This is a genomic window from Hymenobacter glacieicola (assembly GCF_014640315.1).
Classification (GTDB): Bacteria; Bacteroidota; Bacteroidia; order Cytophagales; family Hymenobacteraceae; genus Hymenobacter; species Hymenobacter glacieicola.
In genome coordinates, this window is sequence record NZ_BMGS01000008.1 from 56,664 (window position 1) to 172,006 (window position 115,343).

General features: G+C 60.5%; 94 protein-coding genes and 1 pseudogene (1 of these 95 only partly in view). 50 read left to right on the forward strand and 45 right to left on the reverse strand.

Annotated elements, in window-relative coordinates; translation table 11 throughout:
* Nucleotides 1-61: 61 nt before the first annotated feature.
* From IEW18_RS15135 to IEW18_RS15145, 3 genes are all read right to left on the reverse strand, one after another.
* The gene (locus IEW18_RS15135) at nt 62-2,650 is read right to left on the reverse strand and encodes a PAS domain-containing protein (protein WP_188558713.1); all 2,589 of its coding nucleotides are present in this window, start codon (nt 2,648-2,650) and stop codon (nt 62-64) included.
* Between the two features lie 318 nt (nt 2,651-2,968).
* Entirely contained in the window at nt 2,969-3,994 is a 1,026-nt protein-coding gene (locus tag IEW18_RS15140) for a LacI family DNA-binding transcriptional regulator (protein ID WP_188558714.1), read from the reverse strand.
* 271 nt (nt 3,995-4,265) lie between these two features.
* Nucleotides 4,266-5,339: a glycoside hydrolase family 43 protein gene (locus IEW18_RS15145; protein WP_229728769.1), complete on the reverse strand. Its 1,074-nt coding sequence runs from the start codon at nt 5,337-5,339 to the stop codon at nt 4,266-4,268.
* Nucleotides 5,340-6,216: 877 nt separating this feature from the next.
* Between IEW18_RS15145 and IEW18_RS15150 the strand changes: the two genes are divergently transcribed.
* Together IEW18_RS15150 and IEW18_RS15155 are read left to right on the forward strand one after the other, a co-directional pair.
* The gene (locus tag IEW18_RS15150; RefSeq protein WP_188558715.1) at nt 6,217-7,314 is read left to right on the forward strand and encodes a glycoside hydrolase 5 family protein; all 1,098 of its coding nucleotides are present in this window, start codon (nt 6,217-6,219) and stop codon (nt 7,312-7,314) included.
* Between the two features lie 157 nt (nt 7,315-7,471).
* A complete protein-coding gene (locus tag IEW18_RS15155) occupies nt 7,472-8,539 on the forward strand; it encodes a glycoside hydrolase family 43 protein (protein ID WP_188558716.1) in 1,068 nt (355 codons plus the stop codon).
* Nucleotides 8,540-8,775: 236 nt separating this feature from the next.
* Here IEW18_RS15155 and IEW18_RS15160 read toward each other — a convergent pair whose 3' ends face one another.
* The gene (locus IEW18_RS15160; protein ID WP_188558717.1) at nt 8,776-9,840 is read right to left on the reverse strand and encodes a UDP-glucose--hexose-1-phosphate uridylyltransferase; all 1,065 of its coding nucleotides are present in this window, start codon (nt 9,838-9,840) and stop codon (nt 8,776-8,778) included.
* Between the two features lie 204 nt (nt 9,841-10,044).
* The gene (galK, locus tag IEW18_RS15165) at nt 10,045-11,211 is read right to left on the reverse strand and encodes a galactokinase (protein WP_188558718.1); all 1,167 of its coding nucleotides are present in this window, start codon (nt 11,209-11,211) and stop codon (nt 10,045-10,047) included.
* Nucleotides 11,212-11,681: 470 nt separating this feature from the next.
* On the opposite strand from galK, the gene IEW18_RS15170 reads away from it, so the two are divergent.
* The 6 genes from IEW18_RS15170 to IEW18_RS15195 all read left to right on the forward strand — a co-directional run bounded on the left by IEW18_RS15170 (nt 11,682) and on the right by IEW18_RS15195 (nt 21,249).
* Complete coding sequence (locus IEW18_RS15170; RefSeq protein WP_188558719.1) at nt 11,682-14,783, forward strand: SusC/RagA family TonB-linked outer membrane protein; 3,102 nt, start codon at nt 11,682-11,684, stop codon at nt 14,781-14,783.
* A 44-nt stretch (nt 14,784-14,827) separates the two neighbouring features.
* Complete coding sequence (locus IEW18_RS15175; protein ID WP_188558720.1) at nt 14,828-16,378, forward strand: RagB/SusD family nutrient uptake outer membrane protein; 1,551 nt, start codon at nt 14,828-14,830, stop codon at nt 16,376-16,378.
* A gap of 159 nt (nt 16,379-16,537) precedes the next feature.
* A complete protein-coding gene (locus IEW18_RS15180) occupies nt 16,538-17,605 on the forward strand; it encodes a glycoside hydrolase family 43 protein (protein ID WP_188558721.1) in 1,068 nt (355 codons plus the stop codon).
* A gap of 55 nt (nt 17,606-17,660) precedes the next feature.
* The gene (locus IEW18_RS15185; protein ID WP_229728770.1) at nt 17,661-19,316 is read left to right on the forward strand and encodes a family 43 glycosylhydrolase; all 1,656 of its coding nucleotides are present in this window, start codon (nt 17,661-17,663) and stop codon (nt 19,314-19,316) included.
* 75 nt (nt 19,317-19,391) lie between these two features.
* Entirely contained in the window at nt 19,392-20,606 is a 1,215-nt protein-coding gene (locus IEW18_RS15190; protein ID WP_308428060.1) for an aldose epimerase family protein, read from the forward strand.
* Nucleotides 20,607-20,871: 265 nt separating this feature from the next.
* Nucleotides 20,872-21,249, forward strand: a complete 378-nt coding sequence (locus IEW18_RS15195) for a hypothetical protein (protein ID WP_188558722.1) — start codon at nt 20,872-20,874, stop codon at nt 21,247-21,249.
* Nucleotides 21,250-21,318: 69 nt separating this feature from the next.
* Here the strand turns inward: IEW18_RS15195 and IEW18_RS15200 are convergent, their stop codons facing one another.
* The 5 genes from IEW18_RS15200 to IEW18_RS15220 all read right to left on the reverse strand — a co-directional run bounded on the left by IEW18_RS15200 (nt 21,319) and on the right by IEW18_RS15220 (nt 25,731).
* On the reverse strand, nt 21,319-21,669 hold the full coding sequence (locus IEW18_RS15200) for a hypothetical protein (protein ID WP_188558723.1): 351 nt from the start codon (nt 21,667-21,669) through the stop codon (nt 21,319-21,321).
* A 26-nt stretch (nt 21,670-21,695) separates the two neighbouring features.
* Entirely contained in the window at nt 21,696-22,604 is a 909-nt protein-coding gene (gene uvsE / locus IEW18_RS15205; protein WP_188558724.1) for a UV DNA damage repair endonuclease UvsE, read from the reverse strand.
* A gap of 225 nt (nt 22,605-22,829) precedes the next feature.
* A complete protein-coding gene (locus tag IEW18_RS15210; RefSeq protein WP_188558725.1) occupies nt 22,830-23,501 on the reverse strand; it encodes a carboxypeptidase-like regulatory domain-containing protein in 672 nt (223 codons plus the stop codon).
* 152 nt (nt 23,502-23,653) lie between these two features.
* Nucleotides 23,654-24,319 carry a hypothetical protein gene (locus IEW18_RS15215; RefSeq protein ID WP_188558726.1) on the reverse strand — a complete coding sequence of 222 codons (666 nt, stop codon included), beginning with the start codon at nt 24,317-24,319 and terminating at the stop codon, nt 23,654-23,656.
* Between the two features lie 164 nt (nt 24,320-24,483).
* Complete coding sequence (locus tag IEW18_RS15220; protein ID WP_188558727.1) at nt 24,484-25,731, reverse strand: metallophosphoesterase; 1,248 nt, start codon at nt 25,729-25,731, stop codon at nt 24,484-24,486.
* Nucleotides 25,732-25,844: 113 nt separating this feature from the next.
* Between IEW18_RS15220 and radC the strand changes: the two genes are divergently transcribed.
* The 7 genes from radC to IEW18_RS15255 all read left to right on the forward strand — a co-directional run bounded on the left by radC (nt 25,845) and on the right by IEW18_RS15255 (nt 33,756).
* Nucleotides 25,845-26,597, forward strand: coding sequence for a RadC family protein (gene radC / locus IEW18_RS15225; RefSeq protein ID WP_188558728.1), 753 nt, complete (start codon nt 25,845-25,847; stop codon nt 26,595-26,597).
* A 34-nt stretch (nt 26,598-26,631) separates the two neighbouring features.
* Nucleotides 26,632-27,273 (forward strand): DUF1684 domain-containing protein, encoded by a 642-nt coding sequence (locus IEW18_RS15230; RefSeq protein ID WP_188558729.1) that lies wholly within the window; start codon nt 26,632-26,634, stop codon nt 27,271-27,273.
* Between the two features lie 234 nt (nt 27,274-27,507).
* Complete coding sequence (pheT, locus tag IEW18_RS15235) at nt 27,508-29,940, forward strand: phenylalanine--tRNA ligase subunit beta (RefSeq protein WP_188558730.1); 2,433 nt, start codon at nt 27,508-27,510, stop codon at nt 29,938-29,940.
* A 466-nt stretch (nt 29,941-30,406) separates the two neighbouring features.
* Nucleotides 30,407-30,706 (forward strand): hypothetical protein, encoded by a 300-nt coding sequence (locus IEW18_RS15240; protein WP_139924494.1) that lies wholly within the window; start codon nt 30,407-30,409, stop codon nt 30,704-30,706.
* Between the two features lie 29 nt (nt 30,707-30,735).
* Complete coding sequence (locus tag IEW18_RS15245; RefSeq protein ID WP_188558731.1) at nt 30,736-31,026, forward strand: cell division protein ZapA; 291 nt, start codon at nt 30,736-30,738, stop codon at nt 31,024-31,026.
* A gap of 134 nt (nt 31,027-31,160) precedes the next feature.
* Nucleotides 31,161-32,858, forward strand: coding sequence for a ribonuclease Y (rny, locus tag IEW18_RS15250; protein ID WP_188558732.1), 1,698 nt, complete (start codon nt 31,161-31,163; stop codon nt 32,856-32,858).
* A 202-nt stretch (nt 32,859-33,060) separates the two neighbouring features.
* A complete protein-coding gene (locus IEW18_RS15255) occupies nt 33,061-33,756 on the forward strand; it encodes a hypothetical protein (RefSeq protein ID WP_188558733.1) in 696 nt (231 codons plus the stop codon).
* 9 nt (nt 33,757-33,765) lie between these two features.
* Here IEW18_RS15255 and IEW18_RS15260 read toward each other — a convergent pair whose 3' ends face one another.
* Entirely contained in the window at nt 33,766-35,166 is a 1,401-nt protein-coding gene (locus IEW18_RS15260) for a mercuric reductase (protein ID WP_188558734.1), read from the reverse strand.
* Nucleotides 35,167-35,301: 135 nt separating this feature from the next.
* On the opposite strand from IEW18_RS15260, the gene IEW18_RS15265 reads away from it, so the two are divergent.
* Nucleotides 35,302-36,036, forward strand: a complete 735-nt coding sequence (locus IEW18_RS15265) for an outer membrane beta-barrel protein (RefSeq protein ID WP_188558735.1) — start codon at nt 35,302-35,304, stop codon at nt 36,034-36,036.
* 383 nt (nt 36,037-36,419) lie between these two features.
* Here the strand turns inward: IEW18_RS15265 and sucD are convergent, their stop codons facing one another.
* Nucleotides 36,420-37,301 (reverse strand): succinate--CoA ligase subunit alpha, encoded by an 882-nt coding sequence (gene sucD / locus IEW18_RS15270; RefSeq protein WP_188558736.1) that lies wholly within the window; start codon nt 37,299-37,301, stop codon nt 36,420-36,422.
* A 311-nt stretch (nt 37,302-37,612) separates the two neighbouring features.
* On the opposite strand from sucD, the pseudogene IEW18_RS15275 reads away from it, so the two are divergent.
* Together IEW18_RS15275 and IEW18_RS15280 are read left to right on the forward strand one after the other, a co-directional pair.
* Nucleotides 37,613-38,587, forward strand: a pseudogene (locus tag IEW18_RS15275) (PLP-dependent cysteine synthase family protein); the annotation flags it as partial.
* A gap of 52 nt (nt 38,588-38,639) precedes the next feature.
* Complete coding sequence (locus tag IEW18_RS15280; protein ID WP_188558738.1) at nt 38,640-39,059, forward strand: response regulator; 420 nt, start codon at nt 38,640-38,642, stop codon at nt 39,057-39,059.
* 173 nt (nt 39,060-39,232) lie between these two features.
* Here IEW18_RS15280 and ade read toward each other — a convergent pair whose 3' ends face one another.
* On the reverse strand, nt 39,233-40,888 hold the full coding sequence (ade, locus tag IEW18_RS15285) for an adenine deaminase (RefSeq protein ID WP_188558739.1): 1,656 nt from the start codon (nt 40,886-40,888) through the stop codon (nt 39,233-39,235).
* A 300-nt stretch (nt 40,889-41,188) separates the two neighbouring features.
* Between ade and IEW18_RS15290 the strand changes: the two genes are divergently transcribed.
* The 6 genes from IEW18_RS15290 (at nt 41,189) to IEW18_RS15315 (ending at nt 45,702) form a co-directional block, all read left to right on the forward strand.
* On the forward strand, nt 41,189-41,839 hold the full coding sequence (locus IEW18_RS15290; RefSeq protein WP_188558740.1) for a hypothetical protein: 651 nt from the start codon (nt 41,189-41,191) through the stop codon (nt 41,837-41,839).
* A 10-nt stretch (nt 41,840-41,849) separates the two neighbouring features.
* The gene (locus tag IEW18_RS15295) at nt 41,850-42,242 is read left to right on the forward strand and encodes a hypothetical protein (protein ID WP_188558741.1); all 393 of its coding nucleotides are present in this window, start codon (nt 41,850-41,852) and stop codon (nt 42,240-42,242) included.
* A gap of 41 nt (nt 42,243-42,283) precedes the next feature.
* Nucleotides 42,284-43,000 (forward strand): (d)CMP kinase, encoded by a 717-nt coding sequence (cmk, locus tag IEW18_RS15300; protein WP_188558742.1) that lies wholly within the window; start codon nt 42,284-42,286, stop codon nt 42,998-43,000.
* A gap of 135 nt (nt 43,001-43,135) precedes the next feature.
* Nucleotides 43,136-44,020, forward strand: a complete 885-nt coding sequence (locus IEW18_RS15305; RefSeq protein WP_188558743.1) for a 4-hydroxy-3-methylbut-2-enyl diphosphate reductase — start codon at nt 43,136-43,138, stop codon at nt 44,018-44,020.
* Nucleotides 44,021-44,162: 142 nt separating this feature from the next.
* Nucleotides 44,163-44,717 carry a DUF502 domain-containing protein gene (locus IEW18_RS15310; RefSeq protein WP_188558744.1) on the forward strand — a complete coding sequence of 185 codons (555 nt, stop codon included), beginning with the start codon at nt 44,163-44,165 and terminating at the stop codon, nt 44,715-44,717.
* A 190-nt stretch (nt 44,718-44,907) separates the two neighbouring features.
* Nucleotides 44,908-45,702, forward strand: a complete 795-nt coding sequence (locus tag IEW18_RS15315) for an alpha/beta fold hydrolase (protein ID WP_188558745.1) — start codon at nt 44,908-44,910, stop codon at nt 45,700-45,702.
* Here IEW18_RS15315 and IEW18_RS15320 read toward each other — a convergent pair.
* Nucleotides 45,694-46,263, reverse strand: a complete 570-nt coding sequence (locus tag IEW18_RS15320) for an O-acetyl-ADP-ribose deacetylase (RefSeq protein ID WP_188558746.1) — start codon at nt 46,261-46,263, stop codon at nt 45,694-45,696. The genes IEW18_RS15315 and IEW18_RS15320 overlap by 9 nt on opposite strands.
* A 211-nt stretch (nt 46,264-46,474) precedes the next feature.
* Between IEW18_RS15320 and IEW18_RS15325 the strand changes: the two genes are divergently transcribed.
* The 7 genes from IEW18_RS15325 (at nt 46,475) to IEW18_RS15355 (ending at nt 52,351) form a co-directional block, all read left to right on the forward strand.
* The gene (locus IEW18_RS15325) at nt 46,475-46,759 is read left to right on the forward strand and encodes a 2TM domain-containing protein (protein WP_188558747.1); all 285 of its coding nucleotides are present in this window, start codon (nt 46,475-46,477) and stop codon (nt 46,757-46,759) included.
* 73 nt (nt 46,760-46,832) lie between these two features.
* Nucleotides 46,833-47,972, forward strand: a complete 1,140-nt coding sequence (locus IEW18_RS15330; RefSeq protein ID WP_229728771.1) for a PQQ-dependent sugar dehydrogenase — start codon at nt 46,833-46,835, stop codon at nt 47,970-47,972.
* 123 nt (nt 47,973-48,095) lie between these two features.
* A complete protein-coding gene (locus tag IEW18_RS15335) occupies nt 48,096-48,557 on the forward strand; it encodes an ATP-dependent zinc protease family protein (protein WP_188558749.1) in 462 nt (153 codons plus the stop codon).
* 80 nt (nt 48,558-48,637) lie between these two features.
* The gene (rimK, locus tag IEW18_RS15340; RefSeq protein ID WP_188558750.1) at nt 48,638-49,582 is read left to right on the forward strand and encodes a 30S ribosomal protein S6--L-glutamate ligase; all 945 of its coding nucleotides are present in this window, start codon (nt 48,638-48,640) and stop codon (nt 49,580-49,582) included.
* 179 nt (nt 49,583-49,761) lie between these two features.
* Entirely contained in the window at nt 49,762-50,844 is a 1,083-nt protein-coding gene (locus IEW18_RS15345; protein WP_229728772.1) for a succinylglutamate desuccinylase/aspartoacylase family protein, read from the forward strand.
* Between the two features lie 116 nt (nt 50,845-50,960).
* A complete protein-coding gene (locus IEW18_RS15350; protein WP_188558751.1) occupies nt 50,961-51,617 on the forward strand; it encodes an OmpH/Skp family outer membrane protein in 657 nt (218 codons plus the stop codon).
* Nucleotides 51,618-52,060: 443 nt separating this feature from the next.
* A complete protein-coding gene (locus tag IEW18_RS15355; RefSeq protein WP_188558752.1) occupies nt 52,061-52,351 on the forward strand; it encodes a hypothetical protein in 291 nt (96 codons plus the stop codon).
* Between the two features lie 173 nt (nt 52,352-52,524).
* Here the strand turns inward: IEW18_RS15355 and IEW18_RS15360 are convergent, their stop codons facing one another.
* From IEW18_RS15360 to IEW18_RS15375, 4 genes are all read right to left on the reverse strand, one after another.
* The gene (locus IEW18_RS15360) at nt 52,525-53,094 is read right to left on the reverse strand and encodes a hypothetical protein (RefSeq protein ID WP_188558753.1); all 570 of its coding nucleotides are present in this window, start codon (nt 53,092-53,094) and stop codon (nt 52,525-52,527) included.
* A gap of 60 nt (nt 53,095-53,154) precedes the next feature.
* On the reverse strand, nt 53,155-53,823 hold the full coding sequence (locus tag IEW18_RS15365; RefSeq protein ID WP_188558754.1) for an NAD-dependent epimerase/dehydratase family protein: 669 nt from the start codon (nt 53,821-53,823) through the stop codon (nt 53,155-53,157).
* Nucleotides 53,824-54,065: 242 nt separating this feature from the next.
* Nucleotides 54,066-54,899 (reverse strand): CvfB family protein, encoded by an 834-nt coding sequence (locus IEW18_RS15370; RefSeq protein ID WP_188558755.1) that lies wholly within the window; start codon nt 54,897-54,899, stop codon nt 54,066-54,068.
* A gap of 188 nt (nt 54,900-55,087) precedes the next feature.
* The gene (locus IEW18_RS15375; RefSeq protein WP_188558756.1) at nt 55,088-56,992 is read right to left on the reverse strand and encodes a BamA/TamA family outer membrane protein; all 1,905 of its coding nucleotides are present in this window, start codon (nt 56,990-56,992) and stop codon (nt 55,088-55,090) included.
* 212 nt (nt 56,993-57,204) lie between these two features.
* Between IEW18_RS15375 and IEW18_RS15380 the strand changes: the two genes are divergently transcribed.
* The 5 genes from IEW18_RS15380 to rfbD all read left to right on the forward strand — a co-directional run bounded on the left by IEW18_RS15380 (nt 57,205) and on the right by rfbD (nt 61,619).
* Nucleotides 57,205-58,473 carry a putative DNA modification/repair radical SAM protein gene (locus IEW18_RS15380; protein ID WP_188558757.1) on the forward strand — a complete coding sequence of 423 codons (1,269 nt, stop codon included), beginning with the start codon at nt 57,205-57,207 and terminating at the stop codon, nt 58,471-58,473.
* A 96-nt stretch (nt 58,474-58,569) separates the two neighbouring features.
* Nucleotides 58,570-58,755, forward strand: coding sequence for a hypothetical protein (locus IEW18_RS15385; RefSeq protein WP_188558758.1), 186 nt, complete (start codon nt 58,570-58,572; stop codon nt 58,753-58,755).
* Between the two features lie 56 nt (nt 58,756-58,811).
* Nucleotides 58,812-59,714: an alpha/beta fold hydrolase gene (locus tag IEW18_RS15390; RefSeq protein ID WP_188558759.1), complete on the forward strand. Its 903-nt coding sequence runs from the start codon at nt 58,812-58,814 to the stop codon at nt 59,712-59,714.
* Nucleotides 59,711-60,679 (forward strand): TIGR03915 family putative DNA repair protein, encoded by a 969-nt coding sequence (locus tag IEW18_RS15395; protein ID WP_188558760.1) that lies wholly within the window; start codon nt 59,711-59,713, stop codon nt 60,677-60,679. The genes IEW18_RS15390 and IEW18_RS15395 overlap by 4 nt, the downstream gene beginning before the upstream one ends.
* A 79-nt stretch (nt 60,680-60,758) precedes the next feature.
* Nucleotides 60,759-61,619, forward strand: coding sequence for a dTDP-4-dehydrorhamnose reductase (gene rfbD, locus IEW18_RS15400; protein WP_188558761.1), 861 nt, complete (start codon nt 60,759-60,761; stop codon nt 61,617-61,619).
* A 63-nt stretch (nt 61,620-61,682) separates the two neighbouring features.
* On the opposite strand, the gene IEW18_RS15405 is transcribed toward rfbD, so the two are convergent.
* Nucleotides 61,683-62,936 carry an MFS transporter gene (locus IEW18_RS15405; protein ID WP_229728773.1) on the reverse strand — a complete coding sequence of 418 codons (1,254 nt, stop codon included), beginning with the start codon at nt 62,934-62,936 and terminating at the stop codon, nt 61,683-61,685.
* Between the two features lie 125 nt (nt 62,937-63,061).
* Nucleotides 63,062-63,991, reverse strand: a complete 930-nt coding sequence (locus IEW18_RS15410; RefSeq protein ID WP_188558762.1) for an AraC family transcriptional regulator — start codon at nt 63,989-63,991, stop codon at nt 63,062-63,064.
* A gap of 219 nt (nt 63,992-64,210) precedes the next feature.
* Here IEW18_RS15410 and IEW18_RS15415 point away from each other — a divergent pair, with 219 nt between their 5' ends.
* From IEW18_RS15415 to IEW18_RS15430, 4 genes are all read left to right on the forward strand, one after another.
* Nucleotides 64,211-65,737, forward strand: coding sequence for an aldehyde dehydrogenase family protein (locus tag IEW18_RS15415; protein ID WP_188558763.1), 1,527 nt, complete (start codon nt 64,211-64,213; stop codon nt 65,735-65,737).
* Between the two features lie 270 nt (nt 65,738-66,007).
* The gene (locus IEW18_RS15420; RefSeq protein ID WP_188558764.1) at nt 66,008-66,358 is read left to right on the forward strand and encodes a hypothetical protein; all 351 of its coding nucleotides are present in this window, start codon (nt 66,008-66,010) and stop codon (nt 66,356-66,358) included.
* Nucleotides 66,359-66,386: 28 nt separating this feature from the next.
* Nucleotides 66,387-66,788 carry a DUF779 domain-containing protein gene (locus IEW18_RS15425; protein WP_188558765.1) on the forward strand — a complete coding sequence of 134 codons (402 nt, stop codon included), beginning with the start codon at nt 66,387-66,389 and terminating at the stop codon, nt 66,786-66,788.
* Between the two features lie 180 nt (nt 66,789-66,968).
* Entirely contained in the window at nt 66,969-67,877 is a 909-nt protein-coding gene (locus IEW18_RS15430; RefSeq protein ID WP_188558766.1) for a manganese catalase family protein, read from the forward strand.
* Between the two features lie 78 nt (nt 67,878-67,955).
* On the opposite strand, the gene IEW18_RS15435 is transcribed toward IEW18_RS15430, so the two are convergent.
* Together IEW18_RS15435 and IEW18_RS15440 are read right to left on the reverse strand one after the other, a co-directional pair.
* Entirely contained in the window at nt 67,956-68,432 is a 477-nt protein-coding gene (locus tag IEW18_RS15435) for a DUF4440 domain-containing protein (protein ID WP_188558767.1), read from the reverse strand.
* A gap of 99 nt (nt 68,433-68,531) precedes the next feature.
* A complete protein-coding gene (locus IEW18_RS15440) occupies nt 68,532-69,083 on the reverse strand; it encodes a YMGG-like glycine zipper-containing protein (protein WP_188558768.1) in 552 nt (183 codons plus the stop codon).
* A gap of 199 nt (nt 69,084-69,282) precedes the next feature.
* Here IEW18_RS15440 and IEW18_RS15445 point away from each other — a divergent pair, with 199 nt between their 5' ends.
* A complete protein-coding gene (locus IEW18_RS15445) occupies nt 69,283-69,588 on the forward strand; it encodes a hypothetical protein (protein ID WP_188558769.1) in 306 nt (101 codons plus the stop codon).
* On the opposite strand, the gene IEW18_RS15450 is transcribed toward IEW18_RS15445, so the two are convergent.
* The 5 genes from IEW18_RS15450 to pbpC all read right to left on the reverse strand — a co-directional run bounded on the left by IEW18_RS15450 (nt 69,585) and on the right by pbpC (nt 79,674).
* Nucleotides 69,585-70,499 carry an alpha/beta hydrolase gene (locus IEW18_RS15450; RefSeq protein WP_188558770.1) on the reverse strand — a complete coding sequence of 305 codons (915 nt, stop codon included), beginning with the start codon at nt 70,497-70,499 and terminating at the stop codon, nt 69,585-69,587. The genes IEW18_RS15445 and IEW18_RS15450 overlap by 4 nt on opposite strands.
* Nucleotides 70,500-70,676: 177 nt before the next feature.
* Entirely contained in the window at nt 70,677-73,901 is a 3,225-nt protein-coding gene (locus tag IEW18_RS15455; RefSeq protein ID WP_188558771.1) for an efflux RND transporter permease subunit, read from the reverse strand.
* Between the two features lie 194 nt (nt 73,902-74,095).
* Complete coding sequence (locus IEW18_RS15460; RefSeq protein ID WP_188558772.1) at nt 74,096-75,274, reverse strand: efflux RND transporter periplasmic adaptor subunit; 1,179 nt, start codon at nt 75,272-75,274, stop codon at nt 74,096-74,098.
* 234 nt (nt 75,275-75,508) lie between these two features.
* Complete coding sequence (locus IEW18_RS15465; RefSeq protein WP_188558773.1) at nt 75,509-76,861, reverse strand: TolC family protein; 1,353 nt, start codon at nt 76,859-76,861, stop codon at nt 75,509-75,511.
* Between the two features lie 365 nt (nt 76,862-77,226).
* Entirely contained in the window at nt 77,227-79,674 is a 2,448-nt protein-coding gene (gene pbpC, locus IEW18_RS15470; protein WP_188558774.1) for a penicillin-binding protein 1C, read from the reverse strand.
* A gap of 346 nt (nt 79,675-80,020) precedes the next feature.
* On the opposite strand from pbpC, the gene IEW18_RS15475 reads away from it, so the two are divergent.
* Nucleotides 80,021-82,768 carry a S8 family serine peptidase gene (locus tag IEW18_RS15475; RefSeq protein WP_188558775.1) on the forward strand — a complete coding sequence of 916 codons (2,748 nt, stop codon included), beginning with the start codon at nt 80,021-80,023 and terminating at the stop codon, nt 82,766-82,768.
* A 102-nt stretch (nt 82,769-82,870) separates the two neighbouring features.
* On the opposite strand, the gene IEW18_RS15480 is transcribed toward IEW18_RS15475, so the two are convergent.
* The 3 genes from IEW18_RS15480 to IEW18_RS15490 form a co-directional block, all read right to left on the reverse strand.
* Nucleotides 82,871-83,644, reverse strand: coding sequence for a protease inhibitor I42 family protein (locus tag IEW18_RS15480; protein WP_188558776.1), 774 nt, complete (start codon nt 83,642-83,644; stop codon nt 82,871-82,873).
* Nucleotides 83,645-83,943: 299 nt separating this feature from the next.
* Nucleotides 83,944-84,492, reverse strand: coding sequence for a transposase (locus IEW18_RS15485; protein ID WP_188558777.1), 549 nt, complete (start codon nt 84,490-84,492; stop codon nt 83,944-83,946).
* A gap of 117 nt (nt 84,493-84,609) precedes the next feature.
* Nucleotides 84,610-90,162, reverse strand: a complete 5,553-nt coding sequence (locus tag IEW18_RS15490; protein WP_188558778.1) for an alpha-2-macroglobulin — start codon at nt 90,160-90,162, stop codon at nt 84,610-84,612.
* On the opposite strand from IEW18_RS15490, the gene IEW18_RS15495 reads away from it, so the two are divergent.
* Entirely contained in the window at nt 90,161-90,607 is a 447-nt protein-coding gene (locus tag IEW18_RS15495; protein WP_188558779.1) for a DUF6678 family protein, read from the forward strand. The genes IEW18_RS15490 and IEW18_RS15495 overlap by 2 nt on opposite strands.
* A gap of 283 nt (nt 90,608-90,890) precedes the next feature.
* Here the strand turns inward: IEW18_RS15495 and IEW18_RS15500 are convergent, their stop codons facing one another.
* Nucleotides 90,891-91,478: a Uma2 family endonuclease gene (locus IEW18_RS15500; protein WP_188558901.1), complete on the reverse strand. Its 588-nt coding sequence runs from the start codon at nt 91,476-91,478 to the stop codon at nt 90,891-90,893.
* A gap of 186 nt (nt 91,479-91,664) precedes the next feature.
* Here IEW18_RS15500 and IEW18_RS15505 point away from each other — a divergent pair, with 186 nt between their 5' ends.
* The 3 genes from IEW18_RS15505 (at nt 91,665) to IEW18_RS15515 (ending at nt 93,938) form a co-directional block, all read left to right on the forward strand.
* Nucleotides 91,665-92,096, forward strand: coding sequence for a hypothetical protein (locus IEW18_RS15505; RefSeq protein ID WP_188558780.1), 432 nt, complete (start codon nt 91,665-91,667; stop codon nt 92,094-92,096).
* Between the two features lie 32 nt (nt 92,097-92,128).
* Nucleotides 92,129-92,746: an RBBP9/YdeN family alpha/beta hydrolase gene (locus IEW18_RS15510; RefSeq protein ID WP_262891897.1), complete on the forward strand. Its 618-nt coding sequence runs from the start codon at nt 92,129-92,131 to the stop codon at nt 92,744-92,746.
* A gap of 196 nt (nt 92,747-92,942) precedes the next feature.
* Nucleotides 92,943-93,938: a M28 family peptidase gene (locus IEW18_RS15515; protein ID WP_229728776.1), complete on the forward strand. Its 996-nt coding sequence runs from the start codon at nt 92,943-92,945 to the stop codon at nt 93,936-93,938.
* A gap of 313 nt (nt 93,939-94,251) precedes the next feature.
* On the opposite strand, the gene IEW18_RS15520 is transcribed toward IEW18_RS15515, so the two are convergent.
* Nucleotides 94,252-98,685, reverse strand: a complete 4,434-nt coding sequence (locus IEW18_RS15520; protein ID WP_188558783.1) for a DUF2339 domain-containing protein — start codon at nt 98,683-98,685, stop codon at nt 94,252-94,254.
* Nucleotides 98,686-98,945: 260 nt separating this feature from the next.
* Here IEW18_RS15520 and IEW18_RS15525 point away from each other — a divergent pair, with 260 nt between their 5' ends.
* The 3 genes from IEW18_RS15525 to IEW18_RS15535 all read left to right on the forward strand — a co-directional run bounded on the left by IEW18_RS15525 (nt 98,946) and on the right by IEW18_RS15535 (nt 103,135).
* Nucleotides 98,946-99,851 carry a LysR substrate-binding domain-containing protein gene (locus IEW18_RS15525; protein WP_188558784.1) on the forward strand — a complete coding sequence of 302 codons (906 nt, stop codon included), beginning with the start codon at nt 98,946-98,948 and terminating at the stop codon, nt 99,849-99,851.
* Between the two features lie 65 nt (nt 99,852-99,916).
* Nucleotides 99,917-101,113, forward strand: a complete 1,197-nt coding sequence (locus IEW18_RS15530; RefSeq protein WP_188558785.1) for a threonine synthase — start codon at nt 99,917-99,919, stop codon at nt 101,111-101,113.
* A gap of 639 nt (nt 101,114-101,752) precedes the next feature.
* Nucleotides 101,753-103,135 (forward strand): ammonium transporter, encoded by a 1,383-nt coding sequence (locus IEW18_RS15535; protein WP_188558786.1) that lies wholly within the window; start codon nt 101,753-101,755, stop codon nt 103,133-103,135.
* 155 nt (nt 103,136-103,290) lie between these two features.
* Here the strand turns inward: IEW18_RS15535 and IEW18_RS15540 are convergent, their stop codons facing one another.
* The 11 genes from IEW18_RS15540 to IEW18_RS15590 form a co-directional block, all read right to left on the reverse strand.
* The gene (locus IEW18_RS15540) at nt 103,291-104,499 is read right to left on the reverse strand and encodes a tetratricopeptide repeat protein (protein ID WP_188558787.1); all 1,209 of its coding nucleotides are present in this window, start codon (nt 104,497-104,499) and stop codon (nt 103,291-103,293) included.
* Between the two features lie 14 nt (nt 104,500-104,513).
* Nucleotides 104,514-105,842: a tetratricopeptide repeat protein gene (locus IEW18_RS15545; RefSeq protein WP_188558788.1), complete on the reverse strand. Its 1,329-nt coding sequence runs from the start codon at nt 105,840-105,842 to the stop codon at nt 104,514-104,516.
* A 17-nt stretch (nt 105,843-105,859) separates the two neighbouring features.
* Complete coding sequence (locus tag IEW18_RS15550; protein ID WP_188558789.1) at nt 105,860-107,263, reverse strand: ATP-binding protein; 1,404 nt, start codon at nt 107,261-107,263, stop codon at nt 105,860-105,862.
* A 92-nt stretch (nt 107,264-107,355) separates the two neighbouring features.
* Nucleotides 107,356-108,156: a ZIP family metal transporter gene (locus IEW18_RS15555; protein WP_188558790.1), complete on the reverse strand. Its 801-nt coding sequence runs from the start codon at nt 108,154-108,156 to the stop codon at nt 107,356-107,358.
* Nucleotides 108,157-108,258: 102 nt separating this feature from the next.
* Nucleotides 108,259-108,537 (reverse strand): DUF167 domain-containing protein, encoded by a 279-nt coding sequence (locus tag IEW18_RS15560; protein WP_188558791.1) that lies wholly within the window; start codon nt 108,535-108,537, stop codon nt 108,259-108,261.
* A gap of 3 nt (nt 108,538-108,540) precedes the next feature.
* The gene (locus tag IEW18_RS15565) at nt 108,541-108,741 is read right to left on the reverse strand and encodes a hypothetical protein (protein ID WP_188558792.1); all 201 of its coding nucleotides are present in this window, start codon (nt 108,739-108,741) and stop codon (nt 108,541-108,543) included.
* A gap of 82 nt (nt 108,742-108,823) precedes the next feature.
* Nucleotides 108,824-109,564: an endonuclease III domain-containing protein gene (locus IEW18_RS15570; RefSeq protein WP_188558793.1), complete on the reverse strand. Its 741-nt coding sequence runs from the start codon at nt 109,562-109,564 to the stop codon at nt 108,824-108,826.
* A gap of 102 nt (nt 109,565-109,666) precedes the next feature.
* Nucleotides 109,667-110,620, reverse strand: a complete 954-nt coding sequence (locus IEW18_RS15575; RefSeq protein WP_188558907.1) for a hypothetical protein — start codon at nt 110,618-110,620, stop codon at nt 109,667-109,669.
* Nucleotides 110,621-110,882: 262 nt separating this feature from the next.
* On the reverse strand, nt 110,883-111,284 hold the full coding sequence (locus IEW18_RS15580; RefSeq protein ID WP_188558794.1) for a hypothetical protein: 402 nt from the start codon (nt 111,282-111,284) through the stop codon (nt 110,883-110,885).
* 28 nt (nt 111,285-111,312) lie between these two features.
* Nucleotides 111,313-111,723, reverse strand: coding sequence for a response regulator (locus IEW18_RS15585; protein ID WP_188558795.1), 411 nt, complete (start codon nt 111,721-111,723; stop codon nt 111,313-111,315).
* Nucleotides 111,724-111,976: 253 nt separating this feature from the next.
* Entirely contained in the window at nt 111,977-113,470 is a 1,494-nt protein-coding gene (locus IEW18_RS15590; protein ID WP_188558796.1) for a sensor histidine kinase, read from the reverse strand.
* A gap of 161 nt (nt 113,471-113,631) precedes the next feature.
* Here IEW18_RS15590 and IEW18_RS15595 point away from each other — a divergent pair, with 161 nt between their 5' ends.
* Complete coding sequence (locus IEW18_RS15595; protein WP_188558797.1) at nt 113,632-114,438, forward strand: TrmH family RNA methyltransferase; 807 nt, start codon at nt 113,632-113,634, stop codon at nt 114,436-114,438.
* On the opposite strand, the gene IEW18_RS15600 is transcribed toward IEW18_RS15595, so the two are convergent.
* Nucleotides 114,404-114,970, reverse strand: a complete 567-nt coding sequence (locus IEW18_RS15600; protein WP_188558798.1) for a hypothetical protein — start codon at nt 114,968-114,970, stop codon at nt 114,404-114,406. The two genes, IEW18_RS15595 and IEW18_RS15600, sit on opposite strands and share 35 nt — an antisense overlap.
* A 254-nt stretch (nt 114,971-115,224) precedes the next feature.
* Nucleotides 115,225-115,343, reverse strand: partial view of an N-acetylglucosamine-6-phosphate deacetylase gene (nagA, locus tag IEW18_RS15605; protein ID WP_188558799.1) — the 3' portion only. It continues 1,012 nt past the right edge of the window; the window shows 119 of its 1,131 coding nt (coding positions 1,013-1,131); its start codon lies beyond the right edge, outside the window — the gene reads right to left on this strand; the stop codon is at nt 115,225-115,227.

Here is a 115,343-nt window from a genome sequence, read left to right on the forward strand (position 1 = left end):
GGCCGGAAGAGGAAGGTCGGAAAGCACTGGAAATGCAGAGCGGGGTTTAGCTGTAACAAGCCTACGCTGGGCCTAAACCAACGCGGAAAGTTGCGCCTTGTCCCACCTGACTTTCTACCTCCACGTGGCCACCCTGAGCCTGCACAATGCGGTGCACCAAGTACAGGCCCACGCCGGTACCGGGGGTGTGGGTATGGAAGCGGCGGAAAAGCTGAAACAACTCCGGGCCGTGTTTGTCCGCGTCGAAGCCCAGCCCGTTGTCCTGAACCATTACTATGGGTTGGTGGGCCTCAAGCCAGCTCGAAACGTGAATCTGAACTGGCCGGGTAGGATCCGCATATTTAAGCGAGTTGCCCAGCAGGTTAAGCAAAATGGTGCGCAGATTCGTTCGGCTGTACCTGAGGCTGGGCAGGCCTTCAAAATCGGTGGTAATGCGGGCTTGGCTGGCTTTAATCTGCGGTTTCAGGGTTTGCAGCACATCCTCCACTACGCGGGCCAGCGCTACCGTTTCGGCGGGGGAAGAAACTTGTTGGGTTTGGCCCAGGGCGGCCAGATCGTCGATGGTGGCGCTGAGCTGATGAAGGGCATCATCGATAAGCGGAACCAGGATCTGCTCCTCGACCGGGTCGTGGAACGCTACCCCCCGGCGCACCTCAGCAAACAGTCCGGCCAAGTTGTTGACGGGCTGCTTGAGGTCGTGGGAGGCGGCGTACACGAAGTTATCCAGGTCTTGGTTGGTGCGGGTGAGCTGCTGGTTGGCCTCGCTTAAGTCCTCGTTAGAGGCCGTCAGCTCCTCGTTGATGGCAGCCAGCTCCTCATTCAGCGCTTGCACTTGCTCGCGGGCAATTACCTGCTCCGTGACATCGGTTACCAAGCTGTAGAAACCCACTACCTGGCCCTCGCGCACATCAGGCACGTAGCTGGTGTGGATGTGCTTGGTAAAATCCTGACGGTAGGGCATTTGGGCCTCGAAGCTCACTTGCTCGCCGGCCAGCGCCCGATCCATATAACTCTGCGTTACGGCGTAGGCTTGCTCCCCAACTATTGCGCGTACGGGCTGCCCCAGCAACTTGGCGGGGTCTTGCTGAAACCACGCGCGGTACGCTTCGTTGGCGAACTGGTAGCGGCGCTCCTGGTCGAGGTAACCGATAAGCACGGGCAGGGAATCAGTAAGTACCTGCAGGCGCCGGGCTATGGCGGCGCTGGCGTGCTGGGCCTGCACCTGCGCCGTAACGTCAAAGGCGAAAACCACTACCCCATCAATAGCACCGTGTTCATCAAAGCGGGCCTGCTGAATGTAGTTGAAGTAGAAATCCTCCAGAGGGGCGCCTTCGTGCCTGGCTACCGGAATCCGGATGGCCATTTCCTCGTGCGATACGCCCGTGCGGTACACCGTGCGCAGGGTTTGCCATACCCGCTGGCCCGCAAGTTCGGGCAAGGCCTCCAGCAGGGGTCTGCCCAGCAGGCTGCGGCCAGGAAACAGCTGCTGATACGCCGGATTCACTAGCTCATACACTAGATCGGGGCCGTTGAGCATGCAAATGGCCGCCGGGGCTTGCTGAAAAAGCCGTTCCAAGCGCTGCCGCTGGTGCTCAGCTTTCTGCTGGGCCCGCTGCAAGGCGGCGGTGCGCTCGGCCACGCGGGCCTCCAGCACTTGGTTGAGATGCTGGAGTTCAAGCTGGGCGCGGAATAGCTCGTTGTTATTGGCCAGAACTTCCTCATTGGCGGCCGTCAGTTCTTCATTAATGGAGGCCAGCTCCTCGTTGAGGTGGGCAGTTTGGCGCTCCTGCTGCTCTACCTGCTGGCGGGCCCTGACTTGCGCCGTTACGTCGGTGGCTACCACCAGCACGCCCGTTATTTCGTTCTGCTCAGAGCGTTGGGGCTGGTAAACAAAGTTGAAGTAAATGGTTTCAATGCGGCCGTGGCGCAGCAGCTGGGCCGGAATTTCGGTGCCCACGTAGGGCGTGCCCGTGCGCCGCACCCCGTCCAGTAATTCTTCAAACCCCTGGCCCTGCAACTCAGGTAAGGCCTGCAGCAGGGGCAGGCCCAGCACTTGCTGCTGGGTGCGGGTCCAAATCTCGCATATTGTAGCGTTAGCCAAGGTTACCAGGTAGTCGGGGCCTTCTAGGTGGGCAATGGCTACGGGGGCCTGGTGCAGCACATCGTGCAGGCGCTGCCGCTGAATTTCGGCCGTATCCCGGGCGGTTTGCTCCCGGACCTGGCTGATGCGTAGCTGCTCCTCGTGGTGTGCCTGCTCTGTTACGTCTTGCGCTACGTGCAGCAGGTACAGCAACTGGCCTTCCGCGTCAAGAATGGGAATGTTACGGGGCAGCCAATAACGCTCTATAAAGTGCCCCGGACGGTCCGGATCGGGTACATCGTAGCGCTGCCGCTCCATTTGATGGGGCTGACCCGTTGCGGCCACCAGGTCCAGGGAAGCCCGCAGGTTGCGCATGGAGTCAGCCTCCGGGGCATCGGTCTTGGCTGGAAAAACATCGAACAGCAATTGTCCGACTAAGTGACTCCGTTCGGTTAGGGAAGTGGCCAGGTAGGCGTCGCTGGCCGCCTCAATGCGCAAGTCAGGGGAGAGCAGCAAATAGGCCTCGGGCAAGGCGTGAAAAAGGGGAAGCAGGGAGTCAGGTAGCGGCATACGCAAGGGAAAGGCAAGAAAGGCAGCTGCGCCCCGAAAGCAGGAAGCGGACGAACTGTGCCTCTACGCAGGAAGCCACTGTCGTGATTCGCGCTATCTGTAGTAATTCTGGAACGGTAGTGCTAGGTTGTATGGGCGGGCAGTAAGACCCGTTGATTCAGCCAAGCCTGTCAGGCAGAGCAGGCTGCGCTTGACGGACTTTTGAGTTGAATAACCACCCACCCCAATAAAGTATAACGGCCAAACAGGGGTAGGAACAGGGGCTGGCAAGATCTTTAGCACTACTGCTGAGCCGACGTCAATAAAAACACGAAAGCGCTATTTGGCCCTTAGGGAGGATGCTCGGATAAGCAAATCGGGGGGGAGTACAATGCGGCGGGGCGAGAAGTTGGCTTCGCGCTCCTCCCGCATTTCCAGAAACAAGCGCACAGCCGACTGCCCCATTTGCTCGCAGCGCTGATCCACGGACGTAAGCATGGGCTCGGTCAGGGAAGTGAAGGTTTCGTTGCTGAAGCCGGCCAGGGCAATATCCTGGGGTACGCGCAGGTTGTGGCGTTTCAGCTCCTGCAGGGCGCCCACAATGGAAAAGTCGCTGGCCGAAAATACGGCATCCGGCCGCTGCCGTAAGGCGAGCAGCTGTTGCATGCCGCGCACGCCGTCCTCCACAGTCATGTCGCAGTGAAAGACGAGGTCTTCCTCCACCGGTAGGCCGTGCTCGAGTAAGGCATCGAGGTAGCCCAGCCGGCGGTTTTTGTAGATGTTCAGGTGCAGCGGACCGCAAAAGTGGGCAATCCGGCGGCAGCCCTGCGCAATCAGGTGCTTAGTGGATTGGTAACCGCCTTCCCGGTCGTCGAGGACCACGGCGCTGACGTTGAGCCCATCCAGCACCCGGTCAAAGAACACCAGCGGAATTTCCTGCTTGCTGACCTTTTCAAAGTGCTTGAAGTCGCGGGTGGTACGCGCCAGCGACACCAGAATGCCCTCCACCTGGGCGCTGAGCAGGGTTTCGATGTTTTTGCGCTCGTGGGCCACGTCCTCGTTCGACTGGCAGATCAGCACGTTGAAGCCCGCTTTGGTGGCCACCGTTTCAATGCCTTTTACCACTAGGGTGAAGAAGTGTCCATCGATGTGGGGCACAATTACCCCGAGCAAATTACTGCGGCCCTTGCGCAAGCCCGCGGCCAGATGGTTGGGCTGGTAGTGCAACTCCTTGGCCAGCTTCCAAACCCTTTTCTTGGTGGCGTCGCTGATGCTGGGATGGTCGCTGAGGGCCCGGGAAATGGTGGAAACGGAAACCCCTAGCTGCTGGGCCAGATCAGAAATGGAAGCTTTTGCGCGGGCCAAAATCTCGTGGTAGTGAAAGGAGAAAGAATATATAAACAACAATATGCGCAAATTCTACGCAAATACTCAACCAATTGCAGCAAACTTCACCCAGCTTTTGCGCAAAAGCAAGCGGGGGGCGTGTTGGGTGGAACGTAAAGCAGAAGCTCGTCATGTTTCGTCTCCGCTTGTGGCGTAGCCTGCTCAACAGGACGGGCTTCTTTTGATGCAAAAGCGCTGCTTGTTCATCCCGTAAAGCGGAGCCGTTTTCCTGGGCAGCACGCGTAGCCGCCTAGCGCGGCAAGGGCTGCGGCGTGTAGGTGGGGCCCTGGCAGCGCGGGCCCTGATGCGTCCAGCTCAGCTTATCAATGCAGAGCTGCCGCTCCTTCATGCCCTTGTCCCAGGCGTGGTACACCAGATATTCGGTTTTGCCGTCGGGGCTCAGAACGTGGGAATGGTGGCCTGGCCCGCGCACGTGGCCCTCTACCGCGTGCAGGACGCGGGCCCCTTTCTCGGCGCCGGCATCGGAGTAAGGGCCCATGATGGAGTCGGCCACGCAATAATCCACGCCGTAGCGCGAGGTCAGGAAGTTGGCCCCGCTGTAGAAGCAGTAGTACTTGCCGTTGCGTTTGCGCATAAACGGGCCTTCCAGCGTGTGCCACTCCGGGAAGGTTTTGCCGCCGTACAGCGGCATGGTGCGGTTTTTCTCGAATACCGTCCAGTCGTGGCGGGCGCGCATGACGGTGCGGCTCTCCCCGGCCAGGCGGGTCATGTCCAGCAGGCGGTCCACTACCAGGCCGGTGCCGGGCCGGTAGCCGTTATCCGAGTCGATGAAGTCGCGGGCGTAGAACAGGTACCACTTCCCGTCGGTGTCCTGGAAGGGGTGGGCATCAATGGTGAATTTGCTGTCCGGCACATCGAGCAGGGCTACCTGCGTGTAAGGGCCCTGCGGGGTTTTGCTGGTGGCCACGTGCAGGCGGTGCCCAACCGTGGCCCCAATGGCCCCGCCCCCCATGGAGTAGTACATGTAGAACGTGCCGTTGTGAAATATCACCTCCGGCGCCCAGAAATCAGCCCCTTCGGCCCCGGCCGGCGGCGTGAGAGCACCCCCGGCAGTTTTCCAGTCGACCAGGTTAGTGGAGGTGAGCAGGGTGAAAATGCGCCCGTCTGGGGTGCGGCCCGTGCCCGTGGTGCCAAAAGCGTAGTAGCGGCCTTGGTGGCGCAGCACAAACGGGTCGGGAAACTGGCCGGCGTACACTGGGTTGGTATAGGTGCGGGCCGCTGCGCGGGCCGCCGCCTGGTTCATCAGCGCGAGGGAAGCCAGGCCAGCAGTAGCTTGTTGCAGGAAATGACGACGGGAAGGCATGGGGTAGGATTGAGTAGGAGAGGTTCGGTTTAGAAAGGCGGTTCGCCCGGTGCAACAGGAAATTTTTTCAGCACATGTTCTGCGTATCCGGGGGGGCATGGCCGACGCGGTTGTGCTACTTGATTGTAAGGAAGCTAATCAGTCAGCGGAAAAGATGCCGCGACCAGCCAACATCAAATGAGGCGGGTTTTGGCGGCGGAAGGGCGGTAGAAGTTGCCTGGCTTAGCACTGAGCCTGTGGCGCTTGTGGGCTCGGATAAAAAGCAGGCAGGTTGAACAGAAGCAGGCGGCGTAGTAGCGGAGGCATAGGCAGGTATGATTAGAGCGAAGAAAAGTAGCACCGACTACGGGGCCTCAAGATGCAGAGAAAGATGCAAACGTTTGCATAAGTTAGGTTACAAACTTAGCTTGCACGGCAACTCTAATCCTAGTACGTATGGGTTAGATGCTACTCGTGAAACTGCCTCTCCTAGCTTGCCACTTTCCTGAGAGCCACCAGAAGTAGGAGGGAAGCAAGAAGCACTACGTCTTGCTTCCGGACAGCGACATGCCTATTGAGGTTAACTTGAATAGTTCTCTTTTCTGAAAGGCAAATTTTCTTGCGACGAGCCTACTTATATGGAGCTGATCTGGCCTTTTATAGCGCATTGCAAACGTTTGCAACTACCGTCAGCCACCGGTACAGCGCAACTTGTTACGAGTGTAGCTCGGTATTCTTTCCGTCCTATTCAGGTCCTTTATTTCCACCGCAGCCCTACTGCAGTATGTCCTGTTTCCTGGCCTGCTGCTGAGGTAGCCAGCTGCTTTCTTGGTTTTTTCCTGCTGAGCAATTCGCTTAGCCCTCGCTTTCCGATTTCTTTCCCAATTCCCCATTTCGCATGAAGAAGCTGCTACTTTTTCTGCTGCTGCTCGGTGCCACTACCGGCACCTTTGCGCAGAAAACCAAACTCAAAACCAAGGGGCCGGCCGCCGCGGCTACGCTGCAAGACCGGCGCTGGTCGGCCGAAAAGGCTACTGCGTGGTACAAGACCCACTCCTGGATGACGGGGGCCAACTTCACCCCGAGCACCGCCATCAACCAGCTGGAAATGTGGCAGGCCGACACTTTCGACCCCACCACCATCGACCGGGAACTGGGCTGGGCCGAGGGCATCGGCTTTAATACCATGCGCGTATTTCTGCACAGCCTGGCCTGGCAGCAGGACCCCAAAGGCTTCAAGGAGCGCGTAAATACCTATCTCGGCCTGGCCGACAAGCACCACATCAAAACCATTCTGGTGTTCTTCGATGACTGCTGGAACAAGGAGGCGAAAATTGGAATTCAGCCGGCGCCCAAGCCCGGCATCCACAACTCCGGGTGGCTGCAGGACCCCGGCGAGCCTGCCTCCCGCGACTCAGTAACCTTCGTGAAACTCAAGCCCTACGTGCAGGATGTACTGCGCAGCTTCGCCACCGATAAGCGCGTCTTGCTCTGGGATTTATACAATGAGCCCGGCAATAATGGTAAGCTGAATTCGTCTCTGCCCCTGGTGCGCAACGTGTTTGCCTGGGCCCGCGAAGTGAACCCCACGCAGCCCCTGAGTATGGGCCTCTGGAACTGGGACTTTGAAGCGCTGAACAAGTACCAGGCCCTGCACTCCGACGTCATTACCTACCATAACTACGACGATGTGGCCGCGCACCAGCGCGTGGTTGAGCTGCTGGAAACCCACGGCCGCCCCCTCATCTGCACTGAGTACATGGCCCGGCCCCGCAACTCTCGCTTCGTGACCATTCTGCCCATGCTCAAAAAGCAGAACGTGGGCGCCATCAATTGGGGCCTCGTGGATGGCAAAACCAACACCAAGTACCAGTGGGAAGTACCCATTGCCGACGGTGGCGAGCCGGTAGAGTGGTTTCACGAGGTTTTTCGTCGCGACGGCACGCCCTACCACCAGAACGAAACCGACCTGATTAAAAAGCTAAACGGCCGGTAGCCCAGCCAAGTAAACAAGCCCCCTAACTCCCAATCATACACCCGTTGTCATTCGGGGCTGCCCACAGGGCTGCTGCCGTTGGTACACAGTACGTTGGCTGCCAACGCGGAAGGCTCTGCGGGCGGCTCCGGACGACAACGGGTCCTACGGATTGCTTATGAAGAGACGTTGCCACAACCTGCTGCTTCGTGTGGCGTTGCTAGTGGGCCTGCTGGTGGCCGGCCCGGCCCAGGCCCAGCAGACCACCTCGGCCACTACCTTCTCTAACCCGCTGCTACCTTCCGGGGCCGATCCGTGGAGCATCTACCACGGGGGCTACTATTACTACACCCACACCACGGGCCGCAACATCACGCTCTGGAAAACCAAGTCGCTGAGCCAGCTGAAAACGGCCCCGCACAAAGTAGTATGGACGCCGCCCGCCGCCGGCCCCAACTCCCGCGACATCTGGGCCCCCGAGTTGCACCGCCTGGGCAACAAGTGGTACCTGTACTACGCCGCCGATGCGGGCACCAACCAAACGCACCGGCTTTGGGTGCTGGAAAACAGCTCCGAGGACCCGCTGGAAGGCACCTGGATTGACAAAGGCCAGGTCCGCGACATTACCAACAAGTGGGCCATTGATGGCTCCGTGTTCGAGAACAACGGTCAGCTCTACTTCGTGTGGTCGGGGTGGGAGGGGGATGAGAACGGCCGCCAGGATATTTACCTGGCCCGCCTGAAAAACCCCTGGACCGTGGATGGCCCGCGCCTCAAGGTGTCGACGCCGGTGTACGGCTGGGAGCGAAACGGCGACCTGAACAATCCCCAGGACCCACCCCACGTCGATGTAAACGAAGGCCCCGAGGTGCTGCGCCACGGCAACCAGCTGGTGCTGATTTACTCCGCCAGCGGCTGCTGGACCGACTTCTACGCCCTGGGCATGCTCACGGCTCCCGCCGACAGCGACCTGCTGCAGCCCGGTTCCTGGACCAAGTCGCCGGTGCCCGTGTTTCAGCAGGACCCGGCGGCCAAGGTGTACGCGCCCGGCCACAATTCCTTTTTCAAATCGCCGGACGGCACCCAGGACTGGATTCTCTACCATGCCAACGACGCGCCCGGCCAAGGCTGCGGAAACTTCCGCTCGCCCCGGGCCCAGCCCTTCACCTGGAACCCCGATGGTACGCCCAATTTCGGCAAACCAGTACCGCCCGGCCAGCCCCTGGCCCGCCCTTCAGGCGAGTAGCAAAGCCCACACAAAGACAAGGTCCCGCTGTGTACACCAGCGGGGCCTTGTCTTTTGCATCTACCGTAAAGTCTGCGTATACCCGTCAGCCTGAGCCCGGTGAAGGGGCTTATCACGTCAGCACGACCACCGAAACAGCGACTCATTCCGGCCTGATGGTATTCTTTCCCGGCTCAGGCTGATGCATTAAAAAGGGAGGCCAATGGGCCCGGGAATGACGAGCCAGAGGCGCACTTCTAAACCTCTTCCTGTGCGGTGGTTTGCTTGTAATGCACCTCGGGCAGCTCGCGCAGGCGCTGGGCGGCGTACTCGGGGGTGATGTCGCGCTGGGGATTGGCCAGCAGCTCGTAGCCGACCATGAACTTGCGCACCGTGGCCGAGCGCAGCAGGGGCGGAAAGAAGTGCATATGCAGGTGCCACTCCGGGTGCTGCTGCCCGTCGGTGGGGCGCTGGTGCAAGCCGGCCGAGTAGGGAAAGGACGTCTGGAACAGGTTGTCGTAGCGGATGGTCAGGCGGCGGATCACGTCCGCGAAATTGTCGCGCTCCGCGTCCGTGAGCTGGGTCACGTCCTGCACCACCCGGCGCGGCAGCACCAGCGTCTCGAAGGGCCAGGCCGCCCAGAAGGGGACCAGCACCACGAAGTGCTCGTTTTCCAAGACGATGCGTACCTGCTCGTTGAGCTCTAGCTCGAGGTAGTCTGCCAGCAGGCTGCGGCCGTGCTGCTGGAAGTAGGCCTGCTGCTGTACCGTTTCCTTGGCCGGGTCGCCGGGCACGGTGCGCTGGGCCCAGACCTGGCCGTGCGGGTGCGGGTTCGAGCAGCCCATCACGGCGCCCTTGTTCTCAAAAATCTGCACGTAGTTGATGTCGGGCCGGGCGCCCAGGCTCGCAAACTCCTCGGCCCACACGTCCACGACCCGGCGGATGTCGGGCGTACTCATTTCCGGCAACGTCAGGTCGTGGCGCGGCGAGAAGCAGATGACCCGGCCCACCCCGCTTTCGGCCTCGGCCCGCAGCAGCCCCCCCACTTCCACGGTGCCGGCCGGCGCGTCGGGGGTGAGGGCGGCAAAGTCGTTGTCGAACACGAAGGTGCCGGTGTAGGCTGGGTTGACGGCCCCGTTGGCGCGGGTGTTGCCGGCGCAGAGGTAGCAGGTGGGGTCGTAGGCCGGGCGCTGGGAGCGGTCGGGGGCTTCCTGCTGGCCCTGCCAGGGCCGCAGGGCCCGGTGTGGCGACACGAGCAGCCACTCGCCGGTAAGCGGGTTGAAGCGGCGGTGCGGATGCTGGGCGAGGTCAAATGATGCCATGCGAGAGGTCAAAAAGTGAGAAGCGAGAGTGCCGGTTCAAAGGAAGTAGCGGGCGAAACAAGTCTGTTCCCCCTCTAACGGTTTTCGGTTGCTCTTGGTCGTGAACAAGCGTCCCTAGTGGTGCGCTAAAGCTGCTCCAGCCCCGGCCAGGTGCGGCGGTTCCCACTCCTGCCCACTCAGAAGCCGGGCCCGAAACAACCGATATTAGTGGAGCGCTACCAGCTCCAGCGTATCTACTCCACTGACAATCGTAGTCTGGTAAGTTTCCAGGGGCAGGCCTAGTTGCTGCTGGTAGGCGGCCGTCTGGTGGGCGATGAAGGAGTCTACCTGATCCGGCGCCACTAGGTTAATGGTGCAGCCGCCGAAGCCGCCGCCCATCATGCGGGCCCCGAACACCCCGGGCGCCTGCTGGGCCGCGGCCACCAACACATCCAGCTCCCGGCAGCTGACCTGGTAGTCGTCGCGCAGCCCGGCGTGGGAGGCGTACATTTCCCGGCCGAAGGCGCGCAGGTCGCCGGCCAGCAGGTGCTGACAGGCCGCTTCTACCCGCGCGTTTTCCTCTACCACGTAGCGGCAGCGGCGGTACACCACATCGCCGAGCTCGGCCCAGCGGGCCTGCACCTGCGGCAGGGTAGCGTCGCGCAGGCTCTGCACATGGGGGTAGTGACGGTGCAGCACGGCCACGCCCTGCTCGCACTCCTGGCGGCGCAGGTTGTACTCGGAGCTGGCCAGCGAGTGCTTCACGCCGGAGTTGCAGAGCACGACCTGGGCGGCGCGGGTGTCAAAGGGGAAGTACTCGTACTGCAGGGAGCGACAGTCCAGGCGCACGACCTGCCCGGCCTGCCCGAACAGGGAGGCAAACTGATCCATGAGGCCACATTGCACCAGGGCAAACTCGTGCTCAGCTTTCTGGGCCAGGTGCGCCAGCGTCATACGGTCCAGGTTTGTGTGCAGCAGCGCGTCCAGGGCATAGGCCAGCCCGCACTCCACCGCCGCCGAGGACGAGAGGCCCGCCCCCATCGGGATGCTGCCCCCGAACACGCAGTCGAAGCCCGGCACGGCAATGCCCCGCTGCTGAAACTGCGCCACCACGCCCAGCAAGTAGTTGGCCCACAAAATGGTACAGGGCTCGACCGGCCCGGCCTCCGTGGTGTACAGCTGCTGGTTATCGTGGGAGTACAGCCGAATGATAGAAGTACCGCTTAGCCCCACCGCAAAGTAAATAGCCTTGTCGATGGCTGCGGGCAGCACAAAGCCCTGGTTGTAATCGGTGTGCTCGCCAATCAGGTTTACCCGACCGGGCGCGCGTACTACCAAAGGTGCATAGTGGAACTGCTGCTGGAAAGCAGCGGCGAGTATATCAGGTAGCATAAGCCAGAAGAAAAGGAGGTGCAGAACAAACCCGGCCAACTACGAGGACTAGGGTAACTCTAACTGGGGTACTGCGCAAACGTTTGCAACAATACGTTATGTTTTTGGGATTGTCAGCCCTGTTTAGGTGAAATTCGTGAAATGGCTGGTGTATCAGTCAGTTGTAGAACGTATAAAATAGAATTTAGCCGTTACACAGTTGGACCTGCTGGCCTTCCAGATGACAACTAATCTTTATAATTTCTTGGCATTTCCTGAAATCGTGCTTATTCTTACGCTGCCGTTTCGGAATTGATGCAAAGCAACAGCGCGCCTGTCGCGCTTTGAATCCGCCTTTAGAGCCTGATTTACTGGTTTTTGTTTCTTGCTTTCCTCAGTTTTTGCCTGCCTTGCAAACGTTTGTCTGAAGTTTGTTGGCGCAAACGTTTGCAATACATGTTTCCACCAAATTCCCACCTCAACATTTTCCCATGAAAAATTCCTACCTCAGATTGCGCCGACCAGCCGAGCTGGCGTTGCGCTGCATCCTGCCTCTGTCGGCCCTGGCGGGTACGGAAGCAGTGGCTGCTGAGCTTCCCAAGGCAGATGTCCACCGTAATGAGGTTGCTGCTCAAACGATTACGGGTCGTGTAATTGATGAGAAAGGGCAGGGCATGCCCGGGGTTACCGTGCTGGAAAAAGGTACTTCCAACGGCGCAACCACCGACGCCGATGGTCGCTACTCCCTTTCCGTAGCCGACAATGCAACTCTTTCCTTTTCCTTCGTAGGTTACCTCACCCAGGAGGTTCCCGTCAGCGGCCGCACCAGTGTTAACATCAGCCTCGCCCCAGACTCAAAAGCCCTGAACGAGGTAGTTGTAGTTGGCTACCTCACCCAAAACCGTCAGGATGTAACCGGCTCCGTAGCCTCCTTGAGCGGACGTGAAGCACAACGGGCCCCCGTGGCAACCATTAGCGAAGGCATTCAGGGCCGCCTGCCTGGCGTACAAGTAATTAACTCCGGCGTGCCGGGCCAAGCTCCGATTGTTAATATCCGTGGCCTGGGTTCTATCAATGGCGGCAGTGGCCCCCTGTACATCATTGATGGACTGTGGGTAGAGAATATCCGGGACTTCAACCCGCAAGATGCGGAGTCTATTCAGGTACTGAAGGACGGTGCTTCCCTGGCACCCTACGGTTCACGCGGGGCTAATGGCGTTATTATTATAACCACTAAGAGAGGGAAGTCGGGGACGCCAGCCATTACCTTTAATACCTACGCTGGGGTTCAGAAAATCAACAAAACCTACGATTTGATGAACGCCGAGCAGTGGGCCGCCATCAACCGACAGGCGTACCAAAATGCCGGCCGCGCTCCGCAGCCGTTTGCCGCCAATCTGCCGGGTGTTGACACCGATTGGCAGAAGGAATTGATCCGTACCGGCTCGGTTCAGGACTACAACTTGGGCTTCTCGGGCGGTGGGCCAAACTCTAACTTTCTGCTTTCCGGTGGGTACTTCAACCAAAAGGGAACGGTGCAGGGACCGAAGTTTGAGCGCTACAGCATCCGTCTGAATTCAGGCTTTAACCGGGGGCGCTTGCGCGTAGGCGAAAACCTGCAACTGGCCCGCACCAACCAAACGCAACTTAACGGGCTGCCTTTCCTGGACGTGTTGCGCATGCTACCTGTTATTCCGGTAACGGATGCGGCTAACCCCGGCGGATTTGGGTTCGGCAATAATAACGCCAGCACCTTCGGCACCAACCCCATTGCCCTGCAGAAGCTGCTCAACAACACCAGCGTAAACAACCGCATCCAGGGCAACGTGTACGGAGAGCTAGATATCCTCAGCTTTCTGCGCTACCGCCTCAACCTGGGCGCGGAATACCTGGGCTACCACGACCGGGAAAAGCGTCAGTACGGCCAGTGGCGCCAGAATGACCCGCTGAACCCCTCGTACTACGCCGAAAACCAGGGTAACAACACGTTTACCATGGTGGAAAACACGTTGACGTTCGACAAAAGCTTCGGGCAGAACAACGTGACGGCCGTAGTGGGTTACACTGAGCAGCACCAGCGCAATGAGTTTACCCGGGGCCGTAACAACGGGTACGGCACCGGCCCCGTGTATTACTGGGCCCTGGACGCTGGCAGCAGCTCGCCGCAGGTGCAGGGCAGCACCGCCGTATATAACAAGCGCTCCTGGATTGGGCAGGTTACCTACGATTACGACCAGCGCTACCTGCTCACGGGCGCTTTCCGCCGGGACGGTTCGTCGCGCTTTAGTCCTGCGGATCGGTACCGAAACTTCTACGCTGCTTCCGCCGGCTGGCGCATTTCGCAGGAGGCGTTTATGGCAGATATGTCCACCATCAGCAACCTGAAGCTGCGGGCGAGCTATGGCGTGCTGGGCAACGAACAACTGGGGGGCGAATATTCGGGCGCTTACCGCTGGCAGGGGGTAATTAATACCAACGTGAACTACCCCTTCGGCGGCGACAATATCCAGAACGGTAGCATCCAGACTCAGCTACCAAGCCCTAATATTACCTGGGAAGAGCGCCGCACCACCAACGTCGGCTTTGACCTAGGCCTGCTGGAGGACCGGATTACGCTTTCGGCCGACTACTACCAGTCGGAAACCCGGGATGCTAACGTAGACCCCGCCCAACCGCTCGTGCTTGGTAATGCGGGAAGCAACCCCTACCAGCCGGTAGGCCGCATCCAAAACCGTGGACTTGAGTTGCTGCTAGGCTACAACGAAAACCGCAAGGACTTTAAGTACAGCATTACGGGTAACCTGACTACCCTCAAAAACAAAGTCACCAGCCTGGGTAACGCCGCTACCTCGCCTTTCTTTGTGTCGGGTCCTGGCGAATCGACGCGCACGGAAGTGGGCTATGAAATCGGCTCCTTCTACCTCTACCAGTTTGATGGCATCTTCCAGACCGGCGACAATATTGCCAGCAGCGCCCAGCCAAACGCTCAGCCCGGCGACGTACGCTACAAGGATGTGAACGGGGACGGGCAGATTAGTGCGGCTGACCGCGCCCACGTAGGCCGCGTGTTCCCCAAAATACAGTACGGTCTAAACTTGACGGCCAGCTTCAAAGGCTTTGATGTTGCTGCCTTCTTTCAAGGAGTGCAGGGCAACGACATTCTGAACACGGGCCGCTACTGGCTGGACCGCACCGATGACAACGGCAACTACCGCGTAGATTTCAGCCCCTGGACGCCGACGAACCCGTCTACCACTACCCCCCGGGCCATTATTTCGGGTGGGGGCGGACAAGCAGGTGAAGCGGCCATTAACAACTCCCGCCTCAACTCTACCCGGTGGCTGGAGGATGGCTCTTACCTGCGGCTGAAAAACCTGCAGATTGGCTACACCATCCCGAAAACGCTGACCGATCGGGTGAAAGGAGTGGGTAGCCTGCGCTTCTATGTGACGGGCCAGAACCTGTTCACCATTACAGACTACACCGGCTACGACCCCGAAGTGGTGGGCATGGGCCTGCTGTCCCGCGGCGTGGATGAGGGTAGCTACCCCAACATCCGCACGGTTTCCATTGGTGCTCAGCTCGGCTTCTAAGCCGCTAGTCTGCTTTAGCTCACTCTTCCCATCCGAGAATTCCCATGAAACTACATACTCTTCGATTAGCCGCTCTTGCGGGTAGCCTGCTGCTGACTACCGCCTGCGACAAGGACTTCCTCGACCAGATCAACCTTAACCAGCCTACCACCGAATCGTTTTGGCAAACGGAGGCCGATGCGGTAAAGGGCATTAATGCTGCCTACAGCGGCTTGCAGCAACTGGGTACCTACCGCCGCTGGCTGCACTTTGCCTACGACCTGCGCTCCGATGACAGCTTCAGCCAAAGCCCCTGGGGCGAGCTAGCTGACTTCACTCGCTTTACCCAGGCCAACTACGATTTTGAAGTGTCGCAGAACCTGTGGCGCGACCACTACCGGGCCATTTGGCGCACCAACCAGGTGCTGGCTAATGTGCCTGCCATCCAGATGGATGCCAACCTGAAGAAGCGGGTACTGGCCGAGGCCTATTTCCTGCGGGCCTTGTACTACTACAACCTGGTAAGCCTCTACGGTAACGTACCCCTGTCCCTAACGCCCTCCGACCCCACGAACCTGCCGGCTCAGGCCACGGAGGCGCAGGTGTGGCAGCAGATCATCACCGACTTGCAGGCCGCCAAGCCTGATCTGGCCGTTTCCTACACGGGCAGCAACGACATCGGCCGGGCCACCAAGGGAGCCGCTACCACCTTGCTGGGCAAGGTATACATGCAAAACCGCCAGTGGGCCCTGGCTTCAGCGCAGTTTCAGGAAGTCATCAGCGCCAACCAGTACCAACTCACGGCTAACTACACCGACAACTTCCGGCACACCACTGAGAATAATAGAGAGTCCATCTTCGAAGTTCAGTTCTCGGATATCAAGCTAGGAGGCAACGATGGCGACGATGCTACCTCCTCGGAAGGCGGCCAACGCTCCCAGTTCTGGGGCGTGCCCGGCGCTGGCTTCGTTGATGGCGAAGTACGCCCCTGGGTGGTACAGGAGTTTCTGAAGGAAGGTACGGCCAGCGGTGCCCGCGACCCCCGGCTGTCGGCTACGATGTTTTATAACCGCCGTCAGTTCGCTTCTACGTTGCCCGTAGATGCCGATACGTTGGTATACGGCCGCGGCTTCCTGCAGCGCTTCGGGGGCAATGCCCGCGACCGGGAGCGTATCTACTGGCGCAAGTACCAAACGGACTATTTCCGCACCTTCGAGAACTTCGACTCGCCTATTAACCACCGGGTAATGCGCTACGCCGACGTGCTCTTGCTGCAAGCTGAGGCGCTGAATGAGCAGGGCCAGACGGCAGCGGCCGTACCGCTGATCAACCAGGTTCGTCAGCGTTCCGGCCTGGCTCCGCTGGTAGCAGCTAACTTTACCCAGGCCAGTCTGCTAACCCAGCTTATGCACGAGCGGGTAACGGAGCTGACTGGGGAAGGACAGCGTTGGTTTGATTTGCGGCGCTGGCGCCTGATTGACACCCAAGCCGGCTTGGCTGAACTCCGGGCTCGCGACACAGATTTTAATAGCTTCCAGCTGAATCGTTCGCGCCTGCTGCCCATCCCGCAGTCTGATGTAGACTTAGCTCGTTTGCAGCAAAACCCCGGGTGGTAAGCTCGTCTTGCTGACTCGGTACTGTAAAACAGCCGCTGTACCTTCCGGTGCAGCGGCTGTTTGGCTTAAAGTGAAGGGGTAGGGTAACGCCACGGTGGCTCCTTTGCCTGGCCTTTTACTGCTACTATCCGACATTCTTTTCCTGTTCTGCCCATCGTTATGCTGTTTTTCCGCTCCTCTTTCTGGGCTTCCCTGCTGCTGGTTGGAACCCTGGCTTGCTCCAAATCCTCCTCAACGGCCCCTGCGCCTACGCCGGCCCCGCCCACCCCGCCTACCACTACCACCTTCACGAATCCGCTGCTGTCAGTAGGGCCCGATCCGTGGGTTGTTCGGCGGGGCGACGTGTACTACTACATGAGCACCACGGGCGGGAACCTGGTCATCCGCAAAACGGCGAAAATGTCAGAGCTGGGCTCGGCAATCAGCACCGTGGTCTGGACGCCCCAGCAGGCGGGCGTCAACCAAATCGAAATCTGGGCGCCGGAGCTGCACTTCCTCGACGGTAAGTGGTACATCTACTACTCCGCCAACCCGCTGTGCTGCGACGGGCACCGCATTTTCGTGTTGGAAAACAGCAGCGCGGATCCGACTACCGGCACCTGGGTTGATAAGGGCCGCATTGCCGTGCCGGGTCAGGACGTGTGGGCCATTGATGGCACGGTGCTGGAGCAGAACGGCAAACGCTACCTGCTCTGGTCGGGCCACGAGGTAGCTCGCAACTCAACCCAGCGCCTGTACATCGCCGAAATGAGCAACCCCTGGACCCTGGTGGGGCCGCGGGTGGAACTCTCCAAGCCTGAGTTCAGCTGGGAGCAACTCGGCGACCCGGATGTGAACGAGGGGCCGGAAATTCTTAAGCACGGCAACAAAACCTTTGTGGTGTACTCGGCCAGCCACTGCAGCACCGACGACTACGCCCTGGGCCTGCTCACGGCCTCCGCTACGGCTGACCCCTTGAAGCTCAGTTCCTGGACCAAAACGCCTACCCCCGTGTTCGTGAAGAACCCTGCGGGCCGCGCCTTTGGGCCGGGCCACAACGGCTTCTTCCAGTCCAAAGACGGCACGGAAGATTGGATTATTTACCACGCCAACCCCCAAGCTGGCCAGGGCTGCGGCGACAACCGGAGCCCGCGCATGCAGAAGTTTACCTGGAAAGCCGACGGCACGCCCGATTTTGGTACGCCCGTGGCTCTGGGCGCGGCCCTGGCGAAGCCCGCCGGCGAATAATCGGCAATTTTAGCGCTGCGAGTATCCCACCTACCTAACTGTAGCTTCCTGATACATGGTCTTACACACGAAAACCCACTTAGTTGCGGGGCTGGCCCTGAGCCTGCTGGGCGCCTGCCAGTCGGCCACTACCACGAGCGTCAGCACGCCCACGGCTACTACTACCGAAACTGTGGCGGAAGCTGATGCGCTGCCCCTGTCCATTACCAATCCGGTGCTGCCCGGCGACTTCCCCGACCCTTCCATCACCAAGGTAGGCGACACGTACTGGGCCACGGCCACGTCCTCGAACTGGGGGCCCATCTTTCCGCTGCTCAAATCCACGAACCTGACCGACTGGCAGCTGGCCGGCCACGTATTCCCTAATGAGGTGCCTGCCTGGGCCGACTACTACTTCTGGGCCCCGGAAATCAGTCAGGAAGGCGACAAAACCTACATCTACTACACGGCCCACAAAAAGGGCGGCAACCTGGCCGTGGGCGTGGCCGTGGCCGACAACCCCTCCGGTCCGTACCGCGACCTGGGCCCCCTGGTGGGGCAGCCCCACGGCTCCATCGATGGTTTTCCGATGCGGGATGAAAAGGGCGAGCTGTACCTGATCTGGAAGGAAGACGGCAACAGCGTAAATGAGCCGACGCCCATTTGGGCCCAGCGCCTGAACGAAGAGCACACCGCCCTGATGGGGGAGAAAAAAGAGCTGTTCCGCAACACGGCCCCCTGGGAAGGCAACCTGGTGGAAGGCGTGAGCATAGTCAAGCACAACGATTACTTCTACGCCTTTTATGCCGGCAATGGCTGCTGCGGGCACAATTGCACCTACGGCATTGGGGTAGCCCGCGCCAAAAACCTGCTGGGCCCCTGGGAGAAGTACGAGAAGAACCCCATTCTGACCAAAGGCGAAAAGTGGACTTGCCCCGGCCACGGCACCGTGTTCAACCGCGGCAACCGCTGGTACATGCTGCACCACGCCTACGACACCCGCAGCTTCGAGTTTGTGGGCCGGCAGGGCGTCATCAGCGAGTTTGCCTGGACGGCCGGCGGCTGGCCCGAGTTCCGCGGCGGGAGCTCCATGCCCGCCACCCCGGCCCCCGTGGCCACGGCCCGCAGTTTCCGCGACGAGTTCGACCAAGCCACCCTGCTGCCCTCCTGGCAGTGGCCGGTGGAGGAGCGCCCCACCGTGGGCGTGCGCGGCGGCCAGCTGCAACTCACGGCCCGGCCCCAGCACAGCGGCGCGGTGCTCGGCCAGCAGACCACCTCCGCCGACTACACCGCCACGACTACCCTGCTGAACCCGGCCAAACTGCCCGCGGGCACCGTGGCTGGCATTGCGGCCCACGGCGACCCGGAAAACACGCTGGCCCTCACGGCCGGGGGCGGCAAGCTGCAGCTCTGGCAGCTGGAGAAAGGCAAGCAGAAAACTATAAGCGAAGTAAAGCTGCCCGCGGCTCCGGCCCTGACCCTGCGCCTGCAGGCCCAGAACAGCACGCAATTTCGCTTCGACTGGAGCGCCGATGGGGGAAAAACCTGGCAGAGTCTGCCCGGTGGTAGCAGCCCCGTCAGTGGCGCTTACTTGCCGCCCTGGGACCGGGGCGTGCGGGTAGGAGTGCTGGCCAAAGGACCCGCTACGGCTACCGTAGCCTTCGAAAACTTCAACTTGGAAAACCAGGTAGTCACGGCCCGGGCCGATGGCACTACGCCAGCGGGCAAGTAGCCCGAAATTAGGCCTTGAGTTTTTCTGCCTGCGGGCTTTCCTCTTTCGACTTTCTCCCGTTATTTTCTGCGCTTTATGATGGATTTCTCCCGGAACGGGGCCCTGGCTGGTTTGCTGCTGCTGGCAGCTTGCAATCAACCAACCACTTCTGAACAGGCCGCCGGCACTGCCCGTACTTCTGCCAGCCCCGATTCAACCCAAGCTGCCACAACCACTGCTATGCCCACCTCCACCTCGTTCGGTACCGCCCCAGACGGCACCGAAGTACAGCTCTACACGCTCACGAATGCCCACGGCCTGAAAGCCACCATCACAACCTACGGCGGCACGCTCACCAGCCTACTCACGCCCGACAAAAATGGCCAGCTCGGCGACGTGGTGCTGGGTTTCGATAACCTGGAAGGCTACACCAGTGAGTCCTACCTCAAAGAAGGCCCGTACTTCGGGGCCCTGATTGGGCGCTACGGCAACCGCATTGCTAAGGGCAAGTTCACTCTGGATGGGAAGGAGTACACCCTGGCCAAAAACAACGGCGCCAACACCCTGCACGGCGGCAAAAAGGGCTTCGACAAGGTGGTGTGGCAGGCTCAGCCCGGCACCTCCGCCGATGGCCAGACCTTGACGCTGACGTATTTGAGCAAGGACGGTGAGGAAGGCTACCCCGGCAACCTCACCGTGAAGGTCGTGTATACCCTCACCAACGACGACGCCCTGCGCCTCGACTACTCGGCCACTACCGATAAGGCTACCCCGCTCAACCTAACCAACCACAGCTACTTCAACCTCAACCACGGCCAGGCCAAGAACGCCCTCGACCACGTGCTGACGTTGAAGGCGGACCGCTTCACGGTGGTGGATGCTACCCTGATTCCGACCGGGGAACTGCGGCCGGTGCAGGGCACGCCCATGGATTTCCGCCAGCCCCACGCCATTGGGGAGCGAATTGCCCAAGTGCCCGGTGAGGCGCCCGGTGGCTACGACCACAACTGGGTACTAGCCGACAAACTGCGCACCACGCCGGAAGTGGCAGCCACCGTGTACGAGCCCGTGTCGGGCCGCACGATGGAGGTGCTCACCGACCAGCCCGGCGTGCAATTCTACTCCGGCAACTTTCTGAAGGGCAACCTGACGGGCAAAGGCAACACGGCTTACGTGAAGAACTACGGCTTCTGCCTCGAAACCCAGCACTTCCCCGATTCGCCCAACCAGCCTACGTTTCCGAGCACCATCCTCCAGCCCGGCCAGACGTTCCACTCCACCACCGAGTACCGGTTTGGAGTGCGCAAATAGCGCCCCGCTTCGGCGGTAGCGCCCTGGCATTCTGCGTTGCAGTAACAGCGCTTTTTGCCCCCCACAATGCGCCTTCCCTCTCTCGTGAGCTTGAGCTCACGCGGGATGGAAGGCGTTTTTGATGCTAGGTAACGACTAAGTAAAATGCTGTCAAACAAGAAGTTATTGACAAATAAAACGGTGGCATCACCAACTGGACAGTATAGTAAGGCGTATACTAACGCCGTGGTGCCCCGTTGGCGCCACTGGTTAACCTGCCTTCCCGATGAAAACGAAATTCCTACTGGCCGCCGCTCTGCTTCTGGGCACGACCACGGTTGCTACCGCCCAGATCAGCCCCGATGCTCCCCAGCGTAGCGGAACTGTAAACCAAACTACCCTGCCGCCAACTAACCCGGCCAGTTCCAACAACCCCGGCACCATTTCCCAGAGCACGCCCACGCGGGCCAACGCGCCCCAACAGCGGGTAATTGGTACCATCGACGAAACGCCGCTGCCCGCCCAGACGACAAGTACCATCAAGCGGAACATGCGCCAGACAACCCCGGCTTCACGCGCTACTCCCGAAAACAAGCGCCGCGCTACGCCCCAAGCTACACCATCTCGCCGATCTACTACACCTGCTAACACCACCCGGCCGTAGGTTTCACCTGGGCCATAAAAAAGCCCGCTCAGCACTGCTGAGCGGGCTTTTTTATGGCCCAGGTGAAACTTAGGCTTGATCTTCAAGCTGCCCTCCTGCTTTCAGGAGCTGGTCGGAGAGGGCGGTAAGCTTGCTCCGGACTTCGGCAGAAGCCGTGCGGGCTACCTCGGCGGTCTGGGAGCCCAGCATGCTGAGCGAGCGGCCAATAGCCCGGCCATCCAGTCCGGCAGTTTTCTCGCTGCTCAACAAGGACTGGAGGTTACCGATTTCGCGGGCTATGTTCTGCAGGGCAGGGTCGCCGCTTTGCAGGAAGTGCTGCTGCCAGGCTTCGGTGCTATCCATGGCGGCGCTCAGGGGCAAGCCCGTAATGCCGTTGCTTAAAGATTGGGTGGTGGTATTCAGAAGATCGGTAAGAGCCATAACGCGGGAAATAGTAAGAGGCTGATTTATACGGTTTGGGCAGCTACAATGCGGCCCAGGTTGCGCAGGATGCCACAGGCGCGGCCGGCGCTGGCTTCCTTATCCTTGATTTCGAGCATAATGTCTACGTCCAGGTCGCCGAGTTCGGCTATGAAGCCCTGGAACAGGTCTTCCTCCAGGGAAGCAGTGTGCTTGCCCCGCCGCTCGCCCAGGGCCTGCGAACTGTAATCCATCATCATGACCCCGTCGCGGGTGGGGTGCCAGGTAGCGGCGGCCAGGCGCAGGGCCTCGGCCATAGGCTCGCCGTGATTCAGGCACTCGTGGTGGAAGTTGTCGAAGAGGATGGGGATGCCTACGGCCGCGTGCACCCGCAGGCAATCCTGGAGGCTGAACAGCCGGTCGTCGTTTTCGATGACAAGGCGGGCACGCACAGCTTCGGGCAGGGTGTGGTAGGTAGCAATGAAGCGGGAAATGGCCAGCTCCCGGTCGCCGTATAGGCCACCCACATGAATCTGCAGCTTATGGGTGCTGTCTAGGCCCATCAAATCCAGCATGGAGCCCTGGTAGACGAGTTCCTGCACGCTGCGCTCCACAATGCCCGCGTCGGGCGAGTTTAGCACCACAAACTGGTCGGGATGGAAGGAAACCCGCATGCTGTTGGCCTTGATATAGTCGCCAACGCTCCGAAACTCCGCCGCAAAGCGCGTCTGCCAGGGAAAGGTGTTGATGGGGTGGGAGCCAAACGGAACAATGCCCGAACCAATCCGGAAGAACAGCAGGTGCTGGGCCACGTTCCACACCAGAATGCGCTGCAAACACGCCAGGTTGTTGCCTACGGCCAGTTCTACCCGCTCATCGGAGTAGGAAGCCAGCCGGAAAGTGCTGGTCGAAGTGCAGTCTAACGACTCATTAACGCAAGGATAGCCTATTCTCATAGACTAGCTTACGTGAGAAGCAGTGATTTAGTGACTTGAAGATGCAGGGAGTGGCATACAAGTGCAGATAGAGGCAACCGTAAATGTGTAGCTGGAAGTGATGATTACTACACAGACGCCCCAAACGCCCGCCCTCCGGAGGACGGGCGTTGTTTGTTACACACTGAATCACTCACCACGTTACCACCCACTCAATCACTAACTCACTAAACCACCGTCTTCCCGCTACTCGTAGCCGCGGTTGTCCTTGAAGTTGGCGTTGTAGCGGCGGCGGGCCTGGCGGGCCTGCTCGGCGGCTTTGACGGCAGCTTCCTCGGCCTGGATTTCCTCCATCTTCCGGCGCTCCTTGCCCGCCCGCGAGAACTGCTCATAGATAAGGCTGACGGGGCTGGCCAGGGTAGGAGTGGGGGCTTTGGGCGCCGCCGAGTCGACGGCAAACAGGGGCTTGGGCGCTGGCGGGCGTTTCACGTAGCTTTTCGGGGCGGTACTGGGCCGCTTGATGTTGCGCAGGGCTTTGTTGATAGTGGCCCGGTCGGGGCGGCCCTCCGTTACGCGCACCTCGCCCAGCATCACGGTATCCTGCTGGAGCTTGATGTGCACGATAAGCTGGGACAGGCCCGAGCCGCCCAGGGGTAGACGCTGGGCCTTGAAGCCCACGGCCCGAAAAACCAGCGTATCGGTGCTGGCCGCCGTAATGTTGAAGTCGCCCTCCCGGTTTGCCACTACCCCCAGCCGGGTGCGCTGCACCACCACCGAAGCGCCCGGAATAGCTTTGCGGGTGCTGGCATCGGAAATGCTACCCGTCACGCGTACCTGGGCCGTAGCAGCCCCCGCCGCCAAGAAAATACCGATGAGCAACAGCCAGAAAACCGGCAAAAAACCGAAGCGACGAATCATTATGGGGTAAACTAACGCAGCGGCGGCGTGGAAAGCCAGCAGAACCTACCGGCAACGGGTTATTATCGACGGAACAACACCAAACAGAGACAAAAAAAGTCCGCACCGTTGCAGGTGCGGACTTCTCAATAAGTAGTTAGGGAGTAGTTCGACTACTCAACTTTCACCTTTTCGCCGTCTACGGGCTTGGCTTTCATGGTAGCGTCGTCGGCATCAATCTTGGCCTTGTTGCCTTGGCTGTCCTTGATTTTGATGTCGCCATCACGCTTTACCTTCACCTTGCCGTCGGTGCCTACCGAGCCAGCACCCGATTCCATGCCCGTGGAGCCGGCAGCGTCCGTGTCCGATGAGCTCATGTCGGAAGTCGCCATGTTGGTATCGTCCTCCATGTAACGGTCATCCATGTAGTCCACGCGGCTCGACTCATAGGCGGAGTACTGGGTGGGGTCGGTCAGGATGGTTTTCATCTCCATGTCGGAGTTGTTGTACACGTCGCGCATAGCCGCCGACATGCCCGCCGTATCGGTAGCGTACTTGCTTTGCAGCTCGGCAATGCGCTGGCCGCGGGTCAGGTACACCGTCCGGATTTTCGTGCGGGTAGCGTCGTCGAACTTCATTTTGGCTGCCATGTCGGCCGCAATCCGGTCGGCGCGGCGCTGAATAGCTTCCTCCGAGTAGGCCGTAGCCATCGAAGGGGTAGTGGTGCTGGTCGTCGTGGTCGTGGTGTCGGTGGTCGTGGTGTCAGCCGTTTTATTGTCCGAGCACGAAGCCAGCGAGAAGGCCGCGGCGGCCGAAAGCAGAAGCAGGGTCTTTTTCATCAGTGAGAGACGTTCAGTGAGAGAAAAATGGAAGGGAGAGAGGAGAGTTGGAGAATTCCAATGGCAGCTATACGGTGCTGCTACTGTAGCGGTTACCCGCCGGCAAACAAAAAGCCGCCGCGAGTTCTCGCGGCGGCTTTTAACTGGCGGTCAGGCTTCTGCTATTAGGCGCGGCGCAACTCAAAAACGGTGATTTCGGGTAGGAAGCCGACCCGGCCGTGGTAGCCGATAAAGCCCAGCCCGGCATTTACGTACAGGTACTGGCGGCCGCGCTGGTACAGGCCGGCCCACTGCTTGTAGGCGTACTGCACGGGGCTCCACTTCATGAAAGGCAGGTTCACGCCAAACTGCATGCCGTGGGTATGGCCCGAAAGCGTCAGGTCGATGTCCTCGTAGGCGTGCACTTGCTCGTCCCAGTGCGAGGGGTCGTGGGAAAGTAGAATCTTGAACGGCACGGTAGGGTCGGCGGCGGCGTGGGCCTTGTCGAGCTTGCCGTACTGGGCAAAGCCGCGGGCCCCCCAGTTCTGCACGCCCAGAATGCCAATTTTCTCGCCGTTGCGCTCCACCGTCCGGGCCTCATCCAGCAGCAGCTCCCACCCGATTTTGGCGTGGTTGGCCTTGATGCGGGCCAGGTTAGCCGCTTTGGCCGGGGCGCCACCCTGCTCTTCCCAGTTCACGTAGTCGGCGTAATCGTGGTTGCCCAGTACCGAGTAAATGGGTAGGCTGGACTGAATGCCGGCCAGCGTGTCAATGTGCTCCTCTACCTCGTGGGCAAAGTTGTTCACCAGGTCGCCGGTCATGAATACCAGGTCGGCCTGCTGCTTGTTGATAAGGGCCACGGCGCGCTGCAGGGGTTCCTTGCTCTGGAAAGAGCCGGTGTGCAGGTCAGAAATCTGGAGCACCTTGAAGCCATCGAACGAGGCCGGCAGGTTAGGAAAGCGCAGGGTCACGCGCTTCACGGTGTAGTCGGTGCCGCCCTTTACCATGCCCCAAATCAGGGCCACGAAGGGCACGGCGCCTGCTACCAGAGCTAGCTTGCTCAGAAACTCACTGCGCGAAATAGCGGGGCCTTCGCCGCTGCCGGCCGGCCGGGAAATGGCCTGCGCGGCCCAGCGGCCGATGCGCACCACGTCTTCCAGCAGCAGCGGAATCGTGACGACAATTTTGGCCGCCACCATGGCCAGCAACACGCCCCCGAAGTAAGACTTAAAGGAAGCAGGGGCGCGGCGGTTGCTCATGGCCCAGATGCCCAGGCCCCAGATCAGGATGGTCAGTACCCAGTACACGGCCAGGGTAGTGCGCCGGGCCGTGGGGGAGGCATTCTGCACCAAGGTGCGCACGGCCTGAAAGCCGTACCACTCCCCGGCAATGACCAGGGCAAAGAAAATAAACGGAAGGACGGATCTTGACATAGTAGAAGGGCTAACCCGCGCGCGGCAGATTGGTTCGGGCTCAGCGGCCATCAAAACAGACGCGGATGCAAGGTTTTTGCTTTAAATTCCGGGCGTTACAACAACGGTGCCCTATGCAAGAGTTTGACAATCTGACTGAAAATCTATCCAATCTGCCTACTCCCATCCGCTACGAAACGCCAACGGCCTTCGGTATTAAGAGTTGGGCCGAAGAAGACCGGCCCCGCGAAAAACTGCTGCAAAAAGGTCGGGCGGCCTTGTCCGACGCCGAGCTGATGGCCATTCTGCTGGGCTCCGGCACCACCAAGCTCTCGGCCGTGGATGTGGCCAAGCTGGTGCTTAATGCCGCCGGCAACGACCTAAATGCGCTGGCCCGCTTCTCGGTGAAAGAGCTGATGCGCCAAAAAGGCATCGGTGAGGCCAAGGCCATTACCATTGTGGCGGCCCTGGAGCTAGGCCGGAGGCGCAAGGAAGCCGATGCCCCCGCCCGGCCTACCATCACCAACTCCCACGACATTTACCGGGTAGTACGGCCCTACCTCCAGGATTTGCCCCACGAGGAGTTCTGGGTGGTGCTCCTGAACCGGGCCAACGTGGTCATGCGCACCGTCAGCATTAGTCGGGGCGGCGTGGCCGGTACCGTGGCCGATCCGAAGCTGATTTTCAAGGAAGCCCTGGAGCAGCTGGCCTCCTCCATCATTCTGGTGCACAACCACCCCAGCGGCAACCGCAACCCCAGCGCCGCCGACGTGGCCCTTACGCGCAAGCTCAAGGAGGCCGGCCACTTTCTGGATTTGCCCATCCTCGACCACCTTATCTACACCGATGCGGGCTATTATAGCTTCGCCGACGAAGGCACGCTGTAATGGCCCGCAGGACGCGGAGGCGTATCTTTGCCGGATGCGTATTAATCCTAAGTTATTTATTGGCCTCGGGCTGCTGCTCGTGTTGGGCTACTTCGTGCAAGACCTCGTGCTGGGCGACAACCAGTACGCGGCCGGCGTGAACAAGGCCCGCAAAGAGAAAAACGACTCCTTCCGCCGGGCCACCGACTCGCCGCTTTCCGCCGAGCAGCGCAACGAGTTTGACAGCCTGCGCTACTTCGCCCCCGACAAAGCCTACCGGGTAAACGCCCAGATTGAGCAGTTTGCTACCCCCGAAACGGTGCAGATTCCGCTGACGGATGGCAAGGCCGATACCTACCTGCGCTGGGGCCGCGCTTCCTTTAAGCTGGCCGATACGCCCCAGCAATTGGTGCTGCTGCTCCGGCCCAACGAAAAGGACGGCAAGCTCTTCGTGGCCTTCGCCGACAAAACCAACGGCTTTACTACCTACGGCGGCGGCCGCTACCTCGACGTGGCGCTGCCCGCCGAGGGCGAGGATGAGCTTACCCTCGATTTCAACCAGGCCTACAACCCGTTCTGCGCCTACGGCACCGCCTTTGCCTGCCCCGTGCCGCCCCAGGAAAACCGGCTGACTGTGGAAGTACGGGCCGGCGAAATGGCCTTCCCGGAAACCGACCACACCGGCCACAACCACTAACGCCAACCTCCACCACCCAGTACCGCAACCGGCGCGGCTCATCAGATAATAGTGGCGTGCATGGCGCGAATCCTGGCTGGTCTTAAGGCAACAAGTAGCCGCCAGATCAGGCACGAGACGTTCGGGCCCCGGCCGGGGGAGGCGTTTTTGCCGCCCGCCCGAATCCGTACCTTTGCCGCGCCTACGGCCTCCTCTGAGCCTGTTACCTGGCTTCTGACAACTGACAATTGACCAATGAAAATATCCCTCGACTGGCTTCGCACGCTCATTCCTACTGATAAATCCGCCGAGGAAATTGGCCAGCTACTGACGGGCTCGGGGCTGGAGGTAGAAGGCATTGAGGAGCTGGAAAGCATTCCGGGTGGCCTGCGCGGCGTAGTGCTGGGCACGGTGCTCATCTGCGAAAAGCACCCTGACGCCGACAAGCTTAGCCTAACCACCGTGGACGTGGGCGACGCCACCCCCCGCCAGATTGTGTGCGGGGCCGCCAACGTGCGGGCAGGCCTAAAAGTAGTAGTGGCGTTGGAAGGTGCTACCCTCTATCCAACTCAGGGCGAGCCGTTCAAAATCAAGAAGTCCAAAATCCGCGGCGCGGCCTCTGAGGGCATGATCTGCGCCGAGGACGAAATTGGGTTGGGTACCTCGCACGCCGGCATTCTGGAACTGGACACGGACCTGCCCAACGGTACGCCCGCCGCCGAGTACTTCGGTCTGGGTTCCGATTCGGTGTTTGAAATTGGCCTGACCCCGAACCGCGCCGATGCAGCCTCGCACTACGGGGTAGCCCGGGAGCTGCGCGCCCTGCTGCGCCAGCCCTGCCACCTGCCCGACGTCAGCCACTTCCACGCGCCCGCGGCGGCCCAGAACATTCGGGTAACCCTGGAAGATGCGGCCGCTGCCCCGCGCTACGCCGGCCTGCTGCTGGAAAATGTGCAGGTAGGCCCGTCGCCGGAGTGGCTGCAGCGCCGCCTGCGCAGCATCGGCCTCTCGCCCATCAACAACGTGGTAGACGTCACCAACTTTGTGCTGCACGAGCTGGGCCAACCCCTGCACGCCTTCGACGCCAACCAGATTACGGGCAACCACATCCGGGTGAAGCGGGCCGAGGCCGGCGAGAAGTTCACGACCCTGGACGGGGTAGAGCGCACCCTGCGGGCCGAGGACCTGGTTATTGCCGATGCTAACGGCGCGCCCATGGCCCTGGCCGGCGTGTTCGGGGGCAAGACCTCCGGCGTGTCGGAGGCCACTACCCGGGTATTCCTGGAAAGCGCCTACTTCGCGCCCGCCGTAGTGCGCAAAACCGGCCAGACCCACCAGCTCAAAACCGACGCGTCCTTCCGCTTCGAGCGGGGTACCGACCCACACATGGTGCCAGTAGCCCTGAAGCGCGCCGCCTTGCTGCTGCAGGAGCTGGCCGGCGCTACCGTGGCCGCGCCAGCCGTAGATGAATACCCCACCCACATCAGCCATACGCCGGTACGCCTGCGCCTGCCGCGGGTAGAGAAGCTGGTGGGCCAGTTTATTGCGCCCGAGCGAATTCGTCAGATTCTGACTGACCTCGATATCCTGATTGCGGAGGAGCTGACGGACGAAACCGGCCACGCCGAGTGGATTCTGTCGGTGCCCCCGCACAAAGTGGATGTGACCCGGGAGGCCGACATTATTGAGGAAATTCTGCGTATCTACGGCTACAACCACGTGGCGCTGCGCCCTCACAACTCGGCTTCCTACCTGGCCAAATTCCCGAATCCTGACCCGGAGATTATCCGTCAGAACACGGCCCGTTTGCTCAGCGGGCAGGGCTTCTCAGAAATTATTACCAACTCCATTACCAACTCGTTGTACTTCGAGAAGGAAGGCGAAACGGACGCTACGCTGGTGCGCTTGCTCAACTACAACAGCGCCGAGCTAAACGTGCTGCGGCCCACGCTGCTGCACAGCGGCCTGGAGGTAGTGCGCCACAACGTGAACCGCCGCCAGCGCGACCTGAAGCTCTACGAGTTCGGCAAAACCTACCGCCAGCAGGCCGACGGCCAGTACGAGGAGCAGAACAAGCTCGTCATCTACCTGACCGGCAACACGGCCGCCGAAACCTGGCAGCAGAAATCGGAAAAGGCTACCTACCACCAGCTGGCCGGTGCCGTGCAGCAGGTCTTGGCGTTCCTGGGCTTTCCGCAGCCTACCTCGCAGCCGGTGCAGCACCCCTACCTGGCCGGCGGCCTCACGCTACTGGCCCAAAACCAGCCGGTAGCCCAGCTCGGAGCCGTATCGGGGGCCGTGCTCAAGAAACTGGACGTGTCGCAGCCGGTGTGGTATGCCGAGCTGGATTGGGACTGGCTGATGCGCAAGTACAAGAACAACTTGGTGGCCCGCGAGCTGCCCAAGTTCCCGGAAGTGCGCCGCGACCTGAGCCTGGTAGTCGACAAAACCGTCACCTTCTATCAGCTTCAACAGATTGCCCGCCGCACCGAGAAAAAACTCCTGCAGCAAGTGAATGTGTTCGACGTGTACGAAGGCGAAAACCTGGGTACCAATAAAAAGTCGTATTCCGTGAGCTTCCTGCTCCAGGACCCCACTCAAACCCTGACCGACCAGGCCATCGACGGCGTGATGCAGCGCCTGATCCAGCAGTTCGAGCAGCAGGCCGGCGCGGTAATTCGGCGGTAGCAAGTAGTGGCATTGCGCCTCTGAAGGCGTGGTCTGCTCCTATCAACAACATTGCACTAACTGACCACTTTAGTTTCTGTGTAACCTACAGCTATGGATGAGGGCATAGAGCAATACCTGCGCAACCTAGATGAAGTAATCAAGCAATATCCAGTAGGTACTTTGATTGAAGCTACCGTAACGAAACATGTACCCTTCGGAGTATTTGTCAGCATCGGTCCTAATAAGGTTGTTGGATTAGTCCGGATTGTCGACTTCTTAGAGGTCTATGATAAGTCTCCCGTACAGTTTCCTCCTCTGCACAGCACTATAAAAGGCGTTGTTCTCGGCGTTAGCGGTATGCAAGTGAACATTGGGATGAGACCTAGTCATATTGGCCCAGGCAGGTCTGCAGTCGTAGTCTCTCGTATCACAGACCGAGGATTTATGCTTCCCGCGTATCTTCACCGAAAACAACAAAACAAAAATGGCCTCTACCCAGCAGCTTGCTCAACTCGACCGCATGGAGCGGCAGGTAACCACTTTAGTGGCTGCCTATCAGCAGTTGCGCGAGGAGCTGGCCGATGCCCACACTACCATTCAGCAGCTCCGGGCCGACGTACGCGACCGGGAGCGGCAGCTGAAGGATTTCCAGAATCAGGAGAATATCACTAAACTTGTCAATACCATAGCTGGTGCAGAACCGGCCAATGTCAACGAGCTGAAACTTCGCCTCAACGAATACATCCGAGAAATAGATAAGTGCCTTGCCTATTTGAGGGAGTAACCACCTAACCCACCGCCCACTGGCTACTGATGTCCGAATTATCCATCAAAATCCGCGTTGCTGACCGGGATTACCCCATGCGGGTAAGCCCCCAGGATGAGGAACGCCTGCGCCTCGCGGGCCGGCTGCTAAACGAGCGGCTGAAGGAATTTCGCGACCGGTACGGCATTCAGGACAAGCAGGATCTGCTGGCCATGATTGCATTATCAACAATGGCTGACCAACTCAAGGTCAGCAAGGAAAAGGACGGGACCGACGCGGCCCTCACCGAGCGCCTCGCGCGCCTGGATGAGCTGCTGTCGGGAGTGGTGCTGGTCTAGCCAGTTACGCGGTTAGCAGCAGCGCGAAGCGTAAGCCCGAGCAGGGTGGGGTAATCGGCCCTGCTAACTGCGCGGGCATTGGTGTTTCTGCCGAAGCTATGGGTTTCTTCCTTCCTAAAACCCCTTCATAGCTCATGTCCGAATCTCTTTATATTGTCCTGGCAGCCGTGCTGGCCCTCGTGGTTGGCGTCGTGCTAGGACGCCTGCTGGCGGGCAAAGCCCGGCAGGACCACGAAGCCGACGCCAAGGCGCGGGCCCAGCAATTGCTGGCCGAAGCCGAAGCCCAGGCTACCCGCACCCGCGACGAACGAATTCAACAGTCGAAAGATAAATTCCGCACCCTCAAACAGGAATTCGAGCAGGAAAGCCGCCGCCAAAAGCAGGCTCTGGAGCAGGAGCTAACCGAGCGCCGCGCCGCCGTAGTCGAGCAGGAGCAGAGCATCAAGCAGCTCACCCTTACTACCCAGAAGCAGCTGGAGCAGATTCAGCGTAAGGAAAAGGAGCTGGAAGCCACCCGGGAGCGAATTGAAACCCAGGCCCTGCAGCAGCGCGAAAAGCTGGATGCCCAGGAGGAAAAGCGCCGTACCGTGCTCGAAAACCAGCTGGCCAAGCTGGAACAGCGCGAGCGGGAAGTAGAAGAGGAACTGGAAGAGCGCGGCCAGGAGCTCAGCACCAAGCTGCAGCTGGTAACCACGCAGCTGGAAAATATTTCGGGCCTGACGGCCGCCGAAGCTCGTGAGCAGCTGGTAGAGTCGCTGAAAAACGAGGCTCAGATTCAGGCTTCCAGCTACATCAAGGACGTAGTAGCCCAGGCCAAGCTCACGGCCACCAAAGACGCCAAGAAGGTAGTGCTGGAAACCATTCAGCGCACCGCCGCCGAGCACGCCATTGAGAACTGCGTGTCGATCTTCAACATTGAGTCGGACGACGTTAAAGGCAAGATTATCGGCCGCGAAGGGCGCAACATCCGGGCCCTGGAAGCGGCTACCGGCGTGGAAATCATTGTGGATGATACGCCCGAGGCCATCATTATTTCCGGTTTTGACCCCGTGCGCCGCGAGGTAGCGCGCCTGAGCCTGCACCTGCTGGTGAAGGACGGCCGCATTCACCCGGCCCGCATCGAGGAAATCGTGGCCAAAACGCGCAAGAACATTGATGAGGAAATCGTTGAAATCGGCGAGAAAACCATCATTGACCTAGGCATTCACGGCCTGCACCCCGAGCTGATCAAGATGGTAGGCCGAATGCGTTTCCGCTCTTCCTACGGTCAGAACCTGCTCCAGCACTCCCGCGAGGTAGCCAACCTGTGCGCCACCATGGCCGCCGAGCTGGGCCTGAACGTGAAGCACGCCAAGCGCGCCGGCCTGCTGCACGACATCGGTAAGGTAAGCACCGAGGAGCCCGAGTTGCCCCACGCCATTCTGGGCATGGAAATGGCCAAGAAGTACAAGGAGCACCCCGACGTAGTGAATGCCATTGGGGCCCACCACGACGAAATCGAGATGACGGCCATGATTTCGCCCCTAGTGCAGGCCTGCGACGCCATCAGCGGCTCGCGCCCCGGCGCCCGCCGCGAGATGATGGAAAGCTACATCAAGCGCCTCAAGCAGCTGGAAGAGACGGCCAATGGCTTCAAAGGCGTAAATCAATGCTTTGCCATTCAGGCCGGCCGCGAGCTGCGCGTAATGGTAGACGCCGAGAACGTAACCGACGAGCGCGCCGCCGAACTGAGCTACGAGATTTCTCAGAAGATTGAGAAGGAAATGCAGTACCCCGGCCAGATCAAAATCACCGTAATCCGCGAAATGCGTGCCGTAGCGTACGCCAAGTAACCTGCTAAGCCCAAGAAGCCAAGCGCGCTGCAACACCCGTTGCAGCGCGCTTTTTTGTGCGTGGTGCAACCGCCGGGTACATGGTATGGCTCCTGTTGCTGAACCTTATCTGATTAACTTATTGCATACACCGATACGAACTGTGGTGGCATCCTTATCCACTCTAAAAAGAGCGGCCTGCGCCGTTGTTGGCTCCTTGCTGATGAGCTGTTCCGTGTATGCTCCCCTGCAGCCCGGCGCTCCGCTGGTGCATAAACAAGGCGAGGCCGAAGTAGCAGCCAGCGCCTACCTCACGGGCCGGCTCGAGGCTTCCGCCGCTTACTCGCCCGCCAAGCATGTCATCGTGCGTGCAGCCGGCGGCCTGCGCAGTGACGGCCGCGACTCCGCGTACTTCCGCATCCGGCAGTTGGAAGTGGGGGCCGGTACGTATCAATACATCGATGAGCAGTGGCTGATAGGCGGAATGCTGGGCTACGGCCAGGGCCGTAGCAGCCGGCGCTACCGCGACGACTTTGAGTCTGTTTTTAGAAATTCCGTACCGACCAACGAGTACGCGGCTCATTTTCACAAGCTCTTTGGGGAAGCCTACGTTGCCAATGATGCCGGTTGGACGACATTCGGGGGTGCCTGCCGGGTTTCACGGGTGCAGTTTGCTACCCTAACCAATCGGGGCAACCCCATCCCCCTGCACCACATGGTTCGGGTGGAGCCCATGCTGTTTATGCGTTTCGGCGGGCAGGGGCGCGTACCCTGGTTGCAAGGGCAGGTAGCAACCAGCGTATCCTGGTCGCCCAACTCTAGAGCAGCTAATACTAGTACGGCCATTCGTGATACGCGGGAAGGACGGCTCTTTACTTCCTTCGGGCTGGTGATATATCCGCACTTATTCAAGGAGTAAGGTGCCTGCTCAAACCGGCTTTTCCAGTTTGGCGAACAGGTTGTTTAGGGCTTCTGCCCAGGTAGGGTGCGCAAACACCATGTTCTGTAGTTGGTCGCAGGTGAGGCCACCGGCCATGGCCAGCTGAAGCATGGACATGATTTCACCGCCCTGCTCGCAGAAAATGGTGGCCCCGATTAGGTGGTTACGGGCGTCCACCAGCACCTTCATAAAGCCCGCGCTGTGGCCCGTTTCCTGGGCCCGCCCCACCACGCGCACTGGCATGCTTGCCACGCGGTAGTCGAGTTGCTGCTCCCGGGCCTGGGTTTCGGAAAGGCCGATGCGGCCGAGCTGGGGCTGGGTAAACACTACGTAGGGCAGGGGGCGGGCCTTAGCCGAGCGGCGCTTGCGGTGCAGTAAGTTGTCGCGCACGACGCGGTAGTCATCGTAGCTGAGGTGGGTGAACTGCGGGCCGGGATGCACGTCGCCGAGGGCATAGATGCCGCGCACGTTGGTTTGCAGCCGCTCGTTCACCAGAATATAGCCCTTCTCATTAGTTTCGACGCCGGCCGCTTCCAGGCCTAGCTCGTCGGTGTTAGGTTCCCGGCCCACGGCCACCAACAGGTGGGAGCCGCGCAGGCGCCGCTCGCCAGCAGTAGTGGCAGCCGTGAGCGTGTACACGCCGTCGGCATTGCGCGATACGTGGCGTACCCGGGCCCCAAGCATGAATTCGACCCCATCAGCCGCCAGTTGACCGCGCAGGGCTTCGCACACATCATCATCTTCGTGCTCCAGTAGGGTAGGGCCTTCGTCTATGATGGTGACGCGGCTGCCAAAGCGCCGAAACATTTGCCCGAATTCCAGCCCGATGTAGCCCCCACCCAAAATCAGCAGGTGTTCGGGTAACTGCTTCAGATTGAGCAGCTCTTCGTTCGTCATAAACCCGGAATCGGCCAGTCCTTCAATGGGGGGCACGGCGGCCCGGGTACCGGTATTGATGAAAATGAGCGGGGCCTTCACCAGCTGCTGCTCGCCACTGGCCAGGGCAACGCGCACGGTGCGCGGACTGGTAAAGGCTGCGTGGCCGTGGAGCACCGTAATGCCCGGTTGCTCTTCGGTTAAGTTCTTCTCTACGCCTTCTCGTTTGGCTTGAATAATAGCGTCCTTGCGCGCCACAATGGCGCGTAGGTCGGCTTTGGGCGCGCTGGCTTTCACCCCGTAATCAGCAGCAGTGGCTACTTGCTCCATTCGTTCGGCGGAAGCCAGCATGGCCTTTACCGGGGAGCAGCCGTAGTTGATGCAGGAGCCGCCGAGGTAGTGTTTCTCAACCAGGGCTACCGTGCGCCCGGCTTGGGCCAGGGCCGTGGCCAAGGGGTTACCGGCCTGGCCGGAGCCAATGATAAGCGCATCGTAGCGAACAGAAGTAGCCATAGTAGGGAAGGGGTAGGGGGGCGTAAGCCCAACGGTAACGCTATACGCGCCAAACCGGTAAAACGCCGCCCCCTGCCCGACACAACGAAAGCGCCGTTCCAACGTTCTGCCTCCAACTGCTCATTCCTGCTGCCTATGCCGCTTTTGCTTCTCCGTTGCCTGCTGCCGCTTCTGCTCCTGGTCTTGGCCAGTTGTTCCTCGCTCTATTTTCCGCCCCCGCCTCAGGTGCCCTTACTTACTCAGAAAGGCGAGTGGAGCGGCAGTATTCACACCAATTTCAGCCAAAACACGTCGGTGCAGGGTGCGTATGCCTTCACGGATCATCTGGGGGTAATGGGTTCGGCGTCGTTTCTGCACACCGACAAAAAGAAGCGAGCCGAGGACCATGATTTTGGGGAGATAGGCCTCGGGTACTTCACCCGGATTCGGGACAAGCGCGTGCTGGAATTTTACGGCGGCTACGGCCTGGGCCACACCAAACGGGTGGAGCGCACCCCCGCCGAAGGCATCACGCGGACGCTGGAAGGCAACCTGACCAAGTATTTTGCCCAGGCCAACTACACCTCCAAAGACAAGAAAACTTACCACGTGCTGGGCCGCGACTGGCCCGTAACTTACGGCACGGCCCTGCGCCTGAGCTACGTCAACCTCAGCAACTTCCGCCTCGACAACCAAGCCCGCGCCTCCGAGGACAATATTTTCCTGGAGCCCATTACCTACACCCGCATCAACCTGGTCGGCCCCGTTGACTTCCAGCTGATTAGCGGCAGCAATTTCGGCCTCAAGCACCGCAAGTTCCTCAAGGCGGCCAACTCCGTGTTCCAGTTCGGGCTGGTGGTGAACGTAGGCGGGCAGAGCGGCCTAAAGTAGCTACTTCGGAAAAGGGCTAGTATTTGCTTTGGCAATTGTTGAGTTTGCTCTTTGATAAAGCCGAGTTGACCCGCGCTCAGCAGGTCCCTTTCAGCAACGGCTGGCAAAAGGCAGGTAGCAATTACGCCCAGGATGGCTCCTTAGCGAAAACAGCGGAAGGACGTTCGCCAACCGGCCCTACCAGGAATTCTTGACGCATTGCCCGTAGCAGCCAGCGCTTTGGCAAGGGCTGAGCAGCGCGTAGGAAAAATTCGCGCCCAGGCAGGTAGCTCGTCCGCTGAGCTTAATGTGCAGTCGTTTTCATACCACTAGTCCCTGGGTAGGTAAAAACAAAAGCCCCGACATATGTCGGGGCTTTTGTGCGCAAAACGTTGAAGCAAAAATTACTTGTTGCCCAGCACGCGCAGCATCGTGTCGCCGATTTCGGCGGGCGAGTCGACTACGTGGATGCCGCACTCGCGCATGATGGCCATTTTCGCGGCGGCCGTGTCGTCGGCGCCGCCTACGATGGCACCGGCGTGGCCCATGCGGCGGCCGGGAGGCGCCGTCTGGCCGGCAATAAAGCCTACTACGGGCTTCTTGTTGCCGGTTTCTTTGATCCAGCGGGCCGCTTCGGCTTCCATGCCGCCGCCAATTTCGCCAATCATTACGATGCCCTCGGTTTCGGGGTCGTTCATGAGCAGCTCCACGGCTTCTTTGGTGGTGGTGCCGATGATGGGGTCACCGCCGATACCGATGGCCGTGGTCTGTCCCAGGCCGGCTTTGGTCAGCTGGTCAACGGCCTCGTAGGTCAGGGTGCCCGACTTGGACACGATGCCTACCCGGCCTTTCTGGAAAATGAAGCCCGGCATGATGCCTACTTTGCACTCGCCGGCGGTCATCACGCCAGGGCAGTTGGGCCCGATCATGCGCAGACCTTCGCGGCCTTTGAGGTATTCCTTCACCGCAATCATGTCCTTGGTCGGGATGCCTTCGGTGATGGTCACGATAACTTTAATGCCAGCGTCAGCTGCTTCCATGATGGCGTCGGCGGCAAAAGCCGGGGGCACGAAGATGATGCTGGTATCGGCGCCGGCCTGGGCTACGGCCTCGGCCACGGTATTGAACACCGGACGGTCCAGGTGCTGGGTGCCGCCTTTGCCGGGCGTTACGCCACCAACTACGTTGGTGCCGTACTCAATCATCTGCTGGGCGTGGAACGAGCCCTCGGAGCCGGTGAAGCCCTGCACAATCACTTTGGAATCCTTGTTGACCAGAACACTCATAGAAGCGGGGTTAAAAAGAAGATGCGGGTTGCGGGTGGGAACTAGCCCCCGCCAATACGGCAGCGGCGTGCAAAAGTAGGCTTTTTTGGGGGCGCGGCAAGCTACCTCTGCATTACACCCGAGCACTAGGCAAGCCGGGCCAGCCGCAGGGCATTATGGCCGGCCCGCGGCCACTAAAGCCGCTGCGCCGCCGGCAGTTGATTTCTAGTCGGGTTGGCGGGCGGTGGCGGATAGGAGGGAGCCGCAGCGGGCTACGACGGCAAATCCGTACCTTTGTGGTCCTCTCTCCAAACACCACCTACCTCTCACCCATGTATCTGAATAACATCATTGAGGCTATCGGCAACACCCCGCTGGTGAAGCTCAATAAAGTCACGGACGGCATCAAAGGCACCGTGCTGGCCAAAGTGGAATACTTTAACCCCGGCAACTCGGTGAAAGACCGGATGGCCCTGAAAATGGTGGAGGATGCCGAGCAGGCCGGCCTGCTCAAGCCCGGCGGCACCATCATCGAGGGCACTTCCGGCAACACCGGCATGGGCCTGGCGCTGGCCGCCATTGCGAAGGGATACAAGTGCATCTTCACCATGAGCGACAAGCAAAGTAAGGAAAAGCAGGATATCCTGCGCGCCGTGGGCGCCGAGGTTATCGTGTGCCCCACCAACGTGGCCCCCGACGACCCACGCAGCTACTACTCGGTGGCCCGCAAGCTCAACCAGGAAATCCCCAACTCCATTTACCCCAATCAGTACGATAACCCCTCGAACTCGGCGGCCCACTACGAAACCACTGGCCCTGAGCTGTGGGCCCAGACGGAAGGAAAAATTACCCACTACGCCTGCGGGGTAGGAACGGGCGGCACCATCTGCGGCACGGCCAAATACCTGAAGGAGCAGAATCCGGCCATCGTAACGGTAGGCCTGGATACCTACGGCTCGGTGTTCAAGAAGTATAAGGAAACGGGCATTTTCGACGAAAATGAAATCTACCCTTACAAAACCGAGGGCATCGGCGAAGATATTCTGCCTAAGAATGTTAACTTTGACTTGATTGACCTCTTTATCAAAGTCACGGATAAGGACGCGGCCATCATGACTCGTCGGCTTGCTAAGGAGGAAGGATTGTTTGTTGGTTGGTCCTGTGGTTCGGCCGTATACGGAGCCCTGGAATACGCAAAAGAGCACCTGAAGGAAGATGATACGATGGTCATCGTCCTGCCCGACCATGGCACCCGCTACCTCGGCAAAATCTATAATGATGACTGGATGCGCGAACAGGGCTGGCTCTAACCGCTTAGCCCCGTCAGCTTCCAACCTCTAACCCTAAACTCCCGGTATCATGTCAAAGAAGTTGCGCAACGTGGTGTTGGTGGACGATAATGAAACCACCAGCTTCCTGAATAACCGTCTGCTCAGCCGCCTCGACGTGGCCGACCAGGTGCACACCTTCTCGAAGGCCGAGCAAGCCTACCAGCAGATCTGGGGCGGCAGCAAGGGCGAGCAGCCCAGCGACGAAGCCCCCGACCTGGTGTTCGTAGACTTGAAAATGCCCGGCATGGATGGTTTCGAGTTCCTGAAGCTCTACAGCTCCTTGCCCGAAGCCGTCCGGGAAAAGACCGTTATGGCCGTGCTGACTACCTCCATGCACGCCGCCGATACGGCCCGCGTGGCCCAGTACGAAGGCGTGGAGTACTTAGCCAAGCCCCTGACGGAGGAAAAGATGCAAAAGCTGCTGCAAAAGCGCTTTGTAACGGTGTAAGTTCAGCTTGCACCAGCCCCTAAAAAAAGCCCGGCATCGAATGATGCCGGGCTTTTGCGTTACCCGGATAGGGAAACCGGAGTGCATCTGAAGTAAATACCTACACATGCTACCCGGAATGCAACGTCGCAGCTTTTACGTTTGGGCGGACCTACTTGCTACACTATACTACACTACACTACTGCCTCCACAAAGCGGAAGGCCTCGCCATCAAACAAACCTTTGTCGCTAAGCTTGAGGCTGGGAATTACCAGCAGGGCCATAAAGGAAAGCGTCATGAAGGGCGCCTGCAACGGGGAGCCTAGCTGCTTGGCCAGCGCATCGACGGCGGCGTAGGCTTCCGCTACGTGCGGGCCCTGCTGATCGGACATCAGGCCCGCCACGGGCAGGGGCAGAATCAGCTCTTGCCCATCGGGTGACACCACGGCCAGGCCCCCGCGCGCTTCCATGACCAGGTTTACGGCCCGGGCCAGGCTCTCGTCGTCGCAGCCGACGGCCGTGATGTTGTGCGAGTCGTGGCCGACGCTGCTGGCCAAGGCGCCCCGCTGCAGCCCGAAGCCCTGAATAAAGGCCACGGCCGGCGGGGCCGACTGGTAGCGGTTCACCACCGTGAGCTTGAGAATGTCCCGGGCTACATCGGGCTGCACCAGGCCATTTTCTACGCGGGCCGGTACGTCGTGGCGGGCCGTGATAAGCTGCCCATCGAAGCACTCCATTACCCGAATGGTAGCGGCCGACTGCGGGGCCGGCAGCTGAAAGTCCTGGGCGCCGACGGGGGTAGTAACAAAGTTGTTTACTACCGCCACGGGCACGGCCGGAATCAGGGTGCGGCCGTTTTCAGCTACTAGCTCCCCGTTGAGGTAGGTGCGCTGCACCATGAAATCCGTCAGGTTATTAACCACAATAAAGTCGGCCGGGTCGCCTTCGCGCAGCAAGCCAACCGGCAGCTTGTAGTGCTCCACGGGGTTGCGGCAGGCCACGCGCAGTACTTTCAGCACATCCTGGCCGCGGGCTACGGCGCGCTGCACCAGCTGGTTGATGTGGCCCAGCACCAGGGTATCGGGGTGCTTATCGTCGGAGCAGAACATCAGGTACTCGTAGTGCTCGGGCAGCAGGTCAATCAGGGCCTCGAAGTTGCGGGCCGCCGAGCCTTCCCGGATTAGAATCTGCATGCCCACGGCTAGCTTGTCCAGGGCTTCTTCGGCCGTAAAGCACTCGTGGTCGGTGCTGATGCCGGCGGCGGCGTACTGGCGGGCGTCCTCGCCGCGCAGGCCGGGGGCGTGCCCATCTACCGGGCGGCCGTAGCGCTGGGCCAGCCGAATTTTCTCCATCACCAGCTCGTCGCGGTGGAGCACGCCGGGCCAGTTCATCATTTCCGCGAGGTAGCCGATTTCGGGGTGCTCCTGGAAAAGCAGCTCAATATCGGCGGCCGTTATTTCGGCCCCGGCAGTTTCAAACGGGGTAGCGGGCACGCAGGAGGGAGCCCCGAAGCAAAACTTAAACGGCACCTGCCGGCCGTTCTCCAGCATGTACTGCACGCCGGCTACGCCCAGCACATTTCCAATTTCGTGGGGGTCCGAGACGGTAGCCACGGTGCCGTGCACCACGGCCAGCCGGGCAAACTCGGAGGGCACCAGCAAGGAGCTTTCTACATGCACGTGCGCATCCACGAAGCCGGGCAGGGCGTAGGGGAGGGCCCCGTTGGGGGAGGTAGCTCCAGTGGGTTTAATGGCCTGGATGCGACCTGCTACTACCGTGATGGTGGCGGGGCGTATCGTGTTGGCAAACAGATCAATGACGTTGGCTTGCAGGATAAAATCAGCGGGCATAGACCAGGGGAAAAGCAAAGGTAAAGTTGAGGTAGGCAGGCGGCTAACGGGTAAAGAACCGTATATTTGCCGAAAATCTGCGCCGTGAGAAAGATTGTGACTTTGCTACTAGCCGCCTTAATTGGGGGCACTGGTCTGGCGTCAACGGGCTGCGCAGCCCGCACTCCACAGCAGAAGAAAACTTTGTCGTACAAGCGCAAAGCCAAATCAGGTAAAGCGCCTTGTCCCTGCGATAGTCACTAACTGGCAGCACCTCGGTAAGAGCAGTTCGTTTCTTTACGTCAAGTTCTATTTGTACTCGTGAAATCCATCCTCTGGCCTGTGCTGCTACTGCTTACAGGGTTGCTGTTCCGCGCGGGTACCGCCTACGGGCAAGCACCTTATACGAATTACAGTATCAGCGACCCTCGCGCTCTACGCGGCCAGGGAGCTTGCCAGTTACTGGATGGCAACTGGCGAAGCGGAAAATTGCGCCTGGAGCCATCCGGACACTTGCGGGTGCAGTTCACCGAGGGCGAGGCCACTGTTTACCAGGCCGGGGAGCTGAAAGCCTTCGTATTGAAAACCGACACGTTTGGGGTAGTACGCAACGTAAGCACGCCCTCACGATGGCTATCGGCTGCATTTGCGCAGAAGCTGTACCAGTATGGGCAACTGGTCGCCTTCAAGCTTGACCATCGGTACACGGGCGCAAGTGGTCCTGGCTTCAGCGATGATATAGGTGCCCCGACGGGCGCTATGGATTTGGTTTTGCAACCCGCTACCGGCGACGCGGTAGTTGTACCGGCTGGGCGCGCAGCATTTATCAGAACTATGCTGCCACTGGTAGGCGACTGTCCGGAACTGGCGGCTCAGATTACCAAAGGCAAAGTAGGGCGTCAGCATATGCAGCAGATTCTGCAAACGTATGCCCGTTGGCAAAAATCAACCTCCCTGCCAACCTCAAACTAATCACCCCTGTATGCCCGATTCCAATCCGCTTGCCTCCCTGGTAGCTGCCGCCGAAGCCGTGCGACAGCAGTTGCAGGTAAATAGCTTTGATGCCGCCGCCGTAGCCCGGCTGGCCGAGTTCATTGAAGGCCAGCGCCCCACCATAAAAGAAACCGACCGTCAGGGCGTTATCACGGCGCTGGGGTGCTTTCTGGGCCAGTGCCTGGTCGATACCTACGGCGGCACCTGGGCCCAGGGCCCCGATGGCACTACCGGCGTGGGCATCAACCAAACCTCGTTTTTCAATCCTTTTTACCGCGTAAGCGAGCAACTGACCAAGGGAGAATCCCACTCCGTTGCTGCTTTTTTTGCGGGTGTACCTGAGCGTCTGGCTGCCAAGCCGGGCCGTAAATCCTGGATTTAGTGAGTCCTTTCAGTCCGCTCGAGCCTAGCCCCGACCTTGCCATGAGAAAAATCGTCATCGCCATCGACGGCTACTCTTCCTGTGGTAAAAGCACGACGGCCAAAGCCGTGGCCGCGGAGCTGGGCTACGCCTACATTGATACCGGCGCTATGTACCGGGGCGTAACGTTGTATCTGCTGGAGCATAACATCAGCTTTGATGATCTGCCACGCGTGGAGCAAGCCCTGCACGACATGCACATTGCCTTCAAGCGCAACCGCAAAACCGGCCGCAATGAGCTGTGCCTCGACGGGGTAATTCGGGAGGATGAAATTCGGCAAATGCGCATTTCTAACTCCGTAAGCGAAGTATCCGTCATTCCGGCCGTGCGCCATGCCATGGTGCGCCAGCAGCAGCGCATGGGCCGCAAGCGGGGGGTAGTAATGGATGGGCGCGACATTGGCACTACCGTTTTTCCCGACGCGGAAGTGAAAATCTTTATGACGGCCGACGTCATGACCCGCGCCCTGCGCCGGCAGGAAGAGCTGGCGGTGAAAGACGAGCACGTGCCGGTAGAGGAAATTGTGGAAAACCTGCGCAAGCGCGACCACCTGGACTCTACCCGCGCGGAAAGCCCCTTGCGCCGCGCCTCCGACGCAGTACTACTCGACACAACCCACATGATGATTGACGAGCAAGTGGATTTTGTGCTCGAGCGGGTGTCGGCTTCTCTGTTCTCGCTGGCCGCCACGGGCTGGCAGGGCAGCGAGCAGAAATAAGAAGCCAAGCGCTGCCGGGAGCAAAAGTGCGGCAGAATTGTTGTAGGTCTACCAGCTATTCGATTCGTGGTCAGCGAATCGACTGCGCCGACACTCTGGCTGCTGACCAAGCCGAAGCGTCACATCTTAGAGTCCATGAACGTCACCATCGATAAGAATTCCGGCTACTGCTTCGGCGTTGAATTTGCCATTCAAATGGCCGAGGACGAGCTGGGCCAGCAGAAAACACTGTACTGCCTCGGCGACATTGTGCACAACCGCATGGAGGTAGAGCGCCTGCACGCGCTGGGCCTGCGCATCATCGACCGGGAGCAGTTGGAAGAACTCCACGACGCCAAGGTGCTCATTCGGGCCCACGGCGAGCCGCCGGAAACCTACGAGCTGGCCCTGCGCAATAACATCGAGCTGATTGATGCTTCCTGCCCGGTGGTGCTCAAGCTCCAGAACCGGGTGAAGCACGCCTTTGATGCCACTACCCGCCAAAACGGCCAAGTAGTTATCTACGGGCAGCCCGGCCACGCCGAGGTCATTGGCCTGACGGGCCAGACCCGCAACGAGGCCATCATTGTCATGACGGAGCAGGACCTCGACCAGGTTGACTTCTCCCGGCCCGTGACCTTGTTCAGCCAGACTACCAAGAGCACGGCGGGTTTCTACCACATGAAAGAAGTGATAGAGCACCGCATCAGCGCGGCCGGCGGCTCTCTGGAGGCCTTTGACGCCAATGACAGCATCTGCCGGCAGGTAAGCAACCGGGAGCCCGCGCTGGCCAAGTTTGCCGTCCAGCACGACGTTATCATCTTTGTGAGTGGCCGCAAAAGCTCCAATGGCAAGGCCCTGTTTTCGGTGGTAAACAAAACCAACCCGCGCAGCTACTTCGTGGAAAATGAGCAGGAGCTGGATGAGGAGTGGTTTCACGGCGCCGAGTCCGTGGGCATCTGCGGGGCTACCAGCACGCCCATGTGGCTGATGCAGCGGGTAAAAGACCGGATTGAGGAAGTAGCCGCCCACGCCGTATAGCTCACCTCACATCCTCCAGCACTGTCATTCCGAGCGAAGCGAGGAATCTGGCCTACCCTCGTGGTGGTGCCCCAGATTCCTCGCCTCGTTCGGAATGACAGTTTAGAGGGGTAGCTTGCGCACGGGCCCATATCTTCGCGCCATGCGCCGTTTGCTTAATTACTTCCTGAGTGGGTTTCTGATTGTTGCCCCCATTGGCCTGACCATCTACATTCTGTACGCGCTGCTGCGCTGGCTTAACGACTTGTTTGCGGGGCTGAGCTTTGACGTGCCGGGTCTGGGACTGGTGGTGGCCATCCTGCTGATTTCGGCCGTGGGGTTCGTGGCAAAGTCGTTTCTGGTGCGGCCCTTCCTGATTATTACGGAGCGGCTCTTGCACCGCACCCCGCTGGTCAGCATCATTTACTCCAGCCTCAAAGATCTGTTTGACGCTTTCGTGGGCGACAACCAGAAGTTCAACCGGCCGGTGCTCGTGCGCATGAGCGCCACCGAGCAAACCTACAAAATGGGCTTCGTGACCCAGCCCAGCATGCAGGCCATTCACCGCGACGATCTGCTGGCGGTGTACTTTCCTCATTCCTACAACTTCTCCGGGGAACTGGTGCTGGTGCCGGTTCAGAATATCACCTACCTCGACCTACCCAGCAGTGAAGTCATGAAGTTCATCGTCTCGGGTGGCGTATCGAGGCTGGGATAGAGTGGTGAGATGGTGAGTTTGTGAAATAGTGAGTAAAAGGTCCGTCATCCTGAGCGGGAGCGAAGGACCGTACCATGCCAGCACGATAATCGTAACAAGGACCTGTTCACGCGTGAGAAGGCCCTTCGGCTACCGCCTCAGGATGACGGACCTTTTACTCACTGTTTCACCATCTCACCACTTCACCCTCATGAAAACCCACCTGCATTTCCAGAAGTATGGTACGGGGCCGCGGGTAGTGCTGGCGTTTCATGGGTACGGGCAGGGCGAAGGGCACTGGCGCACGTTTGTGCAGGCGCTGGGCCCGGGGGTTACGGTGTACGCCTTCGACCTGTTCTACCACGGTCGTAGCAAGCTAACTAAAGCCGATGCGCCCCTTACCAAAAAGCGCCTTGCCGAGTTGCTCGGGGAATTTCTGCGCGCTCAGACCATCGAAAAGTTTAGCTTGCTGGCCTTTAGCATGGGGGCCAAATTCGCCCTTACCCTGGCCGAGCAAGTGCCGGAGCAGGTAGAGCAGATCTGGCTGATTGCGCCCGATGGCTTGCAGCGGCAGTTCTGGTACGCGTTGGCTACCTACCCACCCTGGATGCGCGGGGTGCTGGGCCGGGCGGTACTGCGCCCCCAACGGATTCTGCGCTTCCTCGACACACTGCACCAGCGGCGCCTTCTCGATGCCAACCTTATCCGTTTTGCCCAGTGGCAGCTCGACAGCCGGGAAAAGCGCCTGCGGGTGTACCGCAGCTGGACGGGGTTTCGCCGGCTGACTTTCGACCTGAGCAAGCTGGCCGCTACCCTTAACCGCCAGCCCACGCCCGTCACGTTCTTTCTGGGCCGCCACGACCGGGTGATTCCGCACGCAGGATTACAAGGGTTTATTGCCTCCCTGCGGGCGGCTCACACGGTGCTGCTGGAGGCGGGCCACGCCGGCCTCATCTATGACGTAGCAGCCTACCTGCGCCGCCACCCCGAGCTGCGTTTAGCTTAGCGTGCGGGCCAGCAGCTCATATCCGTCGTCGTCAAAGGCTACGAAAACGACCTCCTGCGGAAACTCGTGCGCCTGCAGAAACTGCTTTACTTCCCGGGTGGCGATTTCCGCTGCTTCCGCTTTGGGGTAGCCGTAGATGCCCGTGCTGATGCCCGGAAAAGCTACGCTACCTAGGCGGTGTTGCTCGGCCAGGCGCAGGCTGTTGCGGTAGCAGTTGGCCAGCAGCTCCGGCTCGTGCTGGTGGCCACCGTTCCAGACCGGGCCTACCGTGTGAATAACATGACGAGCCGGCAGCCTTCCGCCCGTGGTGATGACGGCCTGCCCGGTAGCCAGCCCGCTGCCGTAGTGGCTGGCGCGCAGGGCACGGCAGGCTTCCAGAATTTCGGGGCCGCCGGCGCGGTGAATGGCCCCATCAACGCCGCCCCCGCCCAGCAGGCTGGAGTTGGCCGCATTCACCACGGCGTCGGTGTCCAGGTGAACAATGTTGCCGCGGTAGAGCAGGACGCGGCCGAAGCGCCGGGCTTCCGTGCGCCAGCTTGCAGGAGAGGAGGTATCAGGCATGACCACTGGGGTAGGGTTTCCGCTCCCTAACGCCTCCGGTGCGGCGGCTGTTGCCCTTTCCTCGTGCCTAAAGCTGCCGGGGTGCTACCGGTTCAGAGGCCCATTTTAACGGTTCAGCCCTCCCAAATGTCGGTTTGAGTAGATATGAATTTGCGTATATTGAGTAGCGTCCTACGTTTGAGCATCCAACAACTAGAAACCCTACGCACCCATGGAAACCTCCCAGCGCGACCCTCAACTATGGCGGATGGCGAAAGACCGCGCCAAGTTCAAGTCCCACCTGTTTACCTATATCACCGTCAACGCCTTGCTCTGGACCATCTGGCTGCTGACGGGTCGGCCTGCTACGCCGCTGCCCTGGCCCGTGTGGTCCACGGTGTTCTGGGGCATTGGAGTTGCCATTCAGGGCTTTTCTACCTACGGCAGCATGGGCCGGGCGCAGCTCTCGGAGCGGGAGTATGAGCGGCTAGTGCGCGAACGAGCTAACCGCGTGTAAATCAGAATGCCACCGCAGCTACTACCCGAGCTGCAACCTTACGGCCGGGCCCGGGGTTTGTGGCAGTATGAACATGCGCCACTTCCTTCCCCTGCTCGCCCTGACCCCGCTGGCCCTGGCCTCCTTGGCACTTAAACCGAAACCGAGCCCCGCGCCGGCTGCGCCGGCCGCCGATGTTAACCTGAGCAAAATCAAGCTGCCGGCTGGCTTTACCATCAGCTACTTCGCCAAAGGCGTACAAAGCGCTCGGGAGCTGGCCGTGGGCCCCGACGGCACGGTGTACGTGGGCACCAAGGATGACAAGGTGTTTGCCCTGCCCGACCGTAACAAGGATGGGCGGGCCGACGAGGTAGTAACCGTGGCTACCGGCCTGAACGCGCCTAACGGGGTAGCCGTGCGCAACGGAGCCCTGTACGTGGCGGAAATTAACCGGATTCTGCGCTACGACAACATTGCGGCCCGCCTTCGCCAGAAGCCCAAGCCCGCGGTGGTGTACGGCAAGCTCCCGACCAAGGAGTGGCACGGCTACCGCTACATTGCCTTCGGGCCCGATGGCAAGCTCTACGTGCCAGTAGGGGCTCCCTGCAACAGCTGCCTGCCCGAAGAGCCGATTTACGCCACCATCAACCGCATGAACCCCGACAGCTCGGGCCTGGAAACCTACGCCTACGGAGTGCGCAATACGGTCGGCTTCGACTGGAGCCCCCAGGACAAGGCCCTGTGGTTTACCGATAACGGCCGCGACCAGCTCGGTGATAACCTGCCCGCCGACGAGCTGAACCGCTCCGCCGGCCCCGGCCAGCACTTTGGCTTCCCATACTTTTTTGCCGGCGACGTGCCCGACCCGGAGTTTAGCCGAGGCAAATCGGCTAGTACTTACATCAAACCCGCCCGCAAGCTGGGGGCTCACGTGGCGGCTTTGGGCATGAAATTCTACACCGGCAAGCAGTTTCCGGCCCAGTACCGCAACCAGATTTTTATTCCCGAGCACGGGTCCTGGAACCGCAGCAACAAAATCGGCTACCGCATCAGCCTCGTGCGCCTCGATGCCACCGGCAAGCAAACCCGCAGCTACGAAACCTTCGCTGAGGGCTGGCTGCAGGGCCAAACGCCCTGGGGCCGCCCCGTCTGCCTGCTCGTGCTCCCCGATGGCTCCCTGCTGGTTTCCGACGACCAGAACGACGCCGTCTACCGCATCAGCTACAAGGGGTAAAGGTGAAATTGTGAGATGGGGAAAGGGTGAGTTGTCGTTCGAATGGCTTTACTGGCGCATATTGCGCCTGCGGGGCCAAGAACAGCAAACTCACCCTTTCCCCATCTCACAATTTCACCACTTATGAAGCAGCGCGGACCGAAGCGAACAGTGGGGCGGCGGGAACTGGTCGACTTCCCGCATTTCCAAGTGTGGGGAGTGGAAGCCAAGGTGGACACCGGCGCGTATACCGGCGCTATTCACTGCTCTAACATTCACGTGGAAACCGGGGCCGATGGCCGTCAGCGCCTGCACGTGCAGCTGCTAGACACCCCGCACCCTAACTTCGATGGGCTGCCCATGCAGTTCGATGAGTTCACGCTGCGCGACATCCGCAGCTCTAATGGAGAGGTGCAGGAGCGCTACGTAATCCGGGCGGCCGTGCGGCTGTTTGGGGAGGATTTCGAAACAGAATTTTCGCTTTCTGACCGCTCCGATATGAAGTATCCCGTACTAATCGGCCGGGTGCTGCTGCGCGAGGCCCGGTTGGTGGTAGATGTAGCCCGGCGCAACCTGTCGTATAAAAATAAGCTTGCGGCCCGCTAACCGGGGCCAGCTTGCGGTGTAGGTCACCTATCTTTGCCCGGCGCGTCTGCCCCTATTCTTTCATACCTATCCTGCTTCCAATGAAACTGGCGATTCTGTCGCGTGAGCCAAAGCTATACTCTACCACCCGCCTTGTGGAAGCTGCCGAACAGCGCGGCCATGAGGCCGTGGTAGTGGATCATTTGCACTGCAATCTGGTGCTGGAAAAGGGCAAGCCTGGCATCATCTACGAGGGCCAGAAGCTGGAAGGCTTCGATGCCATTATTCCCCGCATCGGGGCTTCCGTGACGTTTTATGGCTGCGCCGTGGTACGGCAATTTGAGATGATGAAGGTGCGCACGGCCGTGGAAAGCCAAGCCATCGTGCGCAGCCGCGACAAGCTCCGCTCCATGCAGATTCTGAGTCGGGCCGGAGTGGGCATGCCGAAAACGGCCTTCACCAACTACTCCGACGAAGTACCCGAAATGATTCAGCAGGTAGGCGGGGCGCCCGTCATTATCAAGCTGCTGGAAGGCACCCAGGGCCTGGGCGTGGTGCTGGCCGAGTCAGCCAAGGCGGCCCAGTCCGTTATCGAGGCGTTTCACAATCTGAAGGCCCGCATTATTGTGCAGGAGTTCATTGCCGAAAGCAAGGGCGCTGATTTGCGCGCTTTTGTGGTGAACGGGGAGGTAGTGGGGGCCATGAAGCGCCAGGGCAAGGAAGGCGAGTTCCGCTCCAACCTGCACCGCGGCGGCTCCGGCACTCTCGTAAAGCTAACCCGGGCCGAAAAAGCCGCCGCCCTGCTGGCCACCAAGGCCCTGGGCTTGGGTATTGCCGGCGTGGACATGCTGCAAAGCAAGCGCGGCCCGCTGGTGCTGGAGGTCAATTCTTCGCCGGGTCTGGAAGGCATTGAAAAAGCCACCGGCCTGAACATTGCCGGCAAAATTATTGAGTACACTGAGCAATTGTCGCAGAAGAAAAAGCGGCCTAAAGCAGCCGCCAAGCCCACTGAGCCCGAAGTACTACCCGATAATCAGGCCGACTAACTTGGCAGCCGGTGGGCTGGCACCGCCGCCCGCTCTTGCCACCAGGGGCAGAACCTAGCGCCTGAAAGTATCATAAACGACCAGGGTTCCGGTGGGGAAGCCTGGTCGTTTGTTTTACGCCGCGGTCGGGTCGGCCGGGTTTTTGTAGTCCCGTAGAAATCAAGTTATTCCGCACTGCCTTGCCTACCTACACCACCGCACCCGCCGACCTGCACCTGAACGGATTAACCATTGCCCCCGGCGAGCAAGTCCTGACGCGACTTGTGATTTCGCGCCTACCCTCCGGGACCGTAATTGACATTCCGGTACACGTGTTTCGGGCCACCGAGCCCGGGCCTACGGTGCTACTAATGGCGGGCCTGCATGGCGACGAAGTGAACGGCATTGAAACCATCCGGCGCCTGATCCGGCGGCGCATGCTGCAGCCTCAGCGCGGCACCATTCTGGCCATTCCCATCCTCAATATCTACGGCTTCCTAAATTTCTCGCGGGAAGTGCCCGATGGCAAAGACGTGAACCGCTCCTTTCCGGGCAATCCGCGCGGCTCCCTAGCCAGCCGGGTAGCGCACCGTTTTATGCGCGAAATCATGCCCCTGATTGACTACGGCATTGATTTTCACACGGGCGGCGCAGCCCGGGCCAACATCCCCCAAATTCGCTGCCTGCTGCATCAGGATGCGGAAACTGACGCGCTGGCGGAAGCCTTTGGGGCCCCGTTCACCCTGCACGCCGGGCTGCGCCCCGGCTCCCTGCGCGAAACCGCCATGCAGGAAGGTCGCCGCATCATTGTGTACGAAACCGGTGAGTCGTTGCGCCTCGATGAGGAAGGCATTGACCTGGGCATTGCCGGTACGCTGCGCGTGTTGCACCACCTGGGCATGGTACCCAGCGTACCCCCGCCCGCTCGGCCCTCCGTGGTATGCATGCGCTCTACCTGGCTGCGGGCCAAGTACGCGGGGCTGTTCCGCAGCCTGGTGCACCTAGGCCAGTATATTGAGAAGGGCGAAGTGTTCGGCTCCGTGGCGGACCCTTACGGTGAGAATTCTGTGCGCCTGGAGTCGCCGGTGGCGGGCTACATTATTGGGGTGAATCATATGCCCGTGGTCAACCAGGGCGACGCCCTGGTGCACGTAGGCCGCACCGATTCGTCCCCGAGCCGAGTAGATTTAAGTGCTCCATTCGAGGAAAAACCCATGAGGCCGCTCGAAACAGAGGAAGAGGACGAGGAAGCCGGGGAGGAGATGATGCGCGACGGGGAGTAGGGCCTGTGGCTTACGAGTACCGGCGAAGCAGTAGGGCTGGTTCCGATATCTCCGGGCATTTTGCTTTACTTTGACTGGCCGTACTGCGGTGCTTTGTCTTCTTCCTCTTTATCTGAATGAAAAACTCAGTTCAACTTGTCATCAACGTAGTATTGGCCCTGGCGGTGGCGGTGCTGTTCTACCTGCATTTCGCCAGCAAACCTGCTGCGGCCCGTCAGAAGCCAGTGGCCGTTGCCACTACCCTTACTGATACGACCAGCACGGCCACCGTTACGGACGAGCCCGCCGACATCGTAGCCGTAGCCGATACCAACAAAGTAGCCTACGTGGAATCGGGCAAGCTGCTGGATGGCTACCAGGGCATGAAGGACGCCCGTAAGAGCTTCGAAACCAAAGCCCGCCGCTGGGAAGCCCAAAACCAAACCTTGGTACGCGGCTTCCAGACGGCCGTGCAGCAATACCAGCAGAAAGCCGAAGGTGTGACCCAAGAACAGCGCGCTTCCACGGAGCAGCAACTGCAGGGCCGGCAGGCCCAGGTGGCGCAGGAGCAGGAAAAGCTGCAGCGCCAGGCCCAGGAGGAAGAAGCTAAAATGACCCAGCAGGTGCTGGAGCGCATCAACAAGCAGGTAGAAAAGTACGGCAAGCAAAACGGCTACCGCCTGATTCTCATTGCCGCTCCTAGCGGCACCATTGCCTACGGCCGCAAAGACCTCGACATCACCGCGCCAGTCCTCAAGCACCTCAACGACGAGTACCGGGGCGCCAAAAAATAAGCCGCTGGCTACCCGCCACAAGGCAGAAACAACCCTTAAAGCGCCGGCTTCCCGCAAGGAGGCCGGCGCTTTTTTCTACGGGCCGCCCCGTCCGGGAGTACAGTAGCGGCACTAGAGTGTGTTGATAGGCCGATACAAGGTTTCTGCCGGCACAACAGTAACCATCAGGCAAAGGCGAAGTCGAGCAGCTCGTGGGCTGGCATTGCCGTGTTAATCAGGTTGTTAGCTTGCCGGCTGCTTCAGCTTTGCCTCGGGCACGAAAGGCTCGGCACGACGTTCAGCATTGCTGGTTTTGACTGATAATCTACTCGCGCCGCTAGCGCCCGCAACCAGAAAGTAGCGGCGCCGGCAACGGGTGCAGACTGTCCGGGCTGAATTAAACCTTTGGTACTGACGTTCCTCCAAGAGGAAACCAGCCGCTACTTCGGTGGCTTTCCTCACGTATGAAGAAGCTCCTAAGATTTTCTGCATTGTTCCTAGTGTTGCTAGTGGCGGCGGCTTCGTTGCCGAGCTGCGTGGCAACCGCTCAGCCCGGGGTAGTAGTGGCTGCTGGTCCTGGCCCTTACTACGGTAGCGGCTACGGCTACCGGCCCCGGCCTTACTACCAGGCGCGGCCTTACTACCGGCCGGTGCCCCCTCGCGTGGTAATAGTAGAGCCGCACCGGAGGGTGGTAGCACCGGCGCCCCGTCCGTACTACAACGCCCGCCCGCACCGCTACATCCGGGTGCGGTAACTGGGCTGCTTCCCTGGCATTTTTTCTTGTTAACGCCCCGTCAACGTATTGGTGGGGCGTTGCTATGTCAGCACTACCCGTTCAGGCGCCGGCAAAGTATAGGGCACCGAAAAACCCGGCCCCACACGTAGCGGAACCGGGTTTATCAGGGTGCTGAACAGCGTCGGCAGTGCTTAGAAAGCGAAGCGCAGGCTTATGGCCGCATCATTATAGAAACCGGTATAGCCATCAAATACTTCGAAGAAAGGCTTGTAGTCCACGCCCACGGTGAACGGTAGGTCTTCCATCTTGTACTCCAGACCCAGGATCAGGTCGGCCCCACCCACGATGTAGTTCCGGTCGTCGCGGTAGTAGGCGTAGTAAAAGTCGTTTTTCTTGCCCCGAACGTAGCGTCCATCCAGCACGTAGTAACGGCCGGCATAAGAGCCGATGTGGCCCCCAGCCCCGTAGTAAAACTGCAGGCCCTTGAAGTCGGAAATGGGCAGGTGCTTTTCCAGCAGCAGCGTCAGCCGGCCGCCCCGGGCCTGGTACTCACGCGTGAGCAGGCCTTCGAAGGCTACGTTGTTCTTGCCGCTCAGGAAGTGCTTGAAGGTGAGGCCCGAAGACCAGCCGCCACCCCGCAACCCAATGGCCGTTTCGTATCCGGCGCCGCTGCCGCCACTTTTCTTCTTGCTCTGAGCCTGGGCTCCTCCCGAAGTTGCCAACAGCCCCAGGGCCACTAAACCAAAAATCAAACGCTTCATGCGGAAAACAAACTAGTAAATAGTTAAACGTCCCGCAAAAGTACAAGAATGGCCGGATTATTACGGTCTTGCTAGCCCTTCTTCGGCTAGGGCGTTAGAAAGGTGCACGTACGGGCCGTGGCCCTCCTTTTCGGCGGCTTGCAGCATGGCACGGGCCACGGTATGGGCTGGCACGGCCCGGTAGTGGCGCAGGCGCCCAACCAGCACCGGCCGCAACACACGTAGCAGGAAGGCTCCCAGTTGCTCGCCCGCGCGCTTTTCGGGCCGGGGCCCCAGCAGCAAAGAAGGCCGGAAAAAATGGATAGCGCGGAATGGCGTCTGACGCACAGCCTCCTCCATTTCGCCTTTCACCCGGTTGTAGTAGAAGCGCGAGCGGGCATCGGCCCCCATAGCCGATACGACCAGCAACTGGGCGGCAAAATTGGCCGCCGTCAGGGCCGCCAGCTTCACTACGTACAAATAATCAACGCGGTAAAATGCGTCTTTGGAGCCCGCCTGCCGCATCGTCGTGCCCAGACAGCAGAATATATCGTCGGCAATAAGCTGCAAGCGGTGGTCTTCCAAGTGGTCGAAATCCACTATTCGCTGCTCCAGCTTGGGGTGCATAATTGGGAGCGGCCGCCGGCCAATAGCAATAACCCGGTTGTACCGCTCCGAAGCCAGGAGCAAGGGTAGCAATTGGCTGCCCATGAGGCCACTTGCCCCAGCAATGAGTGCGGTTTTTTGCATAAGTGGAGGTTGAGAGGCCAGCGAGAAGGGAGAGCAAGAAGGAAGGCCACCTATTCTGGTACGTACCGCTGGCTGAAACGCTGCTTTTCCCTGGGGCCAGATGCGCGGGCCGCGCTCCGGGTTGCCTGCCCCGCTGGGTGCGTATGCATCAGCAACTACTGGCAGCATACTAAGCAACGCCCTGGAGGTAGCAGCCTTCAGTAAGAAGCTACTACCCCCAGGGCGAGGCAGAATGAGCCGGCTTATTTGCCCGGTACCAGGCGGGTTTGCTCGGGTTCCAGCTCTACTGCTCCTTGTTTGTACAAAGAGCCCAGGGCCTTTTTAAAGATTTTTTTACTCATGCCCAGCCGGCGGTAAATGTCATCTGGCTCACTTTTGTCGCCGAGGGGTAGGGTGCCGCCGGCTTGGCGCAGGGCCGTCAGGAGGGTTTCGGCGGCGGCCACGGCTTCGTCGTAGCCGGGGCGCTGCAGGCTCAGGTCGAGCTTGCCGTCGGGCCGTACCTGCCGGACGTAGCCCGTGTGCACGTCGCCGAGGCGCAGGGGCTTGAACACTTCGTTGTGATAAAGCAGGCCCTGGTGAGTGCCATCCACAATTACCTTGTAGCCCATGTCCGTTTCCTCGGCCACAAAAAGGTCGGCCGCGTCGCCGGCTTTGCCCGGAAACGGGTCGGGGCTCAGAAACCACTCCCACTTGGCCGAGGCCACAATCCGGTCGGTAGCTTCATCCAGGTACACGAATACCGTGGCCCGCTCGCCAGGGCGCAGGGTTCGGCGCAGGTTGCGGTAGGGTAGGAGCAGGTCTTTCTCCAGACCCCAATCCAAAAACGCCCCGGTGGGGGTCACGTCGCGCACGGTAAGGGCAGCAAACTGGCCTACCCGCGCGTAGGGCTCCAGGTTGGTGGCAATCAGCCGGTCCTCGGAGTCGCGGTACACAAACACGCGGACCACGTCGCCTACGTGCGTGCCCGCCGGAATGTACTTGCGCGGGAGCAGCAGGTCGCCGTCGTCGGAGGTCAGGTACATGCCGAAGTCTACCTCGCGGGCTACTTCCAGCTCGTTGAAATCACCAAGATGCATAGGTAATGAAGAATGACGTATTAAGAAGTAAAAATGGCGCTGGCGCGGAGCGGAGCGTCATTTTCTGGTATTACCCGGGACTCTTTCCCAAGAGAAACAAGGAGTCTACGCGCAACAAAGGTCCGAAGAAGCTACCCGCCAGCAATTTTTAATTCTTCCCTCCCAATTCCTTTTCCCCAGGTCATCGGCTACTGGTAGCGCACTACCCCGGGCTGCCCGAAGCTAAAGTCGCTGAAGTCGTAGTAGGGCCGGGAGTTTTCGAACACGCGGATGCCATTGGGCGCGCTCATGCCCCGGGGGTAAAAACCAAAGGTAATTTGGAAGGTGCGCAGGGCCGCGTACTCGTTGCGGAAGCGCAGACCCAGCCCGAAGCCGGTATAAGGCGCTTCCTGGAAGGGCAGCACCTGGCGGGGCGAGCGGGCGTTCAGCCAGGCCACATCGGCAAAGGCCACCCCCGCCATCCGAAACCCCAGAAACGAAACGGGCGTGAACAGGGTGGCCTCGTAGTTAAACGTCACGCGGCTGGAGCCCAGCAGCAAGCCCTGGGGCTGAAAGCCACGCAGGCCGTTTTCGCCATCAATGCTCAGCGGCTGCTCGCCCGGCCGCCGGTTCAGCCCTAGGCTGCTGCGCTGCCAGAAAAAGTGCCGCCACTGGTAGTTGCCCGTGTGGTACAGGCGCGTGAAATAGAGCAGCTCCCCGCCTACCAAACCCTGCTGCCAGTCGTTGTCGCGCCCGCGCAGGTAGGAGCCGAACTCCCCGTTCAGGTACAGGTAGCCCCGTTGCGGGTGGTAGCCGGCGTAGGCCAGCCGCAGCCCGTAGTAGCGGCGGTTAGCCACCTCATTGAACTCGTAGCCGGTAGTCAGACTCAGCAGGGTGCCCGTTGGAATGTCCTCGGTGCGGCCAAAGCCGAACAGGTACTTGTCCTTGTAGTAGCGCCGGACGCTGTAGCCCACGGTGCCCAGCACCAGGTTGGCATTGAAGTAATCGGCCGTGGGTTTCTGGGCGTAATTGGTGCGAATCAGCCGGCCCGACACAATGACGCGCCCCGGGTTTTCATACCCCAAATCGTAGCTTTTCAGCCGCAGCGCCCTACCAAGCCAGGCGTCCTGGGTGTTGTAGCGCAGCGGGTCGAACACGTACGGGTCCTCGGGCGTGCCAACGCCCCGCGTAGCCACCACCCGGTCCACGAAATCGTAGCTTAAGGCCCCGGCGTACCGGGTATTCACGGAGTAAAAGTCGCGGCTGAACCGGACGCCCGCTTCCTTGTTGCGGGTTTCGTTGAGGTAGCGTGCCTGCCCGTACACGAAGTTGCGGAAGGGCACTAGGTAGCTGCCCGTGTAACGCCAGGTTTGGCCGCCGGGCCCGTTGTAGCTGCGGCCGTACTCGTAGCGGTTGCGGAACTGGTGGCCCAGGCCCAGGAAGTTCACGTCGCGCAGGCCAATCACCCCGGCCCCTACGTCGCGGAGCTGAAACGAGCCGCTCAGGCTGAAGATGTCCTTGGTGATAACCAGAACATCCACGCTGTCGGCGGTGCTGGTGCGCTCATTCACGAATACGCGGGCGTCGAGAATCTCGGAGGTCTGGCGCAGCAAACGTTCCGATTCGGCCAGGTCCTGGGGCTCCAGCTCGTCGCCCTCCCGGAACAGCAGCACCTGCCGCACCCGCGCCTTGTTGGTTTTAATGTGGAAGGTGTTGCCCGCCTTCTCCAGTATGTTGCGCGGAATGCGCGTGGAGTCGGAAATGCTGTACCCGAAGGCATCCAGCGTGCGCACCTCAATGCGGCGAATGACCTTGTAGTTGTGCCGGTCGTACTGCCGGTCGAGCAGGGTAGCGTCCAGTCCGGCCTGATCCTCACGCCGCTCCGTGAAGTTGAACAGGACCGAGGCCGCCTTGCCCGCTATGGTTTTGCGCTTGGTGTAGGCTTTGAGGCTATTGAGCATGCGCTCCTGATCGAAGCGGCGGCGCAGAGAATCGGGGCGGGCGCCCGGCAAACGGGTCGTATCAGGGTGAGGTAAGGCGGGCGTTTGGGCCAATGCCGAGGAGGCCAGGGCCAGCCCCAGCACTACTACCCACATCCACACCAGGTACTTCATATTCACAATTAGCCAGTCTGGGCAAGATACAGCGCAAATGCGTTTCGCGCGGAGTTTTGTCGAGGTTAAACGGGTAGGAAGTGAGGCCTAAAATAGCAGTTCAGCTCATCATTGAAAAATGCCAGTGAAGGAACATTTCTAAGGAAATTAGCCTTGTATGATGATGCGTATCTGCGCGTAATCTTCTATTTTTAAGCCCAGAAACCGGCCCGATGAACGACCAGCGTATTCAGGAAAAGCTAAGTATTTTGGCAGATGCCGCGAAGTACGACGTATCGTGCTCCAGCAGCGGCGGCAAGCGCAAAAATGAGGACAAAGGCTTGGGCAACGCCGAAGGCATGGGCATCTGCCACAGCTACACCGAAGACGGCCGGTGCGTGAGCTTGCTTAAGATTCTGCTGACCAACCACTGCATCTTCGACTGCGCGTACTGCGTGTCACGAAGAAGTAACGACGTGAAGCGCGCTGCCTTCACCGTGGACGAAGTAGTAGACCTGACTATGAACTTCTACCGTCGTAACTACATCGAAGGGTTGTTCTTGAGTTCCGGCATTTTCTCCTCGCCTGACTACACCATGGAGCGCCTGGTGCGCATCATTAAAAAGCTGCGCACTGAGCACAAGTTCAACGGCTACATTCACGTGAAAGCCATTCCGGGCGCTTCGGAAGAACTGATCCAGGAAGCCGGCCTGTACGCCGACCGCCTGAGCGTGAACATTGAGCTGCCGTCGGAAATGGCCCTGCAGAACCTGGCCCCCGAGAAGAACTACCAGGAGATTCTGACGCCAATGGCTCAGATTCGGGACGGTATTCAGCAGAATAAGGAGGAAAAAGCCTTGTTCAAGAAAGTGCCGCAGTTTGCTACCGCCGGCCAAAGCACCCAGCTGATTGTGGGCGCTTCGCAGGAAAACGACTTGCAGATCATCAGCCTCACCGACTCGCTCTACAAGGGCTACGGCCTGAAGCGCGTGTACTACTCGGGCTACATTCCCGTCACCGACGACGCGCGCCTGCCCCAGGTTACGCAGCCGCCCCTGATCCGGGAGCACCGCCTCTACCAAACCGACTGGCTGATGCGCTTCTACGGCTTTCAGGCCGATGAAATTCTGGACCCCGCGCATCCCTTCCTTGACCTGGAAATTGACCCCAAGCTGGCCTGGGCCCTGCGCAACCGCCACGTATTCCCAGTGGATGTGAATACGGCCGATTACGAGATGATTCTGCGGATTCCGGGGGTAGGGGCCCGCTCGGCCAAGCGCATTGTTGCCGCCCGCCGGTTTTCGCCCGTCACGCTTGACCACCTGCACAAGTTTGGTGTCGTGCTCAAGCGCGCCAAGTTCTTCCTGACCTGCCGGGGCCAAGCCCTGGAAAAGCGTGACTACGACGAGCAGACCATCCGCCGCCAGATTTTGTTTGGGGCCGGTTCCGTCCGCTCGGCCCTGGTCACCCAGCAGCTCGATCTTTTCGCACAAGCTTCTTAAGGAGTAGTGCGGTAGTAGTTGCTGGTTTGCCGCCGGACAACATCTCAACGCTCAACAACAAGTAACTACTACCGCACTACGAAACCCGCAAGCCCCATGACCATTTCTCATCGCGCCGCCGTCGCGTCGGCCGCCGCCCTCGAAACTGCCAAACCCATGAAAGTTGCCCGTATTGCCTGCTGCTGTAAGCTCTCGGATTTGTTGCCGCTGGTGCAGCAGTTGCACCGCGAGGTAGCCCGCACCAACGCTGCTCGTGGCAGTCAGCGTTCGGAGGCGGCATAAGGCACATCCGGAGGCGGGAGTGGTAACCCTGCGGCGGCGGGTGGGGTAGGAAGCATATGGCTTTCGAACTTGAGCATCACCTCGTGTCAACCAACGGCATCAGCCTGCACGTGGTGCAGTGCGGCCCCGCAAACGGGCCCCTGGTTGTGCTGCTGCACGGTTTCCCGGAGTTCTGGTACGGGTGGCGCCACCAGCTACAAGCCCTGGCCGCCGCCGGTTACCGCGTGTGGGCTCCCGATCAGCGCGGCTACAACCTCAGCGACAAGCCCGCCCGCGTGGCCGATTACCGCATGGAACAGCTGGGCGCCGATATTCTGGGGCTTCTGGATGCTGCTGGTCAGAAGAAGGCCGTAGTAATTGGCCACGACTGGGGCGCAGCCGTGGCGTGGTGGCTGGCCGCGCAACATCCCGAGCGCCTGCACCGGGTAGTAATCCTGAACGTGCCCCACCCGGCGGTGCTGGGCCGTGCCCTGCGCCGGACGCCGCGCCAGCTGCTGAAAAGCTGGTACATCTTCTTTTTTCAGCTGCCGTGGCTACCCGAGCAGCTGTTTCGGCGCCGCCAGTTCCGGTTTGGGCGCGGCGCGCTGCGGGGCACCAGTCGGCCGGGTACGTTTTCTACCGCAGACCTGCACGTGTACACCGAGGCCTGGGCGCAGCCGGGGGCCGTTACCGGCATGATTAACTGGTACCGCGCCGCCTTCCGTACCCCCCGCCAAACCGGCCGGCCGGGCCGGATTGCCATTCCCGTCCGGATGCTGTGGGGCCGCCAGGATGCTTTTCTGGAGCCTGAGCTGGCTCAACTAAGCCTGGAAATGTGTGAGCAGGGCGAGCTAACGTACTTCAACCACGCTACCCACTGGCTGCACCAGGAAGAGCCCGAAGCCGTGAATACGCTGCTGCTAGAGTTTCTGCGAGCCGACAGGGCCGCGCTTCCCTTACCTGATAACGCACGCGCATGAGTCGTTCCCTTTCGCCCCTGAACTCCCGCCGAAAGGCAGCCCCCACGAAGGCCGCCGGCCCGGTAACCCCGCGCCCCACCGTGGTGCAGCTAACCAACCCGCCGCTGGATTACGCCTATGATGGCTCGTTTGAGGGGTTGCTGACGGTGCTGTTTAACATCTACGACCGGAAAGCGGCTCCTAACAGCATTCAGCCGTTGGGGGCGGTGCAGGGTGGCCTTTTTGCCCAGCCCATCCAGATTGCTACCCACGAGGCTACGGCGGCGCGGGTGTGGGAGGGCCTGCTGCGCCACATGGACCAGGAGGCCCGCACCCGCTTGTTTCACACGTTTCTGAGCGAGCAGCCCGATCGGGAGCTGCTCATCTTCCGCTACGCCGACCTGGCCATGCGCGCCGGCCGCGACATCTCCGACAACTACGCCGACGACAACGTGCGCCGCGTTGCCGGCATTGCCCAGCAGATGTACCGCGAAAAGCACCGCATGGAAGCCTTCGTACGCTTCGAGAAAACCTCCGACGGCCTGTTTCACGCCACCATTGACCCCGACTTTGACGTGCTGCCGCTGATTGCGCCCCATTTCACCAAGCGCTACGCCGACCAGCGCTGGCTGATTTTCGACCAGCGCCGCCGCTACGGGCTGTATTATGACCTGACCCGCACCGATGTGGTACAGTTTGAAACCACTACCCCCCAGCGCACCACCGATATTTCCGCTACCGTCCTGGATGAGCGGGAGCCGTTGTTCAAGCTCTTGTGGCAGTCTTACTTCGACCACGTTAATATTCCGGAGCGCAAGAACATGAAGCTGCACCGGCGCCACATGCCCCTGCGCTACTGGCGCTACCTGAGCGAAAAGCAACCCCGGGAGCAGCGCTTTGAGCCCATTAAGAACAAGCGCCCGGTGCAGCCCGGTGGGCCGGCCCTAAGTGAGGGAGGTAGTGCGCTGCAGGAGGAAAAAGGGTAATTTGCGCCCACTCCGGGGCCAGAAGGTTATCATTTGTCTCTGGAATTCTGAGCCTTTCTTCCGACTTACTACCTATTCTATGGGTTCTACTACGCTCGTTTTCGGAGCCTCCGGGCAATTGGGGCAGTGCCTGCAGCACGTGGCCAAGGAGCGACACCTGTCCAGCCTGGTGTTTCTGCCAGAAGACCAAGCCAACATCCTGAACGTGGCAGCGTTGCAGGCCGTGTTTGCCCAGTATCAGCCGGGCTATGTCATCAACTGCGCCGCTTACACTGCCGTTGATAAGGCCGAGGACGAGGTAGAAATTGCCCGCAAAGTAAACCGCGACGGGGCCGAGAACTTGGCGCGACTGTGCAGCGAGTACGGGGCCACTTTCATCCATATTTCCACCGATTTTGTGTTTGCCGGCACCGGCAACACGCCCCTGCTGGAAACAGATGAGGCCGCGCCCATCAGCGTGTACGGCCTCACCAAGCTGGAAGGCGAGCAGGTAATTCCGGCCCACACCAGCCAGTATTTCATTCTGCGCACCAGCTGGCTGTACTCGGAATACGCGGGCAACTTTGTGAAGACCATGCTCCGGTTTGGCCGGGAGCGGGAGGAGCTGAAGGTTATCTGGGACCAGGCCGGCACGCCTACTTACGCCATTGATCTGGCGGGCTGCATCCTTACCATCATCGAAAGCCAGAGCCAGCAGTACGGCATTTACCACTACAGCAACGAGGGCCTGACTTCCTGGTACGATTTCGCGGTAGCCATTTTCGAGCTGAGCAACACGCCGGTACGAACCCTGCCCATTCGTACCGCCGAATACCCCACCAAGGCCACCCGCCCCGCCTATTCCGTCATGGACAAGACCAAGGCCAAAACCCAGCTCGGCGTAGCTATTCCCCACTGGCGCGACAGTCTGAAGGTGTGTTTGAGCCGGTTGGAGGCGTAGGCAAGCGCCAAGCCGTTCAACTAAAAAGTCCTTGCACCAGGTAATTGCTGATGCAAGGACTTTTTAGTTGAACGGCATACCTCTTCTGGGTGCTGGAGCTGCCCCGCGTCCGTAAAACCGGTTTGCCAGGTACGCCAGCGCCACAAAGCTCAGCCCTACCCCGCATACGCCCGGCCATCCAAAACGGGCCCACGCCAGGCCGCCAATCAGGGAGCCCGCGGAAGCCCCTATGAAACAGGCCGTCATGTACACGGTGTTCAGGCGGCTGCGGGCCTCGGGCAGGAGCGTGAAGATGCGGGCCTGGTTGGAAATATGAGTCATTTGCTGGCCCACATCCAGAATGACTACCCCGCTAATCAGCCCAAGCAAATAGTAGCCGCCGAAACCTAGCAGCAGGTAGGCGCCCAAAAACAGCAGAATCCCGAGGTTGAGGGCGTAGTCGGCGCCTTTGCTATCCGCCGATTTACCGGCGAAGGAAGCGGCAAAGGCCCCGCTGGCCCCGATGAGGCCGAATAAACCGGCTACATCAGAGTGGTAGTGATAGGCGTCGCTTTCCAGGAAAAATACCAGGGTAGTCCAGAACGCGCTGAAGCCGGCAAACATGCAGGCGCCCACCAGCGCCGAGCGGCGCAGCACCGGCAGCTCCCGCGTAAGTGTGCCCAACGACCGGAGCAGGCTGCCATAGCTGCCCGCAAACTGGGGCTGGTTGCGCGGCAGCATGCGGGCCAGAATGCCCGTTAGCACTACCATGACTCCGGCCCCGGCCCAGAACATGGTACGCCAGCCGAAGTGCAGCCCCACGTAGCCGCTGATGGTGCGCGAGAGCAGAATGCCAATCAATAACCCGCTCATGACCTTGCCTACTACGCGGCCCCGCTCTTCGTCGCTGGCCAGGGAGGCGGCCATTGGAATCAGCAGTTGGGGCACGGCCGAGAAAATACCGATCAGCAGGCTGGCGGCGGCCAACAGAGCAAACGTGGGCGCGAAGGCGGCCCCGGCCATGCACCCGGCGGCGCACAGCAGCAGCGCCAGAATCAGGCTTTTCCTTTCCCGCTTGTCGCCCAAAGGTACTACCAGCAGCAGGCCCAGGGTGTACCCTACCTGCGTAATGGTGGCTACCAGGCTGACCCGGCTTTCGGCCACCCCGAAGGTGCGCCCAATTTCAGCCAGCAAGGGTTGGTTGTAGTAAATATTGGCTACCACCAGCCCGCAGGTAACGGCCATCAGCCAGACCAGAGCCGGAGCCAGGGGGCGGGAAGGAGTAAGACGAGCGTCTTCTGTCACGGGCTGAACTTCAGCCGCTACGGCTTCTCTCATGAGGATAGTGCGCGCGGCGGCCCTACGAGGGCCGCCTTGGTGGCCTCACCTAACAGCTTGCCGGGGCGGAAGGTTGTTTTCTACCCAAAAAGTAGCCTGCCTGAAGGCCAAAGAAGCGGAGCAGCCTACCCGGCAGCGTACTGCTTTTTGTACAGGCCCGGCGTAACGCCTGCGTACTGCTTGAACAGCTTCTGGAAATAAGCAGTGTTGTTGAAGCCGGCCCGGAAACACACCTCAGCCACCGTAGCAAGCGGATTGCGCAGCAGGCGCTTGGCCTCCGTGAGACGCTCCTGAATGATATATTCCACTGGCGTTAGGCCCAATTCGCGCTTGAACACCCGGAAGAAAGTGGCCTTGCTCATGCAGGCCAGCTCACTGAGCTTTTCTACTGTTATCTGCTCGGTGAGGTGCTGTTTGATGTACTGCACCACGGCCGCAAACCGGTGCGAGGCGGCGTGCTGGGTGTAGTTGCGGAACAGCAGCTGGCGGGCCTGGGTCTGCATCAGGCGCACCAGCATTTCCTGAATCGTGAACGTGGCCAGCACATCCTTAATGCGGCCCGTGTCGCGGGAGAGCTGCACCAGTCGCTCCAGAGTGCCGGTCAGCTCGGGCGTATTCTGAAAGTGGGCGTAGTCATGCACATCCAGGTGCCAAGGCAAGTGAGCTTCAGCCCGCGGGTACTCCTCGTTCAGCAAGTCAACGGTCTGGCGGATGGTATGCGTTGGAATGGCCACGGCCAGGCACTGGGTGGGGTGCACCTCGTCAGCCTCCGGAAAGTCGATAACCATGGTTTCCTCTTCGCCCACTACCACCGACTCACCGGGCAGGTACTCGAACGCCGGCCGGCCCGGCAGGTGCATGACCTTCTTGCCCCGCAGCATGGTAGTCAGCACCACGTGGCCCATGCTGAGCGGCACCCTATGAGCTGTGCGGTGGGTTTCGAACACGTTTAGCTCGAAGGCTTCCAGCGAATACACCGTACGGTTCTCAATCAGGGTGGTGAGCTGCTGGGGCTGGTGCAGCGCAATAGGGGCCGGGAGGTGGGGAGTAGGCATGGGCAGAGATGGGGCTTTCCTGCGAAAAGAACGGCGCGGTACTACAAGATAGCGAGTCCTGATGAAGGAGCCTATGGCCCTGGCTACTACCCACTTCGGCTCGGCACTAGGCAAGGAAACTTGCGACGATAAGTGGCTTTTGTGAGAGAATAGTAGAGCAAATCGGGGAGGTAGAAAAGCCATCTTGGAGCATCCAATTTCCACTACAATCCCACCAGAATGGAAACCCTAGAAAAACCCACCACTCTTGTTGATCGGCCGAAATTCAAATCCCACTACGATAACTTCATTGGGGGTAAATGGGTAGCGCCGGTCAAGGGGCAGTACTTCGAAAACCCCTCACCCATTGATGGTAAAGCCTTCTGTACAGTAGCCCGCAGTACCAAGGAAGATATTGAGCTGGCCCTGGACGCGGCCCACGAAGCCTTTACCTCATGGAGCAAGGCCTCGGCCACTACGCGCAGCAACGTGCTGCTTAAGATTGCCGACGTCATGGAGGCCAACCTGGCCCACCTGGCGGCGGTAGAAACCGTGGAAAACGGCAAAGCCATCCGCGAAACCATGGCCGCCGACCTGCCCCTGGCCATCGACCATTTCCGCTACTTCGCGGGCGTGATTCGGGCCGAGGAAGGCTCGGCTACGGAACTCAACGAAAACACCCTGTCGCTGGTGATTCAGGAGCCGCTGGGAGTAGTGGGCCAGATTATTCCCTGGAACTTTCCGCTGCTAATGGCCACCTGGAAAATTGCGCCGGCCCTGGCCGCGGGCTGCTGCGTGGTGGTAAAGCCGGCCGAACAGACGCCCGCCTCCATTATGGTGCTCATGGAAATGATTCAGGACATCGTGCCCGCCGGGGTCATCAACGTGGTGAACGGCTTCGGGCTGGAAGCCGGCAAGCCCCTGGCCAGCAACAAGCGCGTGCAGAAAGTGGCCTTCACCGGCGAAACCACCACCGGCCGCTTGATTCTGCAGTACGCCGCCGAAAACATCATTCCCGTGACTATGGAGCTGGGCGGCAAGTCGCCAAACATCTTTTGCAAATCGGTGATGGACCACGATGACGACTTCCTGGACAAGTGCCTGGAGGGCGCGGCCATGTTTGCGCTAAACCAGGGCGAAATCTGCACCTGCCCCTCGCGCCTGCTCATTCACGAGGACATCTACGACGAATTTATGCCCCGCCTGATTGAGCGAGTGCAGGCCATCCGGCTGGGCCACCCCCTCGACATGGAAACCATGATGGGAGCCCAGGCCAGCAACGACCAGTACGAGAAAATCCTGAGCTACCTGGAAATTGGGAAAGCAGAAGGCGCCGAGGTGCTGACCGGCGGCGAAGCATACACCCAGGAGCACGACGAACTGGCGGAGGGCTACTACATCAAGCCCACCATCTTCCGCGGGCACAACAAGATGCGCATCTTCCAGGAGGAAATCTTCGGGCCGGTGCTGTCCGTGACTACCTTCCGCGACAACGACGAAGCCATTGCCCTGGCCAACGACACGCTCTACGGCCTCGGCGCCGGCCTCTGGAGCCGCGACGCCCACGAGCTCTACCAGATGCCACGCGCCATTCAGGCCGGCCGCGTGTGGGTCAACTGCTACCACGACTACCCCGCCGGGGCCCCCTTCGGCGGCTACAAAGCCTCCGGTTTTGGCCGCGAGAATCATAAAATGATGCTGGCCCACTACCGCCAGACCAAGAACATGCTCATCAGCTACAGCCAGCAGAAGCTGGGCTTCTTTTAAGAAGTAGAAGCTGAAACAAGGCATACATGGCAGGCAGATAACACTTGCCACGTGTGGCACTAGGGTACGTCATGCTGAGCCCCGGGAAGGCCTTGTCAGGTCAGCACGCCACTTGTTGCTACAACTCGTGCCTGCGTGCTAAAGTCCTTCACGAGGTTCAGCATGCCGTATTGTAGGTGGCATGCCGCAAGCCTAATAAGATACGTTGGTTTTTGCTATTATTACAGTAAGTATCTTTTATTTAGTGCGTTACATTGGTAGTATTAGCCTATGTCCTTTATTAAACGTGTCGCGTTGCTTATCATGCTTGGCTGCGCTACCTCCGTGGCTCAGGCGCAACTTCTGCCCGTGCCTAACAGCCGCAATCCTGATTGGGTGTTGGAAAAAGCGGCTGTGCCCAAGCCTGACGCATCTGTGCTGCCTCTTATCACCGACCGGATGCCCAACGCAGCGCAAAAAAGTATTTCCAGCAGTGGAAACCGCCATTACTGCTGGGACGCCCAGCAGCAGCTAGCCTATGAATGGGTTAGCCAGCCGGGACGAGTAGCGCCAGACCAACGCGTAACCGTGCGCGAAGAACGAACGGGCACTGCCTATACCTACCGCCGGCGGGCCAAGTAGCCGGAACCTCATTTCCCACTTTCCACCCATGCCTACTCCCCGCGTTCTGGCCACTCCCGCCGCCGAAGCCACCATTGATTTATTGCGCGAGCAACATGGCCCGCTGATGTTCCACCAAAGCGGGGGCTGCTGTGACGGCTCCTCGCCCATGTGCTTTGCCAAGGGCGAGTTTCGGGTTGGCAGCTCCGACGTGTGGCTGGGCCAGATTCATGGGTGCGACTTTTTCATGAGCGCGGCGCAGTTTGAGTACTGGCAGCACACCCAGCTCATGGTGGATGTAACCAAGGGCCGGGGCGCCAGCTTCTCGCTGGAAATTCCACTTGGCGTACGGTTTCTGATTCGCTCCCGCCTGTTTACGGAGGAGGAATCCAGAAGCATGGCACCCGTGTATGACGGGGAGGAATATGTAGGCAGATCGGCGGAGGCCTAACGGGCAGCGGGCGTATGTACGGAGGGGTTTGTGCGTATTTGCGCGTGGTAAATGCGTGTAAGCCGGTAGAGAAATACGTGTTTTTCGACTGGTTTTCAAGGGAGAAGGGCGCGTATTCCTAAGAAGCCTATTCGGCTGAATAGGATGCCTGTCTGTTCTTTCACCCTTCACCTACACCGTATGTTCTATCACGACCGACAACTCCAGTACAAAGTCCGGGTGGACAAACCTGATCCTGTATTTGCCCGCATGCTGCAGCAAGCCATTGGCGGCATCGAAGGCGAAATTCGGGTGTGCCTGCAATACCTGTTTCAGGCCTGGGGCAACCGCGGCCCGGAGAAGTACCGCAACATGTTGCTTGAAACCGGTACGGAGGAAATAGGCCACATTGAAATGCTGGCCACGGCAGTAGCCCTTAACCTGGAAGGTGCTCCTACCAGTATGCAGGAAGAGTTTGCCAACGATAAAGTAGTTGGCGCCATTATGGGCGGCATGGACCCGCGCCACATTCTTTCCTCGGGCATGGCCGCCTTGGCCGTGGATGCGAATGGGGTACCGTTCAACGGCTCGTGGGTAGTAGGCAGTGGCAATATTGTGGCCGATATGTACAGCAACGTGGCGGCCGAAGCTACGGGCCGCACCCTGGCAACCCGCCTCTGGCACATGACCGACGACGCTGGCATGAAGGATTTCCTGTCCTTCCTAATTGCCCGCGACACCATGCACCAAAACCAGTGGATGGCCGTCATTGAAGAAAACGGCGGCCTACGCTCCATGCCAGTACCTAACAGCTTCCCGCAGAGCGAAGAAGTGCAGGGCTTCAACTACGCCTTCGTCAGCACCTATATCGGCTCCGATACTACCGAGGGCGGCCGCTGGACCCAGGGCCCCTCGCTCGATGGGAAAGGTGAATTCCACGTGGAAAAAGCTGCTCCGCTGGGCGGCATCCCCAAACTGGCCCCACCCGTGCCGGGCGCTTTCGCCCAGAAAGAGCAGATGACACCTGTTGACTCCCTGATTGGCACTGTCACGAGCAAGATTGAAGGTGCACTGAGCGGCAGCGGGGGCACCTCCACTACTGACAGCTGATAGCAGAAGCCACTTTAGAACAAGAAAAAGCCCCGGCCGGTTGGTCGGGGCTTTTGCGTAATGCTAGCAGGGGCAGGCTTAGTTGCTGACTTTCACGGGCAGGCCCTCGAGCTGCACGTAGCTGAGCTTCCAGGCATTTTTCTTGTTTTTCTTCCAGAGCAGGATAAAGTTGCCCTCGCCTTCGCCGCTGGGCTGGCCGGGGGCCTCGGGCAGTACTTCCGTGGAGAAAGTGCCGGCCTCGTAGGCTGTGTTGGCGTCGGTGCCCGCGCTGGTGCCGTAGAGTTTCAGGTCGGCTATGGTACCCATAGTGGCGCGCACCCACTTATCTGAAACTTCTGACTTGCCATTAAAACGGGTAGCGCCCTGGGCGTACTGCACATCGTCGGCCAGCAGCGTGTCGAGGGCCGCCGTGTTTTTGGCGTTCCAGGCGCCGATGAATTGCTGGTTGAGGCTTTTTACATCTACAGCAGCAGCGGCGTCATCTGGCTTAGGCGCCGAGCAGGAGGAGGCCAGCAAAGCGGCACTCCCGAGCAGAAAACCAAAAAAAGGTTTCATGGGAACAGAGGTTAGGTGAGGCAGAACGGGGAGAAAAAGAAGGAAACAAAACGCCCAGGCCCGGGGGCCTGGGCGTTGAAGCTACAGGAAAAAGCGGGACTACCAGCTCTTGCGACGTACTTCCGAGGTAGGATAAGCCGCGTCGCGGGCACCGTAGTTGTTGTTGGGCAGGTAAGCCGAGCTCATGGCCAGCGAGGTAGGAGCAGCAGCGGCGGCCGGAGCGCCGAAGCTGTTCATCATGGCAGGAGCGGCAGCCGGAGCAGCAGCGGCAGCCGGAGCAGCAGCGGCAGCAGCCAGGGCGGCGTTGTTGTTAGCGCGGGCTTTGGCTTCGCCGCGGGCAATGCCGGCGCGGTAAGCGGCAGCACGGCGCTGCTCAGCACGGTTGGCGGCCGCTACGCGGGCGGCCTCGGCGCGGCGCTTGTTGTCGGCGGTCCGGCCGATGCTGTAGCCCAGGCCGGCCCCAGCGGCACCGCCCACGGCGCCACCTACTACGCGGTTACGCTTGTTAATCAGAGCACCCGCGGCGGCACCGCCCAGGCCACCAATAATGGCACCTTTGGCGCTGGAGCTAACCTTGCGGTCTTGAGCAAAGCTGCTGGCAATGGTAGTGAAGAACATCACGAGGGCGAGAAGCAAACTTACCTTTTTCATGTCAAGAGAAATTTAGGGTGAGCGGGCCAGTTGATCAGCAGCCCTGAACTCAGTTTTACAAGCACCATGCCAATACGAACCGAATCTGCCCCGGGTTCAGCCCGGAAACAGGGAAAAGCAGGCGGCTTTTTCTATCCCAGCAGTCAAGTAAAAACAGGCTCTAGCTCTCTGCTGTAAAGGTTTTCGCGTACAGTTAGCTATGGAAGAAACGTTACTATTCCGGGTTGATAAAATTTTTTCTCTACCCGGCCTGGGCCTGTTGCTGCTACCGGCAAACGCGGGCCCCGAACTCCGGGAACTGGCCCTGCACACGGCCCTGCGGCTCACCTTGCGCTACCCCACCGGCCACCAGGAAACAGCAATAGCCACCGTAGAGGAAATAGCCCGCACCGAAGAGCCGGCCATCCGGGCCCTGCTGCTCACCCAGGAAAGGGCGGGGCCCGTACCCACCGGCACCGAGGTATGGTGGAGCGGCGCGGAGGTAGGCTGGGAAGAGCTGCTTTAGCGCAGCCAGCCGCCGGCATCCAGCCAGTTTTGGAGGCGGTCCGTCCAGTTGTCTTTGGTAGTGGGGTTGAGCATGCCGAAGCCGTGGCCGCCGTGCGGGTACAGGTGCATTTCGGCGGGCACTTTATGTTGCAGGCAAGCCTCGTAGAAAACCAGGCTGTTCTGCACTTTCACCACTTGGTCATCCGCGGCGTGCACCAGGAAGGTAGGCGGGGTCTGGGCAGAAACCTGCAGCTCGTTGGAATACAGTTGGATTTGCGTGGGAGTCGGTTTTTCGCCGATGAGGTTGGTGCGGGAACCGGCGTGCATGAGTTCCTCGGAAAAGCTGATAACCGGGTAAAGCAGCACCAGGAAATCAGGCCGCACGGAGGTGTTACCTTGAGGGCCGCTGGCTGGGGTAGCGAAGTGCGTGCCCGCCGTAGCAGCCAGGTGCCCACCGGCCGAAAAGCCCAGCAGCCCAACCCGGCCCGGGTTCACGCCAAACTCCGTAGCGCGCTGCCGCACCAGCCGCAGGGCCTGCTGGGCATCGAGCAAGGGCACCACGGATTTATCGGTTTGGCTTTGGGCATTGGGCAGGCGGTATTTCAGCACGAAAGCCGTAATGCCCATTTCATTCAGGCGCCGGGCCACATCGTAGCCTTCGTGGTCCATAGCTAGCAGGCCGTAGCCACCGCCGGGGCAGATAACCACGGCCGTGCCGTTGGCTTTGGCGGGTTTGTACACCGTGAGGGTGGGCTGCACCACCTTGGAAATTCGGATGCTGCCGCTGGCTTGCTTGTCCACTACCTCTTGCACACTGCTGGGCTTGGCGTTCGGAATGGCGCCGGAATAAAGCGGAAGTACCGGCTGGTTTTGGGCCTGAGTAAACGTCACGGCAAGAAGGCAGAATAGGAAGGAGAGAAGGTTACGCATAGCGGCAAGGTAGGGGAGAAGCAGGGCATTTAAAGTAAAAAAGAACGTCATGCGGCGCTGGTCGAAGTATCTCTACCGCTTCGTTGTAACGAGTAAGTTACCTACGGTAGAGATGCTTCGACTGCGCTCAGCATGACGTTCTGCTTTTGCTAACTTCCTGCTACCTGTTACCCATACCTAGGCGGGGCTAGGCGCAGGACGTTGGCCCTGGCCGGGGGCGTCAGGGGCGGGGCCGCCGTGCTCTTCGTCGGGTTGGTAGTTGGCTTCCAGCTCGGCCAGCTTTTCTTTGCCGTAGGCGAAACGGGTAATGAGCACGTAGAGCACCGGCACGATGAAAATGGCCAGCACCGTGGCCGAGAGCATGCCGCCGAGCACGGTCCAGCCGATGGTCTGGCGGCTTTGGGCGCCCGCGCCGGAGGCAAACACCAGCGGCAGCACGCCCAGGATAAAGGCCAGGGAGGTCATCACAATCGGGCGCAGGCGTAGGCGCACGGCCTCCAGGGTAGCATCCACCAGGGGCATGCCTTTATCGACCCGCTCCTTGGCGAATTCGATAATCAGAATGGCGTTTTTGGCCGACAAACCAATCAGCGTAATCAGACCAATCTGGGCATACACGTTGTTGGTGAGCTTGGGCAGGAAGGTCAGGGCCAGAATAGCCCCGAACGCGCCTACCGGCACCGCGAGCAGCACCGAAAACGGCACCGACCAGCTCTCATACAGCGCGGCCAGAAACAAGAACACAAAAGCCAGCGACAAGGCAAAGATGTACACCGTCTGCCCGCCGGCCAGCAGCTCCTCCCGGGTCAGGCCCGAAAACTCGTAGCCGTAGCCCTGGGGTAGGGATTGGGCCGCCGTTTCCTGCAGGGCCCGGATGGCGTCGCCGGAGGAGTAGCCGGGGGCCGCGTTGCCGTTGATTTCGGCGGAGCGGAACAGGTTGTAGTGCGAAATCAGCGGGGCCGATTCGGTGCGCTTATAGCTGGTGAGGGTGCTCAGGGGCACCATGCCGCCCTGGCTGTTGCGCACGTAATACTGGCCCAGATTGCTGATGTCGCCGCGGTACATGGAGTCGGCCTGGGTCACGACGCGGAAGTTGCGGCCGTACACCGTGAAGTCGTTCACGTAGGCCGAACCCAGGTAAGTGCGCAAAGCCGTGCCAATGTCGGAGATGGACACGCCCAGCTTCTTGGCTTTCTCCCGGTCAATGGTGAGCTGATAGCCGGGCGTGTTGGCCGTGAAGAAGGAGAAGGGCGCGGCAATTTCGGGGCGCTTGCGCAGGGCCCCGAGGAAGTTCTGGAGCTGGGCGTCGAAGTTCTTGATGTCGCCGCCGGCCTCGCGCTCCTGCAGGATAAAGCTGAAGCCGCCGGTGTTGCCCAGGCCCGGAATAGCGGGCGGCGAAATCACCACAATGTTGGCTTCCTTGAGCCGGCTCAGGCGCTTTTGCACGGTCGCAATCAGGCCCTGCAGCTGCACTTCCTTGTCTTTGCGCTCCTCCCAGGGCTGAAGCTGGCAAAACACCGTGCCGCTGCTCGATTTAGAGGAGAAGTTCACCGCATTCAACCCACCCAGACCCGCGTAGTGACGGATACCTTTAATCTGGCCCAGCTCCTTCATAATCTCCTTCAGGGTGCTCACCGTGCGCTCCGTGGAGGAAGCCTCGGGCAAGTTGAACGTCACGATAATCCGGCCCTCATCTTCGGTCGGGATAAAGCTGGAGGGCTTTTTGGCGAACAGCAGACCCGTGCCGGCCACAATGCACACCAGAATCACGACCACGAAGCGGGAGTGCTTGATGCCGCGCTGCACGCCGTTGCCGTACTTGCTGGTCACCTTGTCAAACCAGGTGTTGAACTTGAAGAACAGCCGGTCGAGGCCACGGGAGTTCTCGTCGCGCTTGTGGGGCTTGAGCAGCAGCACGCACAAGGCCGGCGTGAGCGAAAGCGCCACGAAGGCCGAAATCAAGACCGAAATGGCAATGGTAATGGCAAACTGCTGGTACAAGCGGCCCGTGATGCCCGGGATAAAGCCCACCGGCACGAACACGGCCGCCAGAATCAGGGCAATGGCAATAACGGGCGCCGAAATTTCGCGCATGGCCGCCAGGGTAGCGTCCAGGGGGCTCATGTTCCGCTCGTTCATGTTGTGCTCCACGGCTTCCACCACCACAATGGCGTCATCGACCACAATGCCAATGGCCAGCACGAAGCCGAACATGGTAAGGGTGTTGATGGTAAAGCCCAGCGGAATGAACATAATGAAGGTACCGATGATAGACACCGGAATGGCCAGCACCGGAATGAGCGTGGAGCGCCAGCTTTGCAGGAACAGGTACACCACCACAATTACCAGCAGCAGGGCCTCCACCAACGTGTGCAGCACTTCCTCAATGGATACTTTTACCACGCTGGCGGCCTCGAACGGCACCACGTAGTTGAGGTCGGCGGGGAACTGCTTTTTGAGCTGCTCCATGGTGGCATTCACGTTCTCGTAGGTTTCGAGGGCGTTGGCGCCGGGGGCCTGGTACACGAGCAGGTAGGCGGCGCGCTTGCCGTCCACGAAGGAGTTGTTAGCGTAGTTGAACTTGCCCAGCTCCAGGCGGGCCACGTCCTTGAGGTACACCACGGAGCCGTCCTCGGGGCGGGTTTTGACGATGACGTTGCCGAATTCCTCGGTGTTGGTGAGGCGGCCTTTTACGAAGACGATGTACTCAAACGTCTGGCCGGTTTGGGCCGGCGGCGCGCCAATGGAGCCGGCCGCAATCTGGGCGTTCTGCTCCTGAATGGCGGCCGTTACTTCCTGGGCCGTCACGCCCAGTTGGGAAAGTTTATCGGGGTTGAGCCACACCCGCATGGAGAAGTCATCGGCCCGGCTTACAATGTCGCCTACCCCTTTGGTGCGCAGCAAGGCATCCTTGATGAATACGTTGGCGTAGTTATCCAGGAAGGTGGTGTTGTGCGAGCCTTTGGGCGCGTACAGGGCCACCAGCATCAGAATGCTGGGGTTTCGTTTGCGCACTACCAGGCCCAGGCGCTGCACTTCCTGGGGCAGGGTCGGCTGGGCAATGCCCACGCGGTTTTGCACGTCGAGGGCGGCAATGTTGATATCGGTGCCGACCTCGAAGTTCACCGTCATGCTCATCTGCCCGTTGCTGGTGCTGTTGCTTTGCAGGTAGGTCATGCCCGGCGTGCCGTTCACCTGCACCTCCACGGGCGTGGCGACGGTCTGCTCCACGGTCTGGGCGTCGGCGCCGGTGTAGGTGCCGCTCACCGATACCGTGGGCGGCGTAATTTCCGGATACTGCCCCACGGGCAGATTCAGGATGGCCAGCACCCCCACCATCACAATCACCAGGGAGGTGACAATGGCCGTGACGGGGCGCCGGATAAAGGTTTCTGCAATCATGTTATGGATAGCTTGGGCTACAGCCAATAGCTGGTAGCGCGTTGCTGATGGAGCTGAACGCTCATTGGGAAAACAAGAACCGTCGTGCTGCGCCCCACCGAAGCGTCTCTACCGCTTCGGTGTAACAAGTAGAGTTACTCACGGGAGAGATGCTTCGATCAGCGCGGCCTGACGCCCCTTGGCCAGGTGTGCGACTACCTGGCACCTCCGCCAGCAGCCGGGGCCCCTGCTCCGCCACCCTGGGCCGGGCCGCCGGCCTGGGCGGGCGTGCCGGTCTGGATTTTGCCGCCGTCGCGCAGGCGCTGCAAACCCTCCGTTACTACCTGGTCGCCGGCCTTGATACCTTCTAGCACCACGATTCGGTCGCGCAGGCGCGGGCCGAGCTGCACTTTGCGCTGGTAGGCCTTGCTGCTGTCACCGGCCACGAAGACGAAGTTTTCGCCCATTTGCTCCACAATAGCTTTGTAGGGCACCACAATGCGGCGGCCCGACTGGCGGTTAAGCACCCGGAGCACCGTGCTCATGCCGTCCTTTAGCTCGCGCTTGGGGTTGGGGAACTGCACCCGAACCTGGACGGTGCCGGTGCCCTGGCTCACGCCCCGATCAATGGCCAAGATTTTGCCCGGCTGGTTGTAGCGCGTGCCATCGGGTAGCTCCAGCAAAAAGGTGGAGTCTGCGGCGCCGGCAGCACTGCGCTGCATCTCCGTGAACAAGCCCAGGTTGGCTTCGCTAATGACAAAATCAACGCCCATGGGGTCCTCGCCGCTGATGGTGTTGAGCAGGGTAGAGCCGGGGCTGACCTGGGAGCCCAGGCGCACCTGCGAAATGCCGATGCGGCCCGTGAAGGGCGCCTTGATCAGGGAATAATCAAGGTCGGTGCGGGCGGCGGCTACCGCGGCCTGAGCCACGGCAATCTGGCTTTGGGTGGTGGCGTAGTTGGTGCGGGCGTTGTCGACAAGCTGGCGGGCCACGGCGTCCTGCTCCAGCAGCCGCTCGTAGCGGTTCAGGTTTATCTGGGCGTTCTGGGCGGTGGCGCGGGTAGCGCTCAGGTTGGCCAACGCCTGCTGGTAAGCCGCCTGATACTTGCGCCGGTCGATTTCATAAAGCGGCTTGCCCTTGGTCACTACCTCGCCTTCCTTGAAGAAGATTTGGGTGATAAAGCCGGCGACCTGGCTGCGCAACTCCACGTTGTTGATGGCCACGGCGGTAGCCGGATACTCGTCGTAGTACACGGCGTCGGTGGCTTGGGCGGCTACCAGCGTAACGGGCGTGGCGGGCGGCGGGCCGGCCGCTTTTTCCTCTTCTTTTTTGCCGCAACTGGCCCAGCCAAACAGGCCCGCGGCATAAGAAAGGGCAAGAATTGTTTTTTTCATATCAGGGTAGCAGGAGCGGCGAAAGGAAGGAGTATCGAAATCAGAGCGGGTTTTGCGGAGCCGAAGCGTTTCGGTTGGCTGATATTGTCAGACCAGAACGTCCTGCTGCGCTTGTCGAAGCATCTCTACCGCTTCGTTCTCACGAATGAGTTAGCCAGCGGTAGAGACGCTTCGACAAGCGCAGCAGGTCCCATTTCATTTTGAAGACGCAGGCTAAAGCGTGCATTCTTACTGTTAATAGGAGGTAGGCAGGTTGCCCTGGGCGCGGAGCAGATCAACCTTGCTGCTGAGCACCTGGAATAGGGCGCTGTAGTAGTTGAGCTGGGCCGTGCGCAGGGTGGTCTGGGCCACAATTACATCGAGGTAGGTTTTGATGCCCTCCCGGTACTGCAGGTTCACTACCGAGTACACTTCCTTGGACAGGGCGAGGTTGCGCTGCCCAAACAGGTAGTCGGTGTAGTAGCCTTTGTACGTGGCCAGGGCCTGCTCAAACTCGGTGTTGATGCGGTTGCGGGTGGCCAGAATATCCTGGTCGATGCGCTGATCGGTGAGCCGCTCCCGCCGCAGGTTTTGCAGGCGCCGCATACCCTGGAAGATGGGCAAGCTCAGCTGCAAGCCGACAAAAGAGTTGGGGAAGCGCTGGCCATACAAGTCGCCGAAGTTGTTGTTCTGGAACACCGCGTTGTAGTTGCCAAAGGCCGACACAGCCGGCAGAAAGCCCCAGCGGTAGTAGCTAATCTGGGCCGACTGCAGGGCCTTCTGGGTCTGAAGCTGCTGAAACTCGATGCGGTTGGTGGGGTCCAGCGTTACGGTGGTATCCACGAAGGCATCCTGCATTAGCCGCAGCGTATCGTACTGCAGCGTGAGCGGCTGCTGGCCGGCTACCCCCATCAGCTCCCGCAGGTACGCCGACTTGCCCTTGATGGCTTCAATGGCCTGCTTGCGCGCCACAATAGAGTTGTTGAGCAGAATCTCGGCCTGCTTGTAGTCGGTTTTGTCCACGATGCCGGCGTCGTAGCGGGCGCGGGCATCCTGGAGGCTGCGCTGGAGCCGCAGAATGTCCTCGTTGAGCACATCCAACTGGCGCTGGGAAAGCAGCACGTCGTAAAAGGCCTTGCTCACATCCGTCACCACATCGATGCGCACGCCGGTGGTGTTCTGCTGGTAGAACTGGCGCGAAGGCCGGGCGCTGCGCAGGGCCAGCAGCACGTCGTTGTTGTACAGGGCCTGGGTGCCCGCCAACCCCACGGTAGAAGTGTTTTTCAGGCCGATTTGGCGCGGCACGCTTATGCCCTCCGCGTTGGGAAATACGGTGTAGGGCAGCTGGAAATAGTGCTGGCCGGTGGCATTCAGGTTGACTTGGGGTAGCCAGCCGGCCAGCCCGATGCGGATGGTAGCCTCGTTGGTTTCCTCATCGAGGCGGGCCTGCCGCAGCACCGGCTGGTTTTGCAGCGCGTACTGCAGGCACTGCTCCAGCGTTAGTTGGTTGCTGGGCGGCGGTGGCGTTGTGGGCTGAGCCTGAGCCCACGCGGGGGCAAGCAGGGTAAAGCTGAAAAGCAGCCGTAGCACCCGTTTTATGTGTTTCATATCCTAGTAAAAGCAGCTACCACACCTGGTAGCTAAAGCACCACTGGCTACCCTCTGCATACCAGTCACTAGTTCCGACCTCAGGCGCAAGGACACGACCCGCTTTGCCCGCGCTGCCTGCTACGCCTGCTATTCGTGAAAAAAATAGGCTGGTTGGTGAGCCATTGTGGGCCCAGACAGGAGCATTCAGGCCGAACAATATTCTTCCTGCAGATTCCAAGGCAGGTAAACCGGCTCTCGGCTCAAATGTTAGCGGCGGCGCAAAAGAAAGTTTGTCATCTGCTCCGTGGGTCCCTCTTCCGCACACCCCTGCGCCCAGGCCCGTCGGGCCAGGTCATTCTTCTTGCCTGGCGTCTGCCGGAGCTTTAGTCCAGCTCCGTGATGGTTACCAGCACGTTGGTATTGCGGCCGTGGTCGTCGGCACAGGAGATTTTGAGCGGCCCAGGTGTGGGCTGAAAAAATACCCGCTCGGTAGCCGCGGCGGCCCGTAGGAACTGGTCGTTCACGTACCAGTACACTTGCCGCACTTCGCTGGGGGTAGTGCAGCTGAGCAGTAGCTGTTGCTGTTCGCGGCGGTTGAGTACGTACTCGGTGTTGGGGGTAGGGGAGGTGATGCTGGGCGCCCGCTCGGCATCGGTACGCACTAGCTGGCACTGGGGGTTGTGCGGGGGCAGGCGGCGGTAGGCAATGCCCCGGGCCTCTTTATATGCCGCTACCTCGGGTAGGAGGTTGGGGTACAGCTCGCGCCGAAACCCCGCCGCCGGTGCGCAGGCCCGGCAGTAGGTGAAGCCGCCATCGGCAGAAACCAGTACTTCGCGCTGGTGCTGGCAGCGCTGTCCGTTGCTTACGCCGGGCAGGAAATAGTCGATTACCTGGTTTGGGCAGTTCTCGCCGGGCACCAGGCCGGTTTCGGCGCACACCAAGCGAAAATCCAGGGCAGCAGGCGGGGCAAACCAATCGTTGGGCGAGTTGTAGGCCAGGGCATTGAACAGGTCAAAAAGCAGGGGAGTGGCCACATCGGCTCCCGTGAGGGCCGGGCTGCCCTGGCCGCTGAAGTTGCCCACCCACACACCAATGGTATACTCGCGGTTGTAGCCAATGCTCCAGGCGTCGCGGCGGCCGTAGCTGGTGCCGGTTTTCCAGGCCACCTTGGGCAGACGCAGGCTGCTGGCCGCACCCAGCGGTAAATCGGGACGGGTAAGCTGGGCGAGGATGTCGGTAGTAAGGAAGGCCGCAGCGGGGGAAATGAGCTGCTGGCCGGCTGGCTCCCGGCGGGTGGCCTTATCCTCCCGGTTCCCCTCGGCGGAGAGGGAAAGGAGGGGGCCTGACGATTTTTTAGCGCTGGAAAAACTAGCAGTTAGTTTCTCCTTTACCTCCGGAGAGGGGGCTTGGGGGCAAGGCGTCGCGGCGGGCGGGGCTACTAACTGCAACCCCTCGTACCGCCCGCCCGCCGCCAGCGTCACGTACAGGTTTGTCAATTCCTCCAGCGAAGCCCCGCAGCCGCCCAGAATGCTGCTCAGGCCCAGGCGGGTGCGGTTGCGCGTCACACTCTGGAAGCCGGCCTGGTGGAGCTTGTCGGTGAAGGTGGGCACGCCCAGCTGATTGAGCACGCGCACGGCCGGAATGTTAAGCGAGTAAGCCAGGGCCCGTTCCAGCGTCACTTCGCCGTTGCAGTGCTTGTCGAAGTTCTCGGGGCGGTAGCCCTGGAAGTTGGTGGGCACATCGGGCAGTAGCAGTTTGGGCGTCACCAGGCCCCGGTCCATGGCCAGGGCGTACAGAAACGGCTTGAGCGTGCTGCCCGGCGAGCGAACGGCCACTACCCCGTCGTTCTGGCCCTGGCTGCCGAAGTCGTGGAAATCCGCCGAGCCCACGTAGGCCTCTACCTGCCGGGTACGGTTGCTGACGACCAGCACGGCGGCCTGGGTAATGCCCAGCTCGTGGAGGCGACGCACGTAGTTACGGGTGAGGTCTTCGGCCTTGCTTTGCTTGCCGCGCTGCAAGCTGCTGCGGATAATGGCCTGGCGCGGAAACTGCCGTACCAGCCGGCGCGAGAGGTGCGGGGCCAGGGTGGGCGCGGCGTGGCGCTGCACGTCCAGGGGTTCCAGCAGCGCGTCCTCCACGTCCTGCCGCGGAAACAGGCCCGCCGCCCCGAAGCGCCGCAGCCACCGGTTCCGCTCCCGCAGCACGGCCGCGTTGTTCTGGCCCAATATCAGCCCGCGCGGGCGGTTCGGGATGATGGCCAGCGTTACGGTTTGAGCCAGGGAGAGGTAGTCGGGCGTTTGCTGGAAGTAGAGCAGGGCCGCCGACTTCACGCCTTCCACGTTGCCGCCGTAGGGCACCAGGTTCAGGTAAAGCTGCAGAATCTCGTCTTTGCTGTAGTGCAGTTCCAGCTGCGTGGCGCGCAGCATTTCCAGCAACTTATTGCCCAAGGTGCGCTCTTTGGGTTCCAGTAGCCGGGCCACCTGCATGGGTATGGTGCTGGCTCCCGTGGTGCGCCCCCGGCCAAACAGGTTGCGCCCCGCCGCCTGCACCAGAGCCACCGGGTTCACCCCAAAATGCCACCGAAACCACCGGTCTTCCTTCTCGATGATGGCCTTACGCAGCACCGGCGTGATTTCGCGCAGCTCCGTTTTCATCCGCCACTTCTGGGTGGGGTTAAGGTAGGCGTGCAGCACCGAGCCATCGGCGGCCAGTACCAGGGGCGAGTACTGCGGGGCAGAAGGCAGCGGAAATGCCAGATCGAGGCCGGTGAAGAGCACCAGCAGCACTACCCCCAAAGCTCCCAGACTACGCAAGACAACACGCCGGTTCATGGCCTCAAATATACCGGCCACCAGATGATTCCACTGCCTGGTCGGGGGCGGTTATGACCTACCCGGGCTGTGAATCTGCTTTACTGCTGAGTTTTAAGATAATAGCTCATTTGTTGCGTAAATGGCGAAGAATGAATGATATAGCTAATAATTTGATAGATAACGGGGTGTATAGTTGAAATAATTTCAAAAAAGGTAAATCTGCATATTGCCGTTGCGCGTAAGTAATCGTGACTGTGCAGCAGGAGTAGCAACAGTCGTGGGTTGTAGCTGGCCACTCGCTCACTGATAAGTACACTTCGCTGCCGTCGTCGTCCTAATCCTTTCCCTATTTCACAACCTTTACATGAAAAGCAAATTTATTCTCACGCTGGCGCTGGCGGGCGCTAGCATCAGCGTGTCGTTTGGGCAAGCCACCGTTGACCCCGAGTTGCGGAAGGCGTTGAGCACCAACCCAACGGCTCAGGTAATTGTCACTTTTAAGGGCAACGGGGCGCCTGGCCTGGCGCAACTAGGGTTGTTGCAGCGGCTGGGCATTACGCGCGGTATTACGCTGCGGGCCCTGCCAGTAGCCGGCATTATGGCTACCGCGGCGCAGGTAAATGCGCTGGCCCAGAATCCGGAAGTTCGCTCCCTTTACATCAACAAGCGGCTCGACTATTACAATTTCGACGATACGCACCTGACGGGCGTCAAGCGCCTGCGCACCGATCAGCAGATGACGGCCCGCAACGGCGGCCTGCCGGTTTCGGGTAAGGGCGTGGGGGTGCTCATCAACGACAGTGGCGTGGATGGCACCCACGAGGACATCAAGTTTGGCTCTCACCTGGTGCAGAACACGCTGGGCTCCACCAACCTGAACTCGCTTAGCGCCCTGTTGCCGGTAACGTACCTTGAAGGCGTGCCGAACACGGATACCAACTCGGGGCACGGTACCCACTGCGCCGGCACGGTAGGCGGCACCGGGGCCCGCTCCGGCGGGAAGTACGAAGGGGTAGCGCCCGGCGCCTCGTTGCTGGGCTACGGCTCCGGCGGCGCCCTGCTGGTGCTCGATGCTATTGGCGGCTTTGATTACGCCCTTACCCACCAGTTTCAGTATAACATTCGGGTGATTAGCAACTCCTTCGGGAGCAGCGGCGACTTCGACCCCAACGACCCGATGAACGTGGCCACCAAAAAGTGCTACGACCGGGGCATGGTAGTCGTATTCGCGGCTGGTAACGAAGGCCCCGGCGCCGATACGCACAACCCCTACGCCATTGCGCCCTGGACTATATCGGTGGGCGCCGGTGACCGGAACGGGCTGCTGGCTGATTTCTCCTCGCGCGGCGTGCGGGGTGAGCAGGGCACATTTACCGTAGACGGCGAAACCTGGACCTATAAGAACGAACCCGCACTGGTAGCGCCCGGTGTAGATGTGGTTTCGACCCGTGCCATTGCCCCGGTATCGTCGTTGGGTGCCCAGCAGGACGTGGAAGTGCTGCAGCCCGGCGAGGTTCCGTTTTACACTCACAGCAGCGGCACTTCTATGGCTACGCCCCACGTAGCCGGCATTGTGGCCTTGTTGCTGGAAGCCAAGCCAACGCTGAACCCGGCCCAGGTGAAGGAGCTGTTGCAGAGAACGGCAACCAACATGCCCGGCCGCGAGTCGTGGGAGGTGGGAGCTGGCTACGTAAACGCCTACGCCGCCGTAGATCAGGCGTTCCGCTCCACCACGTACGGCTCCACGGTTAACGCCAGCCGCCGCTTTAACAGCAGCGTGAATGCGCAAACCACTACGGTGCCCTTTACCATTAACTACAACCCCGCGCTGGCCGCCGGCAACCAGTTTACCTTCCCGGTAAGCGCCGGCACCAATAGCCTGGAGGTGAAAATTTCCTCCCGGGGCCTGTTGGGTGAAACCGGTAACCCCACCAACCTCATCCTGATTGACCCCAACGGGACGCAGTACCGCTCCGGTACTCCCGTGACGTTCACGCTCACCACGGACCGCAGCGTGGCAGTGGCCGCGCCGGTAGCCGGCACCTGGACGCTGAAAGTGGACGGCCTGCAGGGAGTAGCCCTACCCGAAACTGTTACCGGCAACATTTCCGTGCTCACGGCCGCCGGCACCACCAACCTCACCGACATTGTAGGCCATCCGGCCGAGGCCTCCATCAAGCTGGCCGTAACCAACCGCCTGGTTGATGGCCTGAGCAATGGCTTTCGTCCTGATGCCCCGCTTACCCGCATTCAGCTAGCCGATTACCTGCTCATGGGCCAGGGTATCCGGCAGTTGCTGCCCTTCAGCGGCGCCCGTTCCTTTTCCGATGTTTCCTCGGCCGCCGAAGTACTCCTGACAGAATCGGTAGTGGCGAAAGGCGCGGCCCAGCGCGACCGGTTTCACCAGGCTAGCGGTGTGATGCTGCCCACGGCCGCCGGTACCTTCTCGCCTAGTGGCCTCGTAAACCGCGCTTCGCTGGCCTATTCGCTGGTGCAAAGCCTGGGCTTCGAGCAGCAGGCCCTGGCCCGCAACAGCCAGCCCCTGACGGTGCAGGTAAACGGGCAAACCATTCCGGTGGAAGATGCCGCCAGCATTCCGGCCGCCCTGAAAGGTTACGTCAGCATTGCCCTGGAGCTGAACCTGATCAATGCCTACTACTCCGTGAAGCAAGGCCCTTACGACCTGCAGCCTACCCTGCACGCTACGTTCAAGCCTAGCCAGAATGTTAGCCGGGCTGATTTTGCCGTCATCGTGAGCCGCACCTTCCCGCAGTACGACGCTGTAACCCAGCCCAGTGCTACCAGCACCAGCGCCGTTACGGCCGCCACCGCTGCCCCGGCTACTGCCGACCTGCTGGACCGCAGCACCGTAGCGTATCCGAACCCGTTCACTGGCGCAACTACCATCAGCTACCACTTGGCCCAACCCGGCCCGGTGAGTGTGGAGGTGTACAATACGCTGGGCGTGAAAGTGCGCACCCTGGTAGCCGGCACCGAGGAAGCTGGTTTGCACCAAGTGCGCTTCGAGGCCCAGGAGCTGGCGCGGGGTACCTACCTGTTCAAAGTGAAAAGCGGCGCGGCCGTCACCACACAACGCCTCGTCTTGCAATAAGTCAGGTTTATCTGGCAATCAACAAAAGGGGCCTGCTCAATCGAGCAGGCCCCTTTTTCGTTGAAGCAACTTTGGTAGCTGCGGGGGCATGCTACCTTTTGGTTATCTAGGCGGCTCGGGCACTTCCACTTCCAGCTCAAAGTCGCGCTTGGGCGGGGCTTCGTTATTGGAAGCGTTTCGGTAGAGGAAGCGCAGCGTGGTTTTGCCGGGGTTCAGCGCCTGAAATTGAAACGTTACGTCTTCTTCGCTGCCGGCTTTGGCCTTTTTCTTCGGCTTCTTTCCGGCCTGAGCGGGCGGAGGCGTCACGAGCTGTATCACGTTATCGGTTATGGGCATTACCTCCCATTGGTACTGGGCGCCGGCGGTGTTATCGAGCCGAATCTGCAGCTGGTCACCTTTGTTTACTTTCACGCGGCTGTGGTTGCCGTACTCCGTGACGTTCACGTTTTTGGCTACCCCGGGCTTGTCGATGGTCACAAACACGTGAAAGAAGCCGCCCAGCGTAGAGTAGCCCGTGCCCGGTTGCGCCGAAACCAGGGCCAGATCCAGGCCCCCGGTGCCGGTAGCCTGAAAGTGAATTTCAAACGTGGCCGGTGCCCCCGGCACGCCGCTGCTGATACCCGGCAAGCTGTGCACGGTAGTTGGCGTCAGCTGGCCCGGATACGTCTGCGTCAGGCGCCACCCGAAGCGCGGCGAAATAGTCGGCAGCCGGATTATCAGCTGGTCGCCCACGTTCAGCTGCACCTGCTTGCCGTTGTCGTTGGCCGTGAGCGTGACGATGTCGGCGCGGGCGGGAGTGGCTAAGCCAAGCCCACCGCATACCAGAAGCAATACCGCCATTAGGCGCCAGGAGAGGGAGAAGTAGGCCAGTTTCATAGCGCGGCGCTAGAAGTAGAGTGGATAAACAGCAACGCAGCCGGCCGCTTAGAAAGCGCCGGCTGCGGTAGAAACTCTACGGATGTAAGGGTAAAAAGCTGCAGCTGAGCTTTCCAGGACGTAGAGACGCAATAGTTGGAGTCTCGTCGTTGGTGATGTTGTGTGCTAGGTATCGGTTCTAGGCTAGTCGTTCAACGACGAGACGCAATAGTCAGAGTCTCGTCGTTGGTGATGTTGTTTTATAGCGCGTGGTATGGGTCGTTCAACGACGAGACGCAAAATATTGCGTCTCTACACCGTTAGCGAAACACTCCGTCTGGTTTGCCTTGGTCGGCAGTCCACTGAGAAGGATTGTTTGCGATGTAACGCCGGGCTTTTTCCAGCTCAGCTTCATTCCGAATTACCCGATCAAAATAGCCGGCCTGCCACGCAAAAGGCCATTGGTTACGGGTTGCCCAGGACTTCACCCCGACTTTAAAGCCCCGCACCACAGACGCCAGGTTCTGGCTTTGCGGCCCAAACGTGTTCTGGCTGGGTGAAGCGGTAGTGGGCCTGTGAAAGAAGATGATACCATGAATATGGTCAGGCATTACCACGAATACATCAGGAACAGCAAATGGAAAATGCTGAGGTATTGCTTTCCAACATTCCAGCGCCACCAAGCCTACCTGAGTAGGTAGCAATACCGCTTCTTCGCCAGGTAATACCCCTTCCTGTATCTGGCCAAAATAATGATGACGGTTTTGCGTGCAGATAGTAATGAAATATACCCCATTCTGGCTGTAATCGTAGCCCCGCCAGCGAGTTGACGCAACGCGGTATTTGTCCTGATACAATCCGTTATCCATGTTATATAATTTGTATAAATGGTGTAGAGACGCAATATCTTGCGTCTCGTCGTTGAACGACCCGTACCACGCGCTATACACAACATCACCAGCGACGAGACTCCAACTATTGCGTCTCTACCGCACGCGCACCACGCCGCTGCCGGCGCAGCTGTGGTACTCGGCGTTATACATGGCGTCGGCACTGACGGGGCCGAGCTTGAAGGTGCCTTTGCTCACGGCGCGGCAGAGGTAGTAGAACGACTTAGGCTGGGGCGTAACGGTCGTGAACAGGTTGATCCGGTCGTCGCGCACGTCAAGGTAGTCGGGTTGGGCGGCGTCCTTGGCCCAGGTCAGGTCGCGGACGGCCCCAATGCGGGGATTCTCGATTTCCAGGCCGGCGGGCAGCAGATCCGTAATGGCCACGTTCTTGACTTCGCCCGCGCTTTCCGCTGACTGGATGGTGATTTTGACAACTACCAGGTCGTTTTGCTTGAAGGAGGTAGAGCCAACCGGGTCGCCGTTGCGGTCCAGAAACTGGCGGCGGACTTGTAGGTAGGCATCTTCCTCGCGCACCTGGCCGGTGGGCGAAATGCCTTCCGTTTCCCAGAAGTAGTAGAGGCTGCCCTTGCCGCTGGTGCGCAGGGCCAGCTGGCGGTTAGCCACGTTGCTTACCGTGAGGTCCTTGCCTGAGAAGCTGCCAATGGCCTTGCCATCGGCCAAGAGGCTAGCCGTGACAGTGCTGCCAGCGTTTTTCTTCGCCAGCTTGCCGAGAGCTAGCAGCGCAAACGCCCGTTCCTGAGTGTTAAGCCAGCCGGCCTGTTTTACCTGGCGGCTGAGCTGGCGGGCCAGCACGTTCACCTGGGCGTTGGCGGGGTCGGCGGCGAGCAGGGCGTTGAGCACCAGGGCCTCGTCGCGGAGGGCGGAGGCGAAGGCGTCGCCGAGCTGGCGGCCGGCCAGGGGCGAGGTGCCGAAGCGGGTGGGCAGGGCTTCGCGGTAGCTGCGCTGGTTGCCCGAGAGGGCGAAGGCGCAGGCCAGCACCCAGCGCGAATCTTCGGGCAGCAGCTTGCGGTTGGCCTTGTAGTAATTGAGCCCCACGGCATCGGGGCGGCCGGCCAGGGCCAGCACGTAGAGGGAGTAGGCCACTTCCTTCTTGGCCAGCGTCACGGGCTGAATTACGCCGCCGGCCTGGATGATGTTGTAGGTGTCGGTTTCGCGCTTGCGCACCTGGGCCTGCAGGTAGCGCAGTACCCTATCGAGCACGTTTTTGTTCACATCGAAGCCGGCTTGCTGAGCTTCCAGCAGGAAGTGCGCGGCGTAGGCGGTGGCCCACCAGTTGTCGTAGTCGCCGCCGGGCCAGTAGCTGAGGGAGCCGTTGTACATCTGCTGGGCTTCCACCTTCCGGATGGCTTCCTGCACGTGGTAGTTGGGGTTGTACTTGTTAGAGCTTAGAGCCGAGAGCTTAGAACTTAGACCGTTCTTCTGGCCTAGCGTGGCGGCCAAATCGCCGTAGTACAGCTGCGGAAAAGCGGCCGACACAGTTTGCTCCAGGCAGCCGTAGGGGTATTGCAGCAGGTAGCGCAGGTCCTTGGCAAATTCCGTCATGGGCGAGCGGCTCACCACCAGCTGGCTCCGCAGCGACGAAGGCAGGAAATCGGTTTTCAGGTTCAGCTGCTGGGCCGCACCGCCCGCCACTACGCCTGCCCCCGTGCGCTTCTGCAACGGCGAAGCAGGACGGATGGGCAACTCGATGGTTTCGGTGAAGGTTTCTTTGCTAGGAGAGCTGGTTACAATAATTTTAATGCTTCCGGTACCAATGGAAGGCCTCGCCTTTATGCGGAAGGTTACTCGACGTTCCGTATTTGGTGGAATCGTAGTGCCATAACTAACAGGCTGCAATTTTACGGGAGCTGATCCATCAGACATGAATGGTTCGGCTGATTCAAGCGGGCCAGTAAGTTCGTTTTTCGCCATCACAATCATCTTCTGATGCGTCGTGTTCGTCAAAGTCACCGGCACGTCAATCGTGTCGCCGGGGCTGAGGAAGCGGGGGAGGCTGGTGCTGATGACTACCGGGTCGGCGACGCGCATGGTGTGCTCGGCGGAACCGAAGGCGTCGTTCTTGTAGGCCACGGCCATGATGCGCACGGCTCCGCTGAACTGGGGCACTTGCAGCTTGTAGCTAGCCCTTCCGCTGGCATCGGCGGTGAGTACGCCGCTCCATTTGGCGAGCAGCTTCACGCGGCGGTTGGGCACGGGCGTGGTGCGGCGCGAGAGGTCGTAGCCGTCGCCGCCAGTGCTGCTGGTGCCCAGCTCGGGCAGCAGGAAGGGGTACACATCGTAGGCCTGTACTTCCAGGGCGCGCTTCTGGTAGAAGTAGCCGTAGGGGTCGGGCGTGCGGTAATCCTTCATCTGCAGAATGCCCTCGTCTACCATGGCCAGCGTTACCTGGGCGCCGGGGGCAGTGGTCACTTCAATGGTCTGGGCGGTCTGGGAGCGGCTTTGGGCGGGCGCTTTAATGGCTACTTGCAGCCTGGCGCCGGGCTTCTCCACCGTCAGCGGCACGAAGCCCCGGGCCACGGTAAGGGGTAGGCGGTTGTCCCTGATTTCGCGGATGGCAGTGGCCGTCACGTACACGTTGGGCACGTGGCCCGCGCGAATCGGCACGTCCACCTTAGCAGATTTCTCGTCGGTGTTCACGTAGAAGTGGTCGAGCACCCGGTTGCGCTCCACGGTCACGAGCACGCGACCGGGGAAGGGCGTTTTCAGCAGCAGGTGGGCCACGTCGCCGGGCTCATACTTGGGCTTGTCGGCCTCGATGGTCACCTCGCCCTCGTTATTTACCTCGAAGGAGTTGCTTTGAGTGTCGCCGTAGCCGTAGGCGTACACGCGCTGGGCCACGTAGGTAACGGCCCCTGGCCTGGAAACCCGGATTTCATACTCGCCGGAGTAGGTGGGCGTGAAGCCCAGGCCGGCATCGGAGCCGCCGCTGGCTACCGTTACGGTGCGGCTCAAGACCACCTGCTCACGCTTTTGCGAGTTGTAGATATAGCGGCCGCCCTGGCGCTCAATCACCGTTTCCCAGAGCAGGCGCACCACGCGCACCGTGGCCTGGGCCGAGGTGGGTGTGCCAGCCGGCGTAAGGGCCACCAGCTGCACCGGCAGGGCCTGGCGGGTTTGCACCAACTCGTCCAAGTTCTTCACCCCAAACAGCACCGGCTGGGTTTGCACCTCGAAGGTGGCTAGTCGGTTTACGGGGCGGCCGGTTTCGTCGAATACCGTCGTGAAAGCCGCGCCTTCCAGGATGCCTAGGTCACTGTAATCGGGTACCTCATAGGTAGCGGTGCCGCGGCCGGCGGCGTCGGTCGTGCCTTCGCGTGCGGTCTTCTCGAAGCGGTCTGAAATAGGCGTGGAAACTTGGTCGCCATAGTTACCGCGCTGCTTGTCGCCGCTGTTTATGGCAAACGTAAAATCAGGAAATCTTCCGGTAGAGTATACCTTCTCCTTGAGCGAAAACTCCACCTCAAACTTGCGGTCGGCGGCGGGCGGACCGAACAGATTCTGGGCCGTAATCTGCGCCTCCACCGTCTGGCCGGGCTTCACGACTGGCCTAGAGGCTTTCACGGTCACTTTCATGCGGTCCGGAATGAACTCCTCCACCGAGAGCTTTCTCGAAGTCAGCAGCACGTCGTTGCCGGTCAGCACTTCCAAGGTGTAAAGACCTGTCATCACGGCCGGGGGCAGCAGGAAGCGCGCCTCAAAGGAGCCAGCCGCGTTCAGCGTTTTTTGTAGGCTAGCGTACTCCTTGCCGGTGGGCAGCAGCAGCCTGATCTTCACCGGCAGGCCCTTGGGCGGCGCCTGCCAATCCTCGGTGCGCAGCACGGTATTGGTCTGGATGGTGTCGCCGGGGCGGTACAGGTCCCGGTCGCCGTAGAGGAAGGCCTGGTAGCGGGCGGCGTTGCTCTGGAGGCCCCCCACCTCGAAGCGGGAGGTTTCCACGCGGCTGCGGCTCAGGTCGAGGAAGGTGAAGTCGTTGCCCTGCTGGGCCATCACCATGCCCAGCCGGAAGCGGCCGTTCTGGGCGGTGCTGTCGAATTTTGCTACCCCGTCACCGTTGGTAAGGCCGGTGCCCATCACCTGGTTGTTGGTGCTGATAAAGCGCATTTCCACCCCGCTCAGGGCCTTGGCGTTGCGGATGGAGTTGGCAAACACCAGCGTGCTGCCGGCCTTGCCCTGCTTCACAATCAGCCCGATATCCGACACGGCCACCAGCTTGCTCACCTGCAGCCACTGGCGCTCCGTATCCTGCACCTTGATGATGTAGAGACCCTTCAAACCACCCGCAAATTCCAGGTCCTTGAGGTTCAGATTCAGCAGCCGCAGCCCCTGCGCCTTCGGCAAGCCCGACACAGTGTAGGTACGCTCCGTGAGCACGTTGCCCAGGTTCTCCACGTCGTAGTACTGGTAGGAGCGGTCCACGTACTCGCCGTTTTCGTCCTGCTCCTCCTCGCCCCCCGAGTCTTCCCTGTCCGAGCCGGGGTAGCCATACTGGGTGCCGCTGCGCAGAAGCTGCTGAATGTTGTTGGCGTAGACCTTGGCAATGGTCACTTTCACCTGGCCTACCTCATTGATGCGCACGCCCAGGTTGCGGGAGCCCAGCGCATCGAGGTACATGGCCTTCTCAGCGCTGGCAAAGCTGATGGTGGGCCGCTCATCGGAGAAGCTCACCGTCTGGGTGAAATCCTCGCCCAAATGCCCTCCTAACCCACCTCGCAGCCCCTGGCGCAAGCTCACCTGGTAGCTCTTGCCCACCTCGAAACCGCCCTTGAGCCGGAAGCCACTTTCCAGTTCCTCCACCTCGTAGGCCACCTGCGGCGACACCGACAGGGCATTTCGTAAGTCACCCGTGGTTACCGGCTGGTTGGTCAGGATAGTTATAATAGGGTCAGCGGATTGCAGGGTTCCCGTGATGGAGCGTATCTCCAGCGCCTCCGGGTCGGGAACCTGCACCTGCTTCTCGTAGTCGGAAGTGGTGGCTTGGTCGCTGCCCTGGGCGCGCAGACCCTGGCCTAGCGCCACCGTCAGCGGACTGCCGGGGCGCACCTGTTGGTTGAGGCTCACGCGCACCACTTGGCCCGGCTCCCCGCTAACGTCAAAAGCCACGGGCTGCCCATCCTGTGTCACGCGGAGCAACGGCTTCACGTCGGCGGGCTTCACGGGGTAGTTGAAGGGTAGCTCCACGCGCATTTCGGCCGTGCCTGCCGCCCGCTCCGAGCGGCCCCAGAATGCCTGAGGCTCCTGCAGCTGCAGGTAGGGCGTGTGGAATTTCTGGCGGTTCTCGGGCAGCTCTACGTTGCGTTTGCCCTCTGGTAATGCCTCTTTGCGTAGCGTGGCCGTAAAGGCGGTGCTAGGCTTAAAGGGCGTGCTGGGCGAGAAAATCAGTTCTCTATCCGATGTCCACTTGAATTTGCCGCGCACGGCGGGCTCGAACTTCACCACCTGCACCGTATCCCACCGGTCCTGCTGCTCGGGTGTAGCCACGGCATCAGTGAACTGAAACACTAGGTTCTGGTAGGGGTCAATCTCTTCGCCATTCGGGTCCGGGCCCGCATCGGAGCCCGACTTAGAGCAGGCACACAGCAAAGCCAGCAGCACCAGCAGCGGCAGGCGAGAAAAGGTGCGGAAAAACATGGATAGGGAAGAGCTAGAAAGGACGCCGGAAGGTATAGAAAAACGGCGTTTCTGCTATGTTATGTATAGGTTTGGGGAAGAGAGATTCGTAATAATTAGTAGTTCAAGAAGTAGGCATATGGACAGATTGATAGCTCTACAGCATTTAATAGGTAATACTTGCTGTAAGATCAGACTCAAGGTCTATCATGAGGAATTGGCAACTGAGTGGCGCGGCGGTTTTGGCTTGCCAACTAGAGGCTATATTGAAGTATCAGGTCCTGAGAGGATATCGGATATTGAATGGATAGAGCTTGACCCCATTGTGGTGACCTACATAGGCAGACTTGTGCCACCGAAGGTAACTGTAGTTATAGATGAGATTATTCTTGGATTGAATAACGAAGGTATTGAGTATAAGACGGTGAAAGGTTCAATTAGAGTGTACGGTCAGCAGTTAAGATGATTTTTGAAGTAATCTGTAATGAATAACAAACGAGAAGAAGTTACTGCCCCAACTGGCGCGAGTTTAGCGCAGCGTAACTCGTGACCAGCCCATGATGTGGAGGCTGCGCCTCCTCTGCCGCAACGCGGCAACCCGGTGTTGCGCCGGGTGGCTTGTTCAAGCGGGCGAGTTGAAAACTCGCGTCATACGCCGGCACGAGTTACGCTGCGCTAAACTCGCGCCAGTTGGGGGCCAGTTACGGGTCAGTTGCGGCGAAGGCGAAGAAGATGCTGATGAGTAACGGCTACACCCCCTCAAACACATCCGTCCACTCAATACCAAACTCCGGCAGCGTGTGCACTGGAATGAGGCCGGGCGCGTAGAACTCGCCGCGCACTTGATAGCGGCTATCCTGAAGCACGTACACCGTTACGCTTTTCTCGCCGGGCGAAACAATCCAGTATTCCCCTACCTCATTTTCCTCGTAAAGGTCGAATTTCTCCTTGGTGTCGCGGGCGAGGTTACCGGGGCTCAGGATTTCGATAATCCAGTCGGGGGCACCCACGCAGCCTTTTTCATCCAGCTTACTGGGGTCGCACACCACGCAGATGTCGGGCTGCACGACGGTGGTAACCTGGGCATCACCGTTGGCGGAGGTTGTAGTCAGGCGCACATCGAACGGCGCAGAAAAGCCCCAGCAGGACTTGCTGCGCAAGCCGTTGCGCACTGCTGCCGACATGTTAAAGGAAATAGTTTGATGCACTACCCGCGGCGCGGGGCTCATGGGGCGCACTTTGCCCCGGATGAGCTCTACCCAATCCGTGAGCTGCCAGGTCAGGTAGTCGGCGTAGGTGTAGGTTTTGCTCAGGTCGAGCTGGGAAAGCTTGGTAATCGAGAGCCTGACGGCGGGCGTTTTGGGCTCAAATGAAAGGTGCGTAAAGTCCTGATGTTCGAGTGGATAGACTGTTTTTAGTGAGCCTAATTATTGTATTATGCTGATGTGTAGTAGTAGAAAATATTGACTTTGCCGACCGATTTGCTTGCCCAACGGCCAAGGGCGCACTAGCTTTGTGAGCGTATGGCCGCCGCATATCTTCTTCACAACGCCGACGTGCTGGTTTTTGAAAACCAAGCCGGCAAAGTAGTTTATCATCCCCTCGGATACCTCCGCCTCGACTGGTACAGTTCCCCGGCTACTGATGCGCAGGTGCAGGCCATATATGAGGCGGCCAGCCAAGGCCTATACCAGTACGGTGTAACGGGCATCCTCACCGACCACCGCCACATGCCGCCCCTGTCGCCGGTTATGCAGCAGTGGCTGGTAGAAACCTGGACGCCAAACGCCGTGCATGCATGCGGCTACCGCCGGGCCGCCGTGGTGCAGTCGTTTAACGTGTTTGGCCGGCTGGCTACGGCCCGGGTAGTGATGCAGCTCGGGCACTTGCCGTTCACGGTGCACTATTTCGATAACGAGCCGGAGGCCGAAAGCTGGCTGCTAGAGGAAGAATAACCGCCGGCTGTTCTGGGCTAGCTGGCTCCTGGCTGGGCAGTTGGGCGCCCCGAAAACGGGCTTTTCTAGGCAACGCAAAATTCGACCCCAGCCTTACTTTCGCTGGGCAAGCAGCCAATCGTATGTCCCTGACCATTCTCACCGTGCCCGGCCTGGGCAGCTCCGGCCCGGAGCACTGGCAAACCCGCTGGGAGCAGCACTACGGCTACCGGCGCGTAGAGCAGCGCGAGTGGGATAGTCCGGTTTGCTCAAAATGGGTAGCCGCACTCGAAGCGGCCGTAACGGCGGCGGGCCCTGCTGTGGTGCTGGTCGGGCATAGTTTGGCATGTGCTACCATTGCGCACTGGGCCAGCACCACCCGGTGCCCCATCCGGGGCGCGCTGCTGGTGGCTCCCGCCGACGTTGACCGGCCCGATTTTCCATCTGAAGCAACGGGCTTTGCGCCCATGCCGCTGAACGAGCTGCCCTTTCCGAGTATCGTGGTGGCCAGTACCGATGATGCGTACGCAACATGGGAGCGGGCTGAGCAGTTCGCCCGGGCCTGGGGTAGCCGGTTGGTCAACGTAGGAGCACTCGGCCATATTAATTCGGCCTCCGGGTTGGGGCTGTGGCCGGCGGGGCATAGGTTGCTGCAGGAGTTGTTAGGCTAGCGGCTACGCTGAAAAGCGGAGGTGTCGCCTTGGCTGAGCAGGCGGCGGTAGTTACCCGCTGCGTAAATGCGTCCGGAAAGCCAACCCCCTGGTTTCCAGCCACAGCTCAGGTCCGGCTTCTAGGAAAAAGAATTTCGCCCGGAAGGGCCCCGGCCCGCGTAGTAGTACCCTGTCCGGCTATTTCCGTTCTTACTATATGGCTGCTTGCTGGAACCGCGCTGCTTGTCTGCTGGCCACCTTGGTAGGCCTGGCGGCCTGTGAGCAGGGCCGCAATTCCCAGGGCACTGCCCCGCCGGTCGTACCCTCCCGTTCTCAACCTACTACTCCCATGGCTGCCGACCAAAACCGCCTCTACGCCGACGTAAAGTTTCTGACTTCCCTGCAGCCCGCCCGCCACTACCGCAACCTGAAATCGTTGAACGAGGCGGCCGACTACATCAAAACAGAATTTGAAAAGCTGGAAGACGGCCGGGTAGAGGAGCAGCCCTTTCGCGCCGACGGCCGGCAGTACCGCAACATCATCGTGTCGTTCGGTTCGGCCGCGGCGCCCCGGCTGATTGTGGGCGCGCATTACGATGTGTGCGGCGACACGCCCGGTGCCGATGATAACGCCAGCGCCGTGGCCGGGTTGCTGGAAACGGCCCGCCTGCTGCAACAGCTCGGCTCCAACCTCAAGTACCGGATAGATTTGGTGGCCTACCCCAACGAGGAGCCGCCTTACTTCGCCACTGAGTACATGGGCAGCGCCGTGCACGCCAAGTCGTTGTACACGGCCAAAGTGCCCGTGCGGGCCATGCTTTGCTACGAAATGATTGGCTACTTCCGCGACGAGCCCGGCTCGCAGCGCTTTCCCAATGAGCAGCTGGCCAAGCTCTACCCCAATACCGGCAACTTTATTACGGTGGTAGGCCGCACGGGCCAGGAAGCCTTCACTCAGCAGGTGCAGGAGCTGATGCAAACCAAGGCCGACGTGGATGTGCAGCGCATTAACCTGCCCGCCGAAATGGGCCTGGCGGGCCTTTCCGACCACCGCAGCTACTGGAAATACGGCTACGAGGCCCTGATGATCAACGACACGGCCTTCCTGCGCAACCCCAACTACCACCTTCCCTCCGATACCATCGACACCCTGGACTTCCGGCGCATGGCCGAGGTAGTAAACGGGGTGTACGCCGTGCTGCTGGGGTTGTAACCGGCCAAGTGCCGGCCGCCCAGCCGCCAATTGCGCCCCGCGCTACCCCGTGCTCAGGCCAGGAACATACGGTAGCGCCGGGCCCAAATCGGCGGAAAAGAGGCGCGGAAAAGTAGGCGTTAGCTGAGGCGGTACTGCTGGTACACGCCTTTCAGCAGTTGAAAACGGCCGAAAATAATGGCGCCCCAGGTCACGATATACCCGCCCCCGTCAGAGGCCAAGCCCACAGCGTGAACACCAACAAAACGCCGGGCCCAGAAAAGCAAGCTGCTTTCCTGAACCCGGCGCGTTTACTAGAGTATGTAGTTGCCCGCTAGCTCAGCGAGTCCGCCACATTTTCTTCGGAGGCGGTGGGTTCCGGCTCCTCATCGGGCGGAAGCGTTGCGAAGCGGCTTTTAAAGCGCGCATACAAGGCGTTCATGCCCAATAGCAGCACCCCCATCAGGATGAAAACAATGGCGCGGGTGATGGTGCCGTGCTGCTTTAAATCGACCAGTAGCAGGCGGGCGAAGCACAGGGCCGTGCCGGCCAAGGCTACGTAGCGCAAGTCCTGGCGCCGGAGCAGTAGGCTGCTGATAAAGGCGGCCACTACCTCCAGCATCAGCAATACGGTCAGCACCGACCGGTCGAAGGATTGCAGCAGCAGCAGCGTCAGCACCCCAAAGGACGGATACAGCAGCAGCGGAATGAGCACCCGGGCTGGTAGCCGGCCCAGGGCGGCCAGCGGGGCCAGCAGCCGCGGCCAGGTAGCGGCTTGGTTGCTGGGAAAATGCTGCAGAGCTACCGCCGAGTACGCAAACAGCCCGAGGGTGGTAGCCATGGTCGTGAGGCCGGCCAGGGTGAGCAGTTGCCCTTCCTCCAGGCGCGTGAGGGCCACGTAACTGCCCGCCACCACGGCCGCCCCGAAAAACAGCAGGCCGTACACGCGCAGGCGCCGCAGGCGTAGCGGCAGGTAGCGGCCCGCCAGCGTCAGGGTAAAGGCCGTCGTAATCCAGAGCAGGGAATGCCATTCCAGCTGCACCTCATACCACACCGTGAAACTGCCGAACAGCAGCACTGCCTCCGCCAGGAGCGGATGCAGGTAGCGCCAGGAAGTGTACACCGGAGCCGTAGCGGGCGGGCGGAGGGCAGCCCAGCCGGCTAGCACCAGCAGCAGAGTCCCCGCCGTGAATCGGCGGGCCGGGATGCCCGCCAGCAGGTCGGCGGAATGCGTTGCCAGCAGCGTGAAGTGCCCCAGCAAAGCCAGGGAAAGCAGCCCGTAAGAGAGGTGAAGCAGAAACCGGTCGGGTGAGCCGGCCCGGGCAAGGGCGGCGGCGCTGGCAAACCGGCCTCGCACTACCTGCGCCGCTATAGCCAGCCCGGCGGCCAGCAGCGTCCAGGCCAGAATGGGTAATGCCTCGGTGCGTGGGGCCAGCGCCGCCCAGGCGGCTACCAGCAGCTGAGCGCCGCCCAAATACAGCCAGGGCCAGCGTACGTGCTGTTGCCGGCCTTCCCACCAGGAGCAGAACAGGCCCGCTACGGGCAAGGCCAGCAAGGGTAGCAAGTAACCAACTATGTGCCCGGGGCGGAACGCAACGCCCGCCGGTAGCACCTGGCTCCACTGCAGCACCTGGTACCCAACTGCGGCCACTACCAGCCCCAGCCACAGGCCCGGAACCTTCAGAATCCGCCGCGCCAGCAGCAGAGCGCCGCCTAGTCCGGCCGCCAGCCACCCAGCCCAGGTATGCTCAACTACCAGTCCACCCGCGGCCAGCAGCTGCCCACCCACCAGCAGGCTCAGCAGGCGCAACCGGTAGATGGCAACGTAGGAGAGGGGTAGGACGTCGTGGGCCGGAACCTGGCGCCAGCCCAGCAACAGCTGGGTTCCGAGGGTAGCCAGGGCCGCTCCTACTAGCAAGGCCGCGCGTAACGAACCGGGTAGGTTGCCGGTGTGGTACACGAATACGGGCAAAGTGGCGCCCAGCAGAAGGGCCAGGTACACCAGCCCCCGGTACAGTACCGCTTCGGACCGCCACGCCAGCCACAAGGTAAACGCCAGCACTTCCGCGTACAGCAGCGTGCTAACCGCGGGCCATGCTACGCCCGCCTCGTGCAGCCCAAGAACGGCCACCATCAGCAGCAATTGGCTGAGCAGAAGATGGGCCGACCGGAACCAACCAGCTTTAAGCAGCCACGTTGCCAGGCTACCCAGCATGGCGGCCGCGCCCACTGTGCCAGCAAGTAGCAGGGCCACGGGTGGTTGCGCCAGCCCGAACAGAGCATGCGTTACGAGCCCGGCCCCCGCCAGGTACACCAGCACCGTAAACAGCTGCAAAGCAGTATGTAGCCCCTGCAAGGAAGCGGTAGCCAGCAGCGCGGTGAGGCGGGCCAGCCGCGCCGGCAGGCTAAGCAGTGCGCTACTCACTACCCCCAGCAGCAAGAGCAGCAGTAGCCGCTCGTGCAACTCAGGGGCCGGCAGCAGGCGAAACGCGTGGGTAGTGGCAAGCAGAAACCAGCCTCCTCCAGCCAAGGAAGCTGCGGCTAGCACCCGGTAAAGCAGCAGTCCCCCAATCCAGCCCAGCGCCCCGGCCAGTAGCAGGGTTTCCAGGTAGAGCAGCGCCGTGGTAGCCGGCCAGCCCAAACCGGCCTTGTGCAACCCAACAATAGCCACCGTAAGGAAGGCCTGCCCGCCAAGGAAGTGCAGGCTGCGGAACCAGCCGGGAGAGCGGCGCAGCCACCAGGCCACTCCAAACAGGGCCCCCGCGGCCGCCAGGGTCCCGCTCAGCAGGGTCGCTACCGGCGGATGAGGAACCCCAAACAAGGCCCGCAGCAGCAGCAGGGCCGCTCCCGCGTACAAACCGCCTACCATACCGCCAAAGCCCCGGTGCAATTCCCGGCCGCTGAAGTTGCCCTGCTCATCGGGGCGGAACTGTTGCCCCACCAGATAGAAATAGCCGGCCCCCAGCAAGCCGGAAAGCAACAGCAAGAAAGCGTTGCGGTGCAGCTCAACGGGCGAATATGCCGTGATTTGGCTGATGTTAAGGACCAAAAGGGCCCCCGCCGCCACCAAGGCACCAGCCATAGCTACCTGCGACACAATTCTTTCCTGCTCCCGGGTCATGATAAAGGCCACGAGCAGGGTTTCCAGCAGCATAAAGAGCAGAATCAGGCTGCCCGAGGCATGCCAGCCCTGTAGGGAGAAGGCCGCAAACAGCGCCAGTGTCAGGGAAATAATACTGTCGGTGCGGAAAAGCCACGGAATGCCCAGCTGCCGGGCCCGGCGAGCCACCCCAAACGTCAGCAGGGCACCCAGCCCCAGGGGCACGGTCTTCCAGGGTGAGCCGGTGCTGTACTGGTACAGATTAATACCCAGGAAAGTCCAGTTCAGCACGTGGGCCGAAAACAGCAGCCCATCGAACTGAGCCGTGGCGTACACCTTGCGGTACTGCACCACGGCAGCCGCTACCCCGGCCAGCAGCACCAAGGCCATGGCGCTCAGTCGCAGATTGCTGCTCAGCGGGCCAGTGGCCGCCAGGGAATAGTGCCAGTACTGGTGGAAAACAAAAAAGCTGAGGATGCTCAGCAGCAACTGATACTTCCAGTGCTGCCGGTAGGTAATGCCAATACTGAACGCGGTAACGCCTGCCGCGGCCGCCAGGGGTAGCAACGTGGGCGGCAGCACCGCCAGCGCCACCAAGCTCAGTACTCCGTGCAGGGTAGCCACCGATTCGCGGCTGGCGTCCCAGGCCAGCCACAGGTTGGCCGCAACCCCGGCCAGCAACAGCAGGTAGCCTAGCGGCGGTTCGGCCCACTGCAAGCCCGGTACGCTCACGGACCCCACACAGGCAAACAGAAACACGGCCGCCGCGCTGCTTTGCAACCACACGTGCAGGCGGGCCGCAAAGGGCTTCGGCCGTAGGTAGTAATGCAACCCCAGCAGCAGGGCCGCAAAGCCCGTAATCATGCCGAAACGAAGCGGCGCACTAACCCGCAAAGCGGTATAAATTCCCAGGAAGCCTATGCCCGTCACGAGCACTACGGCCCCCAGAATACCGGTCCAGTTGTCCAGAATCACTTGTTCGGCCCGGTCCCACCAGGTAGGGCCGCTGGGCTCCGTTTCCCGGGGCAAAGCGGGCCGCTGCCGGGGAGGAGCCGGCGGATTGGTCGGCGCCGACTTCGGCTGATCAGATGAGGTAAGGGGGGCTGTCGGCGCAGAAGTGACCGGTGCAGAAGCGGCCCGTTCGGAAGGTAGATTAGCCGGCTGAGAAAAGGTAGCTGGGGAAGCCGGTGCGGCCGGTGCAGGTATCACTGGGGCGGCTACGGGCGGTGATGCTGGCGTTGGGGCGGCAGCCGGCGCCGCCACGGGCGGTAGAATGGGAGCTAGCGGGGGTGCCGCTGGTTCAGGCATGGTTGATGAAACTGCCGGTGTTGGTTCTGGGGTAGCGGCCGGCGCTGGGGCCGAGGGCGGTAGGGCCGAGGCAGCCGGCGTAGCGGCCGGAGTTGAAGCACGGTACCACTCCAGCGGTCTAGGAGGTGCGGCCGGTGCTGGCGGGGCCACTGGTGGTGTAGCGGCCGCCTCGGCTGCGGGCGGCGACGCAGGGCGGGGCTGCTGCAACGCTTGCCGCAGTTGCTCCACCGTGGCCTGAAGCACTTGGTGCTCGTCCTCGCGCTGCTGCAGGCGTTGGCTAAGCTCCCGCACGCGCTTGGTAAGATTCTGGTACAGCATGGCTACCACCACGATGACCAGCATCAACAGGGATGTACCCATAGAGATGATTGATTAAGTGATAAAACACAACTAGCCGCCGGCGAGCGACCCATAAAGGCGTGTGCGGGGCGCGGCGGATAACCCGTAGGCCGCTGCCCCTAGCCCACAGTAGCATAGGGACCGAAACATACCGATTGCTCGGCGGATAATTACCAAATGAATGACAAAATTTTACACATATTTTTCTGATTAGCGTTTTTGAGGCCCTGCTGGCCGTTTGGCCGGCTTGCCGTAATGGGCGGCCTCGCTACCTTGCCACTATGCTTTCTCATCCGCACGAAGTATTTCTGGAAGTTGCCCGGCAGCTCAGCTTCACCAAAGCCGCCCAGACGCTGTTCCTGAGTCAGTCGGCGGTAAGCAAGCAGGTAAAGTCCCTGGAAGAGCACTACAAAACGGGCCTGTTTGAGCGCCTGGGCAACAGCATTCAGCTTACGCCCGCCGGAGAGCTGCTCTACCAGAAGCTGCTTATTGCCCGTCAGTTACAGCATGAGCTGCACCAGGAGTTCACGGCCCTCAGCCCGGGTTTCTCGCCCCAGGTGCGCATGGTCATTGGGGCTAGCACTACCATTTCGCTCTACGTTATTCCGCCGGTACTTTCCGCCTACCTCAACCAATACCCGCATACCCAGCTCACGCTCAAAAACCGCAACAGCGAAAACATCCTGAAGGCTTTGCTGGACCATGAAATTGATTTGGGCATCATCGAGGGCATGCACAAAGTCAGCAACGTTACTTACACGCCCTTGCTCACGGATGAGGTAGTGGCCGTGTGCTCCGGGCGCAACCCCCTGCACCGGCAGGAGCTGACGGCCCAGGATCTGCGCCGCATCCCGGTAGCCCTGCGCGAAGCGGGCTCCGGCACGCTGGCCGTGCTGGAAGAAGCCCTGGCCGGGAAAGGAATCCGGCTCACTGACCTACCCGTGAAAGTGCGGCTGGGCGGCACCGAGGCCCTCAAAAACTTTGTGCGGGTGGATACCTGCCTGGCCTTCCTGCCCCGGCAATCCGTGATGAAGGAGCTGGCCGCCGGCGAGCTGGTAGAAGTGCCCGTGCGCGACCTGAACCTGGTTCGGCACTTTGATTTTGTACAGCGCAAGGGCACCGAGAACAACATGCCCTACAAGAGCTTTGTGCAGTTTGCCCGGCGTCATTATTCCAAACCGGAATAGCCTATTCCAAATGGCCGTTTGGGTTCGGAATAGCCAGGGGGGAGTTTTGCGTTGAACTCTCCACTATGCAAACTCTCCTCGCTACCGCCTCCCGCCTTCAGCAACTGCACTGCGCCGCCTGCCACGCCCCGCATTCTGCCTTTTCGCTGCAACGGGTTTCCAGTTGCTGCGCCCAGCCCCTCGTCGCCGATTACGACCTGAGCGCGCCGCTGACCCGCGCCGCCGGCATTCAGGCCACGGAAAACTCCATGTGGCGCTACGCCGCCCTGCTACCCCTGCTCGATGAGGCCAACCGCGTTAGTCTGGGCGAGGGGTGGACTCCCATGCTGGCCCTGCCCCGGCTGGCGGCCCGCTACGGCTTCCTGGACTTACGGCTCAAGGATGAGGGCCAAAACCCGACTGGCTCGTTTAAGGCTCGCGGGCTGAGCATGGCCATTTCCAAGGCCAAGGAGCTGGGCGTTACCGGGTGCATCATTCCTACTGCCGGCAACGCGGGCGTGGCCATGGCCGCCTACTGCGCCCGCGCCGGACTGCGGGCTGTGGTGGTCATGCCGCGCCACACGCCCCAGGCGTTTCGGGAGGAGTGCTACTGGTACGGGGCCGAGGTGCACCTCGTGGACGGCCTCATCAACGACTGCGCCGCCCGGGTGCGGGAGCTGAACGCGGCCGGAGAGCTGCTCGACGTGTCCACGTTGAAAGAGCCCTACCGCCTCGAAGGCAAGAAAACCATGGGCTACGAGCTGGCCGAACAATTGGGCTGGCGCCTGCCCGACGTGCTGCTCTACCCGGCTGGCGGCGGTACCGGCCTGATTGGTATCTGGAAAGCCCTGCGCGAAATGCAGGCCCTGGGCTGGCTGCCCGCCACGGCTCAGCTCCCGCGCATGGTAGCCGTGCAGGCCGCCAACTGCTGCCCCTTGGTCGAAACCCGCGAAGGCCGCCAGGTTAACTGCCAGGCCTATATGGGCAAGCCCACCATTGCCAACGGCCTGGCCGTGCCCCGCCCCCTGGGCGAGCCGCTGATGCTGGACGTGCTGGATGAATCCGACGGGCTAGCCTTGGCCATTACCGATGAACAAATGCTGGAAGGGCTCCGGGAGCTGGGCAAGGAAGAAGGCCTTTTCGTAGCCCCCGAAGGCGCCGCCGTCTGGATGGCTGCCCGCCACCTGCTGCGCACCGGCTGGATTCGGCCAGAGGAGCAAGTACTGCTGCTCAACACCGGCTCGGCCCAGAAGTACCTCGAAAACATTGTGGGCCTGGCTTAAGCAGAAGTTCGCCTGAAAAGCCCCCAGTCTGTTAGGAACAGCGCCGCAGCGGTTGCCCAGTCCCCTATAATCGAGACGTGGCTTTACATGTAGTGTGCAGATAGTAAGGGCTCCAGTTCAAACAACGTCCTGCAGGGCCGAAGCCGGACCATCTCGCTCGAATTGGTGGTTTACCCGGGCAACATTACCTAGCGAGATGCCCCGGCTCGAGCTGTGCAGGACGTTGTTGCTGGCTACTACCTATATCCTAGTGCAGCTGGTCTATTAAGCTGCACCAAAAAACAACCACTACACAACTGTCATTCCGAGCGGAGCGAGGAACCTGGGACCAACCGTTGAATGGCGGATCCAGAATTCCCGCTCCGTTCGGAATGGTAGTTTAAAACCGTTTATTGCCGCTGCCTGGTGTTAACCGACCGCCTTAATCTACCCTCATTCCTACTGCAGGTAGTCAGGATGACTGAGGTGTTCTCACTACTATGTCGAAAAACGCTAGGCTAATATTTGGAAGGGGTATTAGCTATAAATATGTTCTATAAAACATATATGGCCTAAAATATAAGGGCGGTTTGTAGAAAAGAGTACAGATATCGAGTATATTGCCATAAGAAATGATGGTAGTATTCTGAAATACGCAATATGACTTCGAAAGTCGCTCCTTTCCATCCGGGCTTCAGCCTGTTCACGCTGGGTGTCCTGCTACTGCTGGCCCTGGTTGCTGCCTTCGTGGAGGTGCCACACCCCGCCGCTACCCCCGGCTCGCTCAACGGCGCCGACGTGGCCTGGATGCTTACGGCCACGGCCTTCGTGCTGATTATGACGCCGGGTCTGTCGTTCTTCTACGGGGGCATGGTGCGACCCAAAAACGTTATCAGCACCATGCTCCAGAGCTTTGTGGCCCTGGGCGTTATATCGGTGCTGTTTTACTTTGTGGGGTTCTCGCTCTGCTACGGCGACTCCTGGCACGGGCTGATTGGTAACCCGTTCACGTTTGCCCTGCTCCGCAACGTGGGCACGGCGCCCAATCCGGCCTTCGCCGCCACCATTCCATTTATCCTCTACTTCGCCTTTCAGCTCAAGTTTGCCATTATCACCCCGGCCCTGATTACCGGCTCCTTTGCCGAACGGGTCCGCTTTAAGGGGTATCTGGCGTTTATGGTGCTGTTCAGCTTGTTTATTTACTGCCCCCTGGCCCACTGGACCTGGCACCCCGAGGGGTTCCTGCGCCAGTGGGGCGTGCTTGATTTTGCGGGCGGTACGGTAGTGCACATTTCGGCGGGCGTGGCGGCCTTGGCCGGGGCCATGGTGCTGGGGCGCCGCTCGGCCAACCTGCGCACGTCCTCGTTTTCCACCCCCAACGTACCCTACGTGCTACTGGGTACGGGCCTGCTGTGGTTTGGCTGGTTTGGCTTTAACGCGGGTTCCGCCCTGGGCGCCAACGAGCTGGCAGCCCTGTCTTTTGTGAATACCAATCTGGCCTCGGCTGCCGCCCTTATTGCCTGGGTGCTGATTGAGGTAGCCCGCGGTGGCAAGCCCACGGCCGTGGGCGCCTGCACCGGGGCTGTGGTGGGGCTGGTGGCCATAACTCCGGCTGCTGGCTACATCGGGTACGGGCAGAGTATCCTGTTTGGGGTGCTGGCCGCCCTCATCAGCCACGCCGCCGTGCACTGGCAAAACTCCCGCACTACCATCGACGATACCCTCGACGTGTTTCCCTGCCACGGCCTGGGGGGCATTGTAGGCATGCTCCTGACGGGTGTGTTTGCCGATAAAGTGGGGCTGATTCACGGCACCTTTACCACCTTCGGCTACCACTTGCTGGGGCTGCTGATTGTCATTACCTATTCCTTCGTGGGCGCCTGGATTCTACTGAAAATCACGGACCGAATCTTTGGCTTGCGCGTAAAAATTCAGGAGGAAGAGTTGGGGCTTGATTTAAGTCAGCACGAGGAATCAACCTACCACATCGACGAGGAATTTGAGCGCACGTACCGGCGGGAGCTGACCCCGGAAAATGCGTAACGCAACACCGGCTATTCGTGCTTCGGGCCTGGAAAACCCGGAGCGCCTCTCAGGTGGCAGGTGGGTTTAGAAGGGATGAGAGGCAATACAAAAGGCCACCGGCGGGGAATCCGGTGGCCTTTTATTTTTTCAGCCGTCTTTTCGGCAGCAAGCCCTTACAGCAGGGCCGTAGACCAGAGGTAGGCCAGCCAGGTAATAAATAGCGCGCCCACAATTCCCTTTTGCAGATTCTCTTCTGGTAAGAATAGGCTGGTACCTAACCCCACTATGCCCAGCCCTACCAGCACCACGGTGGCTGCCACGGCCCAGCCGCGGGCTTTGCGGGTGCTATAGGGTCGTAGGGCTACCGTAATCGGGAACAGAGCCGCCAGCAAACTGCCGCCCAGCAGGCCTACCCCCGCCAGGCCGGCGAAAGTTGCCGTGGTCAGGAGCAGGGTAGCCGCCAGCAGTACGCCCGCAAAGGCCAGGGCCTGCCGCCGCTGGGCTTCTGAAAGGGCGTGCCGGCCGTAAGGGTTCAGCAGCAGCAAGCCATTAAACATAGGGTCGGAAAACCAGCTCATAAATACCAGCGGCAGGTAAATGGGGAGTAGCACCGGCACAAACCGCACCAGCACGTACAGCCCGATAAAAAGCAGGCGCCGCGTAACCCCGCCCAGCTTTTCCGTCCAGACGGTGAAGCGCAGGAAGGCGCGGTACAGCCAGTACTGGGCCTTCAATGATTCCACCAGGCCTTCGCGGGCGTAGTTGGAGGTAGGTTGCCGGCGCAGGGCGTCGCGGAAGTGGTGCAGGGCCTGTTCATGCCGGCCCGCTTCCAGGGCTACCCAGCCGGCGTCGGCGTGGGTGCCGGCATCGTCGGGGTCGTGGCGCAGGGCCGTTTCCAGCGAGTCGGCCGCATCCTGGGCCCGGCCGAGACGGGCCAGGCAGCGCCCCCGCAGCCCCAGGCAGTCGACGTGTTCGGGGTCGTAGGCCAAACCCATTTCGGCGGCCCGCAGCGCCCCTTCCCACTGCCCCCGCTGAAACCGAATCAGCCCCAGGGTGTGGTGGTAGTTGGGGTCGGTCGGGTCCAAGGCCAGGGCTTGCTCAATGGCCGTCAGGGCTTCGGGCAGGCGCTGCTGGCGCTGGTGGGCCAAACTCAGCAGGTAGTAAGCAAAGTCAAATTCCGGGGCTAGGCCAATGGCCGTTTCAATGTGGGTCTGGCCTTCCGGCAGCCGCCCCAGATCCAGCAGGGCCATGCCCAGCCAGGCGTGGGCCAGGGCATCATTAGGCTCCTGCCGCAGAATGCGGCGCAGTTCCTGCTCGGCCTGCGCTGCCCGGCCCTGGCGCAGTAGCAGTAAAATCCGGTCGGGCCAGTTGGCTTGTTCCATGTGGCGTGAGGTCGTTAAGAAGGCGAAGCCGGGGCGGGCTGGTGGACGGGGCGAAAGACGTGATACACTAGCAGCAAGCCAGCAAAGATCATCAGAAAGCCAGCCGCTTCGTTTGCCCCGTCAGGGTTAAGCCAGTTGCCGTGCCCATTAACCAGCGCCATACTGCCTGGACTCAGGAGCAGGGTAGGCCCTAAAGGCCATTTTCGAGTTCCTTGCCGCCACTTCCGGTAACTGTTGCGTAACGCAAACCCCAGGCCGCCGGCAACTGCAACCCACAAAGCCGGCAACGGAATGGGCGGAAACTGCGCAAGCCCAAGCGTGGCGGCGGCCCACAGGAGGCCCGCGTAAAACCAGCCATCTTCCAGCAGAGGCACCGGACCAACAACGGCATAACGCACCTGAAAGGCGGTGCGGGCCGCCAAGGCTACAAGCAACGGAAGAGCTAGCAAAAGAGGCCAGGCCAAACGCTTCAGCAAAGGAACGTTCGTGTCCGCTGAGGAGGTAGCCCGCCAGCACCGCTGCCAGGCAAAAGGCCGTTGCGACCAATGTTGAAACAGCCCGGCTTCCCAGAGCCGGCGGGTGGCTTCTGGCTGGTTAGGTTCCAGAAGCAGTATGTCCTGGTAAAGTGCAACGGCCCGCGGCAGATCCTGCCGGTTGAACGCCGATTCGGCCTGCCATTCCAGTACTTCCTGCAACGACTTGCGCGACTGTTCAGCGCCAGGCCGTAACCGCAGGGCCTCTCTGAAATGTACTTCTGCTGCCGAGAGCTGGTGATTACGCAGTGCCTCTTCGCCCTGTAGCTGATGCGCTACCGGGTGGTTAGGGTGCCAGTACGCCAGCAGTCGGATTGTGTTGGCCGCCTCGCGCGGCCGGCCCAGTTGGCGCAGAGCGGTAACGCGCTGAAACTGACACTCCAGATGACCGGGGTTGATGGCCAGCCCGGCAGCCGTGGCTTGCAGAGCTTCCTGCGAGTGACGACGGGCGTTATGAATTACGGCCTGGTAGCCGAAAAAGGTAGCATTGCGCGGGTCAAGCCGTAGCGCCTCTTCAATTGCCTGCATCGCGGCAAACAGCTGAGAGTCCCGCAGCAGGGCAACGCTATGAAAGTAATGGGCTCTGGCCTGCTGCGGATCCAGCACTAAAGCCTCCCGAATGGCCGACAGTCCTTCCGCAGTGCGCCCGCTTTGGTTGAGCAGGGTGAGGGCCAATAATTGATGAGCCGCCGCTTCCTTGGGGTTGGTAGCCAGCCGCCGCCGCACCAGCTGCTCGGCCTGCTCCGGCCGCTGTACGTCCAGCAGGTGGTGTACCGCTTCCTGCCACCGGGTATGCTCGGCGTGGTTCATGCTGCGGGTGGTTACAGCTACGCCGAGGGCTTTTTGATGCCCAAGTACACCAGAATATCGTCGTAGATGCCGCCCTCGTTGGAGTACAGCGCATAGTTTTTGGCCGTGGCAAACCATTCGCGGGTGCTGGGCTTCACCTTGCCGGTCGCCTCGGCCAGGGTGCGTTGCTCCAGGGGCAGGGGCTTGCCAGCCTTCATCGATTCGCGCAGGCAGGCTTCAATGGCAACGTCCACCACGGCCTGCAAGTCGGCCCCGGAGAAGCCTGCGGTTTGCGCGGCCAGCTTGCGCAAATTCACGGAAGAGGCTACCGGTTTGCCCTGGAGTAGTACGTTCAGCACGGCTTCCCGGGCCGCCTCATCGGGGGGCGTCACCAGCAGAATCCGGTCGAAGCGGCCGGGACGGCGGAAGGCGGAATCGAGGTGCCAGGGGGCATTAGTGGCGGCCAGAATCAGCACGCCCTCGTTGGAGCGGGTAGCCCCGTCCAGCTCCGAGAGAAACTGGTTGATGACGGTGCGGCCCGCGCTCTGGCGCAGGTCGTGGCGGTTGGCGGCCAAGGCGTCCACTTCGTCGAAGAACAGCACGCACGGGGCCTGCAGGCGGGCTTGCTCGAACAGCTGGTGCAAATTCCGCTCACTGTTGCCCAGCCACATATCCAGAATGTCGTTGATGCCGACGTGAATAAAGCTGGCCTGCACCTCGCCGGCCGTAGCTCGCGCCAGGTAGGTTTTGCCGCAGCCGGGCGGGCCGTAGAGCAGCATACCGCCCCCGGCCGCCTTGCCGTAAGCTTTGTACAGATCGGGGAATTGCAGCGGATGAATGATTTTCAGCCGGATTTCCTCCTTAATGCTTTCCATGCCGCCCACGTCGGCAAAGGTAATTTTGGGCCGCTCCAGGCCGCTGAACAGGGTGTGCTCAATGCCGCTGAAGTCGTCGTCATCGTCGGGGGTAGGGCTGCCCGGACCGCTTGGAAAAGGAGTGGGCGAGCCGCCGTGGGCCGGCTGAGCCGTTTGGCCGCCGCGAAGGCGGCGGGCTAGCTCAGCGTCTTCCAGAGTAGGATTGTAGGTAAGGGCCGTGGAATAGGCTTCGCGGGCGGCAGGCAGCTGGTCGGCGGCCAGCAGCAGGCGGGCGTGGAGCAGGTGGGCGCGGGCGTGCTCGGGGTGGGTGCCCAGCAGCTCCTCTACCACCACAAAGGCGGCCGACGATTTGCCCAGCTCGGCGTACGTTTCGGCCAGGCCCAGCTGCAGCTCAGCATCGTCGGGGGCTTGGCGCAGACCAGTGCGGTACAGTTCTTCGGCTTCGGCAAAGCGTCCGGCCTGGGTGAGCAGGCCAGCCACGTGCTTGCGCAGGGCAAGGTTATCGGGCGAAAAGGATAAGGCTTCCAGTAGCGGTTCAATAGCAGACGAGTTGGGCGTAGCGGGCATAAGCAAGCAGATAAGTCGGTAGCTGCAAGCTACGCAGATTTAACTCGCGCCGCAGGTAGTCAGGCCGTGATTCTTACCCGAAGAGCCCGCCGCTACCCGCCTATTTTGCTGAGAACAAACGATACCAAAAAGCCAACTACGGTAATGAGACCCGTGAAATTGTGGGCCACCTCAAACGCCTCCGGAATCATGGTGTCGGCAATCATGGCCAGCACCGCCCCCGCCGCTATGGCCGTGGTGGCGGCCACTACCTCCGCCGAAAAGCCGCTAAACAAGGAGTAGCCAGCCAAGGACGCCAGCCCCGATATCAGGGCAATGCCCGCCCAGAGGCTCAGCACGTAAGTGGGCGTGCGGCCGGCCTTGCGCATGCCGGCGGCGCTGCTCAGGCCCTCGGGCAGGTTGCTCATGAAAATGGCCACCACCGCCGCCACACTCACGCCGCCGCCCGCCAGCATACTCAGCCCAATAACAATGCTTTCCGGGATGCCATCCAGCAGGGCCCCAATGGCCAGGGCCATGCCGTTGTCGTCGCCGGCGGTGCTGGCTTCTTTCTGGCCCTGTTGCACGGCGGTGCGCTCCTGACTTTGGTGCTTACCGGAGCGTTTGCGGTGCTTGGCCCCGTGGCGGGCCAGCAGCCAGTTGGCCAGCGTGTACACGGCCGCCCCGCCCACAAACCCAATGGCCGTGGAATCGAAGCCGCCTTTTTCGTAAGCCTCCTCCATTAGCTCGAAGGAAAGAGTAGAAATCAGGACGCCGCTGCCAAAGGCCATAACGGCGGCAATCAGCCGTTGCGGAACGTGGCTGAAGTAGCCTACGGCGGCGCCCAGCAGCAAGGCCGAGCCCGACACCAGCCCCCAGAAACCGGCCACGGCCCAGGTAGGAAAATCTATCATGAGAAGGAAAAGAAAGAAAAACAGCCTGACCCTGGTTGAACTCCGGGGCTAGGCTGCTCAACGCAAACCGCCGTTTAAGGATGTGCTTGCCTGCTTTCAGTGCTACTCCCCAGTGGCCCGGAACCGCTCCAATACGGCCTGGAACTCCTGAGCAGTAAGGCCAGCCACCGCTACTTTTTTATGGGGACCCGTGTGCCCACTTACCAGCGTCAGGCTGGATTTAGCTACCCCAAACACTTCGGCCAGGTAGCTGAGCAGGCAGGCGTTGGCCCTGCCGTCCTGGGCGGGCGCGTTCAGCCGGACCGTTACGCTGCCGTCGGGTGCTATTTCCAGCTGATTGCGGCGGCCATTGGGCTTGGCTTTCAGATGCAGAACAGGCACAGTTTAGGCGGGGTCGTTGTAGGCGTCGTACACGTTCCAGGCCCAGATGAGGAAGGGCACTACCAACGTCCAGGCCAGCAAAAAGCCCACCACGCCACCCAGGGCCCAAATCAGGATGGCCTTCAGAATCTGGCCTTTCACGAGCTGTCCTAAGCCGGGTACAAAGACTGATAGCAAAGCGGGCAAACCATACGTCGTTTTCATGGCAAAGCAGTAAGTAAAGGTTGGCTGGCAAGATGGCAAAAAGTGCTTACACAACGCTCCACCTTTGCCCCGGCAGGCGCAGTTACCCCGCACCTTTGCCCACGCGGGCTTGTCCGAAGGGGCACCGCGCCAGCACTACGCACCGCCCGCAGGCCGGCGTGTGGAAGTAGCAGCATTTCTGGCCGTGAAACATCAGGGCCTCGTGGTGGTCGTACACCTGCTGGGCGTCCCAGCCGGGCGGTAGCAGGTCTTCCAGCAAGGCATGGGCCGCCGCTTCGCCCACCTTCGGCCCGATCAAGCCCAGGCGTTGGGCTACGCGGTGGTGGTGGCTGTCGACGGGCATGGCCGGGCGGCGCAGGGTACTGAATAAGAGCACGGCGGCGCTGGTTTTGCGGCCTACCCCGGGCAATTGCTCCAACCAGGCCCGGGCCTCGGGAATCGGCATGTCGGCCAGAAACGCCAGGTCGCAGGGGCCGCCGCAGCGCTGGCTTACTTCCTGCAGCACCTGCTGGAGGCGCGGGGCTTTCTGCTCGGGCCAGGTGCAGGGGCTGATGGCCGCTTCCACTTCGGCGGTAGGCGCCTCGCGCACTTGGTCCCAGGTCGGGAAGCGGGCCCGCAGCTGCTGGTAGGCCCGGTGCGAATCCTGGTTGCGGGTGCGGTGGGAAAGCATGGAGCTGATCAGCTCGCTGAGCGGGTCTTTGGAGCTGAAAAACGGAAACGGGGCCCCGTATTCAGCGCAAAGCCGCTCGTGCGCCCATAAGGCCAGTTCCCGGCGGGCAGCGAGGTTGGAGTCGGGAGCAGGAGGTAGGAGGGAAGAAGTCACGCCTACGCCTACGCAACTTGCCGCTGCCGAGGTTAAGTAGGGCCACGAAAAAGCCCCAACCAGTCCGGTCGGGGCTTTTCAGGGCGGAAGCTACGCCCCGGGCTACTGCCCGCGGTTGTAGAGCAAAATGGCTTGCTTGATGTTGTTCTGCTGCTTGCCCCCAATCACCAACGGCACGATGGCCAGGGGAATGGCGGCGTACATCAGCGGCGAGACGGAAAAGCTGCTGTTGCCACTGAAGCTGGACAGCACCCCGGCCAGCAGCAGGCCCCCGGCGCCCACGTAGCTCAGCGTGGTGTAGGTCTGGTAGCGGCGGGCGTTGGCCAGGAGCTGCTGCGCCCCCGGATTATCGGTCGTGGCCAGCTGCAGATTGCGGATGCTCAGGTCCTCAATAGGGCCATTGTCCTTGCTGAAATATTCCTGGCGCACCGTACGGTAGCCACCAAACCCACCGTAGCCGCCGTACGGATAGCCCATGCCATAGCGGCCCATGCCGTAGGGGCTGTAGCCATAAGGGCTGTTCACGTACTGCTGATTGGTGATGGAGTAAAGGCTGATGCGGCCCACCCGGTCGCGGCGCAGGGTGCTTTCGCGCTTGGAGCGGCCGGGCAGGGTAGTGCGCACGTAAAAGCCGGTTTCGTCTTCGTAATACCGAACGTCGTTCAGTTCAAAGCGCTGCTGCCCATCTACCAGCACAAAGGTGCGGCCCAGCAGGGGTTGTTTGAGCTCTACATCGTAGCCGCGGACCACCTGGCCGCTTTTTAGGCCCACGGCGTAGCGGGTGGTGTTGGCTGGCGGCAGCTGGGCTTGTACCGGCCGCCGCCGAGCAGAGTCGGGAACGGCAGGCGGGGCGGCCAGGGCGCTGGGGGCGCGCCGGGTGGTATCGGCAACAGTGGCGGGCGCTACCGCGGCCGGGGCGGGGGTAGCGGTGCGGGTGGGTGCCGACGTAGGAGCGGGGGCTCCGGGCAGGGTATTCAGCTCCCGCGGCGTTTGTTGGGCCAGACTGGTAGCAGCTACCGCGCAAAGTAGAAACAGGGAGAGAGAACGAAACAGCATATAGGCTAGTAAAGCGGAGTGGTCGGGAATAGTAGCTCCGAAGCGTGAGCAGGCCATAAAAAGCTGACCTCCGCGCCGGGTAACGCCCGGATTCTCCAACAGGTAAAACGCCCTGAAGGTGCCCGGCCTGCTAAGCAAACGAAATAATCCGTTTTGCCCGTATAGCCCGGCTTCGGGCCGCCGCCCAAACGGGACAGCCGCCCGCTGCTACGGTAGATTCCGGCCGCCTTGTTTTGGTTGCACGGCGCTGGCCGCCCAGGGACTAGTGCGCCTTGAGCAGCCAGGCCCGGGCCATTTCCGGATTGCCGAAATACTCGGCCGTTAGGGTATTTTCTTCGGCCAGCGGGGCCAGAATGTTCTGCACGGATATCTGGTTGAACATGTCGGCGGAAAGCACAACGGCCACCAGCCGGTAGCCCAGCGCCCGGGCCCGCGGCAGAAAACTATCGGCAATCCAGCGCTGGTCGGCGGGCGGAATTACGCGCATAAGCCGGGTATCGGCCAGTACTTTCTCAACCCGGTACTGCTGAAGCAGCCGGAGCGTGGCCTCGTGAGCTTCCCGCAGGGGCTCCCCCGCCACGAAACCCTCCCAGATCTGAACCAGCATGGGGCCGGCCGGGTCAAAATAGATGTGGCAGTAGGAGTTTTCAAAGGCTAGTTCCATGCATGCACTAAGCAGGGGTAGTAGAATATTAACGCAAAAGCTTCTCCAGCAGGTTCATGCTGTCCACCATATCCGGGCTGGTTTCAAAGTCCAGGGGTTTGAGAATATAGCCGCTCACGCCCAAATGCTGGGCATTCAGCCGGTCCACATCCATGCCCGAGGTGGTGGTGATGAACACGGGAATAGCCCGTAGCTCAGCATGATGCTGAATTTCCGCCAGAAATTCGTGGCCGTTCATCTTGGGCATGTTCAAATCCAGCAGAATCACCTCGGGTAGCGGCCGAATCGGTTCTACCCCATTGGTGCCCAGCAGCAGATCCAGCGCCTCCAACCCATTGAAAGCCGTGTAGAGCTTGTGCGGGACGCTGAATTTCTCGAAGGCTTTCTGGGCCGTCATTGTATCAAAAAAATCATCTTCAACCAGAAGTACAGAACGCATTGGCAGGGTAGTGAAGTGGTGGAGTGGAGCAGATGGTGAAGCAGTGCGCTGGTAAGTTGGTGAGTTTTGTCGTGGCGAGAGGCGAAGCTCTCCGCCCAAGCCAACGTGCGGCTCCCGCTATAAGTGACATTCAAGTAACTCCGTGCTGGCAGTAAGGTCCTGTCAGGTTAGCGGGCTGGTCACCGAGAAGAGGACGGGTTGTCTCGCTCACTAGCCATGCCACGCTTCCTAAACTCAGCATGTTGCTACCTTGCTACCTTGCCTGCTTGGGCCAGGTGAAGATGAAGGCGGCCCCTTTGCCTTCCTCAGAGTCAATGTGAATGGTGCCTGTCTTCTCTTCGACAATGCGCTTTACGATGCTTAGTCCAATACCGGTGCTCTCCGCCGAATTTCGGTCGCGCAGGGTCTGGAACATCAGGAATACCTTCTGGTGGAATTGGGGCGCAATGCCGGGCCCATCATCCTGCACCCGAAACTCATAGCACTCGCCCAGGTCGCGGCAGCTGATGCGCAGCAAACCGTCGGGGCGGTTGTGGTACTTGGCGGCGTTGCCCATCAGGTTCGTGAACACCTGCTGCAAGCTCAGACGGTCGGTAACAAAGGTGGGCAGGAGGGTAGGGGTTTCCACCCGGAACGTGGGCGGAATAACCAGCTCCGTGATTTCCTGCACCAGCTGGCTTACTGACACCTCTTCCAGCTTCTGCTCGGTGCGGCCGGCGCGGGCGTAGGCCAGCAGGCCATTAATCAGGTCTTCGAGGCGGCTGAGCCGGCCTTTTATCATTTCCAGGTACTGGCGCATCTGGGGGCTAAGCTCCTGGCTGAGTTCATCCTCAATCCATTTTACCACGGTGACTACCCCACGCAGAGGGGCTTTTAAGTCGTGGGAAGCCACGTAGGCAAACTGATCCAGCTCCCGGTTGCGGTTTTCCAGGGCCGTGAAGCTGGTATCCAGGGTTTGGGTCATGTGGTTAAGCGCCGTGGCCAGGTTGCCCAAACTGTCCTGCTCCTGGTCTGAGATTTTAACCGTGTAGTCGCCTTGTACTACCTTGTTGGCCAAGGATTCAATGATGCGGATGCGGTGGGCTACCTGCTCGTTGTTGTAGGCCAGCTCGCGCTGCAACTCCTCGTTGGCGCGTACTTCCCGGGTAATTTTGGTGAACAGCCACAGCACAATAATGGCCGCCAGCACCGCCGATACCACAATGGCAGCGGGAGTAGTAGTTTCAAAGAAATCCTGGCGCCGCCGCCGCTCCAGCAGCAGCGCTTCTTCCTCCTGGCGCACCCGCTCCAGCAGGGCCCGCACTTGCAGCTGCCGGTTCCGGTCGCCGCGCACCAGCTCTCGCACCGCTTCACTGCTGGGCGTGCGCTTGGTCCAGTTTCGGAGGTAGGCAATTTCATCCTCTATAGCCAGCTCCAGCGTATCGAGCCGGCTTTGCTGGTTCAGATTGTCTACGGTAAGCCGCCGCAGCAGCTCGAAGTTGTTGTGGGCTTCGGGCAGGGTCTTGCGGAAGCTGGTTAGGGCGGCCGTATCGGTCAGCAGCAGGTAGCTGCGGATGTGGCTTTGCGCGTCGCGGATGTTGGAGCGCATGTTGGCCGTGCCCTGTAGCACCTGGTACGTATGCTCTACGCGCTGGGTGTAGTAAGCCAGCTGCTGAATACAGTACCAGGAGGCAGCAGAGGTGAGCAGCAGCACGCCCACGGCAATGATAAAGCCCAGAACAATTTTGGTGTTTAGCTTAAGCCTCATAAAGACTACTATCGGCGGAAGGGGTAGGGGCTTGCAAGGTACGGGCTCTGCCGGTACGGGGCACTAGCTTGCGGCGGGGTGGGCGGGTTCGGTGCGTATCTTCGCGGCGAAAGACTGGCTTACCAGCGGGCCCGTTTTCCGCTCGCCCTTACCCTGCACCCATGCCCGACCACATTACCAGCCCCCAGAATCCGCGCATCAAAAACCTGCTTAAGCTTCAGCAAAAGTCTTCTGAGCGGCGCGCCCAGGGGCTGACCATTATTGAAGGCCTGCGGGAGCTGACCATTGCCCACGGAGCGGGGGTAGCAGTGCCCGCGCTGTTTGTGTGCCCGGAACTAGCCGGCGCCGGGCGGCAGCAAGAGCTGCGGGCGCTGTTCGGGGGCGGGGCCACAGAGTGGTTTGAGGTGTCGAAGACTGTGTTTGAAAAGGTTGCCTACCGCGAAGGTTCCGACGGCGTGCTGGCCCTGGCCGTGCCCCCGCGCCTGACCCTGGAGGAGCTACCCCTGCCCACCGCGCCCCTGCTGCTAGTGCTGGAGGCGGTGGAAAAACCGGGCAACCTGGGCGCCATTCTGCGCACCGCCGACGCGGCCCATGCTACCGCCGTTATCGTCTGCGACCCGCGCACGGACCTGTTCAACCCCAACGCTATTCGCAGCAGCATCGGGTGTTCCTTCACGGTGCCCACCATTGCCACCACCCGCGACGAGCTGCTGCGCTGGTGCCGCCACCACGGCATCCGGACGTATGCCGCCGCCCTCACTGAGCGGGCCGTGGCCTACACCACCTGCAACTTCCGGGGCCCCACCGCGCTGGTCATGGGTACGGAGGCCGATGGGCTGACCCCCGACCTGATGCAGGCCTGCGACCAGACCATTATCATTCCCATGCGCGGCGCCATTGATTCACTGAACGTGAGCACGGCCACGGCCATTCTTACTTTTGAGGCGGTACGGCAACGGGAGGCGTAAGGCGGCGGTTGTCCTCTTCCGCAACGGCCCGCAGGTAGGGGGCAAGCATAGCGGGCGTCACCTGTGTGGGTAGCTGCCGGCTGGTCCGGTACTGACGAATGGTGTGGTAGAGTTGCTTACGGTTCCAGATGGTGGCCTTCACTAGCCCGAAAGCCGATACGCCCAGCAGGCTGTAGGCTACAGGGGCTACCCAGGGGTCGTAGTAGTAAGAGCTGTAGTTGGGGGCCACGCCGCCCGTGCGCGGATCGGGGTTGTAGTGCTTGCCCAGCGCACTAACGATGGGCACTGGCGCGCCGGCAAACTGCATAATCTGGCGGCCGGTTTTCCACTTAGCGTAGTAAAGCCGGATAACTGCTCGGGCTGTGTCGTTGAAGCCGAAGGTTTCCTCGAAACCTAACTCCGAAAGCCGATACTCATACTGACCGGGTTTGTCCGTCATGGCGGCGGCCATAGTGGCGGCGTCCTGGGCGCGAGCGGCCGTTAGGCTGGTCAGCAAGCTCAGGGTAACAATAGCGAGTACACGTTTTAGCACTAGCAATTTGGAATAAAGTAATAAGAGTGTTCAGCCAGCTTCCGCACGGATTGCCGAACCAGACTCTTCCTTCAAAAGTACCAGGCTGCTTGTTGCTGTGCAAAATGGCATGCCGTTCAGAAGGCTACCTATTGGCCAAGCAACGGCATGTGGAATACGCCAACTTATAAGCCACAGAAACGGGGTAGGGGCGAGAAATAAAAGAAACTAGAGCAATAGTAGCCAGCTGAGTTTCCGCGCAAGCAAGCCGGCGGTTAGTGGCTTTTCGAGTGCCAGACTAACTCCCCAGCCCGAGCCGTAGCCACTGGGGCCAATTGCTCGTCAAACAGCCAAAAATCAGCCGTGTAACCGGTTTCCAGATACCCTAGTTGGT

Bases quoted from the DNA above. Each gene is read 5' to 3' on its own strand.
- IEW18_RS15135 (WP_188558713.1), bottom strand. From the start codon at position 2,650: ATGCCGCTACCTGACTCCCTGCTTCCCCTTTTTCACGCCTTGCCCGAG.
- IEW18_RS15145 (WP_229728769.1), bottom strand. From the start codon at position 5,339: ATGCCTTCCCGTCGTCATTTCCTGCAACAAGCTACTGCTGGCCTGGCT.
- IEW18_RS15150 (WP_188558715.1), top strand. From the start codon at position 6,217: ATGAAGAAGCTGCTACTTTTTCTGCTGCTGCTCGGTGCCACTACCGGC.
- IEW18_RS15155 (WP_188558716.1), top strand. From the start codon at position 7,472: ATGAAGAGACGTTGCCACAACCTGCTGCTTCGTGTGGCGTTGCTAGTG.
- IEW18_RS15160 (WP_188558717.1), bottom strand. From the start codon at position 9,840: ATGGCATCATTTGACCTCGCCCAGCATCCGCACCGCCGCTTCAACCCG.
- galK (WP_188558718.1), bottom strand. From the start codon at position 11,211: ATGCTACCTGATATACTCGCCGCTGCTTTCCAGCAGCAGTTCCACTAT.
- IEW18_RS15170 (WP_188558719.1), top strand. From the start codon at position 11,682: ATGAAAAATTCCTACCTCAGATTGCGCCGACCAGCCGAGCTGGCGTTG.
- IEW18_RS15175 (WP_188558720.1), top strand. From the start codon at position 14,828: ATGAAACTACATACTCTTCGATTAGCCGCTCTTGCGGGTAGCCTGCTG.
- IEW18_RS15180 (WP_188558721.1), top strand. From the start codon at position 16,538: ATGCTGTTTTTCCGCTCCTCTTTCTGGGCTTCCCTGCTGCTGGTTGGA.
- IEW18_RS15185 (WP_229728770.1), top strand. From the start codon at position 17,661: ATGGTCTTACACACGAAAACCCACTTAGTTGCGGGGCTGGCCCTGAGC.
- IEW18_RS15190 (WP_308428060.1), top strand. From the start codon at position 19,392: ATGATGGATTTCTCCCGGAACGGGGCCCTGGCTGGTTTGCTGCTGCTG.
- IEW18_RS15195 (WP_188558722.1), top strand. From the start codon at position 20,872: ATGAAAACGAAATTCCTACTGGCCGCCGCTCTGCTTCTGGGCACGACC.
- IEW18_RS15200 (WP_188558723.1), bottom strand. From the start codon at position 21,669: ATGGCTCTTACCGATCTTCTGAATACCACCACCCAATCTTTAAGCAAC.
- uvsE (WP_188558724.1), bottom strand. From the start codon at position 22,604: ATGAGAATAGGCTATCCTTGCGTTAATGAGTCGTTAGACTGCACTTCG.
- IEW18_RS15210 (WP_188558725.1), bottom strand. From the start codon at position 23,501: ATGATTCGTCGCTTCGGTTTTTTGCCGGTTTTCTGGCTGTTGCTCATC.
- IEW18_RS15215 (WP_188558726.1), bottom strand. From the start codon at position 24,319: ATGAAAAAGACCCTGCTTCTGCTTTCGGCCGCCGCGGCCTTCTCGCTG.
- IEW18_RS15220 (WP_188558727.1), bottom strand. From the start codon at position 25,731: ATGTCAAGATCCGTCCTTCCGTTTATTTTCTTTGCCCTGGTCATTGCC.
- radC (WP_188558728.1), top strand. From the start codon at position 25,845: ATGCAAGAGTTTGACAATCTGACTGAAAATCTATCCAATCTGCCTACT.
- IEW18_RS15230 (WP_188558729.1), top strand. From the start codon at position 26,632: ATGCGTATTAATCCTAAGTTATTTATTGGCCTCGGGCTGCTGCTCGTG.
- pheT (WP_188558730.1), top strand. From the start codon at position 27,508: ATGAAAATATCCCTCGACTGGCTTCGCACGCTCATTCCTACTGATAAA.
- IEW18_RS15240 (WP_139924494.1), top strand. From the start codon at position 30,407: ATGGCCTCTACCCAGCAGCTTGCTCAACTCGACCGCATGGAGCGGCAG.
- IEW18_RS15245 (WP_188558731.1), top strand. From the start codon at position 30,736: ATGTCCGAATTATCCATCAAAATCCGCGTTGCTGACCGGGATTACCCC.
- rny (WP_188558732.1), top strand. From the start codon at position 31,161: ATGTCCGAATCTCTTTATATTGTCCTGGCAGCCGTGCTGGCCCTCGTG.
- IEW18_RS15255 (WP_188558733.1), top strand. From the start codon at position 33,061: ATGAGCTGTTCCGTGTATGCTCCCCTGCAGCCCGGCGCTCCGCTGGTG.
- IEW18_RS15260 (WP_188558734.1), bottom strand. From the start codon at position 35,166: ATGGCTACTTCTGTTCGCTACGATGCGCTTATCATTGGCTCCGGCCAG.
- IEW18_RS15265 (WP_188558735.1), top strand. From the start codon at position 35,302: ATGCCGCTTTTGCTTCTCCGTTGCCTGCTGCCGCTTCTGCTCCTGGTC.
- sucD (WP_188558736.1), bottom strand. From the start codon at position 37,301: ATGAGTGTTCTGGTCAACAAGGATTCCAAAGTGATTGTGCAGGGCTTC.
- IEW18_RS15280 (WP_188558738.1), top strand. From the start codon at position 38,640: ATGTCAAAGAAGTTGCGCAACGTGGTGTTGGTGGACGATAATGAAACC.
- ade (WP_188558739.1), bottom strand. From the start codon at position 40,888: ATGCCCGCTGATTTTATCCTGCAAGCCAACGTCATTGATCTGTTTGCC.
- IEW18_RS15295 (WP_188558741.1), top strand. From the start codon at position 41,850: ATGCCCGATTCCAATCCGCTTGCCTCCCTGGTAGCTGCCGCCGAAGCC.
- cmk (WP_188558742.1), top strand. From the start codon at position 42,284: ATGAGAAAAATCGTCATCGCCATCGACGGCTACTCTTCCTGTGGTAAA.
- IEW18_RS15305 (WP_188558743.1), top strand. From the start codon at position 43,136: ATGAACGTCACCATCGATAAGAATTCCGGCTACTGCTTCGGCGTTGAA.
- IEW18_RS15310 (WP_188558744.1), top strand. From the start codon at position 44,163: ATGCGCCGTTTGCTTAATTACTTCCTGAGTGGGTTTCTGATTGTTGCC.
- IEW18_RS15315 (WP_188558745.1), top strand. From the start codon at position 44,908: ATGAAAACCCACCTGCATTTCCAGAAGTATGGTACGGGGCCGCGGGTA.
- IEW18_RS15320 (WP_188558746.1), bottom strand. From the start codon at position 46,263: ATGCCTGATACCTCCTCTCCTGCAAGCTGGCGCACGGAAGCCCGGCGC.
- IEW18_RS15325 (WP_188558747.1), top strand. From the start codon at position 46,475: ATGGAAACCTCCCAGCGCGACCCTCAACTATGGCGGATGGCGAAAGAC.
- IEW18_RS15330 (WP_229728771.1), top strand. From the start codon at position 46,833: ATGCGCCACTTCCTTCCCCTGCTCGCCCTGACCCCGCTGGCCCTGGCC.
- IEW18_RS15335 (WP_188558749.1), top strand. From the start codon at position 48,096: ATGAAGCAGCGCGGACCGAAGCGAACAGTGGGGCGGCGGGAACTGGTC.
- rimK (WP_188558750.1), top strand. From the start codon at position 48,638: ATGAAACTGGCGATTCTGTCGCGTGAGCCAAAGCTATACTCTACCACC.
- IEW18_RS15350 (WP_188558751.1), top strand. From the start codon at position 50,961: ATGAAAAACTCAGTTCAACTTGTCATCAACGTAGTATTGGCCCTGGCG.
- IEW18_RS15355 (WP_188558752.1), top strand. From the start codon at position 52,061: ATGAAGAAGCTCCTAAGATTTTCTGCATTGTTCCTAGTGTTGCTAGTG.
- IEW18_RS15360 (WP_188558753.1), bottom strand. From the start codon at position 53,094: ATGAAGCGTTTGATTTTTGGTTTAGTGGCCCTGGGGCTGTTGGCAACT.
- IEW18_RS15365 (WP_188558754.1), bottom strand. From the start codon at position 53,823: ATGCAAAAAACCGCACTCATTGCTGGGGCAAGTGGCCTCATGGGCAGC.
- IEW18_RS15370 (WP_188558755.1), bottom strand. From the start codon at position 54,899: ATGCATCTTGGTGATTTCAACGAGCTGGAAGTAGCCCGCGAGGTAGAC.
- IEW18_RS15375 (WP_188558756.1), bottom strand. From the start codon at position 56,992: ATGAAGTACCTGGTGTGGATGTGGGTAGTAGTGCTGGGGCTGGCCCTG.
- IEW18_RS15380 (WP_188558757.1), top strand. From the start codon at position 57,205: ATGAACGACCAGCGTATTCAGGAAAAGCTAAGTATTTTGGCAGATGCC.
- IEW18_RS15385 (WP_188558758.1), top strand. From the start codon at position 58,570: ATGACCATTTCTCATCGCGCCGCCGTCGCGTCGGCCGCCGCCCTCGAA.
- IEW18_RS15390 (WP_188558759.1), top strand. From the start codon at position 58,812: ATGGCTTTCGAACTTGAGCATCACCTCGTGTCAACCAACGGCATCAGC.
- IEW18_RS15395 (WP_188558760.1), top strand. From the start codon at position 59,711: ATGAGTCGTTCCCTTTCGCCCCTGAACTCCCGCCGAAAGGCAGCCCCC.
- rfbD (WP_188558761.1), top strand. From the start codon at position 60,759: ATGGGTTCTACTACGCTCGTTTTCGGAGCCTCCGGGCAATTGGGGCAG.
- IEW18_RS15405 (WP_229728773.1), bottom strand. From the start codon at position 62,936: ATGAGAGAAGCCGTAGCGGCTGAAGTTCAGCCCGTGACAGAAGACGCT.
- IEW18_RS15410 (WP_188558762.1), bottom strand. From the start codon at position 63,991: ATGCCTACTCCCCACCTCCCGGCCCCTATTGCGCTGCACCAGCCCCAG.
- IEW18_RS15415 (WP_188558763.1), top strand. From the start codon at position 64,211: ATGGAAACCCTAGAAAAACCCACCACTCTTGTTGATCGGCCGAAATTC.
- IEW18_RS15420 (WP_188558764.1), top strand. From the start codon at position 66,008: ATGTCCTTTATTAAACGTGTCGCGTTGCTTATCATGCTTGGCTGCGCT.
- IEW18_RS15425 (WP_188558765.1), top strand. From the start codon at position 66,387: ATGCCTACTCCCCGCGTTCTGGCCACTCCCGCCGCCGAAGCCACCATT.
- IEW18_RS15430 (WP_188558766.1), top strand. From the start codon at position 66,969: ATGTTCTATCACGACCGACAACTCCAGTACAAAGTCCGGGTGGACAAA.
- IEW18_RS15435 (WP_188558767.1), bottom strand. From the start codon at position 68,432: ATGAAACCTTTTTTTGGTTTTCTGCTCGGGAGTGCCGCTTTGCTGGCC.
- IEW18_RS15440 (WP_188558768.1), bottom strand. From the start codon at position 69,083: ATGAAAAAGGTAAGTTTGCTTCTCGCCCTCGTGATGTTCTTCACTACC.
- IEW18_RS15445 (WP_188558769.1), top strand. From the start codon at position 69,283: ATGGAAGAAACGTTACTATTCCGGGTTGATAAAATTTTTTCTCTACCC.
- IEW18_RS15450 (WP_188558770.1), bottom strand. From the start codon at position 70,499: ATGCGTAACCTTCTCTCCTTCCTATTCTGCCTTCTTGCCGTGACGTTT.
- IEW18_RS15455 (WP_188558771.1), bottom strand. From the start codon at position 73,901: ATGATTGCAGAAACCTTTATCCGGCGCCCCGTCACGGCCATTGTCACC.
- IEW18_RS15460 (WP_188558772.1), bottom strand. From the start codon at position 75,274: ATGAAAAAAACAATTCTTGCCCTTTCTTATGCCGCGGGCCTGTTTGGC.
- IEW18_RS15465 (WP_188558773.1), bottom strand. From the start codon at position 76,861: ATGAAACACATAAAACGGGTGCTACGGCTGCTTTTCAGCTTTACCCTG.
- pbpC (WP_188558774.1), bottom strand. From the start codon at position 79,674: ATGAACCGGCGTGTTGTCTTGCGTAGTCTGGGAGCTTTGGGGGTAGTG.
- IEW18_RS15475 (WP_188558775.1), top strand. From the start codon at position 80,021: ATGAAAAGCAAATTTATTCTCACGCTGGCGCTGGCGGGCGCTAGCATC.
- IEW18_RS15480 (WP_188558776.1), bottom strand. From the start codon at position 83,644: ATGAAACTGGCCTACTTCTCCCTCTCCTGGCGCCTAATGGCGGTATTG.
- IEW18_RS15485 (WP_188558777.1), bottom strand. From the start codon at position 84,492: ATGGATAACGGATTGTATCAGGACAAATACCGCGTTGCGTCAACTCGC.
- IEW18_RS15495 (WP_188558779.1), top strand. From the start codon at position 90,161: ATGGATAGGGAAGAGCTAGAAAGGACGCCGGAAGGTATAGAAAAACGG.
- IEW18_RS15490 (WP_188558778.1), bottom strand. From the start codon at position 90,162: ATGTTTTTCCGCACCTTTTCTCGCCTGCCGCTGCTGGTGCTGCTGGCT.
- IEW18_RS15505 (WP_188558780.1), top strand. From the start codon at position 91,665: ATGGCCGCCGCATATCTTCTTCACAACGCCGACGTGCTGGTTTTTGAA.
- IEW18_RS15515 (WP_229728776.1), top strand. From the start codon at position 92,943: ATGGCTGCTTGCTGGAACCGCGCTGCTTGTCTGCTGGCCACCTTGGTA.
- IEW18_RS15520 (WP_188558783.1), bottom strand. From the start codon at position 98,685: ATGGGTACATCCCTGTTGATGCTGGTCATCGTGGTGGTAGCCATGCTG.
- IEW18_RS15525 (WP_188558784.1), top strand. From the start codon at position 98,946: ATGCTTTCTCATCCGCACGAAGTATTTCTGGAAGTTGCCCGGCAGCTC.
- IEW18_RS15530 (WP_188558785.1), top strand. From the start codon at position 99,917: ATGCAAACTCTCCTCGCTACCGCCTCCCGCCTTCAGCAACTGCACTGC.
- IEW18_RS15535 (WP_188558786.1), top strand. From the start codon at position 101,753: ATGACTTCGAAAGTCGCTCCTTTCCATCCGGGCTTCAGCCTGTTCACG.
- IEW18_RS15540 (WP_188558787.1), bottom strand. From the start codon at position 104,499: ATGGAACAAGCCAACTGGCCCGACCGGATTTTACTGCTACTGCGCCAG.
- IEW18_RS15545 (WP_188558788.1), bottom strand. From the start codon at position 105,842: ATGAACCACGCCGAGCATACCCGGTGGCAGGAAGCGGTACACCACCTG.
- IEW18_RS15550 (WP_188558789.1), bottom strand. From the start codon at position 107,263: ATGCCCGCTACGCCCAACTCGTCTGCTATTGAACCGCTACTGGAAGCC.
- IEW18_RS15555 (WP_188558790.1), bottom strand. From the start codon at position 108,156: ATGATAGATTTTCCTACCTGGGCCGTGGCCGGTTTCTGGGGGCTGGTG.
- IEW18_RS15565 (WP_188558792.1), bottom strand. From the start codon at position 108,741: ATGAAAACGACGTATGGTTTGCCCGCTTTGCTATCAGTCTTTGTACCC.
- IEW18_RS15575 (WP_188558907.1), bottom strand. From the start codon at position 110,620: ATGCTGTTTCGTTCTCTCTCCCTGTTTCTACTTTGCGCGGTAGCTGCT.
- IEW18_RS15580 (WP_188558794.1), bottom strand. From the start codon at position 111,284: ATGGAACTAGCCTTTGAAAACTCCTACTGCCACATCTATTTTGACCCG.
- IEW18_RS15585 (WP_188558795.1), bottom strand. From the start codon at position 111,723: ATGCGTTCTGTACTTCTGGTTGAAGATGATTTTTTTGATACAATGACG.
- IEW18_RS15590 (WP_188558796.1), bottom strand. From the start codon at position 113,470: ATGAGGCTTAAGCTAAACACCAAAATTGTTCTGGGCTTTATCATTGCC.
- IEW18_RS15595 (WP_188558797.1), top strand. From the start codon at position 113,632: ATGCCCGACCACATTACCAGCCCCCAGAATCCGCGCATCAAAAACCTG.